Source organism: Bradyrhizobium sp. FW305-F6 (assembly GCF_058782905.1).
Genome location: NZ_JBYSYD010000008.1, coordinates 1 through 111,923, shown reverse-complemented (window position 1 = coordinate 111,923; position 111,923 = coordinate 1). Strand labels below are relative to the sequence as shown.

Sequence of the window (111,923 nt, the reverse complement as noted above, 5' to 3'; positions counted from 1 at the left end):
GACCACGGCCCATCCCGCAGGCAAGGAGTAACGGACATTCGTTGGGATGTGCTGAGCAGAGAGGGTGGTATTCGAGACGTAGTCTCGGCGTCCCGTTTAGGCCGGGTTAGGAGTTGCGTTCCTTCGAGGATCGTTCCCGTATTGTTCTTGCGCCGGCGGCCGCGCTCTGCTACCCCTAATTGCGCGAGAGGGCAGGCTGGTTTGAGCATGGTTCAGCGGGTTTCTACCGTCGCCTTTGAGGGGATCGAGGCCCGCGCGGTCGACGTGCAGGTGCAAGTCGCGCCCGGCCTGCCGGCCTTCGCCATCGTCGGCCTGCCTGACAAGGCGGTGTCGGAGGCGCGCGAGCGGGTGCGTGCGGCGCTGATCGCCTCGGGGCTGGCGCTGCCGGCGCGGCGAATCATCGTCAACCTGGCGCCGGCCGACCTGCCCAAGGAAGGCAGCCATTACGACCTGCCGATCGCGCTCGGGCTGATGGCGGCGATCGGGGCGATCCCGCCTGATGCGCTGACCGGCTTCACCGTGCTCGGCGAGCTCGGCCTCGACGGCTCGATCGCACCGGTGGCCGGCGTTCTTCCCGCCGCGATCGGCGCCAACGCGCGCGAGGAGGGGCTGATCTGCCCGGCGGCGTGCGGCTCCGAGGCGGCCTGGGCGAGCCCCGACATCCAGATCGTCGCCGCACACTCGCTGATCCAGATCGCCAACCATTTCAAGGGCACGCAGGTGCTGTCGCGGCCCACGCCAAAGGTGCACGAGGCCGCAGCCTCGACGCTCGACCTGCGCGACATCAAGGGCCAGGAAAGCGCCAAGCGCGCGCTGGAGATCGCGGCTGCCGGCGGGCATCATTTGCTCATGATCGGCGCGCCGGGCGCGGGCAAATCGATGCTGGCGGCGCGGCTGCCCTCGATCCTGCCGCCCCTGTCGCCGGGCGAGCTGCTCGAGGTCTCCATGATCGCCTCGGTCGCTGGCGAGATCGAAGGCGGTGCGCTGACGGCGCGGCGGCCGTTCCGCTCGCCGCATCATTCCGCCAGCATGGCTGCGCTGACCGGCGGCGGCATGCGCGCCAAGCCCGGCGAGATCTCGCTGGCGCATCAGGGCGTGCTGTTCCTCGACGAGCTGCCGGAATTCGATCCGCGCGTGCTGGATTCGCTGCGCCAGCCGCTGGAGAACGGCGAGGTCGCGGTGTCGCGCGCCAATCACCGCGTCACCTACCCGGCCCGCTTCATGCTGGTCGCGGCGATGAATCCCTGCCGCTGCGGCAACGCGTTCGAGCCCGGCTATGCCTGCAAGCGCGGCCGCATCGACCGCTGCACCGGCGACTATCAGGCGCGCATCTCCGGTCCCCTGATGGACCGCATCGACCTGCGCATCGAGGTGCCGGCCGTGACCGCGGCCGACCTGATCCTGCCGCCGCCGGCGGAAGGATCGGCCGAGGTCGCCGCGCGTGTCGCGGCGGCGCGCGACATCCAGCTCGCCCGCTATGCGGATGCGGGCCTGCCGAATGTCCGCACCAATGCCGAGGCGCCCGCCTCCGTGCTGGAGGAGGTCGCAAAGCCGGATGCGCAAGGACAGAAGCTGCTGCGCGATGCCGCCGAGACCATGCGGCTGTCGGCGCGCGGCTATCACCGTGTGCTGCGGGTGGCGCGCACGCTGGCCGACCTCGATCATTCCGACAAGATCGGCCGGCTGCATCTGGCCGAAGCGCTGTCCTACCGCGCACTCGCGGAGGATGTGCGGCAGATGGCGTGAACGCGCCTCGCATCAACCCGGTGGTAACGAGTTTCCTTTACGCTCTGCAAACCATAAGGCCCAGCGCGTTTCGGTCACGAGTTCCCAAGGGCCCGGCGAGTACAGCGTCATGTTGCGTTTCAAGTTCCTGGCTTCGGTCGTTCCCCTGCTGGCGGCTGCGGTGTTTGCCCGCGCAGAGGTCGGATCGGTCTCGCATCCCTGCATCGCGGTGGGCGACACGTCGGTCGAGCTCACCTCCCGGTTCTGGACCGCCGGCGTGCATGTCGCCTTCACCGACGATCCGACGCGGGCCACGGTGCGGGTCCAGATCACGGACAATGCCGACGCTGCGGACTTCACCGTGGTGGACGACGGCCCCGGTTCCGAGGCGGAGTCCTGCCAGGCCAATCCGTCGACGCGCCTGGTCTCGATTGCCGCCCAGCCCGTCGACGGCGGCGAGGTGATCTATCTCTCCAGCGAAGGGCCGGCGGATTACCGCATCCATGTGCGCTCGAAGACGTTCTCGCCGCGCGAGGCGGCGGCGCTGATCGTCGGCGCCCGTGGCGGCCATGGCAGCTTCAAGGCGGCTTCGCTTTAAGCCGTTAACACCCCGTCAACCCTGTTTGGAGCCGAGGCCAACGCCTCAAACTGTTCGCAAGGTCGAGACGACATCGTCGCACGCGGCGGCGGGGTTTCAGGCAAGGGCGGTGACGATGGGTCGGACGTTCCGGATCAAGGTGCGCATGCGCCGCTTCAGGCGACAGCATCCGCGCATCGCCTTCGCGATCCGCTCCTTCATGATCTTCTCGGCGACGTTCGGCGGCGCCTATGGTTTCGTGTCCGGCAGCCGGTCCGACAATTCCGGCTACGATCCTCATACCTTTGCGATCGGCGCCAGCTTCCTGTTCGCGCTCGCCTGCCTCGGGCTCGCGACGCTAAGCATGCGGCTGCGCTTCATCAATAAGCGGCTCCGCAAGCTGGCCGCGCACAACGAGGCGTTGATCGACCGCAATTGGGAGCTGAAGGAGGCGGAGGAACGCGCCCGCAGCCTGTTCGAGCAGCAGGGCGATCTGATCGTGCTGCGCGATACGAGCGGCCGCATCACCTTCGCCAACGAGGCCTATTGCGCCCTCGCAGGACAGGCGCGCAGCGCGCTTGTCGGCACGCGCTTCGATTTCGACGTGCTGGAGCAGGGCGACAGCGCCCGCGAGAGCAGCGGTACCCGCATCCACGACCAGAAGATCGCAACCCCGCTCGGCGCGCGCTGGATCGCCTGGCGCGAAGGCTATGTCCGCCGCGATGCCGGACAGCCGGCCGAATTGCAAAGCGTCGGACGCGACGTCACCGACCGCACCGAGACCGAGCGCGCACTGGCCGAGGCCCGCGACCAGGCCGATGCCGCCAACCGCGCCAAGTCGCGCTTCCTCGCCATGGCCTCGCACGAGATCCGCACCCCCTTGAACGGCATCATCGGCATGGGCGGCCTGTTGCTGGACACCAATCTGACGCCGGAGCAGACCACTTATGCCAGGGCGGTGAAAACCTCCGGCGAAGCCTTGATGGCGCTGATCGAGGAGTTGCTCGACTATTCCAAGATCGAGGCCGGCAAGCTCGACCTCGATCAGCGTCCCTTCGCGCTCTCGACCATGGTCGAGGAGATCACCGAGCTACTGGCGCCGCGCGCACAGGCGAAATCGCTCGAGATCGCCGCTTACATCGACGAGCGCCTGCCGCTGGAAGTGGTAGGCGATGCCGCGCGGCTGCGCCAGGTGCTGCTCAACCTCGCGGGCAACGCCATCAAGTTCACTGCGAATGGCGGTGTTGCGCTGATCGTCGAGCCCGGGATCTGGCCGAACGAGATCAGCTTCCTGATTCGCGATACCGGCATCGGCATCGCGTCCGACGCCCAGCAGCGCATCTTCCGCGAGTTCGAGCAGGCCGACGCGCGCATCGCCCGCACCTATGGCGGCACCGGGCTCGGCCTTGCCATCAGCGATCGGATCGTCAAGCGCATGGGCGGCCGGATCACGCTCCAGAGCGAGCCGGGCAAGGGCTCGACCTTCGAGGTCGCGGTGCCGCTTCCGCCCTCGCAAGCGAGCGCCGGACAGACGGCTTTTCCGGGCGTCGACCTCACCGGCAAGTCGATGCTTCTGGTCGCCGACGGCATCGAGGCCTCGCTCATCGCCCGGCGGCTGGAGCGCTGGGGCGGCCAGATTTGCGTGGTTGCCGACGCTGCCGTCGCCGAAGCACTGCTGCCGGAGCGCTCGTGGCACGCCGTGTTGATCGATCGTGCGGTCGGCCCCGCCATCGCCGATCGTCTCGGTGAGGCGGCCCGCGCGCATGCCTTGCAGCGCCTCGTGCTGCTGACGTCGAGCTCTCGCCACGAGAAGCTCTCACCGGCGTTCACCGGTTTTCTGGTGAAGCCGCTGCGCGCCGCCTCTCTCGCCGCGCGCCTTGCGCTGACGCCGGAGGTTGCCTCGCCCGAACTCGCGCCGGAGCCGCCGGCCGAGTCCGCCGGCCCGGCATCGGCGAAGGGCCTCTCGATCCTCGTCGCCGAGGACAACGAGATCAACGCCCTGCTGATGCGCTCGCTGCTGACGAAGCTCGGCCACCGCGTCGTCATCGCGGTCCATGGCGAGGCCGCGCTGGAATCCTGGCTCGCCGCTACATCCGCCGGCACGCCCTACGATCTCGTGCTGATGGACATCCAGATGCCGCAGCTCGACGGCATCGAGGCGACGAAACGCATTCGCGCGCATGAAGCAGCCTTGGGCGGTCACACACCCATCCTGGCGCTCACCGCCAACACGCTGATGGAGGATCGCTATGCCTGCTTCGAAGCGGGCATGAACGGATTTCTGATCAAGCCGCTCGACCGCGAGAAGCTCGAGGAGGCGCTGGCGGGGCTGGCCGCGTCCAAGCCGCTGGCGGTCCCGAATATGACGGGAACCTGATCTCGACCGACAATCCATAATTGAAATCGAGCGCGCGGCGCGTCACCATCCTCGAGGGGGCATTTTGCAACAGAGGATTTTTCCGCATGAACCTGCTTTGCCGCTTCGCACTTATCGTCCTCCTCGCTGGCATCTCCCGACCGGCCGCCGCCGATGCACCCGAGTTGATCTCGTCACTCAAGCAGGGCGGCTATGTCCTGATCTTCCGGCACACCGCGACCGACGACAGCCAGAAGGACGTCTACCCGTTCAAGTTCGACGACATGAGCGCCCAGCGTCAGCTCAGCGAAAAGGGCAGGGACATGGCGCGCCAGATCGGAGCAGCCATCAAGGACCTCGCGATTCCTGTCGGCGATATCTACACCAGCCGGCTGAATCGCGCGGTCGAGGCGGGCAAGCTGATCTCCGGCCGTGAGGTCAAGCCGGTCGATGCGTTGACCGACAGCAGCAACGCCAGCGCATCCGGAATGGCAAACCCAACCGGCGCCAATGCCAAGGCCGGGCAGGCCGTGCGCCAGCTCGTCGATACGCCGCCGGCGACCGGCACCAACACGCTCCTGGTCACCCACAAGACCAACATCGCCGATGCCTTCGGCAAGGAAGCCGGCGACGTGCAGGAGGGCGAAGCCTTCGTCTACAAGGCCAGCGGATCCGGCCCGGCCACCTTCGCAGGCCGCATCAAGCTTGCGGATTGGAACGCAAAGGCAGGCAGGTGAGTCCAACCCGTGTCGCGAGCGTGAGGTAAGCCGCAAGTGGCGTTTTCGGGCGCCGGCTTGGCGTGGCGGGTGAGGCGATTGGCCGCCACGGCTTTCCGCTCGGTCACGATGTTGTGCTACGGACCTACGCTGACAAGCGACTGAAAGGCTGGGAACACGTGAGAACATCAGAGGACCGTTCATTCCTCATCCTGCTGGTCGTGATCTCGATTGCGTTCGGGTGGGTGCTCTGGCCGTTCTCCGGCGCAGTGTTGTGGGCCACGCTATTGGCCATCATCTTCGCCCCATTCTATCGACGCGTCCTGGACACTTTCCCGGGAAGGCAGAACCTCGCCGCCTTCGTCACCGTCCTCGTGGTGATCGTCATGGTCCTGATCCCCGTGGCGATCGTCATCGCTTCGCTCATCGACCAGGGAGGGGAGCTTTATCAACGCGTTCAGAGCGGAGAGATCAGTTTTGCTCATCCCCTGCAGCAGCTGAAATCCGCGCTGCCCGCGTGGGCTGGCTCACTCGCGGATCGCCTGGCCGGCATCGATTTGTCGTCGCTGAGGGAACGCCTGTCGAGCCTGGTGGTCCCGGCCGGCCAGCAGCTGGCCGGGCATGCGCTCAACATCGGCCAGGTGACGCTGGAATTCGCCGCAAGCTTGCTCGTAATGCTGTACCTGCTGTTCTTCCTGCTGCGTGATGGCGACGAGCTCACCGCGCGCATTCGCGACGCACTCCCCCTGCGGCCGAGCCACACCGCCGAGATTCTCGACGCGTTCACGCTCGCCGTTCGCGGGACGATTAAGGGCATCGTTCTCGTCGCCTTGATCCAGGGCGCGCTCGGCGGGCTCATCTTCTGGCTGCTCGGCTTGACCGCTCCGCTGCTGGCGGGCGCGCTCATGGCGCTGGTCTCGCTGCTTCCCGTGCTCGGCTCGGCCCTGGTCTGGGTTCCGGTCGCGCTCTATCTGCTCGTGTCAGGTGCAGTGACGAAGGGCCTCATTCTGCTCGCTTTCGGCACTTTCGTGATCGGCCTTGCGGACAATTTCCTCCGCCCGATCCTGGTCGGCCAGTCGATCCAGATGCCGAGCTATGTCGTGCTGCTTGCCACCTTGGGCGGCCTTGCGAGTTTCGGAGCGAACGGTTTCGTCATCGGCCCGCTCGTTGCCGCGATGTTCCTGACGGTGTGGCAAATCTTCATGAGCGCGAAAGCGCGACAGGAGGCCCGCAAGTGAGCTTCATCAAGTAAGCTTCATTCCTTGACCGGCCGGTCCAGGATCTCAGGTACACGCAACGCCAGCTTCGCCTGCGAAACCGGCTTCTCGAGAATATCCACGCCTTCGTCCAGCCGGCCCTGGTGAACGACGGCGTTCCTGGAATATCCAGTCATGTAGAGAACCTTCAGCCCCGGCCGTATCTGCTGCGCCCGCCTGCCGAGCTCACGACCGTTGATCCCGGGAATCACCACAGCGGTCAGGAGCAGATCCACTTGCGGCTCTTCCTGGAGGAGAATCGTCAAGGCGCCTTGGGCACTCGGTGCAGTGCGGATGCGTTAGTTCGGCTCGCAGGACGTCGCATACGGCGAGCAGACGGCGTTGCGCTCCGCCGCGCAGCATAGCCCTTGAGCCGCTCGGCCCCGCGTTCCAGCTCCGCACGGGGCCGTGTGGCACACACTCCACTGCACTGGACAGCCATTCGCGCCGGCGCCGGACCTTCTGGTGCGACGACAGCTATGCGGCGTGAGCGCTGAAACGAGGGGCCGAAAGCCGGCCCGGCGGGCCTTCCGCCCCCCGGAAGATCGTCTCGGTCTGAGCGACGCGCTTGCAATGCGGGCAGGCGAAAAGATGTGCGATGACGGGGACCGGCTCGTCTGCAAGCAGCTCCGAGCGATACCACTTCATCTCAATGTGGCAGTCCGTGCATATCGGCGCTTCGAGCTGTTCGGCAGCGCTTTTGAGACGATCAACCATGGCCCCTCGCGTGTTCGAAGGCCATAACCCAATACCCTCAGTTAGTCTGCATCAAAAGATACTCAGCTCGCTATTTGCCGGTACCCACGCCATCACAGCCGCCTGAGTGCCACGCTCTCCACCGTATGGTCGGCACCCTTTTTCAGGATCAGCGTCGCCCGCGGGCGGGTCGGCAGGATGTTGTCCTCGAGATTGGCGAGGTTGGTGCGCTCCCAGATCGCGATCGCAGTGGCGGTGGCTTCCTCGTCCGAGAGCAAGGCGTAGCGGTTGAAATAGGATTTCGGATCGGTGAACGCGGTGTCGCGCAGCGCCAGGAAACGCTTGATGTACCATCGCCGCAGCGCCACCTCGTCGGCATCGATATAGACCGAGAAATCGAAGAAGTCGGAGACCACCGGCACCGCCTTGCCGTCGCGCGGCAGCTTGCCGGTTTGCAGCACGTTGACGCCCTCGACGATCAGGATGTCGGGCTGGTCGATCTCGGCCCATTGGTTCGGCACGATGTCATAGGTCAGATGCGAATAGACGGGCGCGCGCACGTGGCGGCGGCCGGCCTTGATGTCCGAGAGGAAGCTGAGCAACAGGGGCAGGTCGTAGCTCTCCGGAAAACCCTTCTTCTGCATGATACCGTGCCGCTCGAGCACCGCGTTGGGATAGAGAAATCCGTCGGTGGTGATCAGCTCGACCTTCGGGCGCGGCGACCAGCGCGCCAGCAGCGCCTGGAGCACGCGGGCGGTGGTGGACTTGCCGACCGCGACGGAGCCGGCAACGCCGATGATGTAGGGCACCTTGCGGTCGCGGATGTTGAGAAACTGGCGCTCGGCGTAATACAGGCGCTGCATCGCATCGACATAGATCGACAAAAGGCGCGACAGCGGAAGATAGATGTCCTCGACTTCCTGGAGATCGAGGCGGTCGTGCAGCGAGCGCAGCCGGTCGAACTCGCCCGGCTCCAGCGTCATCGGCGTATCGTCGCGCAGCCGCGCCCACTGCTCGCGCGTATAGACGCGGTAGGGATTATACTGCTGCTCCGGTGCGCGGATATCCATGACGCGACCTCTCCATTCCGGCTAGCTGCCGCCCTTGCGCGACGCCTTTTCTTCCAGCCCCGACATCGAGGTTCGCTGGCCCAGCGCGGCCTCGACCTCTTCCAGCTTTATGTCGCGCGCCTTCAGCAGCACAAGGAAATGATAGAGCAGATCGGCACTTTCGGCGATCAGATGCGCGCGATCGTTTTCGACTGCAGCGATTACGGTTTCGACTGCTTCCTCGCCGAACTTCTTGGCGCAATGCTCGGCCCCCTTGTCGAGGAGCTTGCGGGTATAGGAGGCTTCGCCGCCGGCCGCCGCGCGGGCGTCGATGGTCTCGGCCAGATCATGGATCGTGAAACGCGGCATCGGACTTACTCGGAGATACGCTCGGCAACAGATTTGGCCATGATGGCCATCCCGTCGGTCAATCTAACATCGTTGCGAGCCAGAGTCGTTAAGCATCCAGGCGCATCGGCAGCCCGCGCCGGGCCATGTGCTCCTTGGCTTCACGGATGGTGAATTCCCCGAAATGGAAGATCGAGGCTGCCAGCACCGCCGTGGCGTGCCCGTCGCGAATACCGTCGACGAGATGGTCGAGATTGCCGACGCCGCCCGAGGCGATCACCGGGACGGGAATGCTGTCGGCAATCGCCCGGGTCAGCGGAATGTCGAACCCCTGCCTGGTGCCGTCGCGGTCCATCGAAGTCAGCAGGATTTCACCGGCGCCGAGCGAGACCACCTCCTGGGCATATTCGATCGCATCGATGCCGGTGGAGTTGCGGCCGCCATGGGTAAAGATCTCCCAGCGGTCGCCGCCGGGGCGCTTGACGCGTTTGGCGTCGATCGCGACCACCACGCATTGTTCGCCAAATTTTTCGGCAGCTTCCTTGACGAATTCGCGGCGCGCCACGGCGGCGCTGTTGATCGAGACCTTGTCGGCGCCGGCGCGCAGCAGCGTCTTGATGTCGTTGACCTCCCGCACGCCTCCGCCGACGGTCACCGGCATGAAGCAGGCTTCCGCCGTGCGCCGGACCACGTCCAGCATGATGCCGCGGTTCTCATGGGTCGCGGTGATGTCGAGGAAGGTGAGTTCGTCGGCACCGGCCGCGTCATAGGCGATGGCGGCTTCGACGGGATCGCCGGCATCCCTGAGATCGACGAAGTTGACGCCCTTGACGACGCGGCCGTCCTTGACGTCGAGGCAGGGGATCACGCGCACCTTGAACATCGGTCAGCTCCTAGGCGCGCGCGTTGCGGATCAGCGTGAGGGCGGCGGCGGGATCGAGCCGGCCGTCATAGAGCGCGCGGCCTGCGATCGCGCCGGCGAGCTTTTTCGCGCGCGGCGTCAGCATCGCCTTGACGTCCTCGATCGAGGCGAGGCCGCCGGAAGCGATCACGGGAATGGAGATGCTATCCGCCAGCGCAATGGTCGCGTCCAGGTTCAGGCCCTTGAGCAAGCCGTCGCGCGCGATGTCGGTGAAGATGATGGCGGCAACGCCGGCATCCTCGAACCGCTTTGCGATCTCCAGCGCTGTCACTTGCGACGTCTCGGCCCAGCCTTCGACAGCGACCTTGCCGTCGCGGGCGTCGAGCCCGACCGCGACGCGGCCGGGGAACGTCTTCGCGGCGGCCTTCACCAGCTCCGGATCGCGCACCGCCGCGGTGCCGATGATGACGCGGGTGATGCCCTTGTCGAGCCAGGCTTCGACGGTCGCGAGATCGCGAATGCCGCCGCCGAGCTGCACCGGGATTCTGATCGTCTTCAGCATCGCCTCGACTGCGTGCGCATTCACCGGCTTGCCGGCGAAGGCGCCGTCGAGATCGACGACGTGGAGATACTCGAAGCCCTGCTCGACGAAGCTCTGCGCCTGCGCGGCCGGATCGAGGTTGAACACGGTCGCGCGCGCCATGTCGCCTTGCTCGAGGCGCACGCACTGGCCGTTCTTGAGGTCGATGGCGGGAAAGAGAATCACGGCTTCCATCGCAAGAAGTTCGAGATCAGGGCCAGCCCGAAACGCTGGCTCTTCTCGGGGTGGAATTGCGTGCCGATGGCGGTGTCCTTGCCGACGATCGCGGTGACAGGACCGCCGTAATCGGCGCGCGCGAGCACGTCCGCCTCGTTGGCGGCGTTGAGGTGGTAGGAGTGCACGAAATAAGCGTGCTGACCTTTGGGGCCGAGCGGCAGCTTGTTCAGCACCGGATGCTCCTGCAGCAGGTCCAGCGTATTCCAGCCCATGTGCGGGATTTTGAGGCTCTCGTCGCGGGGCATGATCTTCTCGACGTCGCCGCCGATCCAGTTCAGGCCTTCGGTGATGACATGCTCCTTGCCGCGGCTGGCCATCAGTTGCATGCCGACGCAGATGCCGAAGAAGGGGCGCGCCTTGACCCGCACCGCTTCGGTGATCGCCTCGACCATGCCGTTGACGGCGTCGAGCCCGCGCCGGCAGTCGGCGAACGCGCCGACGCCCGGCAGCACGAGGCGGTCAGCCTCGTAGGCCTGATCGGGATCGCTGGTGACGAAGACCTTTTGCGGAGCTTCCAGGCTGCGGGCGGCGCGTTCGAAGGCTTTCGCGGCCGAATGCAGATTGCCGGAACCGTAATCGATGATGGCGACGCTCATCTTGACCCTCCCGGTTCTGGAAACAACCCGATGATGCCGCCGGCCGGAATGGGCGGCGGGTTCGAAAACTGCTGGCCCGGCGTGGTGCGGGTCGGCGGCGGGCCGCCGCGATCGACGGCCCATTGGTCGTTGACGATGCCGTGCTGCTTCTGGCTCCAGCGCTCGAAGAAGCGGCTTTCGGCGGTGTCCTGATCGTCGGCAATCACGACGTCGAGCTGGCGCCACTTGCCGCGCGACAACGTCCAGCGCCGCAGGGTCGATCCCTCGAGGCCCAGCAAGAAAGCGACGATCAGGTCCGCGACAAAGATCGAACCGCGACCGACGCCGAGCGCGGAGAGGCCGGCGTTGAACGCGACGAGGAAGACGACCCACGCAACCAGCGCCAGCCACAGCCGGTTCCACAGCAGCCAGAATGGGCCGAAGATCATCGCCCAGAAATGAAAGCCGTCACGCACGAACACGAACCTGTCGGTCGCGCGCAAATCGGCTCCGCCGGAGGAGGGAGCATGAACTGTGTAGACAGGCATGGTGATGCCCCGTTCTCGAATTCATTGATACCGCAGGCGGCGCACGTCGCCCGCGGACGGAAGTTCAGCCGCCGAGCGAACCCTTGGTGGACGGGATCTCGCCCGCCGCCTTCGGATCGATCGCGACCGCCGTCCGCAGCGCCCGCGCCAGGCCCTTGAAGCAGGACTCGGCGATATGGTGACTGTTATCGCCATATAGGGTCTCGACGTGGAGAGTCACGCCGGCGTTGATGGCGAAGGCCTGGAACCACTCGCGCACCAGCTCGGTGTCGAACTCACCGATCTTGTCGCGGGGAAAGGCGGCCCTGAACACCAGGAACGGGCGTCCCGAAATGTCGATAACCACACGCGTCAGCGTCTCATCCATGGGCATGTGCACGCCGGCATAGCGGGTGATGCCCGCCATGTTGCCGAGCGCCTGCCTGACCGCTTGGCCGAGCGCGATGCCGGTGTCCTCGGTGGTATGGTGATGGTCAATGTGCAGGTCGCCGACCGCCTTGACCGTGAGGTCCATACGGGCATGGCGGGCGAGAAGATCGAGCATGTGGTCGAAAAAGCCGATGCCGGTCGCGATATCAGCCGCGCCGGTGCCATCGAGGTTCACGGAGACCTCGATGTCGGTTTCCTTGGTCTTGCGCCTGATCGTCGCGGTGCGCATTGAAGTGCGGTTTCCACTTTGGTTTTGAGCATGATCTTGTCGGAAAACCGGACCACTTTTCCGGATCATGCTCCTTGAGCCGAAAACGCCAGTCTCTTAACAGCCAAATGACACCTTCGCTACTGCGGGAACGGCCGGCCGGACCTCCACTTCTGCCTATGGTGAGTGAAATTCGGCCCGGAACGGGCCGTTGTACCCAGGTTGTCCCCTAGGCCCTGACCCCCTAAATCAGGCCGGACCACGAGGATCATTCATGCAAGCGACCCAGAACAGCTCGCCGGGCTGGCACGGCACCACGATCTTGACCGTCCGCAAGGGGGGCAAGGTGGTGGTTGGCGGCGACGGCCAGGTCTCCATCGGCCAGACCGTGATCAAGTCCAACGCCAAGAAGGTCCGCAAGCTCGGCAAGGGCGACGTCATCGGCGGCTTTGCCGGCGCCACCGCCGACGCCTTCACCCTGTTCGAGCGGCTGGAATCCAAGCTCGAGCAATATCCGGGGCAGCTGACCCGGGCCGCGGTGGAGCTCGCCAAGGACTGGCGCACCGACCGTTATTTGCGGCGGCTGGAGGCCATGATGATCGTCGCCGACAAGGACGTCTCCCTGGTGCTGACGGGCACCGGCGACGTGCTCGAGCCCGAGGCCGGCGTCATGGCGATCGGCTCCGGCGGCAATTATGCGCTGGCCGCGGCGCGGGCCCTGCTCGACACCGACAAGGATGCCGAGGCCATCGTCCGTCGCTCCCTCGACATCGCCGCCGACATCTGCGTCTACACCAACCGGAATCTGACCATTGAGAGCCTGGCAACGGGGTAGGGCGGATCTGTGACTCAACAACGTGGCTCCGGACTGGCAGTCACCTCTCCCGCGAGCGGGAGAGGTCGCGCCGAAGGCGCGGGTGAGGGCTTTGCCCTCTGGGGGATTGTCCCGTTGAGGAGGCACCCTCTCCCCGACCCTCTCCCGCAAGCGGGCGAGGGAGCGCAGCGCCGCCGCGGTCGATAGATGACCCCAAGCTACACCTTCCGCCCGATGACCCCGGCCGACATGCCGCTGATCCGGCGCTGGCTGGCGGCGCCGCATGTCGCCGAATGGTGGCACGATCCGGAGACGCTCGAATTCGTCGGCGGCGACCTCGATCATCCTGACCTCGCGCAGTTCATCGTCAGCCACAACGATCGGCCCTTGGCTTATCTGCAGTGCTACCAAATCGGCGATTGGCACCTCAGCTTCGGTCCGCAGCCCGTGGGCACCCGCGGTCTCGATCAGTTCATCGGCGAGGCCGACATGCTCGGATGCGGGCACGGCTCCGCTTTCATCCGTGCCTTCATCGACCAGCTCTTCGCGCGCGGTGTGCCGCGCATCGTGATAGACCCAAGTCCTGCCAATCCACGCGCGATTCGTGCCTATGAGAAAGCTGGATTCGTGCCGCAGCACGAGATCGTCACGCCGGATGGTCCCGCACTCCTGATGATCCGAGAGCCATGACGCTCGCCGCAACTCCCGCCGCCAAATCCACCACCGCATTTTCGCCGCTCGGCTGGGCCGGCATCGCGCTGCTGCTGCTGGCCCTCCAGGCCGCGATTCTGTTCGGGATGGGACGCGTGCCGATCTGCACCTGCGGCACCATCAAGCTCTGGCACAGCGTCGTGAACAGCTCGGAAAATTCCCAGCATATCGCGGACTGGTACACGTTCTCGCACATCCTGCACGGCTTCCTGTTCTACGGCCTGACCTGGCTGCTGTTTGCGCGTCTGCCGTTCCTGCGTCTCCCTCTTCCAAGTTTATCTTGGCCGGCGCGGCTGATCGTCGCCATGCTGATCGAGGGCGCCTGGGAGATCGTCGAGAATTCGCCCTTCATCATCGAGCGCTACCGCGCCGGCACGATCTCGCTGGACTATTACGGCGACAGCATCGTCAATTCGGTCTCTGACAATCTGGCCATGATCCTGGGGTTCCTGGCCGCACGCGCCCTGCCCGTCGGCGCGACGGTCCTGCTTGGGCTCGCCTTCGAGATCGTGCTGGCGCTTCACATTCGCGACAATCTGACGCTCAACGTCCTGATGCTGATCCATCCGATTGAAGCCGTGAAGCAATGGCAATCCGGCCCGCCGATCATCTGACCCAAAATGCGGCTTGTCCTTGGCCGCCTCCCGCCCTAGCTAAGCAGACATGACAGACTTCTCGCCCCGCGAAATCGTTTCTGAACTCGACCGTTTCATCGTTGGCCAGGCCGACGCCAAGCGCGCCGTCTCGATCGCGCTGCGCAACCGCTGGCGCCGGCAGCAGCTCGAAGGCTCACTTCGCGAGGAGGTGCTGCCGAAGAACATCCTGATGATCGGCCCGACCGGCGTCGGCAAGACCGAGATCGCGCGGCGGCTCGCCAAGCTCGCCAACGCGCCGTTCCTGAAGGTGGAAGCGACCAAGTTCACCGAGGTCGGCTATGTCGGCCGCGACGTCGAGCAGATCATCCGCGATCTCGTCGAGGTGGCGATCGCGCAGGTGCGCGAACGCAAGCGCAAGGACGTGCAGGCGCGCGCCCAGCTCGCCGCCGAGGAACGCGTGCTCGATGCGCTGGTCGGCGCCAATGCGAGTTCGGCGACGCGGGAATCGTTCCGCAAGAAGCTGCGGGCCGGCGAGCTCAACGACAAGGAAATCGAGATCGAGACGCAGTCGTCCGGCGGCGGCATGCCGATGTTCGAGATCCCGGGCATGCCGGGCGCCCAGATGGGCGCGATCTCGCTCGGCGACATCTTCGGCAAGCTCGGCGGCCGCAGCAAGACGCGGCGCCTGACGGTCGAAAGCTCGCACGAGATCCTGGTCAACGAGGAATCCGACAAGCTGCTGGACACCGAGCAGCTGACCCTGGAGGCGATCAGCACGGTCGAGAACAACGGCATCGTGTTCCTAGACGAGATCGACAAGATCTGCGCACGCGACGGCCGGGTCGGCGGCGACGTCTCGCGCGAGGGCGTGCAGCGCGATCTTTTGCCGCTGATCGAGGGCACCACGGTCTCGACCAAGCACGGCGCGGTCAAGACCGACCACATCCTGTTCATCGCCTCCGGCGCCTTCCACGTCGCAAAGCCGTCCGACTTGTTGCCGGAATTGCAGGGCCGCCTGCCGATCCGCGTCGAATTGCAGGCGCTGACCCGCGACGACATGCGCCGCATCCTGACCGAGCCCGAGGCCTCGCTGATCAAGCAATATGTCGCGCTGATGCAGACCGAGGGCGTGACGCTCGACATCACCGACGGCGCCATCGACGCCCTCGCCGACATCGCGGTCGCCGTCAATTCCACCGTCGAGAACATCGGCGCGCGGCGGCTCCAGACCGTGATGGAGCGGGTGCTGGACGAGATCTCCTTCACCGCCCCCGACCGCAACGGCGAGACCGTCCGGCTCGACGCGGATTACGTGCAGAAGCATATCGGCGACCTCGCCAAGAACGCGGATCTGAGCCGGTTCATTTTGTAATTCGCAGCGGTCACGGTATGGATGCGGCGTGACCCTCCGCATCCTGCAACATCCCTGGCGGCTCCTGCTCGCGATCAACGCGGCGGTCATCGTTGGCGTCTTCGTCCACAAGATCCAGCTGCCGCCTTATGTCCCCTACATCCACCTCCTGGTCGACTATCATTTCGGCTTCATCAAACGCGCGTTGATCGGGGCAATCGTCGCGCTGTTCACCGACAAGGTGCCGGTCTGGCTGGTGTTCGCGCTCGGCGGAGCGACGTGGCTGGTGACATCAGCGTTTTACGCAAGGCTGTTTCAAAAGACGTTCGGCTTCTCCGCGAGAACGCTGCCGCTGTTCGTCTTCACCGCAGGCTCGCCGTTCTTCTTGAAGAACTTCATGCACACGCTCGGCCATTTCGACATCTATGGTTGCGCGCTCGCCATCGTCCTGCTGCTAATGCCGGCAAGCTCGCTGCTGTTCGTGGCGACAGCCGCGCTGTTCGCGATCGTCCTCGTGCTAATCCACCACATCCATCTCTTGATGTATGTGCCGACCATCATCACCATCGTCGTGTTCAGGCACTACCTTTCTCACAGCTGCAACCGCGCCAGCGTGGCGTTCGGCATCGTCGCCCTCGCCCTCGTCGCCGCGCTGTTCTTCGCCGCGCAGTTTTGGGGAACGATGCCGATCCCCGAAGCGGACTTCGTCGCATATCTGAAAGCACGGATGGCCGATCCATCCCGCACCGATCTCCTACAATTCGCCTATATCTGGTACCAGCCGCTGGCGAAGGAAATTGCCGATACCTGGGGGCGCCTGCCGCACAATAGTCTCGGCGTGCCCGTGTTCGCTCTCTTGATCTGGCTGCACTTACCGCTGTGGCGTTTCTTCGCAAACCTGATCGGCGCACTCGCAAGCGAGATGCACCGCCGCCTCGTCATTGCGGCGCTGATTGGCATCAGCCTGGCCTATGTCGTGATGTTCGCAATGGTGTTCGACTATTCGCGCTGGATCTCGAACTGGGCAGTCTGCATGTTCCTGATCCTGCACGTCGTGAAGATGCTGCCGGCAAAGCATGAAGCTGCGCTGATCCCGGCGGAGGATCGGAAGACCAACATTTTCGGCCTGATCATCACGCTGATCCCACGCGTCGGAATTGTCCGGCCGTTTTAGGCGCAATCACAGCCCCGGAGACGGTGCGCTCCCTCTCCCGCTTGCGGGAGAGGGCTGGGGAGAGGGTGTCTCCGCGCTGGGATTATCGAGATTAACTGAGGACGTCTCAGTGCGGCGAGAGCCCTCACCCGCCGCGCTTCGCGCGTCGGCCTCTCCCGCAAGCGGGAGAGGCAAGAAAAGCCGCTACCCTCTCGCCCGCCTGATCCGCACATACAGCGCGCCCTCGCCGCCGTGGCCGATCGCGGCTTGCTCGAAGCCGACGACGAAGGCGCGGAATTCCGGCAGGCTCAGCCATTCCGGCACCTGGCGGCGCAGCACGCCGCTTTCGCCGCCGCTGCGGCCCTTGCCGGTGATGACGAGCACGAAGGTCAGACCGTCGTCATGGGCACGGTGCAGGAAGCCGGCCAGCGCGCGATGGGCGCGCATCTGGGTCATGCCGTGCAGATCGAGCCGCGCCTCGATCTCGCTGCGGCCGCGCGAGAGCTTGGTCCGCTCGCGCTTGCCAAGCGGCGCAAGCGGCGGGACAGACGGCTTGGTCACGCGCGGCGCCGGCGCGGCCGCGATGGGGCGCGGCGATGGCGCGGGCCGCACGCTCGGCACGGCGGCCGAGGATTCGGGATTCGGCGCGGCATGCGCTTTCGCCACGCGGTGCTTCCGCAGCGGTTTGACATGCCTTGCAACGAGGTCCCACAGCTCGCGCTCGTCCTCGCTCAGCGCGCGGCGGCGCGGCGAGGGGCGGGGCTCCAGCACAGGCGGACGGGACGATCGCTTCATTGCTGTCGAGGAGGACGATTCTTCACCGGGCGGCGCGGTTCGGAGGCAGGCTCGATTGCGGGACGCGGCACAGGTAGCGGGATGGGGCCGGCAATCGCTACCGTCTCCGTCTTGTCTTGAGGCGCGGCGGCCGCAGGCGTGTCTGCCTTGGCCGGGACGGTCTGCGGAAACAGTTTTGCGATCTTCTCCGCGGGGCGCGGGTCCGGGATCGGCAGTTTCGCGGCGAGCGGGGCCGGATCGAGGCTCTTCGGCACCAGCATCACGAATTGCATGGGATGGCGGAGCCGCCCGGAGACGCGGCCGGCTTCCGCGCCGGCGCCGAAAAACAGATCTGCGCGTGCGGGTCCGATGATGGCCGAACCGGTATCCTGCGCGATCATCAAGCGGTTGAACGGCGTCCTGGCGCGCTCGGATTCGATCGGCAGCTCGCCCTCGATGAAGAACGGCGTGCCGTAGACATGCAACGCCTTGTCGACCGCAATCGAGCGGCCGGCGGTCAGCGGAATCCCCTGCGCGCCCACCGCTTCATCCTTGTCGGAGAGATTGACCTCGCGGAAGAAGATGTAGGCGCGGTTGGCACGGCGCAGCTCCTTGGCGCCGTCAGGGTTCTGCGTCATCCATTCCCTGATCTTCTGCATCGACATCTCTTCCCTCGGGATGATGCCGCGCTCGATCAGGATGCGCCCGACGGCCGTGTAGGGATAGCCGTTATAGGCGTCGTAATTGAGCCGGACCGAGCTGCCGTCGTCGAACTTGATGCGCGCCGAGCCCTGGATCTGGGCGAACAAAAGATCGGTCGGATCCTTCAGCCACGCGATTTCCAACCCGCGGCCGGCGATCTTGCCGTCCTCGATCTCGCCACGATCGTAATAGGGCACCAGCTTGCGGCGGCCGATCTTGCGATAGACTGGCCCCTTGTTCGGCAGGCTGAGCGAATCCTGCTTGTAGCCGCGCACGAACAGGTTCGAGGGACGGCGATAGACCGGCACGGTGTACACGTCGGTCTGCGTGCGCGATCCCTCCAGCACCGGCTCGTAATAGCCGGTGACGAACCCCGCGGGCTCGCCGAGACGCGAGATGCGCAGCGGCGTGAAGTTTTCCTCGAAGAAGGATCTTGCCTTGGCGTCGTCGGCGAGATCGAGCGTTTTGGCAGCCCGGCAGGGCTCGTTGAGAGAGCCGGCCAAGGCCTTGGCTTCCGCAGCGCCGTTCCTGGCCTCGGCCGCGCCGTTCTGCGCATTGATCGGGCGGCAGCTGGCGCGGAAAGTCTTGTAGGCGGCGAGATGATTGTCCTCGCCCCATCCCTTCAGGTCCGCCCAGGCCAGCGGCAGATATTGCGCGCCAGGAACTTCGAACGGCAGAGGAAGCTGCGGGTAGGGCAGGGCCCGCACCGGCACAGCAGGCTTTTGCGGTGAATGGTGGTGGTGGTGATGGTTGCGGTGGTGGCGCCGCGCCGCCTCGGCCCCGAGCGAAAACGCTGACAGCGCGACGGCGCCTGCGCAAAGCGCCGTCGCGCTGGTCTTCAGGAAGACCTTAAGTCGCGCTTCCGGTGCCAACCAGCTTCCAGTTCGGATCGCGAGAGGAGGTGTCGCGGGCGAATGTCCAGATGTCGGTGATGTCGGCGACCGTGTCGGCGCTGCCGTCGACGATGTTGCCGGCCTTGTCGCGGGTGGCCGAGATCATCTGCGAGACGAAGCGCACGGTGAGCTGGGCGGTGCGGTCGCGCATCTCCGCACCGACGAGCTCGGCCTTGTCGATCGAAACGAAGCGGGTCTCGGTCTTCTGCTCGTTCTTCTCGCGTTCCCTGATCACGGCGTCGAAGCTCTCGTAGACCTCCGACGACAACAAGTCGCGCAGCGCACGACGGTCGCCATTGGCAAAGGCCAGGACGATCATCTCGTAGGCGCCCTTGGCACCCGACAGGAAATGGCGCGGGTCGAAGCTGGAATCCTTCTCGACGATGGCATCGAGGCCCTGTGCCAGGGGAGTCCCCGGCTCGGTGAGCCCCTTCCAACGGTCGGACGGCGGGGTCGGCTCGGCCGACGGCGCCAGGGGGGCCTGGTCGATCACCTTGCCCGGCATGGTCACGACGTTGTTGTCCTGGGCACCTCCCAGCGCATTGCGGGCGGCGGTGCGATCGAACGGCGGCCGCTCGTTGCCCGTGCGCTGCCCCAGCACGCTGCGCAGTCTCAGGAAGATGAAGACGGCCAGCGCCAGGAATATGATGGTGTAGATGTCCACGTCGTATTCGCTTTCTGGTCTTTTCAGGGCTCGTTGCCGGGAAAATCAATCCGGCCAGTAGACCGTTCCCTACCGAAACGGCAAGTCTACATCACCATTTTAGGTCCACGTCGGTCCGTGGGATGTAGGCACGAAATCTTGCCCGGCCAATGGCGCCTTTTGGCACAGCAGCGAGTGTAGCGCGTTTATGCTTAAGGGGAAACCCGATCCAGCCCGGAAATCGCGCGTCTTCAATTGTTTAAGGCACAATTTCGCGGGAAAGGCAGAATGAACGTCACAGCCATGGGCAGGGGTGCAAATCCCGCCCGGGACCGTTCGTCCTTGTGGAACGAGCCGGCCCTATGTTAGCCAACCGCCGCGAAATTCAGCCCAAATCGGGTAAGGAGAGACTCTTATGACCAACGGTAACGGCACCCCTCCCGAGGCGGCCCAGGCTCCCCAGCTCAACGTGCTGGCGCAATATACCAAGGACCTCTCGTTCGAAAATCCCAATGCGCCAAGCTCGCTGCAGCAGCAGAGCCAGCCGCCGCAGATCAACATCCAGATCAACGTCAACGCCAACAATCTCAGCGAAACCGAGTACGAGGTGACGCTGTCGGTCGAGGGCAAGGCCGAGACCGCCGGTAAAGTGATGTTCTCGTTCGAGCTCGCCTATGCCGGTGTGTTCCGGATCGCCAACGTGCCGAAGGAGCAACTGCATCCGGTGGTCATGATCGAGTGCCCGCGTCTCTTGTTCCCGTTCGCCCGCGAGATCATCGCGACCGCAGTGCGCGACGGCGGGTTCCCGCCCTTGATGCTGGACCCGGTCGATTTCGTCGGTCTCTATCGGCAGAACATGGAGCGGCAAATGGCCGCCCAGGGCCAAGCCGGTCAGGCCTGAGCGGCTGCCACCGCGGCTGGGGCGGGCAAGTACTCGTTCCAGATCGCCTTGTCGCCGAGCGTCGCAATGAAGGCCCGATGGGCCTCGCGCTCGGCCTCCGATATCCGCGGCGCGAGCGGCACCAGACGTTGCCGCCGCGGCGCATCGCCGGTGCTGCTGACTCTGATTTCCTCGGCCTCCGAGGCCAGCAGCAGCTGAGACTGCCGCGCCCCGACCAGATCGACATAGACCTCGGCCAGCAGCTCGGCGTCCAGCAACGCGCCGTGCTTGGTGCGGTGTGAATTGTCGATCGCATAGCGCGAGCAGAGATCGTCGAGCCGGTTGGACACGCCGGGATGCTTGCGGCGCGCCAGCAGCAGCGTATCGACCAGCCGCTCGCGCGGGATCGCGGCGCGCTTGATCCGGTCGAGCTCGGCATTGATGAAGCCGATGTCGAACGAGGCGTTGTGGATCACCAGCGGGGCATCGCCGATGAAGGCGAGAAACTCGTCGGCGACCTCGTGGAACAACGGCTTGGTCGCCAGGAATTCGGACGACAATCCATGCACCGCGAACGCTTCGGCAGGCATGTCCCGCTCGGGATTGATATAGACGTGATAGCTCTGCCCGGTCGGCATGCGGTTGAAGATCTCGACGCAGCCGATTTCGACCAGGCGGTCGCCGCGAAGCGGATCGAGGCCGGTTGTTTCGGTATCGAGGACGATTTCGCGCATGTTTCAAGAAGCCGTCTGAGACGGCGAATCAGGTTCGCCGCTGCGGCATCTTAACGACCTCGGCCAGGATGTGCGCGATTTGCGCCCGCACCGGCTCGAGTCCGTGCGATGTATCCACCACGAAATCCGCCCGCTTGCGCTTTTCGGCATCCGGCAGCTGCTTGGCGATGATGGCATCGAGTTTGGCCTCGTCCATCGTGCCGCGCGCCAGCACGCGCTGGCGCTGCAGTTCCGGCGAGGTCGACACCACGACCACGGCATCGACGCGCTTCTCTCCGCCGGTCTCGAACAGTAGCGGGATGTCCAGCACCACAACCGGAGCTCTGGCGGCCTCGGCATCGGCGAAGAATTTTTGCCGTGAGGCGCCGAGCATCGGATGGACGATCTGCTCGAGCTGCTTGATGGCGGCGGGATCGTGCACCACGCGCCCCGAGAGTTTTGGCCGGTCGACCTTGCCGTTGACAGTGGTGCCGGGGAAGGCGGCCTCGATCGCGGGCGCGGCCTCGCCCTCATAGAGCTGATGCACGGCAGCATCGGCGTCGTAGACGGGAACACCGGCTTCGGCGAACAGTTTCGCCGTGGTGGATTTGCCCATCCCGATCGAGCCTGTCAGTCCGAGGATCCGCATCATCGTCCAGCCATGTCCGTCATTCACACCGCAACTAGCCGCTCGCGGCGCAGGAACGCAAGCAGCGGCAATAGCGGCAGACCGAGAATGGTGAAATGGTCGCCCTCGATGTGCTCGAACAGGTGGATGCCGAGGCCCTCGAGCTGATAGGCGCCGACGCTGGTGGTGACGGCCTCGCCGGCCGCGTCGAGATAGGCCGACACCTCGGCCTCGGTCATCTCTCGCATGGTCATGCGGGCCACCGAGACATCCTCGAACACGATCTCGGCGTCATGCGCCACGGCAACGGCGGAATGCAGCTCGTGGCTGTTGCCGGCGAGGTCACGCAATTGCGCCATCGCCTGGTCGCGGCCGGCGGGCTTGTTGAAGAGACGCATTCCAAGGGCCAACGTCTGGTCCGCGCCGATCACGTGGCTTCCCAGATGGTGCGCGGAGACGGCCTTGGCCTTTTCACGCGCGAGCAACAGAGCGATCTCGCGCGGGCTCGACAGCTTCGATGCCGCCTGAATGCCGCGCTCGTCGATATCGGCGGTGATCGCCTTGAATTCCAGCCCGGCATTGGCGAGCAGCATTTTTCGCGCACTGCTCTGGGAGGCCAGGATCAAGGGAGATTTGCCGAGCCACAGACCCATCGGGAAAACTACTCGGACGGCCGGTTGCGCTGGCGATCGCTGTAGAGCTTCATGATCGCCGCCGCGGTTTCCTCGATCGAGCGGCGCGTGACGTCCAGCAGTGGCCAGTCATGCTTGGCACTCAGCTTCCGCGCGAACGCGACCTCCTCGGTGACCGACTGCCTGTCGATATAGGTGTCGCTGCCGCTGCCGGATTCAGCGCCCATGGAGAGCAAGCGATTCTGGCGGATCTGGATCAGGCGTTCGGGGGTCGCATGCAAGCTAACGACCAGTGGCCGCGTCAGCGTCTCCAGCTGTGAGGGAACCGGAATGCCCGGAACCAGCGGCACGTTGGCGGTGCGGATGCCGCGATTGGCGAGATAGATCGAGGTCGGCGTCTTCGAGGTACGGGACACGCCGACCAGAACCACGTCGGCTTCGTTAAGACCTTCGACGTGTTGGCCGTCGTCATGGATCATGGTGTAGTTCAGGGCGTCGATGCGCTTGAAATATTCCGCGTTGAGCACGTGCTGGGCGCCGACCCGGCCGGTGGTCGCAGCTCCCAGATAGGCTTCGAACAGCTGCATCACCGGACCGATGATCGACAGGCTCGGAACATTGATCTCCTTGCACTTGTCCTCGAGCCGGGCGACCAGATCCTTCTCGAGCAGCGTGAAGAGCACGATTCCCGGAGCTTCCTCGATCTCGTCGAGCACGCGGTCGAGCTGCTTTTGGCTCCGCACCAGCGGATAGACGTGCTCGACCGGAGTCACGTTGGCGTATTGGGCCGCGACCGCACGCGCGACGGTGATCAGCGTCTCACCCGTGGAGTCTGAGACCAGGTGGAGATGGAAATAATTGTTCGAAGTCGGCACCAAAACCCTTTGTATTTCGTTGGGGTGGTTTGTGGATTTCTGTGGAGCTTAACCCCTCAGAAAGGGATGTGCGACACCGGGGGCGGGACAAGTGCCGATTTTGTTCACACCACTGCCCGGCAGAACAAGTCCGGCGCCTTGCCGCAAGAGAAGCGGGATTACGCGGACAACCCCCTTGATAAGCTGCCGAAGGAAATGCGCAAGCCTTTGAAGCCGGCTGACTTATCGGAAGTCGCCAGAGTGATCCAGGATATGTGGATCGATGTGAACAAGCGCGCGTGAACGTGCGGACGGAATTGTGTGAGTCCAATTCACGGTCACATAGACTCAAACCTTAAGAATCTAAGATTCTAGGTTTGAGGAAGGCACCTCGGACGGATATGTGTGCAGGGTAAGACCTTAACGAGTTCTTACTATCCCCAGCGTTCCCGAGCTGGCCCTCCATCCGGACCACAAAAATGTTCGAAGACGTCTATCTCTGGATCAAGGCGCTGCATGTCATCGCCGTCATCGCCTGGATGGCCGGCATGCTCTACCTGCCGCGGCTGTTCGTCTATCATTGCGAGGCCGAGATCGGCTCGAAGCAGTCGGAGACGTTCAAGATCATGGAGCGTCGGCTGCTCAAGGCGATCATCAACCCCGCCATGACGGTGACCTGGCTCGCCGGGCTTTTTCTGGCCTGGTCCGGTCATTGGTTTTCGTTCGGCTGGTTGCACGTAAAACTGGCACTGGTCCTGGTGCTGTCGGCGTTCCACGGATTTTTTTCCCGCTGGGTGAAGGATTTTGCTGCCGACCGGCGCCTGCGTAGCCAGAAATTCTATCGTATAATCAATGAGGTGCCGACTGTCCTGATGATCTTGATCGTCATCTTGGTGATCGTGAAGCCGTTCTAGGCAGCCTGCGCGACGATTGGTTCAGCGCTTCGGCTTGCGGAGCGGCGAGCGATTTTCTATATTGTCGATATCCCACCCAACGCAGGCGGATGTGGTTGTGTCCGAGCTTTCCAGCGGCCGGACACCGCATCAGGTTTGAAGCCCCACCGGCACTCACCTTGCTAGACCTGCGGACCTTACCTGCACCTGCTCGCGTCCGCATTTCAGAGCCTCCTCGCACCCCCCCTCTTTTCAGGTTACCCCACAGGACCACCCCAATGCGGGAAATTAAACTCGAAGACCTCAAGTCCAAGACGCCGGCCGAGCTCGTCTCGTTCGCAGAGGAGAACGGGGTCGAGAATGCCAGCACCATGCGCAAGCAGGAGCTGCTGTTCGCCATCCTCAAGCAGCTCGCGCTCGCCGAGACCGATATTGTCGGCCAGGGCGTCGTTGAAGTTCTCTCCGACGGCTTCGGCTTTCTCCGATCTCCCGATGCGAATTATCTGCCGGGCCCCGACGACATCTACGTGTCGCCCTCGCAGATCCGCCGTTTCGGCCTGCGCACCGGCGACACCATCGAGGGTCACATCCGCAGCCCGAAGGAGGGCGAGCGCTATTTCGCGCTGCTGAAGGTCAACACGCTCAATTTCGAGGACCCGGAAAAGGCCAAGCACAAGGTCAATTTCGACAACCTCACGCCGCTGTTTCCGAATCAGCGCTTCCGCATGGAGATCGACGATCCCACGCGAAAGGACCTGTCTGCGCGTGTGATCGACATCGTCGCGCCGATCGGCAAGGGCCAGCGCGCGCTGATCGTCGCGCCGCCGCGCACCGGCAAGACCGTCTTGATGCAGAACATCGCGCACTCGATCACGCACAATCATCCTGAGTGCTATCTGATCGTCCTCCTGATCGACGAGCGTCCGGAAGAAGTCACGGACATGCAGCGCTCGGTGAAGGGTGAGGTGGTTTCCTCGACCTTCGACGAGCCGGCGGTGCGTCACGTCCAGGTCGCCGAAATGGTGATCGAGAAAGCCAAGCGCCTCGTGGAGCATGGCCGCGACGTCGTCATCCTGCTCGATTCGATCACCCGCCTCGGCCGCGCCTATAACACCGTGGTGCCGTCATCCGGCAAGGTGCTGACCGGCGGTGTCGATGCCAACGCGCTGCAGCGCCCGAAGCGCTTCTTCGGTGCCGCGCGCAACATCGAGGAGGGTGGCTCGCTGACCATCATCGCGACCGCGCTGGTCGATACCGGCAGCCGCATGGACGAAGTCATCTTCGAAGAGTTCAAGGGTACCGGTAACTCGGAACTGATCCTGGACCGCAAGGTCTCGGACAAGCGGACCTTCCCGGCGATCGACATCTCGCGCTCCGGCACCCGCAAGGAGGAGCTCATCACCGATCCGCAGGTGCTCAAGAAGATGTACGTGCTCCGCCGCATCCTCAATCCGATGGGTACGATGGACGCGATCGACTTCCTGCTCGACAAGCTGCGTTCGACCAAGAGCAATTCGGAGTTCTTCGATTCCATGAACACCTGAGTGCAGTGCAGCAAAGACGTTGGGGCGCCTTCGGGCGCCCTTTTGTTTTGCGGTCTTGCTGCGGGGATCGTGCAGCATGGACCCGATCCTGCCACTTGGTCTGTTGCCTCGGTATGCTGTTGATATCGCAGAATAAGTTTTGACTTATCGCTGGCTGCCCGATCGTGCGGCAGGCAGGTTTGCAGCACAATGCTGCGGATTTATTGCGACGCAACATGGGTGGTGCTGCGAGTTTTCTGCAGCATTTCCCCAATCCGGGCGGCGGAGTGGGATGGTTGCCTTTTCGCGTGCAGCCGGACAAATAAGCCATGCATCCGCGAGACCAGACTATATTTGCCCTGTCCTCTGGCCGGGCACCGAGCGCGATCGCGGTGGTCCGCGTCTCGGGCTCTCAGGCCTCTCAGGTGCTGACGACGCTCGCCGGCAAGCTGCCCGCGCCGCGGCAGGCGAGCCGCCGGCTGCTCCGCGATTCCCGGGGACAACCGATCGACGACGCCGTCGTGCTCTGGTTTCCCGGGCCGGGCAGCGCCACGGGCGAGGATATCGCCGAATTCCACGTTCACGGCGGCCGTGCCGTGCTGGCCGCGCTCCTCACCTCGATTTCGGCTTTTACGAATACGCGACCAGCCGAGCCCGGCGAGTTCACGCGGCGGGCGTTCGAGAACGGCAAGCTCGACCTCACCGAAGCGGAGGGTCTCGACGATCTCATCCACGCCGATACCGACCGACAGCGCCGCCAGGCGCTGCGCCAGTTGCAGGGGCTGCTCGGCGATCGCGCACGCGATTGGCGCGAGCGCATCATCGAGGCTTCGGCATTGATCGAGGCCGGCATCGATTTCTCCGATGAAGGCGACGTGCCGGTCGAATTGAGGGCGCCGGCCGTCAAGGCGATCAAGGCGCTGTATGAGGAAATCCAAGAGGTCCTTGCGGCACAGGGACGTTCTGAACGGCTGCGCGACGGTCTCGTGGTTGCTATCGCCGGCGCGCCGAATGTCGGCAAGTCGACGCTGATCAACCAGCTCGCGCACCGCGACGTCGCCATCGTCTCGCCGCACGCCGGCACCACGCGCGACGTGATCGAGGTGCAGCTCGATCTCGAAGGCTATCCGGTCACAATGATCGATACCGCGGGCATTCGGGAGACTGACGATCCCGTGGAGCAGGAAGGCGTGCGCCGGGCACGTGCGCGGGCCGAGGACGCCGATCTGGTGCTGTGGCTGGTGGAGGGCGCGCAGGCGGTCGATCCCAGCGCCGTGCCGGCACTTCGGAGATTCCAGGACCGCGATCGGTCGCAGGGGTCGGTTTGGATCGTGCGCAACAAGATCGATCTTGGTGCCTCAGGGGACATCAGGCCGAACGGGGAGTTCGGGATATCGGCGAGCCGGGGTGACGGCGTTTCCGAGCTGGTGAATGCGCTGGTGGCATTCGCGTCGGATTTCTTCGGAACCAGCACCGAGGGCGCCATGGTGACTCGCGTGCGCCAGCGCGATTTGTTGACCCAGGCCTCAGACAGCTTGCGCCGGAGTCTGGACCTTGTAGAAGACGGTGAGGAGTTGGCCGCCGAAGAGCTGCGTGCCGCAGCTTTTGCACTCGGCCGGTTGTTGGGCCGAGTGGACGTCGAGGACGTCCTGGGTGCAATCTTCCATAAATTCTGCATTGGAAAGTAGATCTAGTTCTACATTGTAGAATTAGAATTTGTTCCATTTCTTCTGTTTCACGTGAAATACTGATGCGGTGCTTCGGCCATCTGTCTAGCTGTTTCACGTGAAACAGACCCCTCATGAATCCAGCCACGTCCGCGATCTCGCTCCCAAAAAAGAGCGGGAAGTTAGGACGGCCGCGCGCAATTTCATGATTGCGAGACGATTGTAGAATCCGAGGTCCCTGTGAAGGGCTTTGGAGTTCTCCGGCGCGAGGGGGCAACAACGGCATCCGAGGGTCAATGCCCCGCTCCGCTCTTCGCGGCGTAGAATCGGTGCGCTGTCATTGCCCTGGGTTTGGTTTCACGTGAAACCGCAGTCTCTCCAACACCCCTCCTACTGTGCATGGGGTTGTTTGCGCGAATCGCATTGAACTCTCGCTTACACGTTCGGTTTCACGTGAAACACTCACACCTAGTTTTCCCTTCCGGCCTCACCGCCTCTGAGATAGAAGTCCGCCCATGCGAACAGAGCGAGAGAGCTTCGACGTCATCGTGATTGGCGGCGGCCACGCCGGCTGTGAGGCCGCGGCTGCTTCCGCTCGAATGGGCGCCTCGACCGCCCTGGTCACCCACCGGTTTTCCACGATCGGCGCCATGTCCTGCAATCCCGCCATCGGCGGGCTCGGCAAGGGTCATCTCGTCCGCGAGGTCGATGCGCTCGATGGTCTGATGGGCCGGGTCGCCGATGCCGGCGGCATCCAGTTTCGCGTCCTCAATCGCCGCAAGGGCCCCGCGGTCCGTGGCCCCCGGGCCCAGGCCGACCGGAAGCTCTATGCGGCGGCGATGCAGGCCGCGATCCGGGAAACAGCGGGTCTGTCCGTTATCGAGGGCGAGGCGGACGAGTTGATCGTGGTTGAGGGACGGGTGATCGGAGTGCGCTTGGCGGATGGCCGCACGCTCCTGGCCGGGGCTGTCGTCGTCACCGCCGGCACCTTCCTGCGCGGGCTGATCCATCTGGGTGAGAAGACCTGGCCGGCCGGGCGGGTCGGAGAGGCCCCCGCAATGGGGCTTTCGACGTCCTTTGAGCGCGCCGGCTTTACCCTGGGACGGCTGAAGACCGGTACGCCGCCGCGCCTCGACGGCACCACGATCGACTGGTCCGCGGTCGAGATGCAACCCGGAGACGAGCCGCCGGAGCCGTTCTCGGTGATGACCGAGCGGATCACGACGCCCCAGATCCAGTGCGGCATCACCCGGACCACGGCCGCGACCCATGAAGTGATCCGGGCCAATGTCCATCGCTCCCCGATGTACTCCGGCCAGATCAAGAGCTCCGGCCCACGATATTGCCCCTCGATCGAGGACAAGATCGTCCGCTTTGGCGACCGCGACGGCCACCAGATCTTTCTGGAGCCGGAAGGTCTCGACGACAGCACGGTCTATCCGAACGGCATCTCGACCTCGCTTCCCGAGGAGGTCCAGCTCGCGATCCTCGCCAGCATCCCGGGTCTGGAGCGGGTGAAGATGGTCCGCCCGGGCTACGCCATCGAATACGACCACATCGATCCCCGCGAGCTCGATCCGACCCTGCAGACGAAGCGTCTGCGCGGTCTGTTCCTGGCCGGGCAGATCAACGGCACCACCGGTTACGAAGAGGCGGCCGGGCAGGGCATCGTGGCTGGCCTGAACGCCGCGCTCTCTGCCAGCGGCGCCGCATTGACCGTGTTTGACCGTGCCGATGGCTATCTCGGCGTGATGATTGACGACCTCGTCACTCGTGGGATCAGCGAACCCTATCGGATGTTCACCTCCCGGGCGGAGTACCGACTCACGCTGAGGGCCGACAACGCGGACCAGCGCCTGACCGAGAAGGGTATCGCCTTGGGTTGTGTCGGCCGTGCCCGGACGCAGCACCATCGTGCCAAGATGGAAGCTCTGAACGCGGCCCGGACGCTCTCGAAGTCGCTGTCCATCACGCCGAACGAGGCCATCAAGCACGGGCTCTCCCTCAACCGGGATGGTCAGCGCCGCTCGGCCTTCGAGCTGCTGGCCTATCCCGAGATCGGCTGGGGCCAGGTCCGCACGATCTGGCCGGAGCTGTCTGCCATCGACCCGGTCATTGCGACCCATCTCGAGATCGACGCCAAGTACGATGTTTATCTGGAGCGCCAGAGCGCGGACGTCGAAGCCTTCCGGCGTGACGAGGGGATGGTGCTGTCGGAGGTCGATTACAGCCTCGTCCCCGGTCTCTCCAACGAGGTCCGGGCCAAGCTGGAGAAGGCCCGGCCGTTCACTCTCGGCCAGGCCGGCCGGATCGACGGCGTGACACCGGCCGCGCTCGGCATTCTCGCGGCCTATCTCCGCCGCGAGGCACGGAAATCCTCTAGGGCCATCGCATAGGTTTCACGTGAAACAACGCGGACGCGGCGGGGACAGACCGTTATCGCGACGACCCGGAGCGGGCGAAGGCGCAGGGCCTGGAGCAAGTGCGGCGCCGGCCAGACCGAAGATCGACAAGGCCAGCGCCAACGATCAGGCGCTCGACGCCATCATCGCCGCCGATAAGGCCGCAGCCTTGAAGCTCGCTCCCGTTTCACATGAAACGGAGGCGCGGCTTGATCGCTACATCGCTTTGCTCCGGGAGTGGCAGGCCAAGACCAATCTGGTCGCGCCCTCAACGCTGCCGCAGCTCTGGACCCGCCACATCGCCGACTCGCTTCAGCTCGTGGATCTCGCGCCATCCGCAAAGCGGTGGGCCGACCTCGGTAGCGGCGGCGGCTTTCCCGGCGTCGTCCTGGCCTGCGTTATGGCAGGGACGCCGGGTGCGAGCGTCCATCTGGTTGAGCGCATCGCCAAGAAGGCGGCGTTTTTGCGCGAAGCGATCCGCGTCACCACATCTCCGGGAGTCGTACATCTCGCTGAGATCGGGGATAATGTGGATAGAATCACCGGCCCCGTCGATTGCGTCACCGCGCGCGCACTGGCTCCGCTACACCAACTCATCGGCTTTGCGGAGCCGCTGATGCGTCAGGGCGCAAAGGCGTTGTTTCTCAAGGGTCAAGATGTAGAGGCTGAATTGACCGAAGCCGCTAAATATTGGAATATTCAGCCACAGCTCCACCAAAGCCGCACGGGCGACGGCTGGATCGTAGAGCTGGATGCCGCCGAACGGCACAGCTGAGCGTTCAGGGGTGATTGGGGAATTGCGATGAGTGTGATTGACGAACCGCAGCAAGAGCAGGCGGCCCAGGACAAGCCAGCCGAGGTCCCACACGGCCACCCGCGCATCCTGGCGCTGGCCAACCAGAAGGGCGGCGTCGGCAAGACAACCACAGCGATTAATCTCGGTACGGCGCTCGCGGCGATCGGTGAGCGCGTCCTGATCGTCGATCTTGATCCGCAGGGCAACGCCTCGACCGGCCTCGGCATCGACCGCCGCAACCGATCCTGCTCGACCTATGACGTGCTCGTTGGCGAAGCGGCCTTGCGCGAGGCCGTGGTCTCGACCGCCGTGCCGCGCCTGCACATCGCGCCCTCGACCATGGACCTCTCCGGCCTCGAGCTCGAACTCGGGACCACGCCCGGCCGCGCCTTCAAGTTGCGCGACGCGATCGGCGCGCTCAACAACAACGTCTCGCCCGACGCCGACTACACCTATGTGCTGATCGACTGCCCGCCCTCGCTCAACCTGCTCACCGTCAACGCGATGGCCGCGTCGGATGCGATCCTGGTGCCGCTGCAGTGCGAGTTCTTCGCGCTCGAAGGTCTGTCGCAACTCCTGCAGACTGTGGAGCAGGTGCGTTCGACGCTCAATCCGAACCTGTCGATCCACGGCATCGTGCTGACCATGTTCGACTCGCGCAACAACCTCTCCAACCAGGTCGTCGCCGACGTCCGCCAGTTCATGGGCGAGAAGGTCTACAAGACCATGATCCCGCGCAACGTGCGCATTTCGGAAGCGCCGTCCTACGGCAAGCCGGTGCTGGTCTACGACCTCAAATGCGTCGGCAGCGAAGCCTACTTGCGCCTCGCCACCGAAGTGATCCAGCGCGAGCGCGAGCTGCGCACGACGCATTGACGATGCCGTAGGGTGGGCAAAGGCGTCTTCGCCGTGCCCACCGTCTTCCACGCATGAGCAACGGGTGGGCACGCTTCGCTAACCCACCCTACGATTCGAAATTCAGTTCTGGAGTGCTGCACCGTGAATCCAAGGGAGCTGGCGATGGCCGACGAAGCGCGTTCGCGACTGGGCCGGGGTCTTGCAAGTCTGATCGGCGACGTCGGCGGCGAGGCGCAGCATGTCGACCGTCCGCGCGCGCAGCGCAAGGTGCCGATCGAATTCATCAAGGCCAATCCGCGCAATCCGCGACGCACCTTTTCGGACACCGAGCTGAAGGAGCTCAGCGACTCCATCAAGCAGCATGGCGTGATCCAGCCGATCGTGGTGCGTCCGGTGAAGGGCGCGCAGGACCGCTACGAGATCATCGCCGGCGAACGGCGCTGGCGCGCCTCGCAGATGGCCGGCCTGCACGAAGTGCCGATCGTCCCGGTCGACATCAGCGACAGCGATGCGCTGGAGTTCGCCATCGTCGAGAACGTGCAGCGCGAGGACCTCAACCCGATGGAGGAGGCGCAAGGCTACCACGCGCTCGCCAACGAGTTCAAACGCAGCCAGGAAGAGATTGCGAAGGTCGTCGGCAAGAGCCGCAGCCATGTCGCCAACATGATGCGGCTGACGAAGCTGCCGGCCGAGGTGCAGGCTTTCATCGCGACCGGTGAGTTGACGGCCGGCCACGCCCGCGCGCTGATCGGCGTTCCCGATCCGCTCGCTGCGGCCAAGCGCATCGTCGAGGAGGGCCTCAACGTCCGCCAGGCCGAGGCGCTTGCCCATGAAGAAGGTGTGCCGGAGCGCAAGCCGCAGAAAGCGCGCAGCACCGGGGGCAAGGAAAAAGACCCTGACACGATCGATCTCGAGAAGCGCGTCAGCGACGCGCTCGGCCTCAAGGTCACCGTCAATCATCGCGATCCCGGCGGCTCGGTGCAGATCAACTACCGCAACCTCGATCAGCTCGACGAGGTGATGAAGCGGCTGGCGAAGGGCGCTATTTGAACGCATGAACTCTCTGTCCGTCACCCTGAGGTGGCCGCGTCTTCAGCGGCCCTCGAAGGGCGACGGCCCGGCTGCATCTCGGCCTTTCATCCTTCGAGGCCCTCGCGCCTCAGGATGACGGGTTTGATATTTCGCGGCGCTCGCGATGACGATGGAGAGAGGTGCGCTCGCAATGACGCGCAGAGAGTCGAGGGGCTGAATTACCCCCGCCGCTTCGCATTCGCCGCGATTGCCATCAGCGTGCGCTGGGCGATGGCGGCGGCAAGCGTCGATTGCCTGCGGGTGTCGAGCGCAGCGGTTGCGAGCTGCTCGATGATGGCGGCGAGCCGCGCGGGGCTGAAATTGCGCAGCGCGGTCTCGACAGCAGGCTTGCGGGAAAAATGCAGCCGTGGAAAGCCGCCGTCGAGCACGGCGGAGGCAGGCTGGCCGTCGGCGATCGCGAGCGCCGATTTGTGCAGCCACGCGGCCTGGCGCTGCGCGGCGGAGATGATCACGCCGGGGTAAGTGCCGGCGATCATGGCCTTTGCGAATTCGCTCTCGACGATGTCGGGTCGCCCGGCAAAGGCGCCGTCCACGATCGGATCGAGCTTGAGCTCAGAGGCATCGGCGACCACGGCCATGACGTCGTCCAGGGTGACCTCGCCCTCGCCGTGCGCATACAGCGTCAGCTTGCGCAGCTCGTTGCGCGAGGCTTGGCGGTCACCACCGAGGAACGACATCAGCGCTGCGCGGGCGTCCTGCGCGATGCGCAGATTGGCGATGCGCAGCTCCTCCTCCATCAGCCTGGCGAGGTCGCGCTCGGTGTCGGGATAGCAGCCGATCGCGACGGCGGTCTTGGCTTTCTCGCAGGTCTTGCGCAGTGGCGATTCGGGGCGGAGCTCGCCGGCCTCGATCACGATGCGGCAATCCCGCACGTTCATCTCGGCCAGGGTCTCGATTCCGCTGGCAAAGCTGCGCGAGCCGGCGCGAACGCGAATGGCGCGGCGGCCGCCGAACAGCGGCACCGTCATGGCCTCGTCGACGAGACGCGAGGGCTCGGCGGAGAGTTCGTCACCGTCGAGCTTGACCAGCGAGAACGGATCGTTGGGATCGTCGACGCCGGACGCGATCAGCGCATCGGCACGCTCGCGGACGAGGCCGGCATCGGGACCGTAGAGCAGGATGATCGGCCGGCCGGCATCGGGCCGGGCGAGGAAGGCGTCGATCTCTTTTCCGCGCAGTGCGACCATCGGGCCTCAAGGACGTCATTCCGGGGCGCCTCGTCAGAGGCGAGCCCGGAATCCAGAGGTTGGGTATCGAGATTCCGGGTTCGCCCTGCGGGCGCCCCGGAATGACGGGAATGACTTACGTGCCCGCGGTGAAGAACGAGGCGAGCCGGGTGGTGATGTTCTCGGCGATCTCGTTGGCGGCGCGATCCTCTGCATCGCGTACGGCGCGGTTGCGGGAGAAGCGCTGGTAGGAGCCCGGCATGTCGTAGGACACGCGCGAGAAGGTCGAGCCGGTCATGACCGACTTGCCGGTCGCGACGTCGATCAGATTGTACTGGGCGTCGATGCCGAGATTCTCATTGGTAGGCAGTCCCGTCGTGGCGCTGACGATCAGCGAGGAGCGGGTCGTCGTGAAGCGGATGTCCAGCCGGTGGGTCGGCGGCATGCCCGTCGCGGTGCCGTAAAGCTTGAATGCCAGCGCGTTGCGGATTTCGACGCCGACGCGGGCCTCGCGGGACGCGTTGGGCTTGTTGATCGGCGGCAGCTCGACGCCCATCAGCTTCTCGCGCAGGCCGGGGGTCCCGTCGCTCCGCTCGGCATACATCGGCTGGAAGCAGCCGGCCGTCAGCGCCGCGAGGGCGGCGACCGCCAGCAAGCGGGCTGCGATGCGGATCCTAGCCGACAACATTCACGATCCTCTTGGGGACGATGATCACCTTGCGGACGGGCTTGCCGTCCAGCGCCAGCTTTACCGCATCGAGCGCCAAAACGGCAGCCTCGATTTCCGGATTCTGGGCCAGTGTTGCAACTGTGACCTCGCCCCGCTTCTTGCCGTTGACCTGGACCACCAGGGTCACGCTGTCTTCAACCAGCAAATCGCGTTCGATTTGGGGCCAATCGGCCTCCGAGACCAGCCCCTCTTGGCCCAGAACCTGCCAACACTCCTCGGCCAGATGCGGCATCATCGGCGAGAACAGCTGGACCAGGATCTGGCCGGCCTCCCGGATCGCCCAGGCAAGGTCAGCGGACGGCTGTCCGGGACGCTGCAGGATCTCCGAGAAGGCGTTGGCGAATTCGCGGATATGGGCAAGGCAGACGTTGAAGTGCAGCCGCTCGATGCCGGTGGTGACCTTGTCCAGCGCGCCATGGGCGGCCTTGCGCAAGGCGGTCGCATCCGGGCCGAACGATGTCGGCCGGGCCGCCGGTGCGGCCTTTCCGAGCTGCACGGCATCGTTCACCAGCCGCCATAGCCGCTGCACGAAGCGCGAGGCGCCCTGGACGCGCTCGTCGCTCCAGATCACGTCGCGGTCGGGCGGGGAATCCGACAGCATGAACCAGCGGGCGACGTCGGCGCCGTAGGTCTCGATGATGTCGTCGGGGTCGACGGTGTTCTTCTTCGACTTCGACATCTTCTCGATCGGACCGATGGTGATGTCCTCGCCCGTGGCGAACAGCGTCGCGCGGCGGCCGTTGCCGCCGACCTCGACCTTGACCTCGGCGGGCTGCACATAGGTGCCGTCGGCCTTCTGGTAGGTCTCGTGCACCACCATGCCTTGCGTGAACATGCCGGCGAACGGCTCGTCCAGCGCGATGTGCCCGGTCGCCTTCATCGCGCGGGTGAAGAAGCGGCTGTAGAGCAGATGCAGGATCGCGTGCTCGACGCCGCCGATATACTGGTCGACCGGCAGCATCCGGTTGGCGATGGCGGGCGTTGTGGGTGAAGCCTCGTTCCAGGGATCGGTGAAGCGCGCGAAGTACCAGGACGAATCCACGAAGGTGTCCATGGTGTCGGTTTCGCGTTGGGCCTTGCCCCCGCATTGCGGGCAGGTGACGTGCTTCCAGGTCGGATGATGGTCGAGCGCGTTGCCGGGCTTGTCGAAGGTCGCATCGTCAGGCAGCTTCACCGGGAGGTCGGCATCCGGCACAGGCACGACGTCGCATGTCGGGCAGTGAATGACCGGAATAGGGCAGCCCCAATAGCGCTGGCGCGAAATGCCCCAGTCGCGCAGGCGGAAATTGACCTGGCGCTCGCCGACCGGCGCATTGCCGCGCAGTTCGCTTTCCAGCCGCTTCGCCACCTCGTCCTTGGCCTGATCGATCGTCATGCCGTCGAGGAAGCGCGAATTGATCATACGCCCGTCACCGTCATAGGCGGTGTCGGTGATGACGAATGACTTCGGATCCTGTCCTTCGGGGCACACCACCGGCGTGTTGCCGAGGCCGTACTTGTTGACGAAGTCGAGGTCGCGCTGGTCATGCGCGGGACAGCCGAAGATCGCGCCGGTGCCGTATTCCATCAGCACGAAATTGGCGACATAAACCGGCAGCTTCCAGGTGGGGTCGAACGGGTGCACCGCGCGGATGCCGGTGTCGAAGCCCTGCTTCTCCGCGGTGTCGATGATCTCCTGTGCGGTGCCGATCTTCTTGATCTCGGCGATGAACGCCGCAAGCTCGGGGTTCTTCGCTGCGGCGGCCTGCGCCAGCGGATGATCGGCCGAGATCGCCATGAACTTCGCGCCGAACAGCGTGTCGGGGCGGGTCGTGAAGATCTTCAGCTCGCTCTCGCCGGCGGGCGTCGTCGCCGCATCCAGCGCGAAGCGGATCAGCAGACCCTCGGAGCGGCCGATCCAGTTGCGCTGCATCAGCCGCACCTTGTCGGGCCAGCGGTCCAGCCCGTCCAGCGCGCTCAACAGCTCCTGCGAGTACTTCGTGATCTTGAAGACCCACTGGCTCATCTCGCGCTGCTCGACGACGGCGCCGGAACGCCAGCCACGGCCGTCGATCACCTGCTCGTTGGCGAGCACGGTCATGTCGACGGGGTCCCAGTTCACCTTGCGCTTCTCGCGCTCGGCAAGTCCCGCGCGCAGGAAGTCCAGAAACATCTTCTGCTGGTGCTTGTAATAGCTGGGATCACAGGTCGCGATCTCCCGGGACCAGTCCAGCGACAGCCCGATCGAGCGGAGCTGCTTTTTCATCGCTGCAATGTTGTCGTAGGTCCAGGCCTTGGGCGCGACCTTGCGCTCGATCGCGGCGTTCTCGGCGGGCAGGCCGAAGGCATCCCAACCCATCGGATGCAGCACGTTGAAGCCCTTGGCGCGCATGAAGCGGGCCAGCACGTCGCCGAGCGTGTAATTGCGCACATGGCCGATATGGATGCGCCCGGACGGGTAGGGGAACATCTCGAGCACATAGTATTTCGGCCGCGGATCATCATTCTTGGAGACGAAGATCGCCTGCTCGTCCCAGAGGCGTTGCCAGCGCGGTTCGGCGTCGCGGGCGTTGTAGCGTTCGGAGGTCATGGAATCGTTCGGTTTTCGTGGTTTCGGCCGTCTGAAGACGGCGGACTAGGCCATAGAAGACCTCGGGGGGTCAATGGGTTGCCGCCGCTTGGAACTTCACCCCGCGCCTCCGCATAACTACGTGGTCCCGTGTTGGGGTGTGATTAAGGGGTCGATGCCAAATTGCTGCCCAATGAGGCCGCGCTTCCGCAAATGCATTCCAGCTGCGATAATCCCGATTACGACTATGCCGCCTCCATCGCTGGACGGGCGCTGCGTAGCATGGCCGAACAACGGATCGCGCCGACCCCCGCCAATTTCGCGGTCTGGTACCGATATTTCGCCGGCAGCCATGACGATCTGCGCAACGCGATCGATCTCCTGATCGACCACAATCGCCCGTTCGACGCCCGGACCAATCAGGATCTGTTCGAGACCTACGTCGTACCCCGGGTGAGTGCCGCCGTCGTTGACACGTCCGAGCGGCTGCACACCCTGATGGGGACGGCCATGGAGTTCTTGACGACGGCGATCGCCGACAACCGCTCCCAGATGCAGGCGATCAGCGAAGTCGCCGACCAGGGCAAGGCCGGTGTCGACCCGAAGGCCCTGGTTGCCCAGCTGATGAACGAGCTGGCCCGGGCCGCCACAAGGGCGACGCGGCTGGAAGCGGGCTTTGCGGAAAAGACCCGCGAGCTCGACCAGATCCGCGATTCGCTGTCGAGGTCGGAGGAGCGCGCCCGGACCGACATGCTGACGGGTCTCGCCAACCGTCGGGCGCTCGACGAATTCCTCCGGAAGGCGCAGGCGACGGCGGAATGGGGCGAGCCGCTCAGCGTCCTCATGCTCGACATCGACCATTTCAAGTCGTTCAACGACAGTTACGGACACGGCGTCGGTGACCAGGTGCTGCGCCTGATCGCGAAGGTGCTGCGCGACAAGGTTCGGACGCAGGATCTGTCGGCCCGCTATGGCGGCGAGGAGCTGATGGCGGTGCTGCCCGACGCCAATCTCGCCGCTTGCGCCGAGATCGCCGAGCGCATCAGGCGCGCAGTCGCCGAAGCCACGATCACGCGTCGTTCGACCGGCGAGGTCCTGCCCAGCATCAGCGTATCGATCGGGGTGGCGCAGTACCGGACGGGCGAGACGATCGCCGATCTGGTCGAGCGTTGCGACCGCGCGCTCTATCTCGCCAAGGGCGGCGGCCGCAATCGCGTGATGACGGAAGCCGAGCTCTATCGCGCGGGTCCACACGCTAAAACATGATCCGGAAAGATCATGTGTAAACACCAAGCTGAACCACGACGTCGCTTCATCGAAATCTCGTCGCGCTTTAGGCGCTAGCCACCATTATCGTGTCCGACGCGTCGATCTCGATCGCCTGCACGCCGTGCTCGACGACCTTGTTGCGGCCATGATGCTTGGCGGCATAGAGCGCGGCGTCGGCGGCTTCGATGAGATCGCCTGGACGCAAGGTCCCGTTCGGCTTGGTCGCGGCGACGCCGATCGAGACGGTAACGATCATGTGGCTCGAGGTGATGTGCGGCAGGCAAAGCCTCAGCACGGCCGCGCGCACCTGCTCGCCGATCTCGACGGCGCGGTTTACGTCGGTGTTCGGCAGCAGCAGGCAGAACTCCTCGCCGCCATAGCGCGCCGCAAAGCCCATCGTGTCCGCGGCGATGCCCGACAGCGACTCGCCGAGCCGGGTCAGGCAGGAATCGCCTTCGAGGTGCCCGTAGGTGTCGTTGAACAGCTTGAAGTGATCGACGTCGATCATCAGAAGCGCGAGCTCGCTGCCATATTGCTGCGCGCGCATCCACTCGAAATCGAGCCGGCTCTGGAAGCCGCGGCGATTGGCGAGACCGGACAGCATGTCGATCGAGGCCATCACCGTCAGGCGATCGTTGCTCGCGATCAGCTCGCGCTCGCGCTGGCTCAGCTGCGCGGCCATTGCGTTGAAGGCGCGGGCCAGCGGCACGAATTCGGCCGGCAGCCGGTTGCGTGCGGCGCGGGCGGACAGATCGCCCTCGCCGAGCCGCTTGGCCATGTCGGCGAGCATCTCGATCGGCTTGATGACGAGCTTCTCGGCCGCGATCAGCGCGCCGAGCAACACGAACAGCGAGACGAAGGCGAGCTGCAGATAGGCGGTGCGGATGTCGCGGTTGACCGCTGCGGACACCTTGTCCTCGTCGATGCTGGCGATCATGCGGGCATTGGTGCCGGCGATGCGGATATAGCTGACGGCACGGCGGGAGCCGTCGGCGGCGAGGAAAGACAGCGAACCCTCATCCTGGTTGGAGCGCAGCGCCTTGTCGGCGATCGCGGACATCAGCGGCATGTTGTCGAGGGGGCGGCCGACCGCGCTGTGCTGATCGGCCGGGGCCGCCAGCACGGTGCCCGCGCTGTCCACCAGAACCGCGGTGATGCCGGCGCGGCCGCCCAGGTTGCTCATGACCTTCGACATCCATTCGAGATTGACGGTGGCGAGCACGACGGCGTCGGGCGCCCCGCTGAAGGCGGCGACCGGATACGCTGCAATCACTGTCGGTGTCTGCAGCGGCCGCGACAGGATGAAGTCGCTCAGCACGAAGCGACCGGTTTCCTGCGCCTGCTGAAAATAAGGCCGGTCGCTGAGATCGAGGCCGACATACATGTTGTTGGTGGCGCATTGGATGCGCCCGTCCTGGCCGGCGATCAGAAGCGTGCGGATCCACGGCAGGCTCGACGGCAGGCTTGCGCGCAACACGTCGCAGCTCTTGCTGACGCCCCCGACGGAGGCGCGGATGAAGGCTTCCGATTTCAGGATGGTTTCGACAGACGAGATCACCTCGCGCTGCGCGTCGGCGCTGTGCCTTGCCACCGTGGTGAATTCAGCCGCAGCCTGCGCGATCTGCCGCACGCGCGTGTCTTCGAGCGAACGGATGCGCTCGATCATCAAGGGCGTGACGAGAATGACCGCAAGCAACGCAAGCCGCGCCCGGATTCCGAGAACCTGCTTGAGTTTCGCTCGTTTGCGGTTGAAACTGACGTTTGCCATCTTCGCTGCCCACCCCGCGAGCCAAGGTAAAGCGAAGGGTTCAAAAACTGTTTCTTGAACTGGGTAAAATTGGACTTAACTCGGGCGACGAGCACAGCCAAGAGACGTCATGACAGAAGCCAGCACCGCGCCGGTAACCGGCGGTTCACCAAACGCGCTTGCCACAGTCGAAGCCGAGATTGCACGCGCCTGCAGGGATGCGCGCCGGGATCGCGGCTCCGTGACGTTGATCGCGGTGTCCAAGACTTTCGCCGCGGATGCAATTGTCCCGGTTATCGCCGCCGGACAGCGCGTATTCGGCGAGAATCGGGTGCAGGAGGCCAAAGCCAAGTGGCCGGCATTAACGTCGGTTTACCCGGATCTCGCGCTGCATTTGATCGGACCGCTGCAATCCAACAAGGCGAAAGAGGCGGTTGCGCTGTTCGACGCCATCCATTCGGTCGACCGTCCGAGCATTTGCCAGGCGTTAGCCAAGGAGATCGAATCCCAGGACAAGCACCCGCAGCTCTTCGTTCAGATCAACACCGGCGAGGAACCGCAGAAGGCCGGCGTTGCGCCGGGGGAGGCCGACGCGTTCCTCGCGAGCTGCCGCGACACCTATGGGCTGACGATCTCGGGCCTGATGTGCATCCCGCCGGTCGACGAACCGCCCGCGGCGCATTTTGCGCTCACCGCCAAGATCGCCGCGCGCAATGGATTGGCGAATCTCTCGATGGGCATGAGCGCCGATTTCTCCACGGCAATCATGCTCGGCGCCACGCATGTGCGCGTCGGAAGTGCGATCTTCGGACACAGGTAGAGTCGTGTCCCGGACAAGCTGCAACGCTTCAAGCGTTGCGGCGCAGAGCCGGGACCCAGGGCGACACGGTACAGTGCGGCGAGATGGGCCCCGGCTCTGCAGTGGGCTGCGCTGCGTCCGGGGCACGAGCGCGAAATGTGGCGCTCGCAATGACGGCAGCGCTGCGAGTCGCGACTACACGAACCTCACCGACACCTTCCCAAGCACGCCAAAGTCCGCTGCGAATTCATCGCCGGCCTGGATCGGCAGCGGCGGATGGCATGTGCCGGTGGTCACCACCTGCCCTGCCCGCAGCGTGATGCCGAGGCCGCTGAGCTCGTTCGCAAGCCAGGCGAGCGCTGCGCGCGGATCGCCCAGCACGTTCCTGCCATGGCCTACATAGCGCTCGCCGCGCAGCGTGATCTGCGGCCGTTCCTCGATGAGATCCATCGCGCGCCAATCCGCTGATGTCGCGGCCCCCAGCACGAACCGATGGGCGCACGCATTGTCGGCGATGAGCTGCGCCTCGCCCGCGCTGACGAAGTCGGCAAAGCGCGAATCGGGAATCTCGATCGCGGGATGCAGGGTCTGGACGGCGTCGAGCACCTCGCGAGCGGTGTACGGCGCCGCGCGCGGCGGCAGATCGCGTCCCATGCGGAAGGCGAATTCCGGCTCGCCGACGCGCATCTCGTTGCCCTTCATCGCAGCGGTGCCCCCGTCGGCGATCATGGTGTCGCTCATGATGCGGCCTGCGAGCGGTCCCGCGACGTTGATGTGCTTCTGGCCGGCCTCACTCGTGGCTGCGATCTTCCAGCCGAACACGGTCCCGCTCGATCGTCGCTCGAGCTCGGCCTGGATGGCGTAGCCCTCGGCGCGATTTTGCGGCCGCAAGCGCGCTTCCAGCGCGTCGAGCTTGGTGCCGTCGCGCCAATGTCTGACCAGGACTTCTGAAGCGGCGGCGATCTGATCCTTGTCGAGCATGTACCCTCACCCGATGATGATTCTCGTTCGCGGACCCAAGCGCCGCAGCAATTGCAGCATCGCAGATTTCGTCATGGAGACGCAGCCCGCGGTCGGGCCGAAATTGTCGCGGGCGAGGTGCAGGAACACCGCGCTGCCGCGGCCGGCGATGCGGGGTCTGGTGTTGTGGTCGATCTCGATGATGAAGTCGTAGAGATGGTCGGCCCGTTTCAGCCGATCGCCGCCCTGCCCTTCGCCGAGCCGGATGCTCTGGTTATAATGACGGTCGCCCGGATCCTCGCACCAGGCGTCCGCGCCTGTGATGATCCGGGCCGGCAAGAATGTCCGGGGGCGGCTGTGCCGGTCGCCGCGCCACCACAACTGCCTGGGACGGAAGCTGCCCCTGGGGGTGCCGCCATCGCCCTCGCGCTTGTTGGCGAGAATACCGCCTCGCCCCAGCGCAACCGGGATGGTCAGCGCTCCCGCCGTCAGCCAACCCCTGCGCGGATTCCCTGCAGCAGGCTTAACGCGGATCGCGGAGAGCGGCCCCGCCCGTCGATTCCTGTCGTAACTCCCTGAAGCGGCTCTGTTTTTCATGTAAAAAATGCAATGTTGTCTTCATTACAGGACATTCATCAAAACGCCCTGCTATTCTGGGTTAGAGTGGTTCCGGCTTGTGAATCGGTAACAGCCCACTACTTCAACACGAACAACAATAATAACGGCGACCCCAAAACTTCCCCTCGCGGCTGGGTGCGGCTTGGATGCGCGCCGAGCCGGACCTAAAAGGATGACCTCCCATGCCCAATGCCCGCAAGATCCTGATCGTGGATGACGACACCGATCTGCGCGATACGTTGGTGGAGCAATTATCGCTACACGAAGAATTCGAAGCCTCCGCGGTCGACACCGGCGCCAAGGGCGCGAGCGCCGCCAAGGCCAACTCGCCCGATCTGGTCCTGATGGATGTCGGCCTGCCCGACACCGACGGCCGCGAGGTAGTCCGCTCCTTGCGCAAGGGCGGCTTCAAGGCACCGATCATCATGCTGACCGGGCATGACACCGATTCTGACACGATCCTGGGGCTGGAGTCCGGCGCCAACGACTATGTGGCAAAGCCCTTCCGCTTCGCCGTTCTGCTGGCCCGCATCCGAGCCCAGCTCCGCCAGCACGAGGCCAGCGAGGACGCGGTGTTCTCGGTCGGCCCCTACTCCTTCCGCCCCGGCTCGAAGATGCTGACCGCGGCAAACGCCCGCAAGGTCCGCCTCACCGAGAAGGAGACGGCGATCCTCCGCTTCCTCTACCGGGCCGGCCAGTTGCCGGTGTCGCGCGAGACCCTGCTCCAGGAGGTCTGGGGCTATAATTCCGGCGTCACCACCCACACGTTGGAAACCCACATCTACCGCCTGCGCCAGAAGATCGAGAAGGATGCCGCCAACCCGGAAATCCTGGTGACGGAAGCCGGTGGCTACAAGCTGGTGCCGTGATACGCTCGAAGGGCACGCGAATCGTTTTAGATCGCCTGCCCTCGAGCCTCGGACCTGAATGTCAATCGACGATGATGTAGCGCTTCTCGAGCGTGTCCCGACATTGCGCCTGTTGGGAGACGCCTCGTTGCGTATGCTGGCGATTGGCTCGGAGCAGCGCGACTTCGTCCGCGGCGACGTGCTGTTCAATCTCGGCGACGACGCCGATGCCGGCTTCGTGGTCCAGCGCGGCGCCTTCAGGGTCGAAGACGGCGCCGGCGCCGAAATGATCGCCGGCCCCGGCGCGCTGATCGGCGAGCTCGCATTGGTGGTGCCGATGAAACGGCCGTCGAGTGCGATCGCGCTGGAGCATTCCTCCGTCATCCGCGTCGCGCGCAGCCTGTTTCAGCGCGTGCTCGAAAGCGACCCCGCCGCCGCGGTGCGCCTGCGCGACGAATTCGCGGTGCGTTCCAGCCAGATCGCGAGCGATATCTTGATGGCGGGCGCGAAGCTGACGAGCTGAGCTCTCTCCGCTTGTCATTCCGGGGCGCGACGAAGTCGCGAGCCCGGAATCCATTCCTCCACTGTCTGTGCCGCTCGATGGATTCCCAGGTGCGCAATTGCGCACCATAGCTCGCGCCAAGCGTCACGCCCCGGACTGACAGCGCGGTCTCACACCTCCAGCGTCACCGTCACAGGCACATGGTCCGACGGCCGCTCCCAGCTCCGCGCATCGCGGAGGATCCTGAAATCGCTGACTGCATCCTTCAGCGCGCGCGAGACCCAGATGTGATCGAGCCTGCGGCCGCGGTCGCCGACGGTCCAGTCCGCGGAGCGGTAGCTCCACCACGTGTAGACCTTCTCCGACATCGGGATGCGGGCGCGCGCGACGTCGACCCATTCGCCGGCTTCGAGTGCCGCCTTGAGCTTCTCGGTTTCGATAGGCGTGTGCGAGACGACCTTCAGAAGCTGCTTGTGCGACCAGACGTCGTTCTCGTGCGGCGCGACATTGAGGTCGCCGACCAGGATGTGGCGGTCTTCCCCGCGCGGATGCAGCGGCTCGCACGCCTTCATCTCGTCGAGGAAGCGAAGCTTGTGGTCGAACTTCTCGTTCAGCGCGGGATCGGGAATGTCGCCGCCGGCGGGCACGTAGAAATTATGCAGCACCAGCGGTTTTTCGATCCCCGCCTTTTCGCCGAACGACACCGAGATATGGCGCGAATCCACCTTCTCGCAGAAGGTGCGGATGTCCTTCGATTCGAACGGGATCTTGGAGACGATGGCGACGCCGTGATAGCCTTTTTGCCCGTTCAGCGCGACGTGCTCGTAGCCCAGCCGCTTGAAGCGCTTCAGCGGAAAGGCGTCGTCGATGCACTTGGTTTCCTGCAGGCACAGCACCTCCGGCCGCGCGCTCTTCAGGAATTTCGCGACCAGGTCGATGCGCAGCCGCACCGAATTGATGTTCCAGGTTGTCAGGGAAAGCCGCATGGAAGATGCGTCTTAGCATGGATTGGCGGAGGGAAAATGCTTGTCCACAGCCGCGGAATCGTAGGGTGGGCAAAGCGGAGCGTGCCCACGAGTCGGTCGTGAAGAGGATAGACGGTGGGCACGGCGCAAACGCGCCTTTGCCCACCCTACGAGAGCGGCGCGATCAGCCAGGCGACTGGCCGTAATTGGTGAAATCGATCTTGAACATGCCGGGATCGAGCTTCTTGCTCGAGTCCAGATTGTAGACCGCGATCGTGGTGTCGTAGCCCTGCGGATCGGTGACGGTCCACTGCTTCAATTGGCCGTCCCTGGCGCCGAACATCAGGAGCAGCCGGCTGGTGCCGACCAGGGCCTGCTTCTCCTCGATGGTGACGCTGATGAAGACGTCGTCGGCCGAAACGGCGACGACGTTGGTGTCCTTCATCAGGTCGATGCGGTCGGACAACAGGAAGCGCAGCGGCGTTTGCGACAGCGGATAGACGTCCTGGGTCGCGAGCTTGCGGTCGCGCACCACCAGCGAGGATCCGTCCGCGACGATGTCGATCGGGCTGGGCGCGTCATATTCGAACCGCACCTTTCCCGGCTTCTGAATGTAGAATTCGCCCTGCGTCTTGCTGCCGTCCGGCCCGACCTGGACGAAGTTTCCGACCAAGGTCTGGAGCGACGACAGATAGGCGCTGACCTTGGCGGCCTGCGCCTTCTGATTGGCGTCGAAGGTCTGGAAGATACTGCTCGGTACGTTGCGGCGTGGATCCGGAATGACCGGGTTCGGCGGAGTCTGGGTCGCGCCGGTGACAGTCGGGCCCCCCGCAGACGTGCCGCCCTCGCGCCCCTTCGGCGCGGGCTTGGGCACCGGGACGGTCTGTGCGAACGAGGACGCGGTCACCATCGCGGCGGTCACGAGCAGCACGCCGGCCAGACGCGCGCCTCGCGCGGCGATAATGGCAGCGAATCGAATGTCCGGATGTCTGATCAACGCGTCGTCCTGTCTGGCTGGGCGCCCTTTTAGCCTGATTTCGGGCAAAAGCAGATATCGATTCTGCGTGAAATTATGTTCAGAGGCTCCTCGCCTCACATATGGCTGTCTTCTTCCTCGACCAGAATCTCGCGCTTGCCGGCGTGGTTGGCGGGGCCGACGATGCCCTCCAGTTCCATGCGCTCCATCAGCGATGCGGCACGGTTGTAGCCGATCTGCAGACGGCGCTGGATGTAGCTGGTGGAGGCCTTGCGGTCGCGCTTGACGATCGCAACCGCCTGCTGGAACAGGTCGCCACCGCCATCCCCGCCCATGCCGGTGGCGTCGAACACGGCGCCGTCCTCGTCCTCTGCAGGCTCTTCGGCGGTGACGGCTTCGAGATATTCCGGCTGTCCCTGCGTCTTGAGATGACGCACCACCTTCTCGACTTCCTCGTCGGAGGCGAACGGTCCGTGCACGCGGCTGATGCGGCCGCCGCCGGCCATGTAGAGCATGTCGCCCTGGCCGAGCAGCTGCTCGGCGCCCATCTCGCCGAGGATGGTGCGGCTGTCGATCTTCGAGGTGACCTGGAAGGCGATGCGGGTCGGGAAGTTCGCCTTGATGGTGCCGGTGATGACGTCGACCGACGGGCGCTGCGTCGCGAGAATCACGTGCAGGCCGGCGGCGCGCGCCATCTGCGCGAGGCGCTGCACCGCGCCTTCGATGTCCTTGCCGGCGACCATCATCAGGTCGGCCATTTCGTCGACGATGATGACGATGTAGGGCAGCGGGTCGAGCGAGAGCTTCTCTTCCTCGTAGATCGCCTTGCCGGTTTCCTTGTCGAAGCCGGTGTGCACCGTGCGCGTCGGCTCCTCGCCCTTGGCTTTCAATTCGAGCAGGCGCGTGTTGTAGCCGTCGATGTTGCGCACACCGAGCTTGGCCATGTTCTTGTAGCGCTCTTCCATCTCGCGCACGGCCCATTTCAGCGCGACCACCGCCTTCTTCGGGTCGGTCACGACGGGCGTGAGCAGATGGGGAATGCCGTCATAGACGGAGAGTTCGAGCATCTTCGGATCGACCATGATCAGCCGGCACTGGTCGGGGCGCAGCCGGTAGACCAGGCTGAGGATCATGGTGTTGATCGCGACCGACTTGCCCGAGCCGGTGGTGCCGGCGATCAGCATGTGCGGCGTGCGTGCGAGGTCGATGATGACGGGGTCGCCGCCGATGGTCTTGCCGAGGCACAGCGGCAGCTTTGCCACCGTGTCGGTCGCTTCCTTCGCCACCAGCAATTCGCGCAAGTAAACCTTTTCGCGATGCGCGTTCGGCAGCTCGATGCCGATGGCGTTGCGGCCGGGCACGACGGCGACACGCGCCGACAGCGCGCTCATCGAGCGGGCGATGTCGTCGGCAAGTCCGATCACGCGCGAGGATTTGATGCCGGGCGCCGGCTCCAATTCGTAGAGCGTCACGACCGGACCCGGATTGGCCTTCACGATCTCGCCGCGCACGCCGAAATCCTGCAGCACGCCCTCGAGCGAGCGCGAATTGGTCTCGAGCTCGGCCTTGCTGAGCGGCTGGCGATCGCCGGCCTTCGGCGCGGCCAGCATGGAGACGGAGGGAAGGTCGAACTTGTCGGAGGATTTCTTTGCAGGCGTTTTCGGTGCGGCCTTCTTGCGGGGCGCGCGCGCGACGGGCTCCTCTTCTTCCTCCTCCTCCTCGCTCTCTTCCTCCTCGTGCTCGTAGTCCTCGTCTTCGGACTGCGGCGAGATCGGGGGCGCGGTGCGGCCGCCGCCGAGATTCGGCTCCTGGCGGCTGAACTGGGCAGCCTTGGTCTTCGGTCCGCTCGAGACCAGCGAGCGGTAGGCGGCCCCACACAGCCAGATCAGGCGTGCCTTGGTGCTCATCAGCGCGTGGAACAGCCAGCCCAGGGATACCGAGCCGCGGTCGCTCTCCTCGTTGTCGTCGAGCGGCTTGTCTTCCTCGTCGATCGCCGCGAGCTCTTCGTCGTGCTCGCGCGCGCCGAGACCGCAGGCGATCAGGAAGGTCGCGGCCATCGCGGCGAACAGGATCGTGCCCAGTACAATGCGATAGACGGTGCCGGCCGGTCCGAAAATCACTGCCGGTGCGCGCACCAGCGCATCGCCGACCACGCCGCCGAGGCCGGTCGGCAGCGGCCAGGCGCCGCCATGCTGAAAGCAGCTGACGAAGCCCGCCGCGATCACCGTGCAGAGAATCCAGGAGCCGAGCCGCAGCGCCTCGCGGTCGAACGGGCGATGCGTGATCATGCGCCAGCCCCAGATCGCAACCGTCAAGACCAGCATGATCGCGCCGAGCCCGAAGATCTGCATCGCGAGGTCGGCGCCGATGGCGCCGGCATAGCCGAGGATGTTGCGGATCGGCCGCGAGGTCGCGTGGCTGAGGCTCGGATCCTGTACCGACCAGGTCATCAGTGCCGCCGAGGCGACGCCCGCCAGCGCGATCAGGCCGAGCCCGGTGAGCTCGCGCATGCGGCGCGCCAGCCCCTCGCGGATCGAGGGCGGCAGATGCCCGACGATTGGAATGACGCGTTCGATTGCCGACATGCTCATGGGCCCCGCCTAACCCAGAGTCTCGACCAGGCGATGCAGCGCCTGCGCCGTGGTCTCGCCATCCTGCACCAGCGCGAGCCGAATGTAGCCCGCGCCGGGATTGAATCCGTCGGGCTGCTGCCGCGCCAGGAAGCTGCCGGGCACCACGCGCACGCCGGCCTCCTTGAAAAGCCTCAGCGTCACGGACACGTCGTCGCCGATCGCGGACGTGTCGAGCCAGACGCAGAAGCCGCCATCGGGCCGGCGATAGCCGTAGCGATTGCCGATGATCTGGTCGGCGAGATCGAACTTGATCCGGTACAGCCTGCGGTTCTCCTCGACATGCGCCTCGTCGCCATAGGCGACGGTCGCCACCTGCTGGAGCGGCACCGGCACCTGGGGCGCTGCGATGTTGCGCAGCTCGAGGAACATGCCGATGAACCTCTTGTCGCCGGCGGCAAAGCCGACGCGCAGGCCCGGCAGGTTGGAGCGCTTCGACAGCGACTGGAACGCAACCACGCGGGTGAAGTCGGGGCCGGCGCATTCGAGCGCGCTGCCCGGGGCCTCGCGTGTGTAGATCTCGGAATAGCACTCGTCGCTGAGGATCACGAAGCCGTAGCGGTCGGCGAGCTGCTTCAAGCGCCTGAAATAGTCGGGCCTCGCGACCGAGCCCTGCGGATTGGCGGGCGAGGCCAGGTAGAACGCGACCGTGCGCGCCAGCGTCGCTTCGTCGATGGCGTCGAGGTCGGGCAGGAAGCCGTTCTCGACCGTCGTCGGCAGATGCACCGGCTCGCAAGCGGCAGCCAGGGCCCCTGCGCCATAGACCGGATAGAACGGGTTCGGCATCAGGATGGCGGGCTTGCCGGGGCGCGGGCCGACATAACGCGCGGCGGCGATCGCGGCGAGGAACAGGCCCTCGCGGCTGCCATTGAGGACGAGAATCTCGTTCTCGGGGTCGAGCGGCCGCGGCAGCTTGAAGCGCGACGACAGCCAGGCGCCGGCGGCGTGGCGGAACGGATCGGTGCCCTTGTTCGCGGGGTAACGGCCGAAATCGGCGATGTGCTTGGCGAGCACCGGACCGACGAAGTCGGGCACGGGATGCTGGGGCTCCCCGACCGCGAGCGAAATCAACGGTTTGCCCGGCTGATGCGGGGCCAAAAGCTCGTTGAGCCGGACGAACGGCGAGCGTTCGGAATCGGAGCTTCCACTGGCCTGCGGCGCACGGGATGAAGCGGTCATAGCCATTCTGGACGCCAGCACTCTTGGAACGGCCGGTCGCGCGAAGGCACCGGCGGGAAGCGGTTCAGTTCACCATAGATAGGGCGAGGTTAAGACGCGATTAACCATCGGCGGGCGCCCCCGTCCAGAGCGGGATTATTAGGGGCGGTCTATCGCCTCTCCACCCAGGAACCAGTCAAAGAAAAAGGGGCTCCAGCTTGCGCTGGAGCCCCTCAACGGTCAGGGCATTGCCGGGTATGTGCCCGAACCGGAGTTGTGGACGGGGTCTCCGGGGAGATCCCGTCCGGGAGGAGACTTACATGTTGTAGGCGCGCTCGGTGTGCTCGGTGATGTCGAGGCCTTCACGCTCGGTCTCGACATTGGCGCGGAGGCCAACGATCACGTCGACGACCTTGTAAAGGATCGCCGAACCTACGCCCGACCACACCAGCGTGGTGCAGACCGCCTTGATCTGGGCCAGCATCTGCGTGGCGAAGTCGTAATCGGCGACCTTCGGCGGGATCGCCGAATAGTCGATGATGCCGGCGCCGCCGAGCGCGGGGTTGACCAGAATGCCGGTGCCGATGGCGCCGACGATGCCGCCGACGCAGTGCACGCCGAACACGTCGAGGGAGTCATCGTAGCCGAGCGCGTTCTTCACCACGGTGCAGAAGAACAGGCAGACCACGCCGACGATGAGGCCGAGGACGATCGCGCCCATGATGCCGGAGAAGCCGGCTGCCGGGGTGACGGCCACGAGGCCCGCGACAGCACCGGAGATCACGCCGAGCACCGAGGGATGGCCCTTGATGATCCACTCCGCGAACATCCACGACAGCGCGGCGGCTGCGGTGGCGACGAAGGAGTTGGTCATGGCGAGCGCAGCGCCGCCGCTGGCTTCCAGGTTGGAGCCGGCGTTGAAGCCGAACCAGCCCACCCAGAGCAGCGAGGCACCGATCATCGACATGGTCAGCGAGTGCGGAGCCATCAGCTCCTTGCCGTAGCCGACGCGCTTTCCGATCAGGAGAGCGCCGACGAGACCTGCGATGCCGGCGTTGATGTGCACCACGGTGCCGCCCGCAAAGTCGATCGCGCCCATCTTGAAGATCCAGCCGGCGTCGGCGTTGAGCTCGTCGAGCTTGGCCTGCGCCGCGGTCTTCGCCGCCGCGTCACCCGCCGCCGCGAGAGCCTTGGCCGCATCCTGGATCAGGTCCGGACCCTGCCAGTACCAGACCATGTGCGCGATCGGGAAGTAGATCAGCGTCACCCAGAGCGGGACGAACAGCGCGATCGCCGCGAACTTCATGCGCTCGGCGAAGGCGCCGACGATGAGGGCGGGCGTGATCGCGGCGAAGGTCATCTGGAAGCAGACATAGATGAGCTCCGTGATGTTGGCGTCGACGGAGAAGGTCGCTGCCTTCGTCTCGGTGGTGACGCCCATCATGAAGGCCTTGGAGAAGCCGCCGATGAAGTCGGAGCCACCGGTGAAGGAGAGGCTGTAGCCGTACACGGCATAGATCACGACGACGACGCAGACGGTGTAGAACACCTGCATCAGGACGGAGAGCATGTTCTTGGAACGGACGAGACCGCCATAGAACAGCGCGAGGCCGGGGATCGTCATCAACAGCACCAGCACTGTCGATGTCATCATCCAGGCGTTGTCTCCCTTGTTGACCGTTGGCTCGGCGTAGGCTGCGGTCGCAGCGAACAGGCCGACTGCGAGAGCCGCCAATCCCGCGCCATAGGGACGCTTGAACGTCATATTGTTTACTCCTGCTTGGATAAGGTTGAGCGCGAAATCAGAGGGCCGCGGCATCGGCCTCGCCGGTGCGGATGCGCACCGCATGGTCGAGGTTGATGACGAAGATCTTGCCGTCGCCGATCTGTCCGGTTTTCGCCGCGGACGTGATGGCGTCGATGGTCTTGTCGACCTGGTCGGAAGCGACAGCGACCTCGATCTTGATCTTGGGCAGGAAGCTCACGGCATATTCCGCGCCGCGATAGATTTCCGTATGGCCCTTCTGGCGGCCATATCCCTTGACTTCCGTCACCGTGAGACCGTGAACGCCGATGGCGGTCAGGGCGTCACGGACTTCTTCAAGCTTGAATGGCTTGATGATCGCCATAACAATTTTCATGGGTCCTATCCCCGCTTGGGCCCGGTCCGGACGTGGCCGGGCGTTTCTCGACTGGTTCGCCACGAGGGAGAAAATTCACTACGCGGGCACAGCCAGACCCCTAGAATCAAATGCCGTGCCAGATCAGGCGTGTTGCCTAACGGACGATGAATCCCGGCATTTTCGCCTTCGCTGGGTGTTGCAGAGCAGTGCGCCATTACGTCGCGCCCAAAACGTGGTCAGTGCCGATTAAAATTGAGGCATGACAGCCTGTCGACACAATGTTGCTCACGCGCCGGGCAGCTCGATGGTATTGAGGTAGCGCAGGCGCTTTATTGCAAGGCTGCGCCGGCTGGGTGATGTCGAGGCCGGCGAGTTCCTGCTCACGGGATACGCGCAGGGGCACGAACAAGCCCACCAGCGATGCCGATGACGATGCCGTGCCAGGGGGCGACGAAGCCCGAGGCCGCCGGTGCCGGCCGATAGATGCACCACGAGGCCGCCGGCGAAATCGAGCACACCCATGCTAGCGAGAAAGTCGCCCCCCGCACCCAATGCGCCAATGGAATGTAGATGAAGGTGAACGTGGGAAGGCTCTGCGCCATGGTGGGCCGGCACGTTCTTCTTGTGCACCATTCCGGAATAGAACAGTGCGAGCCCCGGGATCGTCATCAACCAGTGCTGTCGCGACGATCATCCAAGCGGTGTCGGCGGCGTTGATCGCGGAGCCTGCGGTCTGCGTCGGCGCAGCAACGAGCGACGCAAATACCCCGCCATGTCGTTTCCCCCGGGCACATTAATGACGTCGCACGCTGTGGCGTCGTTGCCCCGGGCGATCGACGGATGCTTCTTAGAGAGCGTCGCTGTCGGTTTCGCCGGTGCGGATGCGCAGCGCGTGGTCGATCGGCGTGACGAAGATCTTGCCGTCGCCGATTTGCCCGGTGCGGGCGGTCGCGGTGATGACGGCGACCGCCTTGTCGGCGACGTCGGAAGCGACCGCGATCTCGATGCGCAGCTTCGGCAGGAAGTTCACGACATATTCGGCGCCGCGATAGATCTCGGTGTGGCCCTTCTGCCGGCCGTAGCCCTTCACTTCGGTCACGGTCATGCCGTGGACGCCGATCGCGGTCAGGGCGTGGCGGACCTCATCGAGCTTGAAGGGTTTGATGATCGCGACGACGAGTTTCATGGTCAGGCCTATTCCCCGGGATGCGCCGCGCCGCATGTCCCCGGCGCAGCGTCAATCTGGCATCTTTCAGGGCAAATGGCACAAAAAAGTTGCAGATTGAAGCGGAAAAACGCCTGCTCGTGGGAACGGCCGCCTCTGTACAGGGCAACCGTTCATCCTTCACAATGCATTTTTGGCATGGATGCGGTGAACCCAGGCGTCCCGGCTGGCACATAAATATGTTTGAGGGGGACGGCAGATGGCGAGTTGGTTCTACGCAAGCGAGGGCAAGCAGCAGGGGCCCTTTCCGGAAGGGCAATTCCGCGACCTCGTCGCCCAGGGCGTCGTGCGCCCGGACACGCTGGTATGGACCGAGGGCATGGCCGGCTGGCAGAAGGCCGCCGAAATTCCCGGCCTGATCGGCGGCGGCGCTCCGCCGGCGGTCCCCGCGGGCGGTCCGCCGATGATGGGCGGAAGTGGCTATGGCGGCGCCGGCGGCTACGCTGCGGCCGCCAGCGGCGGGTCGCTGTCGGTCGATTTCGGCATCCTCGAGTTCACCTGGCGCACGCTCGCGCTCGTGATCGGCTCCTGCTTCATCATCCCGGTGCCGTGGCTGTTCGTCTGGTACACCAAATGGATCGTGTCCTGCGTGAGGGTGCCCGGGCGGCCGAACCTCAGTTTCACCGGCAGCGCGATGACCCTGGTGCCCTGGTATTTCGGCTTCATCGTTCTCGCCATTGCGCTCGGCTATGTCGGCAGCGAGATTCTGAGCAATCTGCTGTTCATCGTGCAGGTCGTGCTCTACTGGCTCCTGATCAAATGGATGGTCGCGAACCTCGCTTCCAACGGCCAGCCGCTGGGCTTGAGCTTCACCGGCTCGGTCTGGGCCTATATCGGCTGGAATCTGCTGTTTGCGATCTCGATCATCACCATCATCGGGTGGGCCTGGGTGGCCGCGGCGCAGATGCGCTGGTTCTGCCGCAGCATCGAGGGCACGCGCCGCGAGATCGTCTTCAAAGGCAGCGGTCTCGATATCCTCTGGCGCGGTATCGTGGCGGCGATCCTCTGCGCCCTCATCATCCCGATTCCGTGGGTGTATCGCTGGATCATGAACTGGTTCGCCTCGCAGACCGAGCTCGTGCCGCGCGGCTCGCAAGCGGCCATGTGATGTCTGCCGGCTTTCGGTAGCGAGCGGACGAGATGTCGAATCGAACCTGGTTTCACGCATCCGAGGGCCAGCAGAAGGGGCCCTTTCCCGAAGCCCAGTTTCGCGATCTGATCGCGAAGGGAATCGTGCGTTCGGACACGCTGGTCTGGAGCGAAGGGATGACGGGCTGGCAACAGGCCGGCGCGGTCCCCGGACTCGTGCCCGGCGCCTCACCGGTGGCGGCTTCGAGCGGCGATGCTCGCGGCCAGCTGTCGGTGGATCTGCCGCTATGGTCGTTTCTGGGATGGTGCATCCTGCTGGTGGTCGGCAACCTTGTCGTGGTGCCGGCACCCTGGATCGCCACCGGCTACTATCGCTGGCTGTTCCCGCGCGTCCACGTCCCGCAACGACCGAACATCGGGTTCACCGGCCAGGTCGGCGATATCTGGTACGTCTTCATCGCACTGGCGATCCTGGGCTATGCTGGACTTTACGGCGATCTGTTTCAGCTCGCGGCAATTCCGCTCCAGGCCTTCCTGTCCTGGATGATTCTGCGCTGGGTGGTCGCAAATATCAGCTCCGACGGTCGGCCGATTGCGATGACCTTCAACGGCAGCCCGTGGGCCTTCGTCGGCTGGCAGCTCCTGATGTTTCTCGCCATATTCACGGTCATCGGCTGGGCCTGGGTCATGGCTGCGTGGATGCGCTGGATCTGTCGGCACGTCGCGGGAACGCGGCGCGAGATCGTCTTCGTCGGAACGGGCCTGCAACTATTGTGGCGAACCCTGGCCTTTGGCCTCGGGTGCCTTCTGATCATTCCGATTCCGTGGCTGCTGCGCTGGTACTTCACATGGACCATGACGCAATTCGAGCTCGTGGAGGGCACGAAGCCAGCAGCCTAGGATTTCCGCTCGCGCACCGAGCCTTCCTGCGCGACCGAGGCGACCAGCGTGCCGTCGGGCTTGAAGATGGACCCGCGCGTCAAGCCACGGCCGCCGCGCGCGCTCGGCGAATCCTGCGCGTAGAGCAGCCATTCGTCGGCGCGGAAGGGGCGGTGAAACCACATCGCGTGATCGAGGCTCGCCGGCATCATGCGCTTGTCGAACAGCGTGCGGCCATAGCGCGCCATGATCGCATCCAGCAGCGAGAAGTCGGAGGCATAGGCGAGCGCGCACATGTGCAGCGCCGGATCGTCCGGCAGCGTCGCCGCGGTCTTGATCCAGACATGGATGCGGCCGTCGTCGATCTTCTGGCCGAAGTAGCGGCCGAGCTCGACCGGGCGCAGCTCGATCGGCCGATCGGATTCGTAGTAGCGGCGGATGAAGTCCGGCATCTCCTTGAACATCGGCTGCTTCGCCACCTCCTCCGCCGTGAGTTTCTCCGGCGGCGGCACGTCGGGCATCTCGTCCTGATGGTCGAACGCGCTTTCCTCTTCGGCGTGGAACGAGACCATGATCGAGAAGATCGCGTTGCCGTGCTGGATCGCGGTGACGCGGCGGGTCGAATAGCTCTTGCCGTCGCGCAGGCGTTCGACCTGGTAGATGATCGGGATCTGCGGATCGCCCGGCAGGATGAAATAGCAATGCAGCGAATGCGGCAGCCGGCCCTCGACGGTGCGGCAGGCCGCGACCATCGCCTGTCCGATCACCTGGCCGCCGAACACCCGCTGCCAGCTCGTCTTCGGGCTGTTGCCGCGGAACAGGTTCACCTCGAGCTGCTCGAGGTCGAGGATCGCGATGAGGTCGATCAGGCTCTTGGACATGATGGCGCTTTCGAAGGATCCCGTCATTCCGGGGCATCGCTTCAGCGATGAACCCGGAATCTCGAGCTGATAACCTCGAGATTCCGGGTTCGCGCTTTGCGCGCCCCGGAATGACGGAACGATGGCCCGCCGCCCTCGTTTCACCGCACTGTTTCGCCCAGCTCAAGTCTGCTAGCAAGACCGAGAATTGACCGGGAAACTTGGTATGTCGGTACAGGGTAGCATTGTCATCGGTGGCGGCGCGTTTGCGGGGCTGGCCCTGGCCCTGGCCCTGCGCCAGGGGCTTGGGCCCGAGATCCCCGTCATCGTCGCCGATCCCGCGCTCGGCACACGGCCGAGCCGCGATCCGCGCGCGACCGCGATCGTGGCGGCCTGCCGCCGCCTGTTCGAGGCGATCGGCGCCTGGGACGCCGTCCGGGGCGAGGCGCAGCCGATCCTCGACATGGTCGTCACGGATTCGAAGCTGGAGGACGCCACCCGCCCGGTGTTCCTCAACTTCGCCGGCGACGTCGCGCCGGGCGAGCCCTTCGCGCATATGGTCGAGAACCGCCGCCTGATCGATGCGCTGGTGGCGCGCGCCGAGGCCGAGGGCATCGATCTCCGGGCCACCACCGTGGCGTCCTACGACGCGCGTTCTGAAGGCATCGACGTCACGCTCGGCGACGGCAGCGTCATCGCCGCGAGCCTGCTGGTGGCCGCCGACGGCGCCAGGTCGAAGCTGCGCGAGCGCGCCGGCATTGCCACCAATGGCTGGGAGTACGACCAGTCGGGCATCGTCGTCACCGTCGGCCATGAGCGTGATCACGAGGGCCGCGCCGAAGAGCATTTCCTGCCCGCCGGTCCCTTCGCGATCCTGCCGCTGTCGGGCAAGCGCTCGTCGCTGGTGTGGACCGAGCGCCGCGCCAAGGCCGCGCGCATCGTTGCGCTGAGCGACGAAGACTTCCACGCCGAGCTCGAACGGCGATTCGGCCTGCATCTCGGCGAGGTCAAGGCGCTCGACAAGCCACGCGCATTTCCGTTGTCCTACTTCGTCGCGCGCTCCTTCATCGCCGAGCGCCTCGCGCTGGTCGGCGACGCCGCCCATGTCATCCATCCGATTGCGGGCCAGGGCCTCAACATGGGCCTGAAGGACGTCGCCGCGCTGGCGGAGGTCGTGGTCGATGCGGCGCGGCTCGGCATGGATCTCGGCGGCGCCGACGTGCTCGAACGCTACCAGCGCTGGCGCCGCTTCGACACCATGGCGATGGGCGTTGCCACTAACTCGCTGAACTTCCTGTTCTCCAACCAGTCGACGCTGTTGCGCACAGTGCGCGACATCGGCCTCGGCCTGGTTGATCGAACCCCGCCGCTGAAGAACCTCTTCATCCGACAGGCCGCCGGGCTCACCGGCGAAGTGCCGCGGTTGTTGAAGGGCGAGGCGTTGTAGGGCGGCAACCTCTTCTGTCATCCCCGGGGCGCGCGTAGCGCGAGCCCGGGATCCATAGCCACAGGATGTCGTTTTGCGAAGACCCGGAGCTACCAGCTCGCGTCATAACCACTCCCTGTGGTTATGGGTCCCGGGCTCGCTTCGCGCCCCGGGACGACACCGAGAGTATCGCATGGCCGTCATGCAATACGGCCATCCCCTCAATCGATCTTGCGCGCCTCTTCCGGCAGCATGATCGGGATGCCGTCGCGGATCGGATAAGCCAGCTTGGCGCTGCGCGAGATCAGCTCTTGCCTCGCCGCATCGAACTCCAGCGGACCCTTGGTGAGGGGGCAGACCAGGATCTCCAGCAGTTTGGGATCGACGCTGGCTTCGGGACGTTCGGTGGGCGCGTTCATGGGAGTCTCCGGCACTCGCCTGCCTGTAGCACAGAAATTTTCGGATGCCATCGCGGGAGCGCATACGGCTGAAGGGAGCACACCGCCTTCGCGGAGGACTGGTCCCTCACTGCAGCGGCGGATCGCCGCTGGTGCGTTTCTTGGCGAGGTCCATCTCGGTGACGGCGATCAGGATCTCGGCGCGGGTCTTCAGGTCCGGCGCTTCCAGCATCGCTTGCTTCTCCGCCGGGCCATAGGGCGACATCATCGCCAGCGCGTTGACGAGCGCCTCGTTGGGCGCGCTCTCGACGCCTTCCCAATCGACCTTGAGATTGTTCGCCTTCAGGAAGTCCGCGAGCACCGACAGCAAAGCTTCGCGATCGACCGCGTCCTCGCCCATGCGCGCGGTGAAGTCGTCGACGAAGGCGAAGAAGTCAACCTTGCACTGCCGGTAGGCCGTGAGCACCTCGAGCTCCTCGACCACCCTGAAGCGCGACACGCCGGTGAGCTCGAGGATGTAGCGGCCGTCGCCGGATTCGGCGAGCTGGGTGATCCGGCCGACGCAGCCGACGCGAAACAGCGTCGGCTTGTCGGAATTCTTCGGCGAGTGCGCCGCGTCCGGCTGGATCATGCCGATCAGGCGATGGCCGTCGCGGAAGGAATCGTCGACCATCGCGAGGTAGCGCGGCTCGAAGATGTTGAGCGGCATCTGGCCGCGGGGCAGCAGCAGCGCGCCCGGCAGCGGAAACACCGGAATGATCTCCGGGAGGTCGGCGGGCCCGCGATATTCGACGTTGATCGGCATCTGCCCGGTCCCCCTGGCCTCGCCAGCGCGTCTCTATGAAAACAGGATCGTCGACAAACGCTTGCGTCCCTCGACGGTTGCATCATCCGTGCCGCCCCAGGCCTCGAAGAATTGCACCAGCTGCTTGCGGGCGCCGTCGTCGTTCCATTTGCGGTCGCGCTTGATGATCTCGAGCAGCTGCTCGGTGGCAGCAGCGCGGTTGCCTTGCGCGTTGAGCGCGGTGGCGAGGTCGAAGCGGGCCTGATGATCGAGCGGGTTTGCGGCGACCTTCTGTTCCAGCTCGGCGACCGGGCCGAGGGATTGCGCCTGCTCGGCGAGATCGATCGCGGTCTGCACGGCCTTCACGGCGGGGTCGTTGCGCTTGGATTCCGGCACCATGGCCAGCGTCTGCTTGGCCTGCTCCATCGCGCCGGAGACGGCGTAGCATTTGGCGAGGCCCGCGAGCGCCGCGATATTGGTCGAATCGTGCTGCAGCGCCTCGGCGTAGATCTGTGCGGCCGCCGCCGCGTCGCCCTCGGCGAGCACCGCCTCGGCCTCCTGCACGATCTCGGCGACGTTGACCTCGCCCGGCGCCGTGACGCCCTTGGTCAGCCGCTCGATGAAGGCATTGACCTGGCTCTCGGGGACCGCGCCCATGAAGCCGTCGGCCGGCTGGCCGTTGACGAAGGCGATCACGGCCGGGATCGACTGGATGCCCATCTGGCCGGGAATCGCCGGGTGCTGGTCGATGTTCATCTTGACCAGCTTGACCTTGCCCTTGGCCGCCTTCACCGCCTTCTCGAGCACCGGGGTCAGCTGCTTGCAGGGCCCGCACCACTCCGCCCAGAAATCGATCAGCACCGGCTGGCGCTTCGATTCCTCGATGACGTCCTTCACGAAGCTCTGGGTGGTGGTGTCCTTGATCAGGTCGGCCGCCGCCGGGCCCGCCGCTCCGTTGCCCTGGTCGATGATCGTCACGGGATCCCCTCGTCATGTCTGGAATGGCGGCTCTTTAGCACGCCGCCACATCATATGCTTGTTGTCGGCTCCTAAATTGGGCCGGGGCGGCCGAATTTCAATCCGGGCCCTCCGATTCGCCGGTTCCGGGGCCCTTTCGGGCGGTTTCGTCGCATTCATGGTACAAAAGGGGCCTCCAATTGCGAATTGAGGCCGCCGGTAGCTGTTGCATTCCCCTCCCGCTTTTGGCATACGACAGCCGTTGCCGGCGCGTCACGCGACCGACACAGGATGCGGGTGTAGCTCAGTGGTAGAGCACGACCTTGCCAAGGTCGGGGTCGAGGGTTCGAGCCCCTTCGCCCGCTCCAGTTTTTTTCCCAAGCGTCCGAACATGAGGTGGCTATCCCCCATAAGGGTGGGCCTCTGCGAGCCATTTTTGGACGTGTGGGTCGCGGGCCGCGCGGCCTGAAGTCCCCGAGGACCTGCAATGGGCGCTGATCCGCAATTTAGGGCCGCCTCTTGCACCAGCTATACCGCGCGAAGGAGATCTTTTGTCTTTTCCAGCGCTGTGTTCGCGATCCGCCTATAAGCGTCTTTGATCGAGAGCTGATCGATCGCCGCGCCCACAAAGTCAGGCTTCAGTTTGTCGATTGCGGCCAACGTACTTTCGACGCGGTCGCGGTAGCGGACCAGCTCCTTGATAATGGATTCCGCATGCGTCTCACTGCTGGCAGCTATGTCAAAGACATCGCGCGGCGTGATGCTGCTGCCTCGATGATCGGCGGGCCTGATCTCCAAATTGAAGTCATGCTTCTGTGGATCGAGGAAGGAAAGGGCCTGAGGGTCCGGGAGAAAGATATCGATATCCTGGCTTATTCGGTGATCGATCTGCAGCATCATCGCTGTGCCGCCGCCGAACGTCCAACTATCGATGATGTTCTGTTCGGCATTGACTTGCCGGATCATCGCACAAGCAATTCGAAAAAGTTGCGCCCAATCTGATTGAGCGCTCATCGTTACGCCGCGAGCGGAACGGACTGTCCCGAAAACTCGGCGAACGCTTTCGCCGCGGCAACCAATTGATCGTGGCCGACGCCGTGCATCTCAGCGAATGCGATCTGCAATTCGGGTGCAACGTCCCCAAAAAACAACGACATGGGGCCGCAGGCAGCCTTTGCCGCAGTGGGATCCAGCAGACAATCGACAAGCTCCTGCGCGTCCAGCTTCTTGCTGTACGGCGCATTTACAGTCGTCAGAACGAGGAGGGGGCTGTTCATCTGCGTCACTATCTCGCTACCCAGTCAATATAGGATTGACCTGGGAGCACCTACACTCCCCCTAACAGTCTCCGCGGTCAATTGTTTGCTTTTTGTTCCGTCGAGGCGATGGATTCGCGGCAAACGTCGGCTAAACGCTCGGTAGCGAACAGCGGCTTTCCGTCGCCTGCAGGTTGGTGCTTTTGGTCTGACATGACAATTTTGGTTACCGGCAGTGCCGGCCACCTCGGTGAAGCCATTCTCCGGATACTCCGCGGGCGCGGGTCGCCCGCCCGCGGCCTCGATCTCAAGCCCTCGCCGTTCACCGATGCCGTCGGCTCGATCGTCGATCCCGGCTTCGTGCGGCGCCAGATGGACGGCGTCACCGCGGTGATCCACACTGCGACGCTGCACAAGCCGCATGTGGCGACGCACGCCAAGCAGGACTTTGTTGACACCAACATCACGGGCACGCTGAACCTCCTCGAAGCGGCCGCTTCAGCCGGCGTGAAGAGCTTTGTCTTCACCAGCACCACCAGCGCGTTCGGCTCGCAGCTGCGGCCCGAGGCGGGACAAGCGGCGGTGTGGGTCACCGAGGAGCTGCCGCCGGTGCCGAAGAACATCTACGGCACCACCAAGCTGATGGCCGAACATCTCTGCGAGCTGTTCTTTCGCGAGCGCGGCTTGCCGGTCGTGGTCCTACGCACCTCGCGCTTCTTCCCGGAGGACGACGACGATCCCTCGATGCGGTCGGCCTACGCACTCGACAATGCCCAGGCCAACGAGCTGCTCTATCGCCGGCTCGATATCGCGGACGCCGGGAGCGCGCATCTGCTTGCCGTCGAACGCGCGCCCAGCATCGGCTTCGCCCGCTACATCGTCTCGGCCACCAGCCCGTTCGAGCAACGTCATCTCGCGGCGCTGGCGCGCGATGCCGCCGGCCTCGTGCGCGAACTCTATCCGGAGTGCGCGCATCTCTATGCCGCGCGCGGATGGCACCTCTTCCCCGTGATCGACCGCGTCTATGTCAACGAGCGCGCGCGGCGGGAGCTTGGCTGGCAGCCCGAATTCGACTTCGCGCATGTGCTGCGCAGCCTGCAGGGCGGCCGCGACTTCCGCAGCGCGCTGGCGCGCGAGGTCGGCTCGAAAGGCTATCACGACACGCGATTTGAAAACGGGCCGTATCCCGTCGCCTCGTGAGCGCGGTCGTCATTTTGCGCGATGCATCAAATGCCTGTCGGCTGTCACCGCGCACAAGCCGGTCCGGGCCGTTCTACTGTGCATGGGGTTGTTTTCGCAGTTTTGTTTTGGCTCGGTGCTTCCCGTGGTCTGGAAACGAGCGCGAACCAGCTGTTTCCGCGTTGCAGCGCAAACACCGGCGTCGCGGTGTTCGGGTTCATTGACACTCCGTCTCAATTTTTGCCGTGCGCATCCGCAGCATACGCGAGACCCTTCTCAGCGCTGGCGGATGTGCTAGCCTTTTTGCGTCTGCCTGGAGCAGACGCCGAAACTTCGCCTCTCGACTAGCAAAACAAAATAATCGCAGCCCAGGCGGCTGCCTTAGGGGAGTGACGCGATGACATCGATGTTCCATCGATCCGTGTTGGCGCTTGCGGCCGTGGCCCTTCTCGCGGGGACCAGCGCCGGCAATGCGCAACAGCAAGACAAGAACCGGGCGCTGAAGAAATACGAATCCGGCACCAAGGAATTCTGGACCCATCCGCCGGAGGACTGGTTCCTCGGCGACGAGACCGAGGCGCAGAAGGGCCTCGCGCCGCCCTCGGGCCCGCCGACCGGCGCCTCCGATGCCGAGCTCGCCAACATCGTCAAGAAGATCAAGCTGCCGCAGGGCTTCAAGATCGAGGTCTATGCCTCGGGCGTGCTGGCGGCGCGGCAGATGGCCTGGGGTGACAAGGGCACGCTGTTCGTCGGCTCGTTCGGCCTCGGCAACGTCTATGCCATCAAGGACAACAACGGAAAGAAAGAGGTCAAGACCGTCCTCAAGGGCCTGAACATGCCCACCGGCCTCGCCTTCCGGGACGGCGCGCTCTACGTCATCGCCGTCGACAAGCTGATCCGCTACGACAACGCCGAAGCCAATCTCGACAATCTCGGCCAGGGCAAGGTCGTCTATGACGACATGCCGTCCTATGCCGCCCATGGCTGGAAGTACATCGCGGTCGACAAGGAAGGCTGGTTCTTCCTGCCGTTCGGACCGCCCTTCAACATCGGCATCCCGCCGACCAGCGTGTCGCAGATCCGCCGCGTCGATCCCAAGACCGGCAACGCGGAAATCTGGGCGCTCGGCGTTCGCAATTCGGTTGGCGGCGACGTCGATCCGCGCACCGGCAAGCTCTGGTTCACCGAGAACGCCCGCGACTGGATCAGCGATGATCTGCCCAGTGACAAGCTGAACATGATCAACCGCATCGGCGAGCATTTCGGCTATCCCTATTGCCATCAGGGCAATCTGCCCGACGACAAATTCGCGATGGGCCACAAATGCTCGGAGTTCACCCCGCCCGTGCTGAATCTCGGCGCCCATGTCGCGCCGCTCGGCATGAAGTTCTATACCGGCGACCAGTTCCCCGCCGAGTACAAGAACAACATCCTGATCGCCGAACACGGCTCCTGGAACAGGCACAAGTACCAGGGCGCACGCATCGTGCGCGTGATCGTCGGGCCCGACGGCAAGAACCCGAAGCGGGAGATCTTCGCCTCCGGCTGGCTCGAGGGTGACCAGGGCTATCTCGGCCGTCCCAACGACATCATCCTCGCCAAGGACGGATCGATCCTCGTTGCCGACGACTGGGCCGGAGCGATCTATCGCATCAGCTACAGCAAGAAGTAGCGCGACCCGACGGAGAGGCTGCGACCGGGTGACGGCCGCAGCCTCTTTTGCTTGTGACATGCTTGCGATGGAACACGTTCGTCATGCCCGGGCTTGATCCGGGCATCCATCAACGGGAAACTTTTTGCAAAAGCGATGGATTGCCGGGCCTACGCCTTGCCGAAGAGGCTTCGGCCTTGCAGGCGGGTCAAGCCGGGCAATGACGGTCGGAGAGATTGAGACATGCGGGTCGTTCGGTTTGGAATTCTGTCGGCGGCGCTCCTGCTCGCGCCGGCTGCTACGGCCGCCGACAATGCCGCGATCAAGGAGAAGGCGGCCGTCTGCTCCGGCTGTCACGGCGAGAACGGGATCTCGCAGACCGAGAACATCCCCTCTCTGGCCGGCCAGCCCGATCAATTCCTGCAATGGCAGCTGGTGTTCTTCCGCGCCGGCGCGCGCAAGAACGAGCAGATGCAGCCGATCGTCGAGCAGATGACGAACGAGGACATTCGCAACTTCGGAGCCTACTTCTCGCAGCTCACGCCGCCGAAGGGGGGCGAGGACAGCGATCCGGACCTGTCGAAAAAGGGTGCGCAGGTGGCCGTCGGCCGCCGCTGCGCCTCGTGCCATACGGACAGCTATGCAGGCACCAAGGCGGTGGCGCGGCTCGCCGGCCAACGCCAGGAATATCTCGTCAAGGCGCTGCACGATTACAAAGCCGGCCAGCGCATCGGCAACGGCGTCGCTGCGATGGTCGATGTCGCCTATCGCATGAGCGACGAGGAAATCACTGCGGTGTCGCACTATCTGGCGCATCTGAAATAGTGCGACCCTGGCTGTTGCGGCAAACACAGCGCGTCATCCCGGGGCGCGCAAAGCGCGAGCCCGGGATCCATAACCACAGGCAAGAGTTTCGCGAAGACTCGGAATGACCGGCGTGACCGACAACCACTCCCTGTGGTTATGGGTCCCGGGCTCGCGTAGCGCGCGCCCCGGGACGACACCGATCGTGTGGTGAAGACCTACCCCGCCCGCTGCTTCTCATACGCCTTCAGATGTGTATACGCGATGCGCAGCTTCGGCACCGGCACCTTGGCGGCATCGGCGCGTGCAATGAGATCGCCGATGACGTGATCGGCTTCGACAGGCAGGCCCGCCTTGATGTCGCGGTACATCGAGGCCGTCATCGGCGATCCTTCGGCGGTGAGGTTGCCCTTCACCCGCTCGAAGAACGGACCGCCCGGCGGATAGCCGGACGCTGCGGCGACCGCGCTGGTCTCGTCCAGCATGCCGAGCAGGAAATCCCGGCCGCCGGGAGCCGCAAGGATATCGCCGACCGAGGCGCGCATCAGGCTGGTGCTTGCAGCGAGCGATGAGAGGAACACCCATTTCTCCCACATGTCCTGCATGATGTTCTGGCTGGCGGTGGCGCCGTTGATGCCGCTCTTGAAGGCCTCGTCGATCGCCTTCAACCGGTCGGACATCCCGCCGTCGCGCTCACCGTAATTGATCGACTGCATCGGCTGGAGCTGCACCACCTCGCGCTTCTCGTTCAGTGTCGCGGCGATGGCGCAGAGGCCGCCGAGCACGCGATCCTTGCCGAACCTGGCATCCAGCGTGTCGAGATGCTTCATGCCGTTGAGCATCGGGATGATCGCGGTGTTCGGCCCCACCGCCGGGGCGAATGATTTGATGGCATCGTCAAGGTCGAACGCCTTGCAGCTGAGCAGGACGACGTCGAACTTGTCCTTGATCGCGTCCGCCTGCACGGTCGGTGGGTTCTTCAGGGTCACATCGCCGTTCGGGCTCTTGATGACGAGGCCGGCGCTTGCAAGCTCGCTGGCGCGCCGCGGCCGGACCAGGAAGGTGACGTCGCGGCCGGCCTGCAACAGCCTGCCGCCGAAATAGCCGCCGATGGCGCCGGCGCCGACCACGAGGATACGCATGAAAGGCTCCGTAATTGTCTTTCTTCAGATACAGGCAAATGGCGAATAGGGAGTAGCGAATAGAATGGCAAGTGACGAAACGCGAGTCACGTTTCCACTACTCGCCATTACCTACTCGCCCTTCACCATCTCCTCGACATCGCGCAGCTGCTCCTTGCCGAAGAACATCTCGCTGCCGACGAAGAAGGTCGGCGAGCCGAAGGCGCCGCGGGCGACCGCCTCCTCGGTGTTCTTGATCAGTTTGCCCTTGACCTCGGGCTCCTGGCTGCGGGCAAGCAGCTTCTGGGCGTCGAGACCGGAAGACGCCAGCGCCTTCGCCGCGATTTCAGGGTCGTCCATTTTCTTCGGCTCGCGCCACATGTGATGGAAGGCGGCCTCGACATATTGTTCGAACACGCCCTCGAGCTGCGCAGCGATCGCCGTGCGCATCAGGTTCAGCGTATTGACAGGAAAATGCGGATTCCAGACGTAAGGCTGGACCTTGAAGCGCTTGACGAAGCGCTCGGTCTCGACCGCGTGGAACTCGCGCTTGTTCTTGATGCCGGCGAGCGTCTCGGCCGGCGACTTGTTGTTGGTCGACTTGAAGATGCCGCCGAGCAGAATCGGCACATAGTCGAACTTGACGCCGATGCGCTGCTCGATCGCCGGTATAGCCAGATGACTGAGATAGGCGTTGGGACTGCCGAAATCGAACATGAATTGCGGGGCGGTGCGGGTCAACTTTTCTTCTCCCTCGGGGCAATTTCCGCGCATTGTGGCGCAGCGCACGCCACAGGTCCACCGTTTAATGACGATCGTAATATTCTGGCGTTTAGATCAGGCGTTCGATCGCGCGCTTGCGCCACACCAGGAAGTAATAGCCCATCTGCAAGACGAACATGGCGCAGAACACGATCGGATAGGCGGCCCATACGCCGTGAAGGCCGATCGTGCGGCTCAGGATCACCGCGGCCGGCAGCTCGATGGCGACGATGGCGAAGATCGACAGCAGCATCGGCGTCAAGGCCACGCCCCCGGCGCGCATCGCGCCTGAGAACACCGTGGCGAGGCCGAACGGCACCGAGCTCCACAAGGCGATGTAAAGCAGCTGCTTCGCCAGATCGAGCACGGCGCCGTCGGTGATGAAGATGCCGAGCACGGCGCGCGGAGCCAGATATATCAGCGCCACCAGCCCGCCGGTGAGCACGAGATTGAACACGAGACCGGTGCGGACGATGCCGTCGAGCCGGGCCCTGTCGCCGCCGCCGATCGCCTGCGCGCCGAGGATCGAGACCGCGATCGAGATCGACATCGCCGTGAACTGCGTGTAGCCCATCACCTGGTTGACGGCGCCGTACGCGGCCGTCGCGCTCGAGCCGTAGCTGTTGACGAGGCCGAGCAGCACCAGCTCGGCGATTGCCATGGCCACCAGGCCGATGGCGCTCGGCAGTCCGATGCCGAGGATCTTTCCGAGCACGGCGCCGTCCAGCCGCAAGTGACGCAGCAGCGCGGCGTCCGGCGCCAGTGCGTGTTTCTTCCGCAGCAGAAAGGCGGCGAGCGCGATCAGCGTCAGCGCGTTGGCAATCGCGGCCGCCCAGGCGGGACTGGTGATGCCCAGAGACGGCAATCCGGACGCGCCGCGGATCAGCACGGGCGTCAGGACCAGGCCGATCGCCGTCGACAAAGCCAGCGCCAGCAGCGGTGTCAGCGCATCGCCGACGCCACGGATCATCGACGTCATCAGCAGGAAGACGAAGCCGAGTGGCATCGTCAGCAGCATGATGCTCGCATAGACGCTGGCCTGATCGAGAATGTCTACGGGCGTGGCCAGCGCCATCATCAGTTCGCGGCTGAAGAACCCGCCGATCAGCGCAAGCGAGATCGACAGCAACAGGCCAATTGCGAGCGCGGTACCCGCGACGCGCTTGATCCGATCGTGCTCTCCCGCCCCGAAGGCCTGGCCGATCAGCACGGTGGCGCCAGTGCTCAGGCCCATGACGAAGGCGAACAAGAAGAACATCACCGGGAAGAAGGCCGAGACCGCCGCGAGCGCGTCGATGCCGATCATCTGGCCGAGATAGACGTTACTGACGGTGCCGAACAGCGATTGCAGCGCGTTGCTCAGCATCAGGGGTCCGAGGAAACGGAGGAACGTGGTCCAGAGCGGCTTTGAAGCGGACATGGATTGGCCTTTCATCAGGGCGTGCGAAGCCGTTGCCGCGCAAGGAGCGCGGCTCGGCCGTCGATTGAGCTGTGAGATGCGCGGCTTAAGCGCGGTCGCTGTAGGCGAGCTTGACGATGTGGTCGCGGATATCGGTCGGCCAATCGGCGATCAGTCCGGTGAAGCGCCGCCGGTCGTCTGCGAACAGCGCCCGCGATGCCTCCTCGAACTGCGGCAGATCGCCGGCCATGGTCGACATGAAATGATAGGCCGCATCGCGCGCCTGGCGCGTGCGGTCCTTGTCGCCGCTGGCGCGCCGGGCCTCGTCGACCAGCTTGCGCAGTGCGACCGAAGCGCCACCGGCCTGCGCGTTGAGCCACTCCCAGTGCCGCGGCAGCAAGGTCACCTCGCGCGCGACCACGCCGAGCTTCGGCCGGCCGCGCCCGCGCGGCTCGGCGGGGGCTTCGGGGGCCTCGGCCGGCGGCGTGAGTTCCGCCAGCCGCGCCAGCACCGCGCGATCGTCGCCGCGCAGGTCGAAATCGATCGAGCGCCCGGTGCCGTCGTCGAAGATGACGATCGGCTCTGCCAGCGGTTGCGTCGCCCGTTTCACCGCGAGCGCGACCTCGCCCGCCGTTCCGGAGGCCAGCCGGCGCTGGCCGGCGAAAGCTGTGTAAGTCCCTTGCATTGGAATCATTGCCATATTGATCGTGTTGCCAGCTTAATACCCGGGTAAATTATTCGCGTCAATATACCCGGGTGAAAATATCCGTGACGGCTCGACAATGTGGTCCCGGGCTGGCACGAACGCCCCGGCCAATCGACCACGCCAAGCGCCAAGGACACGACGATGCTGACCGTTCACCACCTCAACAATTCCCGCTCGCAGCGCGTGCTGTGGCTGCTCGAGGAGCTGGGCGTTCCCTACGAGATCGTGCGCTATCAGCGTCAGCCGGACATGCGCGCACCGAAAGAGCTGCGCGCGATCCATCCGCTCGGCAAGTCGCCCGTCATCACCGACAACGGCAATACCATCGCCGAGTCGGGAGCGATCATCGAATATCTCATCGCAACCTACGGCGACGGCCGGCTGATCCCGCCGCCGAACACGCCGGAGCGACTGCGCTACACCTATTGGCTGCACTATGCGGAGGGATCCGCGATGCAGCCGCTGCTGCTCAAGCTGCTGTTCACGCTGATGCCGAAGCGCGCGCCCGCGCTGCTCCGGCCGCTGGTGCGCAAGGTCTGCAACCAGGCGCTGACCGCGCTGGTCAATCCGCAGCTCAAGCAGCACATGGACTATTGGGAAGGCGAACTCGGCAAGAGCGAATGGTTCGCCGGCAGCGCGTTCACCGCGGCCGACATCCAGATGAGTTTTCCGCTGGAAGCCGCACAAGCGCGCGGCGGGCTCGAGCAGGGCCACCCCAGGGCGATGGCGTTCCTGGAGCGCATCCATGCCCGGCCGGCCTATGCGCGCGCGTTGGAGAAGGGTGGGCCGTACCAGGTGGGACGGTAAGCCGGCTGTCGCCCCGGCAACGACGCGGTCACTGCCCCGCCGCCTCCGCGCCGCGTGTGCGCGGATCGGCGGCGCCGAGCATCCCGTTCGGCGTCACCAGAATCGAATTGGCCGATGTCTGTCCCATCGGCTCGACGACGGCGTGGCCCATCGTCTTCAGCTCGCGGAGCACGTCGTCGGGAAAGCCGCGCTCGACGCGCACCTCGTCCGGCATCCATTGATGGTGCAGCCGCGGCGCAGCGACCGCGGCGGCAACGTCCATCCCATAGTCGAGCACGTTGACGACCACCTGAAGCACGGTCGAGATGATGCGGCTGCCGCCGGGCGAGCCCGTCACCAGCACCGGCTTGCCGTCCTTGAGCACGATGGTCGGCGACATCGACGACAGCGGTCGCTTGCCCGGCCCGGGCAGGTTCGCCTCGAAGCCGACAAGGCCGTAAGCATTGGACGCGCCGACGGCCGCGGTGAAATCGTCGAGCTCGTTGTTGAGCAGCACGCCGGTGCCGTCGGCGACGAGGCCGACGCCGTAGCTGAAGTTCAGCGTATAGGTGTTGCTGACCGCGTTGCCGCGGGCGTCGACCACGGAGAAATGCGTGGTGTTGCTGCCTTCGCGCGGCGCGGGGACCGCGGACACGAGTTCCTTCGACGGCGTGGCGCGCTCGGCGGACATGGTCGCGCGCAGCTTGGCGGCGTAATCCTTCGCGGTCAGCCTGTCGGTCGGTGCGTCGACGAAGGCGGGATCGCCGAGAAAGCGCGCGCGGTCGGCGTAGGCGCGCTTCATCGATTCGACCAAGAGATGCAGTGATGCCGCCGATCCCTGCTTCAGATCGGCGAGCTGAAATCCCTCGAGGATGTTGAGCGTCTCGACGAGCACCACGCCGCCGGACGACGGCAACGGCATCGAGACGATGTCATAGCCGCGATAGGTGCCGCGCACCGGCGTGCGGATTACGGCCTGATAGGATTGCAGGTCGGCCGGCGTCATGATTCCGCCGGCGTCGGTCACGGCTCTGGCGAGCTTCTCCGCAACCGGTCCCTCGTAGAAGCCGCGCGGGCCTCGGGCCGCAATCGCCGTCAGCGTTTCGGCAAGGTCGGCCTGCACGAGCCGGTCGCCGGCGCCCAGCGGCGTGCCATCGGGCCGCGAAAAGATCCTGGCCGAGGAAGGCCAGCGTGCCAGCCGCCGGTGCCAGCTCGGCAGCGTATCGGCGATGTCATCGCTGACGACGAAGCCGTCGCGCGCGAGCGCGATGGCGGGTGCGAGCAGTTGCGCCAGCGTGAACCGGCCCGAGCCGTATTTGTCCAATGCCAGGGCCAGGCCCGCGACGGTGCCGGGCACGCCGATGCCGAGCGCGGAATCGCGTGACTTTGCCGTGTCGGGCTTGCCGTCGGCGCCGAGGAAGATCTGCGGTGTGGTCGCGGCGGGCGCGGTCTCGCGGTAGTCGATCGCGATGTCCTCGTTGCGGTCGGCGGAATGGATCACCATGAAGCCGCCGCCGCCGATGTTGCCGGCGCGCGGGTAGGTCACCGCCATCGCAAAGCCGGTCGCAACCGCCGCATCGACGGCATTGCCGCCGCGCCGCAGGACATCGGCGCCGATCTGCGCGGAGAGCTTCTCCTGCGCCACCACCATGCCGTGCTCGGCGGCGACCGCCCGAACCATGTCGCGCGCGGGCGGAACATAGCCCTGCCGTGCATCCTGCGCGGTCGCCGGCGCGAATCCTAACGCCAGGGTGGCGATGACGGCGAAGAATGTCCGCCGTGTCGAATGTGACGACATCATCAAAACTTTCCGCCGGAGCCCCGGGCCGGTTCACAGGCCTCGTTGCAATGCTATACGGTTCGCGCCAGAGAGCCAAAAACTGTTCGTGATGAGGACTGCGTGATGACGACGATCGCCCCGGATGCGCGCGTGGCCGGCGCGCAGCGGTCCTATCCGCCGCGCGCCGCCGTCGTCAGCTGGATCTTCTTCGATTGGGCTGCGCAGCCATATTTCACCCTGATCACGACCTTCGTGTTCGCACCCTATTTCGCGACCAGCGTTGCGCCAAATCCCGCCGCCGGCCAGTCGCTGTGGGCTTTTGCGACGGCGGCGGCGGGCCTTGCAATCGCGCTGCTGTCGCCGGTGCTGGGGGCCATCGCGGATGCATCGGGCCGCAGGAAACCATGGATCGCGGGTTTCGGCGCGGTGCTGGTGCTGGCCTCCTGCACGCTGTGGATCGGTAGGCCCGGCGATGTCGCCGTCATTCCGTTGCTGCTCACCGCGGTTGCGCTCGCCAGCGTCGGTGCCGAGTTCGCCACCGTTTTCAATAATGCGATGATGCCGACCCTGGTGCCGCGGGAGCGGATCGGCCGGCTTTCTGGCACCGGCTGGGCCACGGGCTATATTGGCGGGATCGTCAGCCTGATCATCGTGCTCGGCCTTCTCGCGGCCAATCCCGAGACCGGCCGAACGCTGCTCGGCCTCACGCCGCTGTTCGGGCTGGATCCCGTCGCGCGTCAGGGCGACCGTGCCGCCGGGCCGCTGACCGGGCTGTGGTTTATCATCTTCGTGACGCCGATGTTCCTGTTCACGCCGGACTATCCCGCCAAGCGCCCGCTGCGCGAGGCGCTGCATGAGGGTCTGTCGGAGCTCAAACAGTCGATCAGGAGTCTGCCGAAGCAGAAGTCGCTCGCGGCATTCCTGCTCGCCAACATGATCTACACCGATGGTCTGGTGTCGCTGTTCGCCTTCGGCGGCATCTATGCCGCGGGCACTTTCGGCTGGCACACGATTCAGATCGGCACGTTCGGCATCATGCTCGCGATCGCCGGTGCATTCGGTGCATGGTTCGGCGGCAAGCTGGATGATCGTCTCGGGCCGAAGCGCGTCGTTGCCGGCAGCCTCCTGGTCCTCTTGCTGGCCGTGGCGGCGATCCTGCTGGTCGACAAGGATAGCGTGTTGTTCGTCAAGGTCGCGCCGCCGCAGCCGGGCGCGGGCTTGTTCTCGAGCGCCGCCGAGCGGGCCTATCTCGTGCTGGGCTGCTTGATCGGCGCGGCCGGCGGCCCGCTCCAGGCCGCCTCCCGCACGCTGCTGATCCACCTCGCACCGAAGGATCGCATCGCGCAGTATTTCGGCCTGTTCGCGCTGACCGGGAAGGTGACGTCCTTCATCGGGCCGCTCCTGATCGGCATGATCACGGCGGTGACCGCGAGCCAGAAGGCGGGCATGGCCGTGCTGGTGGTGTTCTTCGTCGCGGGGCTGGCGCTGTTGATGCGGGTGCGGGAGTAACATCCCCCTCGTCATTCCGGGGGCGCGCCACGCGGCGCGAGCCCGGAATCACGGCAAGCTCAGTGCCTGAAGTGCCGCGTGCCCGTGAACACCATGGCGATGCCGTGCTCGTCGGCGGCCTTGATCACCTCGTCGTCGCGCATCGAGCCGCCGGGCTGCACCACGGCGGTGGCGCCGGCTTCGATGCAGGCGAGCATGCCGTCGGCGAACGGGAAGAACGCATCCGACGCCACGACCGAGCCCTTGGTGAGCGGCTCGGCAAGCTTCAGTTCATTGGCGGCATCCAGCGCCTTGCGCGCCGCGATCCGCGCCGAATCCACCCGGCTCATCTGGCCCGCGCCGATGCCGACGGTGGCGAGATCCCTGGCGTAGATGATGGTGTTGGACTTGACGTGCTTGGCCACGCGGAACGCGAATTTCAGGTCGCGCATTTCCGCATCCGTCGGCGCGCGCTTGGTCACGACCTTGAAGGTCATGTCGTCGACCACGGCGTTGTCGCGGCTCTGCACCAGCAGGCCGCCGGCAACCGTCTTGGCAGTGAGGCCCGGCGCACGCGGGTCGGGCAGGCTGCCGGCGAGCAGGAGGCGCAGGTTCTTCTTGCCGCCGATGATGGCGATTGCCTCTTCGCTGGCATCGGGCGCGATGATGACCTCGGTGAAGATCTTGGTGATCTCGCGGGCGGTGTCGGCATCGAGCGGACGGTTCATCGCGATGATGCCGCCGAACGCGGACGTGGAATCGCAGGCCAGCGCCCTGCGATAGGCCTCGACCAGGTTCGATCCTTCGGCGACGCCGCAGGGGTTGGCGTGCTTGACGATAACGCAGGCCGCGGTGCGCTCGGCGTCGAACTCGCCGATGCATTCATAGGCCGCGTCGGTGTCGTTGATGTTGTTGTAGGAGAGCTCCTTGCCCTGCAGCTGCCGCGCGGTAGAGACGCCCGGACGCTTGTCGGGGGTCGCATAGAACGCCGCGGTCTGGTGCGGGTTCTCGCCATAGCGCAGCGATTGGATCAGCCGGCCGCCGAAAGCGCGGAAGTCGGGCGCGTCGATATCGAGCTGACGGTTGAACCAGTTCGAGATCGCGGCATCATACGCCGCGGTGCGGGCATAGGCCTTCGCGGCCAGCCGCCGGCGCAAGCCCAGCGTGGTCGCGCCCCCGTTGGCGGCGAGCTCGTCGAGCACGGCCTGATAATCCTGCGCCTCGACCACGACGGCGACGTCGTCATGATTCTTTGCAGCGGCGCGGATCATCGCGGGGCCGCCAATGTCGATGTTCTCGATGCAATCCTCGAAGCCGGCGCCCTTGTCGACGGTCGCCTCGAACGGATAGAGATTGACGACCAGAAGGTCGATCGGCGCGATGCCGTGCGCCTTCATCGCCTCCGCATGATCCTTGTTGTCGCGGATCGCGAGCAGGCCGCCATGGACCTTCGGATGCAGCGTCTTGACGCGGCCGTCCATCATCTCGGGGAAACCGGTGAGATCGGAGACGTCCTTCACCTCAAGGCCTGCCGCGGCGATCGCCTTGGCGGTGCCGCCGGTCGAGACCAGTTCCACACCATGCGCGGCGAGCGCCTTGGCGAACTCGATCAGGCCGGTCTTGTCGGAGACGGAAAGGAGCGCGCGGGTGACGCGGCGGGGATGGTCAGTCATGAGCAAGATCCTCTGTTCAGGGAGTGTCTATGCCCAGGCGCGCGGCTGCTACGTCCCGCGCTTCCCGATGGTGCTCCATCCAAGGTCGCCAGTCGCGCGAGCGAGGGCTCGATAGCAGCTTTTGGCGCGCGTCTCAACGGCCAGATGGGACCGGATCACGCCTGTTTACAACGGGAGTTCCGGCTCGCGCCGCGCGTTGCGGCGGGCATTGGTGACCGCGGGTGAAGCCGTGGAGCGCACAAAACTCCAGCGGATCGAGGGGGCCTGGCGGGCATTCTGACGGATCACGATCTGGGCGGTGCGGCGCGGGCCGTCATTGCCGGCCAGGAACACGCTGTCCTCAAGGTCGACCTTGTCGTCCAATGCTTCAAAGGTCCAGACGTCGCGGTTCGGCAGCACCAGCATCACGCCGCGCGCATCCGACAGACGGCTCGCCTTGACCGCCGGATGCAGATGGAAGCGCAACGCGAAATCGGCATCTGCGCCCTTGAAGCGTCCGCCCTGCGGCGGCGACAGCGTGTCCTCGCCGTCGATGCGCGCGCCGTCATTGGCGATCATCAGCACGCGGCGATGGATCGCACCGAATTTCGAGAGATAGCCGTCATGCGAAGCCGTCAACAGTGTGCCGTTCTGCACGATTTCGCGATAGCTTTCGACCTCGACCGGGCCGCTAGTGATCGGTGCACCGTGCAGCAGCCGCTTCATCGCCGACATCTCGACGAACTGGCACGATGACGTCTCGTGGTAGATCAGCGTCGAATGCGCCGCCGTGCTGCGGGCGAACGGCCGCCAATTGTCCCGCCCCGTGGTTGGCATGCCGCAATTGGTGACGATGCGGCTGGTGCCCGAAGACAGTTCGAACGACAGGCAGCCGGCATGGGCGTCGTGGCTGACGCCGGCCGGCGGCGGCGGGCCGGTGTCGATGATCACCGTGGTCTGGCCGGCATCGAGGCGCTGGAAGCCGGTATGCGGCATGTTCGCCATCGGCGCGCCGTGGGTGTCGTCATAGGCGAGCAGCGTCGCGAGCAGGTCCGAAGATGTCGCGCTCATGCCGTTGAACAGCGCGAAATTGCCGTCGCCGTGCCGGAAGAAGCGCAGCATCGGCATCATGCGATCGATCGCATTGAGCAGCGCCGGCGGTGGTGCGATGTTGCGGGCGGCGAAGGTTTGCCGCAGCGGCAGCAGGTCGATCAAGAGTTCGATCAGCGCGCCCGGATTGCGGGAGATGTGTCCGCCGTCGGGCAGGATCTGCCGCTGCAGTTCCTCGGACAGCTTCTTCGAGGCGCTGCGGATGTGACGCGTCTGATTGGCGAGACACAAGGACGCATAGCACAGCGCGATCAGCACCTGGAGCTTGGGCACCCCGTCCGGAATGTCGACCATGGTGTAGCGCAGGAAGCGGATCTCGCGAGCCAGCGCGCGCAAGTAGCGACGGTAGAACTTGTTGTCGGTCTCGCTCAGCACCAGCGGCGCCTGCGAAAGCAGCGAGATCACGCGCCTCGCCAGCACGTCGGCGCGCCGCGCGACCGGGCGGCGCTTGTTGGCGGGATTCGAGATCCATTCCTCGATCAGCGCGCGCGCATTCGCCCGCGTCAACGCCGTGTCGGCGGCGCGCAAGTGCCGCAGCCAGCCGAAGCCGAGCAGCGCGACCTCCCAATCCTCCGACGGTGGCTCGAGATCGAAGATCGAGCGGCCGTGGCAATTGACGATCTTGCCGGCGAAGACGAACCGGCCGGCATAGATCTCGGCGGCGCGGGTCGCGTCCGCGGTGCGCAAGTCATGCGGTGCGATGATCAGTCGGTCGGTGCGGCCCGGCCAGACCCGCGACAATGCCATCGGGCCGCCGCTCGCGCGCGCGAGCATGTTCCGCGCGAAGCGGTTCATGACCAGCGTCGAGATATGTCTGCGTTGAGCGACCGACACGCTTTGCCTTGATGGGGGAGAGATTCAGCGACGAATCCTTATTAATCCCAAAATCGAACCTCTGACACCACCTTGAACGGGTGGAATCAGTGTCGTGGTCGCAAAATCCAGTGCAAAATCAGGATTTAACCAGCCTTGCCGCGAAAAATCCGTCGAGACCGCCGAGCCTGGGATCGGCGTTCGGCAGGTGGGAGGGCAAAGTGCGCAGATCGCCTTCCTGGTTGAGGATTTCCTCGAGACCCGCGACCTCCGACGGCGCGATCGGGACGCGGCGGAGCGCGGGCTCGGCGGCGAGCAGCGCCGCCACGGCCTGCTCGCCCTCCTCGGGTTCCAGCGAACAGGTGCAATAGACCAGTATCCCGCCCGGCTTCAGCAGTGACACCGACTTTCGCAACAGCCGTTGCTGAAGCACGGACAGGGCGGCGATGTCCGACTCCTGTCGCAGCCAGGCCACGTCGGGATGACGGCGGATCGTACCGGTCGAGGTGCAGGGCGCATCGACCAGGACACCGTCGAAGGCCTCGGCCGGGCCGGCCCATTCCACGGCGTCAGCGACGACAGTCTCGGCCTGGAGCGACAATCGCGTGAGGTTCTCGCGCAAGCGCGCCACGCGGGCGGGCGAGCGGTCGATGGCCGTGACATGCGCGCCTGATAGTGCCAGCTGCGCAGTCTTGCCGCCGGGGGCCGCGCAGAGGTCGGCAATGGACTTTCCCTTGACGTCACCGAACAGCCGGGCCGGCAGCGCAGCGGCGGCATCCTGCACCCACCATTGCCCCTCGGCGAAGCCGGGCAGCATCGTCACCGCGCCGTGCAGCAGCATCCGCACCGTTCCCGTCGGCAGTGTCTCGCCATGCAGGCGGCTGGCCCATTGTGCGGGGTCCGACTTCACCGTGAGATCGAGCGAGGGCTCGTGGCTGAGCGCCGCTGCCATGTCTCGTGCGGTCGCCTCGCCATAATGCGCGCTCCAGCGCGCGAGCAGCCATGGCGGCAGGTCCAACGATTGCGTCGCGACCTCCTCGACCAGGGCTTTGCCCTCGCGCGCGCAGCGGCGGAGCACGGCGTTGACGAGCCCGGCATAGCGCGCGGCGCGGCGATCGGATTGCACGAGGCGAACGGAAAGATCGACCGCGGCGTGATCGGGCACGTCCATCCACAGGATCTGCGCGGCGCCGATCAGGAGCGCGCTCTGCGCGCGCGGCGCCTCGGAGGGAATGCCCTTGTCGAGCAGACGCGACAGCACGTGGCCGAGCGTGCCGAGCCGGCGCAGCACGGTGGCGACGAGCCGCCGCATCAGCGCGCGGTCCCGGTCGGCCAGCGTCTTCAGTCCGGGATGAGCGCCGCCGCCGTCGAGCTGGTCGTCGAGCGTGCGGTGCTTGTGCAGCACGCCGTCGATGATGTCGGCGGCAATCCGTCGTGCCGCAAGGCCGGGCACTTCGGACGGAGGGGCGAAACGTTGAGATGGCATGCGGAAACAAGGTTCTGAGCGAGCGGCAGTTCCGCCGCGAGGGGCGCATGCCTTGAGAGCGCGATCTCTCGCACGCGAATATGCCAAATGTAAGAATCACTTCCGGCTTTTTCAGCCTGTCAGGCCCGATTTCAGGAATGCGTTATTGGCCATCGCGTTGAACCCGGTCCTGCGCTAGAAAGACCGGCGATGAGTGACCAGTCTCCCGTTCCCGATCGCAAACCGCTGTCGCCGGCGGCCCAGCGCGCGCTGGCCGAGGCCGAAGCGCGTCGGCAGGCTGCGGCCGCCGAGGTCAAGGAGAAGGCCAAGGAGTTTCAGGGTCCGAAGGGGCCCGAGCCCACCCGCTACGGCGATTGGGAGCGCAAGGGCATCGCGTCCGACTTCTGAGGCACTCGCTGGTCTCTCCTGCAAGCAGGCGGGAGGGCGAATCCGGACGCCGCACCAGACCCGCCCAGGTAGACTGGACCTGCCGAATTCGGCCTAGGATTCCTGGTCCGATCGCGATAAATACCAGCTTCCTGAACCAGAAAGCGCAACCATGGACAAGTTCACCACGCTGGAAGGCGTCGCGGCGCCACTGAAGATCATCAATGTCGACACCGACATGATCATTCCGAAGCAGTACCTGAAGACCATCAAGCGCACCGGCCTTGGCAAGGGGCTCTTCTCCGAGCAGCGCTACAAGGACGACGGCAGCGAGAACCCGGATTTCGTGCTCAACCAGCCCGCCTATCGCAATTCCAAGATCCTGGTCGCCGGTGACAATTTCGGCTGCGGCTCCAGCCGCGAGCACGCGCCCTGGGCACTGCTCGACTTCGGCATCCGCTGCGTGATCTCGACCTCGTTCGGCGACATCTTCTACAACAACTGCTTCAAGAACGGCATTCTGCCGATCCGCGTCAGCCAAGAAGACCTCGACAAGCTGTTCGACGACGCCGAGCGCGGCGCCAATGCGACGCTGACGATCGACCTGCCGAACCAGGAGATCCGCGGTCCCGACGGCGGCAAGGTCAAGTTCGAGATCGATCCGTTCCGCAAGCACTGCCTGATCAACGGCCTCGACGACATCGGTCTCACCATGGAGAAGAAGGCCTCGATCGACTCCTACGAGGAGAAGCTCAAGCGCGAACGCGCCTGGGCCTGATATCAGATTTCCGCTCAAGCCCCGGTGCCGCAAGCGCCGGGGCTTTTTCTTTGTTCTGATTTGCCCGTATAGCTGCACACATGCTGCCCGAGATCGTCACCTTCTGGCATGGCCCGATGGATGCGCTGCGCCAGACCTGTCTGCGCTCGCAGCTGGCTGCCGGCCACAAGGTCACGGTCTACAGCTTCGACACCATTCCCGGCCTGCCGGCGGGCGTCGGGAACGCGGAGGCCGAGGCGATCCTGCCGCACGCGTTCTCGGAACGGCTGCGGCCGCCGCAGCCGGACGGCAGCTGGCGCGACTGGACCACGCTTCAGTTCAGCGATTTCTTCCGCATGAAGCTGATGGCGAAGGGCCTCGGCCTCTGGCTCGATGCCGACGTGCTGCTGTTGAGGCCTGTCGAGATCAATCCGGCAAAGCCCTACTTCGCCTGGGAGCGGCCGCGCCAGCTCGGCAATTCCGTGCTCTATCTGCCGCCCCGGCATGGCATCGTTGCCGCCTTCGAGCAGCTGATGGAGCAGGAGGAGCTGACGCCGGACTGGCTGTCGCTGCGCCATCGCATCACCTTCATGATGCGTCGGCTGCGCGGCAGCTCGAATCGCCTTTCGGATATTCGTGTTGCGATCTACGGCCCCGCCGCGCTCACCGCGCTGGCCCGCCGCACCGGCGAGCTGCAAAGCGCCTTGCCGAAGCAGTCGTTCTACGCGGTCCATGCCGAGCCAAAATTGTTCTTCGATCCTTCGAGCTATCTCGGCCTCGTCACCGACCCCGCCATCATCGGCCTGCACGTCTCGCCCAAGGGCCGTGGCGGCGAGAAGCCGATTCCGGGCAGCCTTTATGCCTGGGCCGCGGAGCGATTCGGCTAGTTGCCGCGCTGGAGGTGCGCATCTATTCCGCTTGCGGCGGGGCAATCGCGTATGGGTTCTTGAAGGACCTGAGCGCGCGCCTCGCCCTTCGAGACGACCGCTTCGCGGTCCCTCAGGGTGAGGCTAAGCGGCACCGGTGTCCGCTTAAACCAGCGCAACGCACTCGATCCTCATCCTGAGGGCCCGCCAACGGCGGGCGTCTCGAAGAATGGCCACAAGCAACATCGATCCCATATGCGATTGCCCTGCGATTGCGGGAGAGGTGCAGGGGAGGCCGTGGCCTCTTCCCGGTTTGATCCAGCGCAACGCGCCTCTGCATCATTGTGCTTAATTGGCTCCAATTCCGACGCCCCAATGGAGCTTTCCATGAGCACCGCAACCAGGCCCTATCCCATCGTCCAGGATCTCATCGAATCCTTCGCGGGTTGGCTGAAGCACCGCCGCGAGATGAGCGAGATGCGGCAGCTCGATCGCGCCGATTTCGACCGGATCGCCAATGATCTCAGGATCGCGCCCGACGATCTCGAAGAGCTGGTCCGTCACGGCCGGCATGCCGCCGACGAGCTGCCGAAGATGTTGGAGCAACTCGGCATCAGCACTGAGGCGCTCGGCCGCGCGCAGCCGCTGCTGCTGCGCGACATGGAGCGGACCTGCTCGCTCTGCGGTCACAAGGGGCAGTGCGACCGTGACCTCGCCGACGGCACCGCCGCGGAGAACTATCACGGCTATTGTGCCAACGCCTCGACGCTGGAATCGCTCGATCGCGCGGATCTTGCGCCGCGCTGTATGCGCTGAAGGGCATGCTGCCGAAGCAGTAACGGCGCCGTAGCCCGGATGAGCGAATTGACATCCGGGACGACCGCCCCGCATATCGCTGCGCTCATGCGGGCTACAGATTCTGAGCGCTTGGCCTAACCCCGCGCCGCCATCGCCGCGGCTTCCGCAGCCGCCCGCTGCATGCTGGTCGACATCTCGTTCGTCACCGTGCTCTGTTCCTCGATCGCCGCGGCCGTCGAGGTCACGTACTCGCTGACATTGTTGATCGCCTGCTTGATCGAGCCGAGCGCGCTGACGACGTCGCCGGAGATGCCGTTGAGGCTGCCGATCTCCTGGCCGATCTTATCGGTGGCCTGCTTGGCCTGGTTGGCGAGGCTCTTCACCTCGGAGGCGACCACCGCGAAGCCGCGGCCGGCCTCGCCTGCGCGCGCCGATTCGATCGTGGCGTTGAGCGCGAGCAGGTTGATCTGCCCGGTGATGTTGTTGATCATCTCGACGATGCCGCTCATCGACTGCGCGGCCTCGGTCAGACGCTGGGCCTGCGCGTCGGCGGACGATACCTGATCGACCGCGCTCATCGCGGTTTCGCGCGATTTGGTCATCGCCTCGGAGATTTCCCGCACCGAGGCGTTGAGCTCCTCCGAGCCCGCCGCGACCGATTCCATCATGCTGCGGACGCGCTCGTTGCCCATCCGGACCAGCACCTGCCGGGTGACGTCGGTGGCGTATTTCACCACCTTGAACGGCTTGCCGTTCAGATCGAGGATCGGGTTGTAGGAGGCCTGGATGTAGACCTCCTTGCCGCCTTTGCCGATGCGCTTGTACTCGGCCGCCTGGTACTCGCCGCGATTGAGCGCGGCCCAGAACTCACGGTAGCCGGCGCCGTCGCGCTCGCTGGGCTCGACGAACATGCTGTGATGCTTGCCCTTGATCTCGGCCAGCGAATAGCCCAGCGCGTCGAGGAAGTTGGCGTTGGCGGATATGATCGTGCCGTCCATGTTGAACTCGATCCCGGCCTGAGCCTTGCCGATGGCCGCGATCTGGCCGGCGAGATCGGCGTTCTTCAGCTTCTCCGCGGTCACGTCGGTCGCGAACTTGACGACCTTTATGGGTTTGCCCTTCTCGTCGAAGATCGGATTGTACGAGGCCTGGATCCAGACTTCCTTGCCGCCTTTGCCGATCCGCTTGTATTCGGCGGCCTGGTATTCACCGCGATTGAGCGCGGCCCAGAACTCGCGGTAGGCGGCACCGTCGCGCTCCCTGGGCTCGACGAACATGCTGTGGTGCTTGCCCGTGATCTCGGTCAGCGAATAGCCCACCGTGCCGAGGAAGTTGGCATTCGCTGTGATGATCGTGCCGTCCATGTTGAACTCGATGACCGCCTGCGAGCGGTTCGCGGCCGCAACCTGCGCGCCGAAATCGAGGTTCTGCAGGCGGATCGCTGCATCGGACCATTCCACCACGACCCCGGCCCGGCTGCCGTCGTCGTTCATGACGGGCGTTGCGACGAGGTCGAATTTCCGTGCGCCGATCTGAATCATCGCACGATGCACCGTGCTGAGGCTGGCGAGCATCTGGCGCTGATGCTGAGGGTTCTTGTGAAACACGTCGATGTTGGTGCCGACCAGCGTGTTCACGTTGAAATGCGGCAGTTCCTTCTTGAGGTCGGCTTCCGCCGTGCGAAGCAAATCCGTCACCGCATTGTTCATGTAGACGATGTTGAGATCGTTGTCCGCGACCATCAGGTTGGCACTCACCACCTTGGTCGCCATCAACGCCAATGCATCGGAATTCGACTTGCGCTTGAACATGATCTCTCCAATATTGCTTCAGTTGCATGCACGTCGAAGCAGGTTTTTGTTCACGATGCGATCCGTGCGAACAGTCAGCTATCTGAATCGAATTATCAGAGCGTTTGTCCGATCGAAGACACAATGGCCGGATTTTGCCAGGGCGATTAACCTGACAATGACGCGCGGGGCGGTCGCCGATGGCAGCGGTGATGAACCGCGAACGGCGCCTTAAGATCACTGTCGCGATTCGGCAAAGTCTCTGGGACACGGCACTGATGTACCGCCGGCGCTGTCGCGCACGGCTGACCGGTCAGCGATGAAGGAGGCGCTTTCATCAAAGTTGCGCGCGCGGACATTTCGCCGCAGCCGTAATTCATCGGAAGACATGCTTCGCCGTCATCCGATCGCTCCTGCCGCACGTTTCATTCAATCTCAAATTGGTGGCGCCCCAGAGGCGATTCGGTAGCTTGAACAGCGGGAGGAATTCTGATTTGGGCGCCGTCTCTTATCTTGACCGCTATCCCTTGCTTCGTTCGCGCGATAGCGAGTTCGCGCGTGAGCGCCTCTTCTCAGTATATGGCGCCGACCGCTTTGACACCCATGACAACGCATTCGGCATGCAGGCCAATCTTGCCCGCCTGAATTCGATCGGCCTCGCCTTCTGCGCCTATGACGGTGCGGCGTCGCTTTCCTTTCCTGAATCGCACATTCTCCGCCAGTTCTTCTCCATCCGGGGAGCTGCGCAGTTGACCACCAACGGCAACAGCCAGTCCATCGAGGCCTGGAGCCCGATGATCTCCGGAGATTCCAGGCTCGACCTCGATTTTGCGCCGGGCTATCGCCAGCTCGTGGTGAGGATGGACGCCGGCGCGCTGGAGCGCTTGCTCAAGAGCTTGGTCGGCGACGACAGCGACACGAAGCTGCGTTTCGATGCGAGCGAAGTCGACCCTGCGGCGATGACGCATGTGCGCCAGGAGGTTTTCAGGCTCGCGGAGGAGCTGGAGAGATTTGGACAGAACTACTCACCCATTGCGATGGCCGAGCTCGAGCGGGCGCTGATGGTCCGGATTCTGCTGGCGCATCGGCACACTTTCTCCGATCGGCTTCAGCGCTCCGCCCCGAGTGCCAGCCGGACCGTGATCGACCTCGTGGAGTCCTACATCGAGGCCCATTGGGACGAGCCCCTCGATCTGGAAAGGATCGCGGAGATCGCCAATGTGAGCGCGCGGACGGTCTTCCGCGAATTCTCCGACGCCGGGCGGGGATCGCCCGGCCAGTTCGCACGCCGCGTCCGGCTGCATCGGGCGGCAGAGCTGTTGCGGCGGCCCGACGAGCAGACCAGCGTGCTGGCGGTGGCCTTCAAATGCGGCTTCCGGAATCTCGGCCGCTTTGCATCCGAGTATCGGCGGGCCATCGGCGAGCTGCCGTCCGACACTCTGAAGAATGCGAGACGAAGGCAGTAGAGTCCCGTGGACGAAACGGCAATGCCGTTGCACCTGCGCCGCAGGCCACCGGAAGCGAGGCGCCCCTTCCTCAGCCCTTCCCCATTGCCGCGATCGCATCTGCGATTGCGATCGTGCGGCGGGCCATGTCGGCGTGCAGGCGCTCGACCATGGCGCCGTCGAGGCGGATCGCGCCGCGCGAGGCATTCTCCGGCAGCTCGAACGCGGCGATGATTTTTCGCGCGCGCGCAACTTCCTCCTCTGGCGGCGTGAAGATCGCATTGCAGGCGTCGATCTGCGAGGGGTGGATCAGGGTCTTGCCGTCGAAGCCGAGATCGCGGCCTTGTGCGCATTCGGTGGCAAAGCCGTCGGGATTGGCGATGTCGCTGTAGGGGCCGTCGAGAATCTCGAGGCCATGGGCGCGCGTCGCCAGGATGCAGTGGGTGATCATCGGGATCATCGCGGCGCGGCCGGGAAGCATCCTGATCCGCGTCTCGCGCGAGATGTCGTTTGGGCCGAACACGAAGCCGGAGAGTCGCCGGGATGGATCGCGCCCGGCCTCGGCCAGCTCCTCCGCATGCAGCACGGCCCGCGCGGTTTCAATCATGGCCCAAACCTTCACCGTCGGCGCGGCGCCCAGCTCGGCCAGCTTGCGGCCGATGGCGTCGAGATCTTCGAGGCTTGAAACTTTTGGAACCAGGATGCCGTCAGGCGAAGCCTTGGCTGCCATCGCGACGTCGTCGGCCCACCAGGGCGTGTCGAGGCCATTGGTCCTGATCAAGATCTCGCGCTTGCCGAAGCCCTTGGCGGCGATCGCCGCCGCGATGCCGTCGCGCGCCGCCGCCTTGGCCTCGGGCGCGACGGAGTCTTCCAGGTCGAGGATCAGGCCGTCGGCGGCGAGATTGCGCGCTTTTTCCAGCGCACGCGGGTTGGAGCCGGGCATGAACAGATGGCTGCGGCGCGGGCGGGTCATGCTGGCGTTCCTTCCTCGTCTGTCGTCTGGCCCAGCCGATAGCATTTGGCCTGCCCGTTCGAAAGGCTTGTCCGCTCCTGCGGTCTATGATTAGGCATAGGTATGATGACATTCCCGAAGCATTTGCTGGAAGGCTACAAGGCCTTCGCCACCCAGCGGCTGCCGACCGAGCAGACCCGCTTCCGCGAGCTGTCGGTGAAGGGACAATCGCCGGAAGTGATGGTGATCGGCTGCTGCGACAGCCGCGTCTCGCCCGAGGTGATCTTCGACGTCGGCCCCGGCGAATTGTTCGTGGTCCGCAACATCGCCAACCTCGTGCCGGTGTATCAGCCCGACGGCAACGCCCATGGCGTGTCCGCAGCGCTGGAATATGCGGTGACGGTGCTGAAGGTGAAGCACATCGTGGTGCTCGGCCACGCCCAATGCGGCGGCATCCGCGCCTTCGTCGACAAGATCGAGCCGCTGACGCCCGGCGACTTCATCGGCAAATGGATGCAGATGTTCATCAAGCCGGGCGAAGTGGTCGAGCAGCGCGACCACGAGACCATGGCGCAGTTCGTCGAACGCATCGAGAAGGCCGCGGTGTTCCGTAGCCTGGAAAACCTGATGACCTTCCCGTTCGTGCGCAAGGCCGTGGAGAGCGAACAGATGCAGACCCACGGCGCTTATTTCGGCGTCGCGGAGGGATCGCTGTTCGTGCTGGACAAGACGAGCAAGGAATTCAAGAACGCGCGGAGCGTCGCGTAGGCGACCGCTCTCGCAGGGTAGGCAAAGGCGCAACGCGCCGTGCCCACGATCTTTTCCGATTGCACGCAGATGGTCGGCACGCTTCGCTTGCCCGCCCTACGAGACGGCTCCCGCCAAACGAGATCGTGTCCCGGACAAGCGCAAGCGCAGATACGGGACCCATACGCCGCAGCAATCGTTTTGAGAAGACTCGGAGTTATCAGCTCCGTACCGAACCGCGTCCTGTGGTTATGGGTCCCGGATCGGCGCGCGCTTGTGGCGCGCTTGTCCGGGACGACAGGACAGAGTTCGTCAGGCCGCCTGCTTCTTCGCGCTGATCAGCTTGCGGTTGATCAGCACCTCCGCGATCTGGATGGCGTTCAGCGCGGCGCCCTTGCGCAGATTGTCGGAGACGCACCACAGCACGAGGCCGTTCTCCACCGTCGCGTCCTCGCGGATGCGGCTGATGTAGGTGGCGTCCTCGCCGGCTGCCTCATACGGCGTGGCGTAGCCGCCGGGCTCCTGCTTGTCGATGACGAGGCAGCCCGGCGCCTTGCGCAGGATCTCGCGCGCTTCGTCCGCGCTGATCGGATTCTCGAACTCGATGTTGACGGCCTCGGAGTGGCCGACGAACACCGGCACGCGCACGCAGGTGGCCGAGAGCTTGATCTTGGGATCAAGAATCTTCTTGGTCTCCATCATCATCTTCCACTCTTCCTTGGTGTAGCCGTCCTCCATGAAGACGTCGATGTGGGGGATGACGTTGAAGGCGATGCGCGCGGGAAACTTCTTATTGACGATCTCGCTGTTGGTGTAGACGGCCTTGGTCTGCGAGAATAGCTCGTCCATCGCGTCCTTTCCGGCGCCCGAGACCGATTGATAGGTCGAGACCACGACACGCTTGATCGTCGCCTTGTCGTGCAGCGGCTTGAGCGCGACCACAAGCTGCGCCGTCGAGCAGTTCGGGTTGGCGATGATGTTCTTCTTCCTGAAGCCTTCGGTCGCGCCCGCGTTCACCTCGGGCACGATCAGCGGCACGTCCGGATCCATGCGCCAGGCCGAGGAATTGTCGATCACGACAGTGCCGGCGGCGCCGATCTTCGGCGACCATTCCTTCGACACCGAGCCGCCCGCCGACATCAGGCAGATGTCGACGTCGGAGAAGTCGTAATGCTCGAGCGCTTTGACCTTCAGGGTGCGGTCGCCATAGGAGACTTCGACGCCGACGCTGCGCCGGGAGGCGAGGGCCACGACCTCGTCCGCGGGGAATTTGCGCTCATCCAGGATGTTGAGCATTTCCCGGCCGACATTGCCGGTCGCGCCGACGACTGCGACTTTGTAACCCATCGTTCACTCTCCGATGAAAAAGCCCGTTCCCGAAGCTGACGCTTAAACGGGAAGAGCAGCGCTTCTATGCGAGAACCGGCCACAAGACAACGTTAAGACCATGCCTGAAGGCCGTGGATGCAGTCGCCTGAGGCCAGCACGGCCGTTAGCCCTACCCGGATCCATCTGACGCTCCTGGCCTTCGCCGACGAGGTGGTCGGCACGCTGGCGCGCCTGATCGCCTATGTGGGGGCGCTCGCTCTGTTTGCCATCCTCGCGCTCGCGGCACTGGAAAGACTGCCCGATTGGCACGATGGTGCGCCAGCAGACAAGCCGGGTTGGGGCGCGGCGAGCCGCTCGCATCCGGCGTTCGCAGTCAGCCGGCTTGATTCATCAGAGAAAACAGGCTCCTACACCATTCTCCGGCATCCCGAGGGCGGCCGCAGGGACGTGCTGCGCTGGGCGGACGAGGCGGGCAGGCCTGTCGCCGAGCTGGAAATCTATCGCCAGGGCGCCGAATTCGACGTGACACGGCCGGCAGCCGCGGATCTGGCCGCACGGATGGGGCTGGGCGCGGCGTCCCCGCTCGAGCAGGCCGGCCTGATCGACACCAAATTCGGTCCCGTCGCCCTGTTCCGGCCGGTCGGCCCGGGCGAGGGAGCGCAGGCTTGCCTCGGCTATCTCAAGCGCAACGAGGAGCCGGCGCTGCAAATCTCCGGCTTCTCCTGCCTGGGCAACACGATGCCCGGCCGCCGCGCGGCGATCGCCTGCATGCTGAACCGGCTGACGCTGCTCGCCTCCGGCAACGATCCGAAGCTGGCGGAGATGTTCGCCCATGCCGAGCTGAAGCGCCGCGGCTGCGATCCCGTGGGCGCGGACTGGCTGCTCGGTCATGCCAACGCGCAGTTGCGCGGTGGGCTTTGATCGACATCAAGCCCAAGTGGCTGGTTTGCATGCAACTTTTGCCGGCGCGCACGATTATTCCGCCCTGGTGTGACCCAATTGACCTAGTTGCGGTCACCCCCGCCGGGCTAGTATGGGGTGAAATCGACTGGCGGTGTGCCGCCTGAAGGGGACGTGATGAGCTCGAAATTCTCTGCCGCGAACAAACTGGCCACATTGCTTGCGGCGGGCGCCGCATTGGCCATCGCGTTCGCGGCCCCGGCTGCGGCCGACACCAGGACAAAGCAGCGCTATGACGAGCGCGGCCGGCCCTATTACGGTCCGAGCGGTCCCAACGCGGTCTATCAGCAGGGCCGCACCCGTCTCTATGTGAGCAAGCGCTCCTGGCTCGACGGCGGCACCGAGGTCAATCCGGGCGACCGCAAGTTCACCGACTACGCCTTCCCGCCGGCAGTGGGCTATCCGTCCTTCGCCCGCGAGAACCTCAATCGTCCGATCGACCGCCAGCCGCTCTCCCCGCCGCAGGATGTCGGCGGCTACCCGCAGAACTTCCCGCTGTACTGAGCGACGGATCGAGCCAATCAAAGAGGCCGGGCTTATGCCCGGCCGTTTTTTGTCGGATGCGCGCGTCTCACGCGTTGGCCGCCGGGTCGTAGCGCCGGCAAAACTCCTCGATCGCCTCGGACCGGAAATCACCGAGGCGCTCGAAGATGATCTCATCCGGCCAATCCCACCACGCGATGCGTCGCAGGCTTGCCGCAACGGAATCGTCGAAGCGTTTGCGGATGGGACGGGCGGGAACGCCGCCGACGATGGTGTAGGGCGCGACGTCGCGGCTGACGACGGCACCGGCGGCAATCACCGCACCGTCGCCGACCGTGACGCCCGGTAGCAGGATGGCGGCGTGGCCGATCCAGACATCGTTGCCGACGATGACGCGGTCACCTCGGCGGCCTGCGAAGAAATCGCGGTCGCGCGTCGCGCTCGCCTCGTAATATTCAGGGACGTAGGTGAAGCGATGCTGGGACGGACGGCCCATCGGATGGTTCGGCGCGCCGATCCGCACCGAATTGGCGATGGCCGTGAACTTGCCGATGGCGGCGTCGGCGATATCGCAGTTCTCACCGAGATAGGAATAGTCGCCGAGCGAGGCATATTCGATGCGCGTGCCCGCGAGGATCTCGCAGCGTCGCCCGATCTGCGCCTCGCGCCGGCGCACCGTTTCATGGATGATGGTTTCCGCGATCTTGGGGCGGGGTGCGGCATCCATGAGATGGCTCCGAGTGCAGGTGCGTAGGGTGGGTTAGCGCAGCGCAACCCACCACTCTGGTTTCCGCGGAGAACAGAAGAGGTGGGTTACGCCATTCAGTCTGCGCTTCGCGCAGCCCGCTTGGCTAACCCACCCTACGATTCTGTGCTTGCCGCCTTACGCGTGCAGCTTCTGCAATTCCTTCAGGATCGCTTCGCCCATCTGTGTGGTGGAGACAGCCGTGGTGCCCTCCGACTTGATGTCGGCGGTGCGCAGGCCGCTGGCGAGCACCGCGGCGATTGCTTGGTCGACCTTGTCGGCGAGATCGCCCATGTCGAAGGAATAGCGCAGCGCCATGCCGAAGGACGAGATCATCGCGATGGGATTGGCAAGGCCCTGGCCGGCGATATCAGGCGCTGAACCGTGCACGGGCTCGTACAGCGCCTTGCGCTTCTTGCTCTTGACGTCGATCTCGCCGAGCGAGGCCGAGGGCAGCATGCCGAGCGAGCCGGTGAGCATCGCCGCGATGTCGGACAGCATGTCGCCGAACAAATTGTCGGTGACGATGACGTCGAATTGCTTCGGCCATTTCACCAGCATCATGCCGCCGGAATCGGCGAGCTGATGCTCCAGCGTGACATCAGGGTATTCGCGCTTGTGGACCTGAGTCATGACCTCGTTCCAGAGCACGCCGGACTTCATGACGTTGCGCTTTTCCATCGAGGTCACCTTGTTCTTGCGCTTCCTGGCAAGCTCGAAGGCGACGCGCCCGATGCGCTCGATCTCATAGGTGTCGTAGACTTGGGTATCGATGGCGCGCTTCTGCCCGTTGCCGAGATCGGTGATGGTCTTGGGCTCGCCGAAATAGACGCCGCCGGTCAGCTCGCGCACGATCATGATGTCGAGCCCCTCGACCGCCTCGCGCTTCAGGCTCGAAGCCTCCGCCAGCGCCGGGTAGCACACGGCAGGACGGAGATTGGCGAACAGGGCGAGATCCTTGCGCAAGCGGAGCAGGCCGGCCTCGGGACGCACCTCGTACGGTACGGCATCCCATTTCGGGCCGCCGACCGCCCCGAAGATCACGGCATCGGCGTCCTTGGCCTTGGCCATGTCGCCCTCGGAGATCGAGACCTTGTGGGCGTCGTAGGCCGAGCCGCCGACGAGGCCGGTATCCGTCTCGAACCTGGCGATCCCGGCCGAATTGAGCCAGTCGATCAGCCGCTTCACCTCGCCCATCACCTCGGGGCCGATACCGTCGCCGGGAAGCAGCAGCAGTTTGTGGGTCGCCATGGTCGTGTCCTTTTCGATCCTCTCTCGTCATTCCGGGACGCGCCTCTCTGCGCGGGCCCGGAATCCATAGCCACCAACTGGAGTTATGGATTCCGGGCTCGCGCTCCGCGCGCCAGGGAATGACGGTCGGCCGGAGTGCTAGAGCGGCGTTGCGCGCTTGGCAAGACACCATTGCCGCCTCGCCGCTGTGCAAGACGTACGGGTCCTGCCACACTGGGCAAGCCGGAGTACCCCCTTGCACGTCCAAGCCCCACTCGACCCGCGTCCCGCGCGGCTGATCCTGACGCTGTCGCTTGCGGCAACGGTCGGGCTCGGCATCGGCCGCTTTGCTTATGCGCTGGTGCTGCCCGACATGCGGGAGGACCTCGGCTGGTCCTATTCTGCGGCCGGTTTCATGAACACCATCAATGCCGTCGGCTATCTCGTCGGCGCGCTTCTGGCGTCCCGGCTGATCCAGCGCGTCGGCTGGTCGGTCGCCATCCGCGGCGGAACCCTCGCTTGCCTCGCCGCGCTCGCGACCTGTGCGCTGACGGGCAACTTCGTCGCGTTGAGCCTGGCGCGGCTCGTGTTGGGTCTCGGGGCCGCGATCGGCTTCGTCGCCGGCGGCGCGCTCGCGGCCACCATCGCGCAGTCGCGGCCCGAACGAGCCAATTTCCTGCTCAGCCTGTTCTATGCCGGGCCCGGCATCGGCATTCTGTCCTCGGGCCTGATCGCCCCGTTCACGTTGCAATATTTCGGGCCGGGCTCGTGGTGGATCGTGTGGTGGGCGCTGACGCTGCTGTCCGTCGTGATGACGATCCCGCTGTTCCTGATCCGGATCGAGAGCAGCGTCCGCTTCTCGGATGGCGGTCAGGGCTCGTTCGCGGTCCTGCCGGTGCTGATCTATCTCGCCGGCTACTTCCTGTTCGGCGCCGGCTACATCGCCTACATGACCTTCATGATCGCCTATGTGCGCGACGGCGGCGGCGGGGCCGCGGCACAGGCGGCGTTCTGGGGCCTGATTGGCCTATCCGCCTTCGTTACGCCCTGGGCCTGGCGCGGCGTGCTGGCGCTCGATCGCGGCGGACTCGCCACCGCCATCATCCTCGGCACCAACGCGCTGGGTGCAGCCTTGCCGATGCTGGGACATTCGCCGGCCTGGCTCGCGGTCTCCGCCGTCGTGTTCGGCGTCGCCTTCTTCGCGGTGGTCGGCTCGACCACGGCATTCGTGCGCTTCAATTATCCGCCCGAAGTGTGGCCGACGGCGATCGCGGCGATGACGATCTCGTTCGGCGTCGGCCAGACGCTCGGGCCGATCGTGGTCGGCGCGATCACGGATGCGCTGGGGAGCCTGAGCTACGCGCTGAATGTGTCGGCGGCGCTATTGGCGCTCGGGGCGGTGGCGGCGCTGTGCCAGCGGAAGGTGGGGCCGGCCTAGCCGTCATTCCGGGGCGCGCGTAGCGCGAACTATGGTGCGCAATTGCGCACCTGAGAATCCATTCATCGACCTGCACTGCGGCACAATGGATTCCGGGTTCTCGCTTCGCGAGCCCCGGAATGACGGGACTCGATCAACTCCCGCTGAACGAATTATACCCCTGGTCTTCCCAATAGCCGCCCTTGTAGTCGTTAGTGACCTCCATCGAGACCACGTATTTCGGGTTCTTGAAGCCGAGCTTGGTCGGCACGCGGATCTTCATCGGGAAGCCGTAGGCGCGCGGCAGGATCTCGTTGGCGTATTTGAAGGTCATCTGGGTCTGCGGATGCAGCGCGCTACGCATGTCGAGCGGCGAATTGTAGCCGTCCTTGTCGGCGCACTGGAACCAGACATATTGAGCGCGCGTGTCCGCGCCGATCAGTTTCAGGAAATCGCGCAAGGGCGTGCCGGTCCAACTGCCGATCGCGCTCCAGCCCTCGACGCAGATGTGACGCGTGATCTGCGTGACCTGCGGCAGCTTGTAGAGCTCCTCCAGCGTCCAGGATTTCTTGTTGTCGACGAGGCCGCGGACCTCGAGCTTCCAGTCTGCGGCCGCGATATCGGGCGCGTCGTCGAGGTCGTAATAGGCATTGAACGGGAACGGCTTGGTGATCGCGCTCTCGGGGAAGGTCGGCGCCAGCGCGTCGGGATTGAACATCCAGGCCTGCACCGCGTCATTGAACTTCGAGACCTTCGCCAGCATGGTCTCCGCCGAGGACGAGTCGATGACGTCGCAACCCGTGAGCAGCGTCAGCGCCCCCAGGCTGGCGCCACCCGCGATGAAGCGGCGGCGGGTAACGTCGGGCATCGTCTTGAGGGAATCCTTGATCAGCAGCCGCTTGTCGATGCCGGGGATCAGGAACGGACGCTTGGCCATGACAATTCCTCCTGTTCAGCGACCGATGATCATCGCGCGCAGGCTCTTCGGCACGAGCAGCGCAAGCAAGACGTGAACGACCAGGAAGGCGCAGATCGCGGCCATGCAGAAGAAGTGGACATAACGCGCGGCCGGATAATCGCCGAACAGCATCACGAGGTAATAGAGCTGCACCGGCTTCCACATCGCAAGGCCGGACAGCACGATCAGGATAGCGACCACGAGGATGCCGGCATAGAGCAGGCGCTGAACGTAATTGTAGACGGTGAGATCGTCATGGCCGAGCTTGAACGTCAGTGCAGCCCTGACGTCGTGGAGCACGCCTGACGCCGTGATCGGCAAGAGTTTCTTCCGGAAGCGGCCGGTGGCGATGCCGGTGACGAGATAAGCGAGGCCGTTGATCATCAGCAGCCACATCGCGGCGAAATGCCAGAGCAGACCACCGCCAAGCCAGCCGCCGAGCGTGTATTCGCGCGGGAAGCGGAAGTCGAATAGCGGCGAGGCGTTGTAGATCTGCCAGCCCGACAGGATCATCAGGATCATGGCAAGCGCGTTGATCCAATGCATGACCCGCACCCAGGCCGGCTGGACCACTTGGGCCTTGGTGTTGGCTCCGACCTGGTCGTCGGTGACTGTGAGGCTCGCCATGATGGTTCCGTCCTGATCTATCCGTGCTGGAGATCGAGTGTCGGGAATTATACGCCAGGCGGTCGGTTTTCGTTACATCCCTCTCGGCCATCGAATCGATGCCGCCGGGCTATTCTGGTCACAAAAAAGCGAGCCGGGCATCCCCGGCTCGCGGTCTGAAACCATCCTGTACGGGGATGAAACAGGATCGGGCGGTGTTACGTCGCCGGCATCAGGACGGTGTCGACCACATGGATGACGCCGTTGGACTGGTTGACGTTGGAGATCGTCACCATCGAGGTGCCGCCCTTGGCATCGACGATCCAGACCTTGCCGTCCTGCTTCTTGACGGTCAGTTCCTCGCCCTCGGCGGTCTTCAGCTTCTTGCCGTCGGCGAGGTCGGAGGCCGTGAGCTTGCCCGGCACGACATGATAGGTGAGGATCTTGGTCAGTGTCGCCTTGTTCTCGGGCTTGACGAGATTGTCGACCGTGCCGGCCGGCAGCTTGCCGAAGGCGGCGTTGGTCGGCGCGAACACCGTGAACGGACCCTTGCCTTCCAGCGTCGGCACAAGGCCGGCCGCCTTCACCGCCGCCACCAGCGTGGTGTGATCCTTCGAGTTGACCGCGTTCTGGACGATGTTCTTGGACGGATACATCGCAGCGCCGCCGACCATAACGGTCTTCTCCTCGGCGCGCACGGGCGCGACGATGGTCGCGGTGACGGCGATGGCGCTGAAGGCGGCGGCAGCGAGATAGGCAATGCGCTTCGACATGGAGGTCTCCCGTTTGAATTGGTGCCGGCGAGTGCCGGCGTGAAGTTGAGGCAACAACGACGCCTGCGACAGTGAGGAGAGATGCAGCAGTGCCGTCGTTGCACCGAACTACGGGAGGGTTCGCGATGTGGTTTCGGATTAAAATTCTTTGTGATGGGCGAAACTATCGGCGCGGATGTTCGTGGGAGCCAGTGCGCGCGGCAAATCCTCGCTGTCGTCCCGGACAAGCGTAGCGCAGATCCGGGACCCATAACCCCAGGGAGATGTCGTGACACGAGATGGCCACTCCGAGCCCTCGCCAAACTATTCCCTGTGGTTATGGGTCCTCAGATGCGCAATTGCGCATCGTAGCTCGCGACTTCGTCGCGCCACGGGACGACGCGCTGAGAATCTTACACGCTTAGCGCTCAGTCTCGTAGGGTGGGCAAAGCGCAAGCGTGCCCACCGAACTCAAATTGAGAAAGAAGGTGGGCACGGCGCCTCGCGCCTTTGCCCACCCTACACAGCGGTGCTCGCTGCGGCCATGTGCCTCGTCTCAATCCCTGTTGTTCGGCGTCTGGATGAAGCCGCGGTTATGGGTCGGACTGATCAGGAGCTCGTTGATGCAGACGCGCGCGGGCATGCTGGCGATGAAGGCGATGGTCCGGCCGAGATCTTCCGGCTGCAGCATCTTCGCCTGCTCCTCCTCGCTCGGCACCACCGGGCGCAGCTTGAGGATCGGCGTTGCCACCTCGCCCGGCATCAGGCAGCAGGCGCGCAGGCCGTTGATGCATTCGTCCATGTTGAAGGAATGGGTCAGCGCCAGCACCGCATGCTTGGTCGTGGTGTAGGCCGGACCCGGCATCTTCGAGACGTGGCGGCCGGCCCAGGACGAGACGTTGATGATCACGCCGTCCTGTTGCCTGCGCATCGTCGGCAAGACCGCGTGCATGCAATAGAGCACGCCGTTGAGGTTGACCTTGACGAGCTCGTCCCAGCCTTCCAGTTCCATGTCCTTCCAGCTGCGCTTGGGGATGTTGATACCGGCGTTGTTCACCAGCAGGTCGATGCGGCCGTGGCGGGCGACGATCTCGTCCGCCGCCTTCTGTGCCTCGGCGGCCTTGGACACGTTCAGTGCAATCGCCTCGGCCGCGCCGCCCGCTTTCGTGATCTTCGCGACCACGGCATCCAGCGCATCCTTGCGGCGGCCCGACACCACCACCGTCCAGCCGTCGGCTGCTAACGCCTCCGCGCCGGCCTCGCCGATCCCGCTGCCGCCGCCCGTCACCCAGGCCACGCGTTTCCCGTTCTTGGTCATGCAAACTGTCTCCGTTGCTTCATCGGGGCGGTTTTTGCTAATCCAGCCCTCGGTTTTGACCGGCCTCTGCCGGCGAGGAATGTTGCATGAACCCAGCCGCCAACGCCAACCTGTTTTCCCGCCTGTTCGAGGGCCTCGACGATCCGAAACGGCTCGCAATCGAGACCCATGACGGCTGCCATATCAGCTATGGCGAGCTGATCGCGCGCGCCGGGCAGATGGCGAATGTGCTGGTCGCCCGCGGCGTGAAGCCGGGCGACCGCGTTGCGGTGCAGGTGGAAAAATCCGTCGCCAACATCATGCTGTATCTCGGCACGGTGCGCGCCGGCGCGGTCTATCTGCCGCTCAACACCGCCTATACGCTGAACGAGCTCGACTATTTCATCGGCGATGCCGAGCCGTCGCTGGTGGTGTGCGACCCCGCCAAGGCCGACGGCCTCGCGCCGATCGCCGCGAAGGTGCACGCCAAGGTCGAGACGCTTGGCCCCGACGGCAAGGGGTCGCTGACGGAGGCGGCCGACAAGGCCAGCCCGGAATTCGCCTCCGTCTCGCGGACGAACGATGATCTTGCCGCGATCCTCTACACCTCGGGCACCACCGGACGCTCCAAGGGGGCGATGCTGACGCACGATAATCTCGCGTCCAACTCTCTGAGCCTCGTGGGCTATTGGCGCTTCACCGACAAGGACGTCCTGATCCACGCGCTGCCGATCTATCACACCCACGGCCTGTTCGTGGCAACCAACGTGACGCTCTTCGCGCGGGCGTCGATGATCTTCCTGCCGAAGCTCGAGCCGGACCGGATCATCAAGCTGATGGCGCGCGCGACGGTGCTGATGGGCGTGCCCACCTTCTACACGCGGCTGCTGCAGAACCCCGCGCTGTCGCACGAGACCACGAAGCACATGCGGCTGTTCATCTCGGGTTCGGCGCCGCTCCTGGCCGAGACCCATCGCGAATGGTCGGCGCGCACGGGCCATGCCGTGCTCGAGCGCTACGGCATGACCGAGACGAACATGAACACGTCTAACCCATACGACGGCGAGCGCGTGCCCGGTGCGGTCGGCTTCCCGCTGCCCGGCGTTTCCGTGCGCGTCACCGATCCCGAGACAGGGAAAGAGTTGCCTCGCGAGGAAATCGGCATGATCGAGGTCAAGGGGCCGAACGTCTTCAAGGGCTATTGGCGCATGCCGGAGAAGACCAAATCCGAATTCCGTCCCGACGGGTTCTTCATCACCGGCGATCTCGGCAAGATCGACGCCAAGGGTTACGTCCACATCCTCGGCCGCGGCAAGGATCTCGTCATCTCCGGCGGCTTCAACGTCTACCCCAAGGAGATCGAGAGCGAGATCGATGCCATGCCCGGCGTGATCGAATCCGCCGTCATCGGTGTGCCGCATGCCGATTTCGGCGAGGGCGTCACCGCGGTGCTGGTGCGCCAGCCCGGCGCGAGCATCGATGAAGCAGCCGTGCTGAAGGGCCTCGACGGGCGCCTCGCGAAATTCAAGATGCCCAAGCGGGTCTTCGTCGTCGACGAGCTGCCGCGCAACACCATGGGCAAGGTGCAGAAGAACATCCTGCGCGAGACGTACAAGGATATCTACGCGAAGAAGTGAGACGCGCACGCTCTCGCTTTCGTCATTGCGAGGAGCCGTTGCGACGAAGCAATCCAGACTGCCTCCGCGGAAAGATTCTGGATTGCTTCGCGGCGCTCGCAATGACGGAGGGTGTGACGGCTACTGCCCACCCAACAGGCTCAGCACAAACCGGCTGCCCACGATCAGCAAATAGAATCCGAACGCCATCTCCAGTGTGCGCTTCGACATCGCATGCGCGGCCCTCACGCCCAGCGGCGCAGTGACGAGGCTCATCGGCATCACCAGCACGGCGCCGATCAGCGAGACGTAGCCGAGTGCGAACGGGGCTTGCAGCGCTGCGACACCCGGATAGGTCGCCGCCGCAGGCCAGCCGGCATAGATGTAGCCGAGCGCTCCGGGAATCGAGATCAGCACCGCGAGCGCGGAGGAGGTTGCGACGGCCTGATGGATCGGACGGCTGTAGAACGTCATCAAGAGGTTCGAGAACAGGCCGCCGCCGATGCCCATCAGCGTCGAGAGGATGCCGACGCAAAAGCCGTAGAGGCGCATCAAGGGGCCTTTCGGCAGATCATCCCCGAGCTTCCAGCCTTCGCGCGCAAAAATCAGGCGGACCGCGGCCGACCAGGCGACGACGACGAACACGATCTTGAACAGCCGCTCCGGCGCAAAGCGCGCGCCCACGCTGCCTACGACGACGCCGATCAGGATCGGCAGCCACCAGACGCGGAGGATCGCCATGTCGACCGCGCCGCGCTTGTAATGCGCGCGGAACGAACGGATCGAGGTCGGGATGATGACCGCGAGCGAGGTGCCGACGCACAGCGGCATCCGCACCTCCAGCGGCACGTCCGCAATGCGGAAGCATTCATAGAACACAGGCACGAGGATGGCGCCGCCGCCGATGCCGAACACGCCGGCCAGGAATCCGGAGAGCGCGCCCGTTGCGATCAGCAACAACGCGAGCTCGACGATCTCCTTGATATCAAGACCTGCAATCACCCCTGATCCGCCCCGGCGACCGGTCGCAACCCGCCCCGACCTGCGTCTGGAGCTGCCCGCGCCGGCAGCTGTAGGTGATCCGATCCGGCCGGTCGACACCTCGCGCGGCCCGGCTGGGGTGGAATGCAGGCAGCGCATATCCCACACGGAGCAGAAGGCGGTGCACTGACGAGGTCGCGTGTGACATCGGGCCGGCCCGCTCGCCTTGGCGCTCTGCTCCTGCCGGTCGGCGTGATGGAGAGAGAGCCTTGTGACGGCTTAGAGGCGTTCCAATAGTGATTTCAATGCGCCCAACGCGCCTCTGAAAGAGTGAATCTATATTCTTAATTTCGTTGGCGGACCGGCATGCTGGTATACCAAGGGGCAGATTGGCCTTGCTACATCAAGGCTATAGGGCTGAACTCGGGTTCGATCTATGGCGATTTGGTGATTGCGTGGGCCAAATCGACTCCGTAAATAGAGCCAACCTTTCGCGATCCCCGCGCGCCCCATGCTGGGCCGCAACAACATCAAAAGCTGCCCATGACCGCACGGATCGAACGACCGCTTTCGCCGCACATCCAAACCTATCGCTGGACGCTGACGATGGCTTTGTCCATCGTGCACCGCGCCACCGGCATCGCCCTTTACGTCGGAACCCTGCTGCTGGTCTGGTGGCTGGTCGCCGCTGCCTCCGGCCCGGCCGCCTATGCCCATGTTCAGGCCTTCTCCAGCAGCATCATCGGCCGGCTGATCGTGTTCGGCTACACTTGGGCGCTGATGCATCACATGCTGAGCGGTATCAGGCATTTCGTCTGGGATCTCGGCTACGGCTTCAAGGCCAATGAACGCGAAGCGCTGACCTGGGGCGCCCTGATCGGCGGCATCGCGTTGACGGTGCTGATCTGGATCATTGCCTATGCGAACGGAGGCGGCCGATGAGCTTCGACGAATCCCACGGCTCTCCGACGCGTCCCTCGATGCGCACGCCTCTCGGCCGAGTCCGCAATCTCGGCGCCGCGCATTCCGGCACGTCGGATTTCTGGCGCCAGCGCATCACCGGCGTCGCCATGACTCTGCTGATGATTCCCGCGCTGGTGATCATCATGATGCTGCTCGGCCGCAACCAGGTCTACGTTGCGCAGACCCTCAGCTCCATCCCGGTTGCCGTGATCCTGCTTCTCTTCATCTTCGCCAGCGCCTGGCACATGAAGATCGGCATGCAGGTGGTGATCGAGGATTACGTCCATAACGAGAAGCTGAAGCTCACCGCGATCATGCTCAACAATTTCTTCTCGGCCGCAGTGGCGCTCGCCTCGACCTACGCGGTCCTGAAACTGTCCTCCGGAGTGTAACCCATGGCCACCACAACGAATGGCTCGGGCAACGGCGCTCCCGCCACCAACGGCAAAGCCTATCCGATCGAAGACCACACCTATGACGTGGTCGTGGTCGGCGCCGGCGGCGCCGGTCTGCGCGCGGTGGTCGGCTGCAGCGAAGCGGGCCTGCGCACCGCCTGCATCACCAAGGTGTTCCCGACCCGCTCGCACACGGTCGCGGCGCAGGGCGGCATCTCCGCCTCGCTCGGCAACATGCACAAGGACGACTGGCGCTGGCACATGTACGACACCGTCAAGGGGTCGGACTGGCTCGGGGACCAGGACGCGATCGAATACATGGTGCGCAACGCGCCGGACGCGGTCTACGAGCTCGAGCATTGGGGCGTGCCCTTCTCGCGCACCGAGGACGGCAAGATCTACCAGCGTCCGTTCGGCGGCATGACCACCGAGTTCGGCAAGAGTCAGGCGCAGCGCACCTGCGCCGCTGCCGACCGCACCGGCCACGCCATGCTGCATACGATGTACGGCCAGTCGCTGCGCCATGCGGCCGAGTTCTTCATCGAGTTCTTCGCCATCGACCTGATCATGGACGACCAGGGCACCTGCCGCGGCGTCATCGCGCTCAAGCTCGACGACGGCACGCTGCACCGCTTCCGCGCCCAGACCGTGATCCTCGCCACCGGCGGCTACGGCCGCGCCTACGCCTCCTGCACGTCCGCGCACACCTGCACCGGCGACGGCGGCGGCATGGTGTTGCGCGCCGGCCTGCCGATGCAGGACATGGAGTTCGTGCAGTTCCACCCGACCGGCATCTACGGCTCCGGCTGTCTCGTCACCGAGGGCGCGCGCGGCGAAGGCGGCTATCTCGTCAATGCCGAGGGCGAGCGCTTCATGGAGCGCTATGCGCCGTCGGCCAAGGACCTCGCCTCGCGCGACGTCGTCTCGCGCGCGATGACCATCGAGATCCGCGAAGGCCGCGGCGTCGGCAAGAGGAAGGACCACATCTTCCTGCATCTCGACCATCTCGATCCGGCCGTGCTGGCCGAACGGCTGCCCGGCATCTCGGAATCGGCAAGGATCTTCGCCAATGTCGACGTGACGCGCGAGCCGATCCCGATCGTGCCGACGGTGCACTACAACATGGGCGGCATCCCCACGAACTACCACGGCGAGGTGCTGACCAAGAAGGACGGCGACGACAACGCGGTGATCCCCGGCCTGATGGCGATCGGCGAAGCCGCCTGCGTCTCCGTGCACGGCGCCAATCGCCTCGGCTCCAACTCGCTGATCGACCTCGTCGTGTTCGGCCGCGCCGCCGCGCTCCGCCTCGCCGAGAAGCTGACGCCGAACGGCAAGCAGCCGGAACTGCCGGCGAACTCGGCCGAGATGGCGCTCGGCCGCCTCGACCATTACCGCTACGCGTCCGGCGGCACGCCGACCGCAAAGCTGCGGGAAGGCATGCAGAATGTGATGCAGACCAATTGCGCGGTGTTCCGCACCGGCGAAGTGCTCAGCGAAGGCCAGAACCTGATCGCGAAGGTCCATAGCGGCATCACCGATATCGGCGTGTCCGACCGCTCGCTGGTGTGGAATTCCGATCTGGTCGAGACGCTGGAATTCGACAACCTGATCTCGCAGGCGGTGGTGACGATGAACTCGGCTGCCAACCGCACCGAGAGCCGCGGCGCCCATGCCCGCGAGGACTTTTCCGAGCGCGACGACAAGAACTGGATGAAACACACGCTGGCCTGGCTGGACGATGCCGGCAAGGTCAAGATCGAGTACCGCCCGGTTCACAACTACACCATGACCAACGACGTGCAGTACATCCCGCCGAAGGCGCGCGTGTATTGAGCGAACAGTAGCCGTCATTCCGGGGCGATGCGCAGCATCGAACCCGGAATCTCGAGGTTCCGGGTCTGGTCCTTCGGACCATCCCGGAATGACGAAAGGTTAGAGCAATGGTTGAATTCGCACTTCCGAAGAACTCGAAGATATCAGGCGGCAAGACCTGGCCGAAGCCCGCGGGCGCGAGCGAGGTCCGTGAGTTCAAGGTCTATCGCTGGAATCCGGACGACGGCAAGAATCCGAGCGTCGACACCTACTACGTCGACACCAATGATTGCGGCCCGATGGTGCTGGACGGCCTGATCTGGATCAAGAACCACATCGACCCGTCGCTGACCTTCCGCCGCTCCTGCCGCGAAGGCGTCTGCGGCTCCTGCGCCATGAACATCGACGGCCAGAACACGCTGGCCTGCACCAAGTCGATGCACGAGGTGAAGGACGGCGCGGTCAAGGTCAACCCGCTGCCACACCAGCCGGTGGTGAAGGACCTCGTCCCCGACCTCACCAATTTCTACGCGCAATACGCTTCCGTCGAGCCCTGGCTGAAGACGACCTCACCGACGCCGCAGAAGGAATGGCGCCAGAGCCACGAGGACCGCGAGAAGCTCGACGGCCTCTACGAGTGCATTCTCTGCGCCTGCTGCTCGACGTCCTGCCCGAGCTATTGGTGGAACAGCGAGCGCTACCTCGGCCCCGCCGCGCTGCTCCAGGCCAACCGCTGGGTGTCGGACTCGCGCGACGAGGCCACCGGCGAACGCCTCGACGATCTCGAGGATCCGTTCCGGCTCTATCGCTGCCACACCATCATGAACTGCGCCAAGGCGTGCCCCAAGGGCCTCAATCCTGCCGAAGCCATCGCCGAGCTCAAGCTCAAGATGGTCGAGCGCCAGATCTGACGCGCGGTGTTGCGTGACACGAGCAACGTGTCACGCCGTGCCCTGCTTATGCCCGGCGGCGAGCTTGTTGGCGGACCGGGCGGGCGCGCTTGGCTTAGAAGCCCCGTGCTCGACCGCCCGGCGCAATTGGCGGTCGGTCACGCGCAACTTGATCTCGTCCGAAGCAAGCGCGGCGAGATTGGCAAGGATCTGCTTCTGGGTGTCGTCGAGCGTGCGGGGCCTTGTGTCGATCACGCAGAGCGACCCCAGCGTGAAGCCGTCGGGATCCACCACCGGGCACCCAGCGTAGAACCGAAATCCCAGTTCGCCCAATACGGCCGGATTCTCGGCGAAGCGCGGGTCGGTGGCGAGGTTCTCGGCCACCATGATGTCCTGCTGCAGAATGGTATAGTTGCAGAACGCCCAGCCGCGCGGCGTATCGGCCATGTCGAGCCCGTAGCGGGACTTGAACCATTGGCGGGTCGGGGTGAGCAGCGTCAGCAGTGCGACGGGAGCGTCGAGGCTGCGCGCCGCCAGCCAGGTCAGACGATCGAAGGCATCCTCCGGCGGCGTGTCGACGAGGCCTGAGCGTTCGAGCGCCACGAGGCGCTGGCCCTCATTGGCCGGAAACGGAAAAGATGGCGGTGTCTCGAACGGAAGGGGGAGCTCGACGGCGCCCCGAATCGCGTCCTCGACCGCCGCGGGCAGCGCGGCCAATCCATCGATGAACCGCGTCGTGCCGATGTCTGCCGAAGAGCGGCCGACAACCAGAATCTGCGTGCTTCCAAGCGCCGGATCAGAGCGCAAGCTGTCCAGCAGCGCTGAAGTGCCGGCGTCTGATGGTTCGGCTTCGACGACAATTGCCGCCGGAAGCCGGGAGCCGATCGCAAGCAGCGCCGCATAGACGTCGGTGTAGCGCTTGACGACGCAATATTCGATCCTGGCGAGCGCCGCTGCGTAGTCGTCGACGCGTTCGGGACGCGCAAGCACGATCACCCGCGCAGAAGCAGTCATCGGCTGCGCCGGGCCGTTGATCTGCGCGAGCACGTCGCGGCGGTAGACGCGTCGATGCCCCCCCGGAGTTTTCCAGGAGGGGATCGTCCCGCCTTCGATCAAAAGCTGCGCCGTGCGGATCGAGACTCCCAAGATCTTGGCAGCCTCCGCCGTCGTCAGGATGTCCTTGTCCATTGAGCCCATCTTTGCCCCCGGCTCGCTGGCCGGGCCTGTCCCCGCCTCACAATGTCGTGCTCCCGCCCCCGTTGACAAGGGGCGTGGCAGTCTATTTTGATATATTTGATGATAATGATAGATTTGATAAATCTGATAGGGTGGCTGCGCGCTGTTTGGCAGATGCGCAGCGCCCATCCCTATCCCTTCGGAAGGAGCAAGCCACTGGCTAACCGCCCAGACCCCAATCCTCACCGTGAAACCAGGCAGCCGCCCACGCCAACGCGGCACCGTGCCTCGGTCAAGCAGCCCCCGACACGTCAGCTGCGCCAACGGCGCGATCCGTGACTGGCCCGTTCCGGCCAGCGTGACGGCCCGTCGACCCTCTCTCCTCTCTCCCCCGCGTTCGCCCGGAGCTCATTCCGGCAGCGCCCAATTGCCTGGAGCAATCTCATGAACAACGTTCTGCCTTCCGATCTTCCGGAGTTTGCCGATCGCGCTACTGCCAATCAGCGCCAGCTCAACGAGACCCTGCGCGGCACCTACGACTTCATCGTCTGCGGTGCCGGCAGCTCGGGTTCCGTCGTTGCCCGCCGCCTCGCCGAAAACCCCTCCGTCACAGTCCTCTTGATCGAAGCGGGAGGGAGCGACGAGGTGCCGACCGTCATGGATCCGGCGGCGTGGCCCGGCAACCTCGGCAGTGCGACCGACTGGGGCTTTGTCGCCGAACCCAATCCGCATCTGAACGGTCGCGCGCTTCCGATGTCGATGGGCAAGGTCGTCGGCGGCGGCTCGAGCATCAACGTGATGCTGTGGGCGCGCGGTCACCGCAGCGACTGGGACTTCTTCGCAGAGGAAGCAGGGGATCAATCCTGGGGCTACGATGCGGTCTCGAAAATCTTCAGGGAGATCGAGAACTGGCAGGGCGCGCCTGACCCACGCCATCGCGGTACCGGGGGCCCCGTCTTCGTGCAGCCGTCACCGGATCCCGGGCCGGCCGCATTGGCGATGCTGGCTGCAGCGAAGGAGATGGGGATTCCAACCTTTGACAGCCCCAACGGCGAGATGATGGAGGGCCAAGGTGGCTGCGCCATCACGGACATCATCGTCCGTAATGGCAGGCGCAACTCCATCTTCCGCGCCTATACCCATCCTTTCCTCGATCGGCCTAATCTCACGCTGCTGACCGGAACGCAGGTCTCCCGCGTCCTGCTCGAGCGCGGGAAGGCCGTCGGCGTCGAGGTGGTCCGTGACGGCAGGACATTGCGGATCAACGCGAGCCGGGAAGTCGTGCTCGCGCTCGGGGCGATCCAGACACCGTCCGTGCTGATGCGCTCCGGCATCGGCGACGAGAACGAACTCCGACCGCTTGATATACCCGTGGTCCAGCACCTGCCCGGTGTCGGGCAGAATCTGCAGGATCACGTCTCGTTCGGATGCATTTGGGAGTACCGCGAGCCGATCGCGCCGCGCAACACCGGCAACGGGGCAACGCTCTATTGGAAATCTGATACTGCACTCACGACCCCCGACCTGCTGTTCTGCCAGGTCGAGTTTCCCGTGCCGAGCCCCGAGACGGCAGGCCGCGCGCCCGCCCATGGCTGGACGATGTTCGCCGGCCTCGCTTTGCCGAAGAGCCGGGGCAGGGTGAGGCTCCGAAGCGCCGAGCCGCTCGCGACGCCGCGAATCGAAGCCAACATGCTGTCCCATCCTGATGATGTGAAGACGGCGATCGCCTGCGTCGATGTTTGCCGAGCGCTCGGCAATACCCGCGCCTTCGAGCCGCTGGTGGCGCGCGAGTCGATGCCCGGGCCTCTCGGTGGCGCCGAGATGGAACGCTTCGTGCGCGAGTCCGCGGTGACCTATTGGCATCAGACATGCTCGGCGAAGATGGGACGCGACGCGATGTCCGTGGTCGATAGCAAGCTCAGGGTCTACGGCATCGACCGGCTTCGCATCGCCGACGGTTCGGTGATGCCGCGGATCACCACGGGGAACACGATGGCTCCCTGCGTCATCATCGGAGAGAAGGCGGCACGCGCGCTGCGCGACGAGCACGATATCTGACCGCCAGTCTCCCCGAACGGCGGCTTGTACGCCGCCTCACCTCACGTGCCCCCCTCGCACAACTCTGCGAGGGTTGGCCACGCTCCGGGCCGGGCGGACGTTCCGCGCGTGAATCATTCATCTACAACCATAGATTATAGTGATAATCGGCTTCCTTCCTTGCGCGAAACTCGGCTAAGCTGGCCGTCTGGGTCAGGAGCGACTGTGCAGAGGGCGCAACGCAACTCGCTGAGGCTATTGCAGTGGATGATGGCGGCATCCCTGGCGCTGCCGATTGCGCTGTTCGCCGTTGCCGCCGCGATCTCCTACACATCGACCAACGACACTGCCAACCGCGAGATCGAGCGCACGGTCGCCGTCGCGCATGAGCACGCGCTCAAAGTGTTCGAGACCATCGACCGCAGCCTTGCCGAGCTCAATGAGGTCGTGCGCGGTCTATCCGACGACGACATCCGGGCTCGGGAGCCGGAGCTGCATCGCCGCCTGAAGCGTCTGACCGACTCGCTGCCGCAGCTCAAATCGGCCTGGATCTTCGACGCCGACGGACAGGCCCTCGTCAACAGCATCGTTTCGCCGCCACCTGCGGTGGGCTTCGGCGACCGCGATTACTTCTATGCCCATGTCGATCAGAGCATCGGCAGTTTCATCGGCACGGCCCTGTCGCCGCGTCCCCCCTATCAGGGGGCCCGCTTCTTCGGCGTCAGCCGCCGCCGCGAGTCCGACGACGGCCGCTTCATCGGCGTGATCCAGGCCTCGGTGCTCCCGGAATATTTCGAGAGTTTCTACGCCAGGATCGGATCCGAGCCCGGCAGCTTCTTCGCGATGGGACGCACCGACGGCGCGATGCTCACGCATTTTCCCCGGCTCGACCGCGATCTTCGGCTCGATCCGGCCGGACCTGTTGGCCAGAAAATCGCGGCTCAACCGCAGCACGGCCTCATCACCATCGTCTGGCCCTCCGATGGCATAGAGCGCCGCATCGGCTACCGGCGTGTCGCGGAATATCCAATCTATGTCAGCGCCGGGCTCGAGACCTCGGCGATCCGGTCGCGATGGCTCGCCACCATTGGCCAGCATCTGGTGTTCGGTATTCCCGCGACGGCGCTGCTGTTCTTGTTGCTGGCGTTGGCCTTGCGGCGCACCCGGCACCTTCAGGCGGAAGCTGCAAAGCGACGCGAGGCCGAGGAGGCGCTCAAGCACAGCCAGCGCCTGGAAGCGCTCGGGCAACTCACCGGCGGCGTCGCGCACGACTTCAACAACCTCCTGACGGTGATCCGCGCTTCAGTCGACCTCTTGAACCGTCCGCAGCTGACGGAGGAACGGCGGCAGCGCTACATCACCGCCATCGCGGATTCGGTGGCACGGGCGGCCAGGCTGACCTCGCAGCTGCTGGCCTTCGCGCGGCGACAGACGCTGAAGCCTGAGGTGTTCGATGTCGGGGCGCGGATGCAGTCGCTGCACGACATGCTCGCCACGCTGCTGGGCCCCGCGATCGAGATCGTCATGCAGCTGCCGTCCGAGCCTTGCCTCGTCAATGCCGATGCCAGCCAGTTCGAGACGGCGCTGATCAATATGGCGACCAATGCGCGCGATGCCATGCAGGGCAAGGGCAGGATCGTCTTCAGGGTCGAGGCGACCGCGACCGTCTCGGACGCGCCGGCACCTCCGGCCGGCGCGAGCGGAGCAAGCTACGGCTTCGTCCGCGTGACCGTCAGCGACACCGGCATCGGCATTCCCGCCGCGCGACTCGGGCGCATCTTCGAGCCATTCTTCACCACCAAGCAGGTCGGTCAGGGCACCGGTCTCGGCCTGTCCCAGGTGTTCGGCTTCGCCCGGCAGTCAGGAGGAGAAGTGACCGTGACGAGCGAGGTGGGGCACGGCAGCACCTTCTCGCTCTATCTGCCGCGCGTGCCGCCGGACCAGCTGCCGCAGCGCCAGGCGCCGAACACGGCGCCGGCGGTGACCGGCAGCGGCATGTCCGTGCTGGTGGTCGAGGACAATATCGAGCTGGCCAATTTCGCCGCCGACGGTCTCACCGAACTCGGCTACAGCATCACGCTGGTCGACAATGCCACTGATGCGCTCGCCGAACTCGTCGTGGACGCAGACCGCTTCGACGTCGTGTTCTCGGACGTGGTGATGCCCGGAATGACCGGGCTCGATCTGGCCCGGGAGGTCCATGATCGCGGCATCGACGTGCCCGTTGTGCTGACCACCGGCTACAGCCAGGCCCTGTCACAGGAGGGCGCGGCCGGCTTCGACCTCGTGCAAAAGCCCTACTCGATCGAGGAGCTGTCACGTATCCTGCACCGGGCCGCACGGCTGCGCCGTGTGCGCGATGGTGCCGCCGAGTAGGGCTTCACGGAACCCCGGGGAACCTGCTGAGTTCCATTGGCGTTGTGAGCCCATGCACAAGCCGGCCGCGACGAACGAACCGGGCAAGAAGCCGCCCATAGTTAAAATCAAAGGCGAGAATGGCGACGAAGTGGCACCGCCGCCGCCCGAGCTGGTCGAGCCGGGCCCCGAGCTCTCGCCCGAGGAGGCCGAGCAGGTCCGCAAGGACTATCTGCTGACCCGTTTCTGGATCAGCGCGCGCGGTTTCTGGGGCCGTAATGGCGATCGGCTGGCCTGGCCGTTCTCGATCGGCCTCGGCGCGCTGATCGTCCTCACCGTCGCCTTTCAGTATGGCATCAATGTCTGGAACCGGGCGATCTTCGACGCCATCGAGAAGCGCGACGCGGCGAGCGTCTTCCATCTCACGGCCGTGTTCTTCCCGCTCGCGATCGGCAGCATCGTGCTCGCAGTGACGCAGGTGTTCGCGCGGATGGGTATCCAGCGGCGTTGGCGCGCCTGGCTCACAGCGAGCGTGCTGACGCGTTGGCTCAAGAACGGACGTTACTACCAGCTCAATCTCGTCGGCGGCGACCACAAGAATCCGGAGTACCGGATCGCCGAGGATCTGCGGATCGCGACAGACTCCCCGGTCGATTTCATCGCCGGCGTCACGTCCGCGATGCTGTCGGCCATAACCTTCATCGTCGTGCTCTGGACCATCGGCGGTGCGCTCACCGTTACGCTCGGCGGCTCCTCCATTACCATCCCCGGCTTCCTGGTGATCGCCGCGATCCTGTACGCCGCGATCGCCTCCGGTTCGATCCTGGTGATCGGCCGGCGCTTCGTGCAGGTTTCCGAGGACAAGAACCAGGCCGAGGCGGATTTCCGCTACACGCTGACGCGCGTGCGCGAGAACGGCGAGAGCATCGCCCTGCTCGGCGGCGAAGAGGAGGAGCGCGACGGTATCGACCGCAACTTCACGAACGTGCTGCGGCAATGGGCGCGGCTCGCCGGCCAGCACATGCGTACCACGCTGGTGTCGCAGGGATCGAGCCTCGTCGCACCCGTGGTGCCGCTTCTGCTCTGCGCGCCCAAATTTCTCGACGGCTCCATGACGCTCGGGCAGGTGATGCAGGCGGCCTCCGCCTTCACCATCGTGCAGAGCGCGTTCGGCTGGCTGGTCGACAATTACCCGCGGCTCGCGGACTGGAATGCCTGTGCCCGCCGCATCGCCTCGCTGATGATGTCGCTCGACGGCCTCGAACGCGCCGAGCAGGGCGACGGTCTCGGCCGTATCAAGCGCGGCGAGACCGGCAACGACGCCATGCTGGAGATGAAGGATCTCTCGGTGACGCTCGACGACGGCACCGCCGTGGTCGGCGAAACCGAGGTGGTGATCGAGCCCGGCGAGCGTCTGCTGGTCGCCGGCGAATCCGGTACCGGCAAGAGCACGCTGGTGCGCGCCATCGCCGGGCTCTGGCCCTGGGGCGGCGGCAGCGTCAACTTCCATGCCGATCGGCGGCTGTTCATGCTGCCGCAGCGGCCTTACGTGCCCTCCGGATCGCTGCGCCGCGCGGTCGCCTATCCCGGCGCGGCGGACCATTGGACCGTCGAGGAGATCGGCGAAGCCCTGCACAAGGTCGGCCTCGATCATCTCAAGGAGAAGATCGAGGAAGAAGCACCGTGGGATCAGACCCTGTCGGGCGGCGAAAAGCAGCGACTCGCCTTCGCGCGGCTGCTCCTGCACAACCCCGACATCGTCGTGCTCGACGAGGCGACCTCGGCGCTGGACGAGAAGAGCCAGGACAAGATGATGAAGATGATCACCGAGGCGCTGCCCAAGGCGACCGTCGTCAGCGTCGCGCATCGCGCCGAGCTCGAGGCCTTCCACAGCCGCAAGATCGTGCTGGAGCGCCGCAAAGGCGGCGCCAAGCTCGTCAGCGACATCGACCTGATCCCGCGCAAGGGCAGGCGCAAGCTGCTCGGACGATTCCTGCGGCAGCGGAAGGCGCCGAAGAAGGCGGCGTGAGCAGAGCGGGGCGCAAGCGTCTCGCCGTCGTCCCGGGGCGCGCGAAGCGTGAGCCCGGGACCCATACCCACAGGAAGAAATTTGACGAGGACTCCGAGTGGGCATCCCGCGTCAGACTCCTCCCTTGGGGTTATGGGTCCCCGCCTTCGCGGGGACGACACGTTGATCGTGTCTCGCTTCGCGTCCCTCGGGACGACACCTCTGATCGAGCGTTGGAGTCCTCAATAAAACCGGCTATGCATGCGCCGCTTGCAAAGAGGACCTGCTGCTTGACGACCGACAATGCCCCTTCGTCCGCGCCGTTCGGCGCGTTCGCGCCGAACCCAGCGCAGGCTGCGATCATACGCCTCGTTCAACGATCTGGGCTGAAGCGCGGCGCATTCCGTCCGTGGATGTCGCGGCTGGTGAATTTATTGCGCGGCGGTCCTGTCGACGTGCAATATCAGGGCGCCTCGTTCCGGCTCCATCACCAGGGCAGCGCGACCGAGCGCGGCGCGCTGTTCAATCCCGACTACAATCTCGAAGAGCTCGATTTCCTGCGTCGGCACACACCCGATGGCGGCGTGTTCGTCGACATCGGCGCCAATGTCGGCACGTTTGCGTTGGTGATAGCGCGGCAGGTCGGCACCACGGGCAAGGTGGTCGCGATCGAGCCGCACCCGGTGACGTTCGCGCGGCTCTCCTTCAACCATGCCGCATCGAAAGCGGCGCAAGTCCGCCTGGTGCAGGCTGCGGCGGGCGACAGCGACGGTGAGCTCATGATCGAGAGCGGCGGCGGCAATCTCGGGGCAACCCACGTCGTCACCGGCAGCGCAAGCATTGACGCGATCAAGGTCCCGTCGCTGCGCTTGATGCGCATCCTCGAGGAGGCCGGCGTCATGCAAATCGATTCGCTCAAGATCGATGTCGAGGGATTTGAAGACCGCGTGCTGATCGGCTTCTTCCGCGACGCGCCGCCATCGCTATGGCCGCGCGCGGTCGTGATCGAGCACCTGTCACAAAACGAATGGCAGCAGGATTGTATTGCCGACATGGTCGCGCGTGGCTATGCGATTGCCCGCAAGACGCGCAGCAACACGTTCCTGTCGCGCTGACGCGAACGAATCACGGAGGTGACGATGATCGACCATCTGGGTATCTCGGTCTCGGATTACGAGCGCGCGAAAGCATTCTATGCAAAGGCGCTGGCGCCGCTCGGCTACGGCCTGATCATGGAAGTGACGGCGGAGCAGACGGGCCACGCCGCAGCCGCCGGTTTCGGCGCCGACGGCAAGCCGGACTTCTGGTTCGGCGCGGAGGGCGCCATGAACAAGCCGGTGCACATCGCGATCGCAGCCAAAGACCGCGCCACGGTGGACGCCTTATACAAGGCGGCGATAGCGGCCGGCGGCCGCGACAACGGTCCGCCGGGCATCCGTCCGCATTACCACGCAAACTATTATGGCGCCTTCGTGCTCGACCCCGACGGCCACAACATCGAGGCCGTCTGCCACGCGCCGGAATGAGGATTGCGGGCGGGAACATCGTTCCTGGCAGGCCGTTATCGTCGCTTGCAACAGGAGCACGACATGGCCAACGACAATGCCCACGACGTCGATCGCGTGTGGGACCTGATGAAGAAGATCGGATTCGCGATGCTGGTGACGCGCGACGGGGACAAGCTCCGTGCCCGGCCGATGAGCGCCTATCTCGACCGCGACGCAAACTCGATCTTTTTCCTGACCGATGCACGCAATCACAAGGACGAGGAAATCGCGCGCGATCCGTCGATCAACCTGTCGTTCGCGGATGCCGGCAGCCAGAAATACGTTTCGCTGACGGGCACCGCCGTCATCTCCAACGATCGTGCCAAGATCAAGGAAATGTTCTCGACGCCGGCCAAGGCATGGTGGGACTCCGCGGAGGATCCCAACATTCGCGTCCTCAAGATCACGCCTGACGACGCCGAATTCTGGGATTCGCCGGGCACCGTGATTTCCTATGTGAAGATGGCTGCCGCAGCTGTGACGAACACGCGGCCCGATCTCGGCGAGAACCGCAAGGTCTCGATGTGATGCCGATTGAACAGCCCGAGATTCCACCCTCGACACCGGGCACGCCGACCGAACCGCCGCCGGGAATTCCGCCCGGCAATCCGCAGCCCGAGATCGCGCCACCGGTGCGCGAGCCAGGCGAATCACCGCGCCCGGAGGAATTGCCGGGCCGCGTGCCCGAAGAGATTCCGTCACGCGGGCCGAATCGACCGCTTACGCCGAACCCTGCGACGGATGCGAGTCCGACGCGGGGTTACGCGCGAGGCTGACTCATCACGTGCAGGCGATTAAAGCTGGGCCTGAATGCGCAATGAACGTTGCCATAGTGAGATGATTTGCGTGCAGAAATAAATCGGACTGCGGTTGCATCGCCCGCCACAATGCGGCCTAACGCTTAGCCGTTCATCACAAGACTTCGTCAAAGAACCTTCCGGGGAAGTTCACCACCATGACCAACCTTCGTCTCGTGCTGCTTGCAACGACGGCTCTGACCGCGATGCAATTCGCAAGCTCCGCATCGCATGCGCAGAGTGCGCCGCCGCTCGTGCTGGCGCAGGCCCAGCCGGATGCCGGGCCTGACGGAAAACCGAAGCAGCCGCCGAAGGGACCGCCTTCGGCTGCGCCGCCCGCAGCACCTGCGCGTCCGGCCGCACCGCCTCCCGCGGCGGCGCCGCCTCCAGCGCCTCCGCCGGCAGCCGCACCCGCGCGACCGGCAGCACCACCGCCGCCCCCGCCCCCGCCCGCGGCC

105 protein-coding genes, 1 tRNA gene, 2 pseudogenes and 1 riboswitch are annotated in these 111,923 nt (G+C 64.8%); of the genes and pseudogenes, 54 read left to right on the top strand and 54 right to left on the bottom strand.

Translation table 11 applies throughout. The features are described 5' to 3' along the window. Positions 1 to 207 precede the first annotated feature (207 nt). The 5 genes from AC3WLX_RS33290 to AC3WLX_RS33270 all read left to right on the top strand — a co-directional run bounded on the left by AC3WLX_RS33290 (position 208) and on the right by AC3WLX_RS33270 (position 6,612). On the top strand, positions 208 to 1,746 hold the full coding sequence (locus AC3WLX_RS33290) for a YifB family Mg chelatase-like AAA ATPase (RefSeq protein ID WP_492339130.1): 1,539 nt from the start codon (positions 208 to 210) through the stop codon (positions 1,744 to 1,746). Positions 1,747 to 1,855: 109 nt separating this feature from the next. Then, positions 1,856 to 2,323 (top strand): hypothetical protein, encoded by a 468-nt coding sequence (locus tag AC3WLX_RS33285; RefSeq protein ID WP_291623802.1) that lies wholly within the window; start codon positions 1,856 to 1,858, stop codon positions 2,321 to 2,323. Between the two features lie 115 nt (positions 2,324 to 2,438). Further along, positions 2,439 to 4,679, top strand: a complete 2,241-nt coding sequence (locus AC3WLX_RS33280) for a PAS domain-containing hybrid sensor histidine kinase/response regulator (RefSeq protein WP_492339129.1) — start codon at positions 2,439 to 2,441, stop codon at positions 4,677 to 4,679. A gap of 86 nt (positions 4,680 to 4,765) precedes the next feature. Next, positions 4,766 to 5,395: a histidine phosphatase family protein gene (locus tag AC3WLX_RS33275; RefSeq protein WP_291623807.1), complete on the top strand. Its 630-nt coding sequence runs from the start codon at positions 4,766 to 4,768 to the stop codon at positions 5,393 to 5,395. Positions 5,396 to 5,553: 158 nt separating this feature from the next. Next, positions 5,554 to 6,612 (top strand): AI-2E family transporter, encoded by a 1,059-nt coding sequence (locus tag AC3WLX_RS33270; protein WP_492339128.1) that lies wholly within the window; start codon positions 5,554 to 5,556, stop codon positions 6,610 to 6,612. A 17-nt stretch (positions 6,613 to 6,629) separates the two neighbouring features. Here the strand turns inward: AC3WLX_RS33270 and AC3WLX_RS33265 are convergent, their stop codons facing one another. The 8 genes from AC3WLX_RS33265 to hisB all read right to left on the bottom strand — a co-directional run bounded on the left by AC3WLX_RS33265 (position 6,630) and on the right by hisB (position 12,183). Further along, positions 6,630 to 6,926 (bottom strand): response regulator, encoded by a 297-nt coding sequence (locus AC3WLX_RS33265; protein WP_492339196.1) that lies wholly within the window; start codon positions 6,924 to 6,926, stop codon positions 6,630 to 6,632. A gap of 513 nt (positions 6,927 to 7,439) precedes the next feature. Next, positions 7,440 to 8,396 (bottom strand): type I pantothenate kinase, encoded by a 957-nt coding sequence (gene coaA, locus AC3WLX_RS33260; protein WP_291623813.1) that lies wholly within the window; start codon positions 8,394 to 8,396, stop codon positions 7,440 to 7,442. Between the two features lie 21 nt (positions 8,397 to 8,417). Then, positions 8,418 to 8,744, bottom strand: coding sequence for a phosphoribosyl-ATP diphosphatase (locus tag AC3WLX_RS33255; protein WP_492339127.1), 327 nt, complete (start codon positions 8,742 to 8,744; stop codon positions 8,418 to 8,420). Between the two features lie 88 nt (positions 8,745 to 8,832). Continuing rightward, entirely contained in the window at positions 8,833 to 9,606 is a 774-nt protein-coding gene (hisF, locus tag AC3WLX_RS33250) for an imidazole glycerol phosphate synthase subunit HisF (RefSeq protein WP_061023640.1), read from the bottom strand. Between the two features lie 10 nt (positions 9,607 to 9,616). Beyond that, positions 9,617 to 10,360, bottom strand: coding sequence for a 1-(5-phosphoribosyl)-5-[(5-phosphoribosylamino)methylideneamino]imidazole-4-carboxamide isomerase (hisA, locus tag AC3WLX_RS33245; protein ID WP_492339126.1), 744 nt, complete (start codon positions 10,358 to 10,360; stop codon positions 9,617 to 9,619). After that, positions 10,348 to 10,998: an imidazole glycerol phosphate synthase subunit HisH gene (gene hisH, locus AC3WLX_RS33240; protein ID WP_492339125.1), complete on the bottom strand. Its 651-nt coding sequence runs from the start codon at positions 10,996 to 10,998 to the stop codon at positions 10,348 to 10,350. Before hisH ends, hisA begins: the two co-directional genes overlap by 13 nt. Further along, positions 10,995 to 11,525 (bottom strand): DUF2628 domain-containing protein, encoded by a 531-nt coding sequence (locus AC3WLX_RS33235; protein ID WP_492339124.1) that lies wholly within the window; start codon positions 11,523 to 11,525, stop codon positions 10,995 to 10,997. The genes hisH and AC3WLX_RS33235 overlap by 4 nt, the downstream gene beginning before the upstream one ends. A 64-nt stretch (positions 11,526 to 11,589) precedes the next feature. Next, complete coding sequence (gene hisB, locus AC3WLX_RS33230; protein WP_492339123.1) at positions 11,590 to 12,183, bottom strand: imidazoleglycerol-phosphate dehydratase HisB; 594 nt, start codon at positions 12,181 to 12,183, stop codon at positions 11,590 to 11,592. Positions 12,184 to 12,436: 253 nt separating this feature from the next. Between hisB and hslV the strand changes: the two genes are divergently transcribed. From hslV to AC3WLX_RS33205, 5 genes are all read left to right on the top strand, one after another. Next, positions 12,437 to 12,997: an ATP-dependent protease subunit HslV gene (gene hslV, locus AC3WLX_RS33225; RefSeq protein WP_492339122.1), complete on the top strand. Its 561-nt coding sequence runs from the start codon at positions 12,437 to 12,439 to the stop codon at positions 12,995 to 12,997. Positions 12,998 to 13,183: 186 nt separating this feature from the next. Continuing rightward, complete coding sequence (locus AC3WLX_RS33220) at positions 13,184 to 13,666, top strand: GNAT family N-acetyltransferase (RefSeq protein ID WP_492339121.1); 483 nt, start codon at positions 13,184 to 13,186, stop codon at positions 13,664 to 13,666. After that, positions 13,663 to 14,301 carry a DUF2585 domain-containing protein gene (locus tag AC3WLX_RS33215; protein ID WP_492339120.1) on the top strand — a complete coding sequence of 213 codons (639 nt, stop codon included), beginning with the start codon at positions 13,663 to 13,665 and terminating at the stop codon, positions 14,299 to 14,301. The genes AC3WLX_RS33220 and AC3WLX_RS33215 overlap by 4 nt, the downstream gene beginning before the upstream one ends. 49 nt (positions 14,302 to 14,350) lie before the next feature. After that, positions 14,351 to 15,655 (top strand): ATP-dependent protease ATPase subunit HslU, encoded by a 1,305-nt coding sequence (hslU, locus tag AC3WLX_RS33210; RefSeq protein ID WP_492339119.1) that lies wholly within the window; start codon positions 14,351 to 14,353, stop codon positions 15,653 to 15,655. 28 nt (positions 15,656 to 15,683) lie between these two features. Continuing rightward, entirely contained in the window at positions 15,684 to 16,808 is a 1,125-nt protein-coding gene (locus AC3WLX_RS33205) for a hypothetical protein (protein ID WP_492339118.1), read from the top strand. 183 nt (positions 16,809 to 16,991) lie between these two features. Here AC3WLX_RS33205 and AC3WLX_RS33200 read toward each other — a convergent pair whose 3' ends face one another. Genes AC3WLX_RS33200 through AC3WLX_RS33190 form a run of 3 tightly spaced genes read right to left on the bottom strand, consistent with a single transcriptional unit; the run spans position 16,992 to position 19,820 of the window. Next, positions 16,992 to 17,582: a Smr/MutS family protein gene (locus AC3WLX_RS33200; RefSeq protein ID WP_492339117.1), complete on the bottom strand. Its 591-nt coding sequence runs from the start codon at positions 17,580 to 17,582 to the stop codon at positions 16,992 to 16,994. Beyond that, the gene (gene mltA / locus AC3WLX_RS33195; protein WP_492339116.1) at positions 17,579 to 19,135 is read right to left on the bottom strand and encodes a murein transglycosylase A; all 1,557 of its coding nucleotides are present in this window, start codon (positions 19,133 to 19,135) and stop codon (positions 17,579 to 17,581) included. Before mltA ends, AC3WLX_RS33200 begins: the two co-directional genes overlap by 4 nt. After that, entirely contained in the window at positions 19,113 to 19,820 is a 708-nt protein-coding gene (locus AC3WLX_RS33190) for a Tim44/TimA family putative adaptor protein (protein ID WP_492339115.1), read from the bottom strand. Before AC3WLX_RS33190 ends, mltA begins: the two co-directional genes overlap by 23 nt. A gap of 394 nt (positions 19,821 to 20,214) precedes the next feature. Here AC3WLX_RS33190 and secB point away from each other — a divergent pair, with 394 nt between their 5' ends. Beyond that, positions 20,215 to 20,700, top strand: coding sequence for a protein-export chaperone SecB (gene secB / locus AC3WLX_RS33185; protein ID WP_291626874.1), 486 nt, complete (start codon positions 20,215 to 20,217; stop codon positions 20,698 to 20,700). Here secB and dnaQ read toward each other — a convergent pair. Genes dnaQ through AC3WLX_RS33165 form a run of 4 tightly spaced genes read right to left on the bottom strand, consistent with a single transcriptional unit; the run spans position 20,691 to position 23,527 of the window. Next, positions 20,691 to 21,413, bottom strand: coding sequence for a DNA polymerase III subunit epsilon (dnaQ, locus tag AC3WLX_RS33180; protein WP_291626873.1), 723 nt, complete (start codon positions 21,411 to 21,413; stop codon positions 20,691 to 20,693). The genes secB and dnaQ overlap by 10 nt on opposite strands. Positions 21,414 to 21,441: 28 nt before the next feature. Then, positions 21,442 to 22,041 (bottom strand): dephospho-CoA kinase, encoded by a 600-nt coding sequence (gene coaE, locus AC3WLX_RS33175; RefSeq protein ID WP_492339195.1) that lies wholly within the window; start codon positions 22,039 to 22,041, stop codon positions 21,442 to 21,444. Between the two features lie 23 nt (positions 22,042 to 22,064). Beyond that, complete coding sequence (locus tag AC3WLX_RS33170) at positions 22,065 to 22,673, bottom strand: Maf family protein (protein WP_492339114.1); 609 nt, start codon at positions 22,671 to 22,673, stop codon at positions 22,065 to 22,067. Between the two features lie 8 nt (positions 22,674 to 22,681). After that, on the bottom strand, positions 22,682 to 23,527 hold the full coding sequence (locus AC3WLX_RS33165) for a pyruvate, water dikinase regulatory protein (RefSeq protein ID WP_492339113.1): 846 nt from the start codon (positions 23,525 to 23,527) through the stop codon (positions 22,682 to 22,684). 66 nt (positions 23,528 to 23,593) lie between these two features. On the opposite strand from AC3WLX_RS33165, the gene AC3WLX_RS33160 reads away from it, so the two are divergent. From AC3WLX_RS33160 to AC3WLX_RS33125, 8 genes are all read left to right on the top strand, one after another. Beyond that, entirely contained in the window at positions 23,594 to 23,809 is a 216-nt protein-coding gene (locus AC3WLX_RS33160) for a hypothetical protein (protein ID WP_291624847.1), read from the top strand. A gap of 176 nt (positions 23,810 to 23,985) precedes the next feature. Continuing rightward, on the top strand, positions 23,986 to 24,420 hold the full coding sequence (gene hemJ / locus AC3WLX_RS33155; protein WP_492339112.1) for a protoporphyrinogen oxidase HemJ: 435 nt from the start codon (positions 23,986 to 23,988) through the stop codon (positions 24,418 to 24,420). A 257-nt stretch (positions 24,421 to 24,677) separates the two neighbouring features. Then, positions 24,678 to 25,943 (top strand): transcription termination factor Rho, encoded by a 1,266-nt coding sequence (gene rho / locus AC3WLX_RS33150; RefSeq protein ID WP_008133567.1) that lies wholly within the window; start codon positions 24,678 to 24,680, stop codon positions 25,941 to 25,943. A 308-nt stretch (positions 25,944 to 26,251) separates the two neighbouring features. Then, complete coding sequence (mnmE, locus tag AC3WLX_RS33145) at positions 26,252 to 27,610, top strand: tRNA uridine-5-carboxymethylaminomethyl(34) synthesis GTPase MnmE (protein WP_492339111.1); 1,359 nt, start codon at positions 26,252 to 26,254, stop codon at positions 27,608 to 27,610. 494 nt (positions 27,611 to 28,104) lie between these two features. Next, the gene (mnmG, locus tag AC3WLX_RS33140; protein ID WP_492339110.1) at positions 28,105 to 29,985 is read left to right on the top strand and encodes a tRNA uridine-5-carboxymethylaminomethyl(34) synthesis enzyme MnmG; all 1,881 of its coding nucleotides are present in this window, start codon (positions 28,105 to 28,107) and stop codon (positions 29,983 to 29,985) included. Between the two features lie 148 nt (positions 29,986 to 30,133). Beyond that, the gene (gene rsmG, locus AC3WLX_RS33135; RefSeq protein ID WP_492339194.1) at positions 30,134 to 30,766 is read left to right on the top strand and encodes a 16S rRNA (guanine(527)-N(7))-methyltransferase RsmG; all 633 of its coding nucleotides are present in this window, start codon (positions 30,134 to 30,136) and stop codon (positions 30,764 to 30,766) included. 27 nt (positions 30,767 to 30,793) lie between these two features. Next, a complete protein-coding gene (locus AC3WLX_RS33130) occupies positions 30,794 to 31,663 on the top strand; it encodes a ParA family protein (protein ID WP_492339109.1) in 870 nt (289 codons plus the stop codon). A 144-nt stretch (positions 31,664 to 31,807) separates the two neighbouring features. Next, positions 31,808 to 32,695, top strand: a complete 888-nt coding sequence (locus AC3WLX_RS33125) for a ParB/RepB/Spo0J family partition protein (protein ID WP_492339108.1) — start codon at positions 31,808 to 31,810, stop codon at positions 32,693 to 32,695. 200 nt (positions 32,696 to 32,895) lie between these two features. Here AC3WLX_RS33125 and holA read toward each other — a convergent pair whose 3' ends face one another. The 3 genes from holA to leuS all read right to left on the bottom strand — a co-directional run bounded on the left by holA (position 32,896) and on the right by leuS (position 37,202). Further along, entirely contained in the window at positions 32,896 to 33,924 is a 1,029-nt protein-coding gene (gene holA, locus AC3WLX_RS33120; protein WP_492339107.1) for a DNA polymerase III subunit delta, read from the bottom strand. A gap of 115 nt (positions 33,925 to 34,039) precedes the next feature. Then, positions 34,040 to 34,591 (bottom strand): LPS assembly lipoprotein LptE, encoded by a 552-nt coding sequence (gene lptE / locus AC3WLX_RS33115; RefSeq protein ID WP_291631753.1) that lies wholly within the window; start codon positions 34,589 to 34,591, stop codon positions 34,040 to 34,042. Continuing rightward, on the bottom strand, positions 34,578 to 37,202 hold the full coding sequence (leuS, locus tag AC3WLX_RS33110; protein WP_492339106.1) for a leucine--tRNA ligase: 2,625 nt from the start codon (positions 37,200 to 37,202) through the stop codon (positions 34,578 to 34,580). Before leuS ends, lptE begins: the two co-directional genes overlap by 14 nt. A 192-nt stretch (positions 37,203 to 37,394) precedes the next feature. Here leuS and AC3WLX_RS33105 point away from each other — a divergent pair, with 192 nt between their 5' ends. After that, positions 37,395 to 38,447, top strand: a complete 1,053-nt coding sequence (locus AC3WLX_RS33105) for a GGDEF domain-containing protein (protein WP_492339105.1) — start codon at positions 37,395 to 37,397, stop codon at positions 38,445 to 38,447. Between the two features lie 67 nt (positions 38,448 to 38,514). Here AC3WLX_RS33105 and AC3WLX_RS33100 read toward each other — a convergent pair whose 3' ends face one another. After that, the gene (locus AC3WLX_RS33100; protein WP_492339104.1) at positions 38,515 to 40,218 is read right to left on the bottom strand and encodes a sensor domain-containing diguanylate cyclase; all 1,704 of its coding nucleotides are present in this window, start codon (positions 40,216 to 40,218) and stop codon (positions 38,515 to 38,517) included. Positions 40,219 to 40,327: 109 nt separating this feature from the next. On the opposite strand from AC3WLX_RS33100, the gene AC3WLX_RS33095 reads away from it, so the two are divergent. After that, positions 40,328 to 41,017, top strand: a complete 690-nt coding sequence (locus AC3WLX_RS33095; RefSeq protein WP_492339103.1) for a YggS family pyridoxal phosphate-dependent enzyme — start codon at positions 40,328 to 40,330, stop codon at positions 41,015 to 41,017. A 174-nt stretch (positions 41,018 to 41,191) separates the two neighbouring features. Here the strand turns inward: AC3WLX_RS33095 and AC3WLX_RS33090 are convergent, their stop codons facing one another. Beyond that, the gene (locus tag AC3WLX_RS33090; RefSeq protein WP_492339102.1) at positions 41,192 to 41,977 is read right to left on the bottom strand and encodes a 2-keto-4-pentenoate hydratase; all 786 of its coding nucleotides are present in this window, start codon (positions 41,975 to 41,977) and stop codon (positions 41,192 to 41,194) included. Positions 41,978 to 41,983: 6 nt separating this feature from the next. Next, on the bottom strand, positions 41,984 to 42,553 hold the full coding sequence (locus AC3WLX_RS33085; RefSeq protein ID WP_492339101.1) for a L,D-transpeptidase family protein: 570 nt from the start codon (positions 42,551 to 42,553) through the stop codon (positions 41,984 to 41,986). A 203-nt stretch (positions 42,554 to 42,756) separates the two neighbouring features. Here AC3WLX_RS33085 and AC3WLX_RS33080 point away from each other — a divergent pair, with 203 nt between their 5' ends. Both AC3WLX_RS33080 and AC3WLX_RS33075 read left to right on the top strand, forming a co-directional pair. After that, a complete protein-coding gene (locus AC3WLX_RS33080) occupies positions 42,757 to 43,443 on the top strand; it encodes a response regulator transcription factor (RefSeq protein ID WP_028348340.1) in 687 nt (228 codons plus the stop codon). A 58-nt stretch (positions 43,444 to 43,501) separates the two neighbouring features. Further along, positions 43,502 to 43,945, top strand: a complete 444-nt coding sequence (locus tag AC3WLX_RS33075; protein WP_018646009.1) for a cyclic nucleotide-binding domain-containing protein — start codon at positions 43,502 to 43,504, stop codon at positions 43,943 to 43,945. 149 nt (positions 43,946 to 44,094) lie between these two features. On the opposite strand, the gene xth is transcribed toward AC3WLX_RS33075, so the two are convergent. The 8 genes and pseudogenes from xth to AC3WLX_RS33035 all read right to left on the bottom strand — a co-directional run bounded on the left by xth (position 44,095) and on the right by AC3WLX_RS33035 (position 52,962). Next, on the bottom strand, positions 44,095 to 44,910 hold the full coding sequence (gene xth, locus AC3WLX_RS33070; protein ID WP_492339100.1) for an exodeoxyribonuclease III: 816 nt from the start codon (positions 44,908 to 44,910) through the stop codon (positions 44,095 to 44,097). Positions 44,911 to 45,073: 163 nt separating this feature from the next. Further along, a complete protein-coding gene (locus AC3WLX_RS33065) occupies positions 45,074 to 45,829 on the bottom strand; it encodes an outer membrane lipoprotein carrier protein LolA (protein WP_291625750.1) in 756 nt (251 codons plus the stop codon). A 152-nt stretch (positions 45,830 to 45,981) separates the two neighbouring features. Continuing rightward, positions 45,982 to 48,456 carry a DNA translocase FtsK gene (locus AC3WLX_RS33060; protein ID WP_492339099.1) on the bottom strand — a complete coding sequence of 825 codons (2,475 nt, stop codon included), beginning with the start codon at positions 48,454 to 48,456 and terminating at the stop codon, positions 45,982 to 45,984. Between the two features lie 9 nt (positions 48,457 to 48,465). Then, a complete protein-coding gene (locus AC3WLX_RS33055) occupies positions 48,466 to 49,680 on the bottom strand; it encodes an aminotransferase class I/II-fold pyridoxal phosphate-dependent enzyme (protein ID WP_291626244.1) in 1,215 nt (404 codons plus the stop codon). Between the two features lie 289 nt (positions 49,681 to 49,969). Further along, positions 49,970 to 51,418: an ammonium transporter gene (locus tag AC3WLX_RS33050; protein WP_492339098.1), complete on the bottom strand. Its 1,449-nt coding sequence runs from the start codon at positions 51,416 to 51,418 to the stop codon at positions 49,970 to 49,972. A 37-nt stretch (positions 51,419 to 51,455) separates the two neighbouring features. Beyond that, positions 51,456 to 51,794, bottom strand: coding sequence for a P-II family nitrogen regulator (locus AC3WLX_RS33045; protein ID WP_008142813.1), 339 nt, complete (start codon positions 51,792 to 51,794; stop codon positions 51,456 to 51,458). Positions 51,795 to 52,205: 411 nt separating this feature from the next. Then, positions 52,206 to 52,533: pseudogene (locus AC3WLX_RS33040) on the bottom strand (hypothetical protein); the annotation flags it as partial. Between the two features lie 90 nt (positions 52,534 to 52,623). Next, positions 52,624 to 52,962 carry a P-II family nitrogen regulator gene (locus tag AC3WLX_RS33035; RefSeq protein WP_291626269.1) on the bottom strand — a complete coding sequence of 113 codons (339 nt, stop codon included), beginning with the start codon at positions 52,960 to 52,962 and terminating at the stop codon, positions 52,624 to 52,626. 238 nt (positions 52,963 to 53,200) lie between these two features. Here AC3WLX_RS33035 and AC3WLX_RS33030 point away from each other — a divergent pair, with 238 nt between their 5' ends. Then, entirely contained in the window at positions 53,201 to 54,109 is a 909-nt protein-coding gene (locus AC3WLX_RS33030; RefSeq protein WP_492339097.1) for a DUF4339 domain-containing protein, read from the top strand. 32 nt (positions 54,110 to 54,141) lie between these two features. Further along, positions 54,142 to 54,990, top strand: coding sequence for a DUF4339 domain-containing protein (locus tag AC3WLX_RS33025; RefSeq protein WP_492339096.1), 849 nt, complete (start codon positions 54,142 to 54,144; stop codon positions 54,988 to 54,990). Here AC3WLX_RS33025 and tesB read toward each other — a convergent pair. Further along, positions 54,987 to 55,850: an acyl-CoA thioesterase II gene (gene tesB / locus AC3WLX_RS33020; protein ID WP_492339193.1), complete on the bottom strand. Its 864-nt coding sequence runs from the start codon at positions 55,848 to 55,850 to the stop codon at positions 54,987 to 54,989. The two genes, AC3WLX_RS33025 and tesB, sit on opposite strands and share 4 nt — an antisense overlap. 205 nt (positions 55,851 to 56,055) lie before the next feature. Between tesB and AC3WLX_RS33015 the strand changes: the two genes are divergently transcribed. Further along, complete coding sequence (locus tag AC3WLX_RS33015) at positions 56,056 to 57,276, top strand: ubiquinone biosynthesis hydroxylase (protein WP_492339095.1); 1,221 nt, start codon at positions 56,056 to 56,058, stop codon at positions 57,274 to 57,276. 200 nt (positions 57,277 to 57,476) lie between these two features. Here the strand turns inward: AC3WLX_RS33015 and AC3WLX_RS33010 are convergent, their stop codons facing one another. From AC3WLX_RS33010 to trxA, 3 genes are all read right to left on the bottom strand, one after another. After that, entirely contained in the window at positions 57,477 to 57,674 is a 198-nt protein-coding gene (locus AC3WLX_RS33010) for a Trm112 family protein (RefSeq protein WP_028133418.1), read from the bottom strand. Positions 57,675 to 57,780: 106 nt separating this feature from the next. Then, positions 57,781 to 58,458, bottom strand: coding sequence for an LON peptidase substrate-binding domain-containing protein (locus AC3WLX_RS33005; RefSeq protein ID WP_492339094.1), 678 nt, complete (start codon positions 58,456 to 58,458; stop codon positions 57,781 to 57,783). Positions 58,459 to 58,491: 33 nt separating this feature from the next. Continuing rightward, the gene (trxA, locus tag AC3WLX_RS33000; RefSeq protein WP_492339093.1) at positions 58,492 to 59,415 is read right to left on the bottom strand and encodes a thioredoxin; all 924 of its coding nucleotides are present in this window, start codon (positions 59,413 to 59,415) and stop codon (positions 58,492 to 58,494) included. A 272-nt stretch (positions 59,416 to 59,687) separates the two neighbouring features. Between trxA and AC3WLX_RS32995 the strand changes: the two genes are divergently transcribed. Beyond that, positions 59,688 to 59,762: transfer RNA gene (locus tag AC3WLX_RS32995), tRNA-Gly, on the top strand. Between the two features lie 160 nt (positions 59,763 to 59,922). Here the strand turns inward: AC3WLX_RS32995 and AC3WLX_RS32990 are convergent. Beyond that, a complete protein-coding gene (locus AC3WLX_RS32990; RefSeq protein WP_492339092.1) occupies positions 59,923 to 60,408 on the bottom strand; it encodes a nucleotidyl transferase AbiEii/AbiGii toxin family protein in 486 nt (161 codons plus the stop codon). Positions 60,409 to 60,410: 2 nt separating this feature from the next. Continuing rightward, entirely contained in the window at positions 60,411 to 60,671 is a 261-nt protein-coding gene (locus AC3WLX_RS32985) for a hypothetical protein (RefSeq protein WP_492339091.1), read from the bottom strand. Positions 60,672 to 60,863: 192 nt separating this feature from the next. Here AC3WLX_RS32985 and AC3WLX_RS32980 point away from each other — a divergent pair, with 192 nt between their 5' ends. The 3 genes from AC3WLX_RS32980 (at position 60,864) to AC3WLX_RS32970 (ending at position 64,305) form a co-directional block, all read left to right on the top strand. After that, positions 60,864 to 61,850 carry an NAD-dependent epimerase/dehydratase family protein gene (locus AC3WLX_RS32980; protein ID WP_492339090.1) on the top strand — a complete coding sequence of 329 codons (987 nt, stop codon included), beginning with the start codon at positions 60,864 to 60,866 and terminating at the stop codon, positions 61,848 to 61,850. Positions 61,851 to 62,226: 376 nt separating this feature from the next. Next, entirely contained in the window at positions 62,227 to 63,501 is a 1,275-nt protein-coding gene (locus tag AC3WLX_RS32975; RefSeq protein ID WP_492339089.1) for a PQQ-dependent sugar dehydrogenase, read from the top strand. Between the two features lie 222 nt (positions 63,502 to 63,723). After that, positions 63,724 to 64,305 carry a c-type cytochrome gene (locus tag AC3WLX_RS32970; RefSeq protein ID WP_492339088.1) on the top strand — a complete coding sequence of 194 codons (582 nt, stop codon included), beginning with the start codon at positions 63,724 to 63,726 and terminating at the stop codon, positions 64,303 to 64,305. A 197-nt stretch (positions 64,306 to 64,502) separates the two neighbouring features. Here AC3WLX_RS32970 and panE read toward each other — a convergent pair whose 3' ends face one another. From panE to AC3WLX_RS32950, 4 genes are all read right to left on the bottom strand, one after another. Beyond that, a complete protein-coding gene (gene panE / locus AC3WLX_RS32965) occupies positions 64,503 to 65,426 on the bottom strand; it encodes a 2-dehydropantoate 2-reductase (protein ID WP_492339087.1) in 924 nt (307 codons plus the stop codon). Between the two features lie 111 nt (positions 65,427 to 65,537). Further along, the gene (locus AC3WLX_RS32960) at positions 65,538 to 66,146 is read right to left on the bottom strand and encodes a 2-hydroxychromene-2-carboxylate isomerase (RefSeq protein WP_492339086.1); all 609 of its coding nucleotides are present in this window, start codon (positions 66,144 to 66,146) and stop codon (positions 65,538 to 65,540) included. A 91-nt stretch (positions 66,147 to 66,237) separates the two neighbouring features. Then, the gene (locus AC3WLX_RS32955; RefSeq protein WP_492339085.1) at positions 66,238 to 67,587 is read right to left on the bottom strand and encodes an MATE family efflux transporter; all 1,350 of its coding nucleotides are present in this window, start codon (positions 67,585 to 67,587) and stop codon (positions 66,238 to 66,240) included. Between the two features lie 85 nt (positions 67,588 to 67,672). Beyond that, positions 67,673 to 68,251 carry a DUF2239 family protein gene (locus AC3WLX_RS32950; RefSeq protein WP_492339084.1) on the bottom strand — a complete coding sequence of 193 codons (579 nt, stop codon included), beginning with the start codon at positions 68,249 to 68,251 and terminating at the stop codon, positions 67,673 to 67,675. 162 nt (positions 68,252 to 68,413) lie between these two features. On the opposite strand from AC3WLX_RS32950, the gene AC3WLX_RS32945 reads away from it, so the two are divergent. Continuing rightward, positions 68,414 to 69,079: a glutathione S-transferase family protein gene (locus tag AC3WLX_RS32945; protein WP_492339083.1), complete on the top strand. Its 666-nt coding sequence runs from the start codon at positions 68,414 to 68,416 to the stop codon at positions 69,077 to 69,079. Between the two features lie 28 nt (positions 69,080 to 69,107). Here the strand turns inward: AC3WLX_RS32945 and ggt are convergent, their stop codons facing one another. Then, entirely contained in the window at positions 69,108 to 70,859 is a 1,752-nt protein-coding gene (ggt, locus tag AC3WLX_RS32940; protein ID WP_492339082.1) for a gamma-glutamyltransferase, read from the bottom strand. Positions 70,860 to 70,961: 102 nt separating this feature from the next. Here ggt and AC3WLX_RS32935 point away from each other — a divergent pair, with 102 nt between their 5' ends. Beyond that, positions 70,962 to 72,347: an MFS transporter gene (locus AC3WLX_RS32935; protein WP_492339081.1), complete on the top strand. Its 1,386-nt coding sequence runs from the start codon at positions 70,962 to 70,964 to the stop codon at positions 72,345 to 72,347. A 59-nt stretch (positions 72,348 to 72,406) separates the two neighbouring features. Here the strand turns inward: AC3WLX_RS32935 and purH are convergent, their stop codons facing one another. From purH to AC3WLX_RS32920, 3 genes are all read right to left on the bottom strand, one after another. Then, positions 72,407 to 73,999: a bifunctional phosphoribosylaminoimidazolecarboxamide formyltransferase/IMP cyclohydrolase gene (purH, locus tag AC3WLX_RS32930; RefSeq protein ID WP_492339080.1), complete on the bottom strand. Its 1,593-nt coding sequence runs from the start codon at positions 73,997 to 73,999 to the stop codon at positions 72,407 to 72,409. A gap of 24 nt (positions 74,000 to 74,023) precedes the next feature. Continuing rightward, positions 74,024 to 74,105: riboswitch (ZMP/ZTP riboswitch) on the bottom strand. Positions 74,106 to 74,164: 59 nt separating this feature from the next. Next, a complete protein-coding gene (locus AC3WLX_RS32925) occupies positions 74,165 to 75,883 on the bottom strand; it encodes a heparinase II/III family protein (protein ID WP_492339079.1) in 1,719 nt (572 codons plus the stop codon). A gap of 157 nt (positions 75,884 to 76,040) precedes the next feature. Next, positions 76,041 to 77,387, bottom strand: a complete 1,347-nt coding sequence (locus AC3WLX_RS32920; protein ID WP_492339078.1) for an RsmB/NOP family class I SAM-dependent RNA methyltransferase — start codon at positions 77,385 to 77,387, stop codon at positions 76,041 to 76,043. Positions 77,388 to 77,576: 189 nt separating this feature from the next. Here AC3WLX_RS32920 and AC3WLX_RS32915 point away from each other — a divergent pair, with 189 nt between their 5' ends. From AC3WLX_RS32915 to AC3WLX_RS32900, 4 genes are all read left to right on the top strand, one after another. Beyond that, positions 77,577 to 77,774 (top strand): DUF1674 domain-containing protein, encoded by a 198-nt coding sequence (locus tag AC3WLX_RS32915; RefSeq protein WP_291624955.1) that lies wholly within the window; start codon positions 77,577 to 77,579, stop codon positions 77,772 to 77,774. A 151-nt stretch (positions 77,775 to 77,925) separates the two neighbouring features. Then, positions 77,926 to 78,531: a 3-isopropylmalate dehydratase small subunit gene (leuD, locus tag AC3WLX_RS32910; protein WP_492339077.1), complete on the top strand. Its 606-nt coding sequence runs from the start codon at positions 77,926 to 77,928 to the stop codon at positions 78,529 to 78,531. A gap of 80 nt (positions 78,532 to 78,611) precedes the next feature. After that, positions 78,612 to 79,397: a glycosyltransferase family 32 protein gene (locus tag AC3WLX_RS32905; RefSeq protein WP_492339076.1), complete on the top strand. Its 786-nt coding sequence runs from the start codon at positions 78,612 to 78,614 to the stop codon at positions 79,395 to 79,397. 366 nt (positions 79,398 to 79,763) lie between these two features. After that, entirely contained in the window at positions 79,764 to 80,192 is a 429-nt protein-coding gene (locus AC3WLX_RS32900; RefSeq protein ID WP_291621197.1) for a DUF6455 family protein, read from the top strand. A gap of 116 nt (positions 80,193 to 80,308) precedes the next feature. Here the strand turns inward: AC3WLX_RS32900 and AC3WLX_RS32895 are convergent, their stop codons facing one another. Continuing rightward, entirely contained in the window at positions 80,309 to 81,985 is a 1,677-nt protein-coding gene (locus AC3WLX_RS32895) for a methyl-accepting chemotaxis protein (RefSeq protein WP_492339075.1), read from the bottom strand. A 473-nt stretch (positions 81,986 to 82,458) separates the two neighbouring features. On the opposite strand from AC3WLX_RS32895, the gene AC3WLX_RS32890 reads away from it, so the two are divergent. Continuing rightward, on the top strand, positions 82,459 to 83,430 hold the full coding sequence (locus AC3WLX_RS32890; protein WP_492339074.1) for a helix-turn-helix transcriptional regulator: 972 nt from the start codon (positions 82,459 to 82,461) through the stop codon (positions 83,428 to 83,430). Positions 83,431 to 83,500: 70 nt separating this feature from the next. Here AC3WLX_RS32890 and AC3WLX_RS32885 read toward each other — a convergent pair whose 3' ends face one another. Then, entirely contained in the window at positions 83,501 to 84,382 is an 882-nt protein-coding gene (locus tag AC3WLX_RS32885; protein ID WP_492339073.1) for an HpcH/HpaI aldolase/citrate lyase family protein, read from the bottom strand. 102 nt (positions 84,383 to 84,484) lie between these two features. Here AC3WLX_RS32885 and AC3WLX_RS32880 point away from each other — a divergent pair, with 102 nt between their 5' ends. Further along, positions 84,485 to 85,129, top strand: a complete 645-nt coding sequence (locus tag AC3WLX_RS32880; protein WP_492339072.1) for a carbonic anhydrase — start codon at positions 84,485 to 84,487, stop codon at positions 85,127 to 85,129. 291 nt (positions 85,130 to 85,420) lie between these two features. Here AC3WLX_RS32880 and AC3WLX_RS32875 read toward each other — a convergent pair whose 3' ends face one another. Continuing rightward, on the bottom strand, positions 85,421 to 86,455 hold the full coding sequence (locus AC3WLX_RS32875; RefSeq protein WP_291628438.1) for an aspartate-semialdehyde dehydrogenase: 1,035 nt from the start codon (positions 86,453 to 86,455) through the stop codon (positions 85,421 to 85,423). Between the two features lie 117 nt (positions 86,456 to 86,572). On the opposite strand from AC3WLX_RS32875, the gene AC3WLX_RS32870 reads away from it, so the two are divergent. Both AC3WLX_RS32870 and AC3WLX_RS32865 read left to right on the top strand, forming a co-directional pair. Next, on the top strand, positions 86,573 to 87,358 hold the full coding sequence (locus AC3WLX_RS32870) for a hypothetical protein (RefSeq protein WP_492339071.1): 786 nt from the start codon (positions 86,573 to 86,575) through the stop codon (positions 87,356 to 87,358). A gap of 156 nt (positions 87,359 to 87,514) precedes the next feature. Then, positions 87,515 to 87,901: a hypothetical protein gene (locus AC3WLX_RS32865; RefSeq protein ID WP_291628434.1), complete on the top strand. Its 387-nt coding sequence runs from the start codon at positions 87,515 to 87,517 to the stop codon at positions 87,899 to 87,901. 67 nt (positions 87,902 to 87,968) lie between these two features. Here the strand turns inward: AC3WLX_RS32865 and AC3WLX_RS32860 are convergent, their stop codons facing one another. Both AC3WLX_RS32860 and leuB read right to left on the bottom strand, forming a co-directional pair. Continuing rightward, on the bottom strand, positions 87,969 to 88,607 hold the full coding sequence (locus AC3WLX_RS32860) for a DapH/DapD/GlmU-related protein (protein ID WP_492339070.1): 639 nt from the start codon (positions 88,605 to 88,607) through the stop codon (positions 87,969 to 87,971). A 156-nt stretch (positions 88,608 to 88,763) separates the two neighbouring features. Next, positions 88,764 to 89,876 carry a 3-isopropylmalate dehydrogenase gene (gene leuB, locus AC3WLX_RS32855; RefSeq protein ID WP_492339069.1) on the bottom strand — a complete coding sequence of 371 codons (1,113 nt, stop codon included), beginning with the start codon at positions 89,874 to 89,876 and terminating at the stop codon, positions 88,764 to 88,766. A 235-nt stretch (positions 89,877 to 90,111) separates the two neighbouring features. On the opposite strand from leuB, the gene AC3WLX_RS32850 reads away from it, so the two are divergent. After that, positions 90,112 to 91,293: a YbfB/YjiJ family MFS transporter gene (locus AC3WLX_RS32850; protein ID WP_492339068.1), complete on the top strand. Its 1,182-nt coding sequence runs from the start codon at positions 90,112 to 90,114 to the stop codon at positions 91,291 to 91,293. Positions 91,294 to 91,426: 133 nt separating this feature from the next. On the opposite strand, the gene AC3WLX_RS32845 is transcribed toward AC3WLX_RS32850, so the two are convergent. From AC3WLX_RS32845 to AC3WLX_RS32830, 4 genes are all read right to left on the bottom strand, one after another. Beyond that, positions 91,427 to 92,209 (bottom strand): molybdopterin-binding protein, encoded by a 783-nt coding sequence (locus AC3WLX_RS32845; RefSeq protein ID WP_492339067.1) that lies wholly within the window; start codon positions 92,207 to 92,209, stop codon positions 91,427 to 91,429. Between the two features lie 15 nt (positions 92,210 to 92,224). Then, positions 92,225 to 92,857 carry a cytochrome b/b6 domain-containing protein gene (locus tag AC3WLX_RS32840; protein ID WP_492339066.1) on the bottom strand — a complete coding sequence of 211 codons (633 nt, stop codon included), beginning with the start codon at positions 92,855 to 92,857 and terminating at the stop codon, positions 92,225 to 92,227. 197 nt (positions 92,858 to 93,054) lie between these two features. Further along, entirely contained in the window at positions 93,055 to 93,609 is a 555-nt protein-coding gene (locus tag AC3WLX_RS32835) for a fasciclin domain-containing protein (protein WP_492339065.1), read from the bottom strand. A gap of 535 nt (positions 93,610 to 94,144) precedes the next feature. After that, positions 94,145 to 94,906, bottom strand: a complete 762-nt coding sequence (locus AC3WLX_RS32830; protein WP_492339064.1) for an SDR family oxidoreductase — start codon at positions 94,904 to 94,906, stop codon at positions 94,145 to 94,147. An 86-nt stretch (positions 94,907 to 94,992) separates the two neighbouring features. On the opposite strand from AC3WLX_RS32830, the gene AC3WLX_RS32825 reads away from it, so the two are divergent. Beyond that, a complete protein-coding gene (locus AC3WLX_RS32825; RefSeq protein WP_492339063.1) occupies positions 94,993 to 96,522 on the top strand; it encodes a malonate--CoA ligase in 1,530 nt (509 codons plus the stop codon). A gap of 120 nt (positions 96,523 to 96,642) precedes the next feature. On the opposite strand, the gene AC3WLX_RS32820 is transcribed toward AC3WLX_RS32825, so the two are convergent. Further along, complete coding sequence (locus AC3WLX_RS32820; protein ID WP_492339062.1) at positions 96,643 to 97,503, bottom strand: sulfite exporter TauE/SafE family protein; 861 nt, start codon at positions 97,501 to 97,503, stop codon at positions 96,643 to 96,645. A 522-nt stretch (positions 97,504 to 98,025) separates the two neighbouring features. Here AC3WLX_RS32820 and sdhC point away from each other — a divergent pair. The 4 genes from sdhC (at position 98,026) to AC3WLX_RS32800 (ending at position 101,566) form a co-directional block, all read left to right on the top strand. After that, positions 98,026 to 98,424, top strand: a complete 399-nt coding sequence (gene sdhC, locus AC3WLX_RS32815; RefSeq protein WP_025033170.1) for a succinate dehydrogenase, cytochrome b556 subunit — start codon at positions 98,026 to 98,028, stop codon at positions 98,422 to 98,424. Beyond that, the gene (gene sdhD, locus AC3WLX_RS32810) at positions 98,421 to 98,837 is read left to right on the top strand and encodes a succinate dehydrogenase, hydrophobic membrane anchor protein (RefSeq protein ID WP_291625277.1); all 417 of its coding nucleotides are present in this window, start codon (positions 98,421 to 98,423) and stop codon (positions 98,835 to 98,837) included. Before sdhC ends, sdhD begins: the two co-directional genes overlap by 4 nt. A 3-nt stretch (positions 98,838 to 98,840) precedes the next feature. Further along, entirely contained in the window at positions 98,841 to 100,676 is a 1,836-nt protein-coding gene (sdhA, locus tag AC3WLX_RS32805) for a succinate dehydrogenase flavoprotein subunit (protein ID WP_492339061.1), read from the top strand. 107 nt (positions 100,677 to 100,783) lie between these two features. Further along, the gene (locus AC3WLX_RS32800) at positions 100,784 to 101,566 is read left to right on the top strand and encodes a succinate dehydrogenase iron-sulfur subunit (RefSeq protein ID WP_492339060.1); all 783 of its coding nucleotides are present in this window, start codon (positions 100,784 to 100,786) and stop codon (positions 101,564 to 101,566) included. A 30-nt stretch (positions 101,567 to 101,596) separates the two neighbouring features. On the opposite strand, the gene AC3WLX_RS32795 is transcribed toward AC3WLX_RS32800, so the two are convergent. Beyond that, positions 101,597 to 102,910: a GAF domain-containing protein gene (locus AC3WLX_RS32795; protein ID WP_492339059.1), complete on the bottom strand. Its 1,314-nt coding sequence runs from the start codon at positions 102,908 to 102,910 to the stop codon at positions 101,597 to 101,599. 255 nt (positions 102,911 to 103,165) lie between these two features. Here AC3WLX_RS32795 and AC3WLX_RS32790 point away from each other — a divergent pair, with 255 nt between their 5' ends. From AC3WLX_RS32790 to AC3WLX_RS32755, 8 genes and pseudogenes are all read left to right on the top strand, one after another. Further along, a complete protein-coding gene (locus AC3WLX_RS32790; protein WP_492339058.1) occupies positions 103,166 to 104,779 on the top strand; it encodes a GMC family oxidoreductase in 1,614 nt (537 codons plus the stop codon). Between the two features lie 204 nt (positions 104,780 to 104,983). Then, on the top strand, positions 104,984 to 107,134 hold the full coding sequence (locus AC3WLX_RS32785) for a hybrid sensor histidine kinase/response regulator (protein WP_492339057.1): 2,151 nt from the start codon (positions 104,984 to 104,986) through the stop codon (positions 107,132 to 107,134). 52 nt (positions 107,135 to 107,186) lie between these two features. Further along, positions 107,187 to 109,142, top strand: a complete 1,956-nt coding sequence (locus AC3WLX_RS32780; protein ID WP_492339056.1) for an ABC transporter ATP-binding protein/permease — start codon at positions 107,187 to 107,189, stop codon at positions 109,140 to 109,142. A gap of 269 nt (positions 109,143 to 109,411) precedes the next feature. Beyond that, complete coding sequence (locus tag AC3WLX_RS32775) at positions 109,412 to 110,236, top strand: FkbM family methyltransferase (protein ID WP_492339055.1); 825 nt, start codon at positions 109,412 to 109,414, stop codon at positions 110,234 to 110,236. 24 nt (positions 110,237 to 110,260) lie between these two features. Continuing rightward, positions 110,261 to 110,647, top strand: a complete 387-nt coding sequence (locus AC3WLX_RS32770) for a VOC family protein (RefSeq protein ID WP_492339054.1) — start codon at positions 110,261 to 110,263, stop codon at positions 110,645 to 110,647. 63 nt (positions 110,648 to 110,710) lie between these two features. Further along, positions 110,711 to 111,196 (top strand): pyridoxamine 5'-phosphate oxidase family protein, encoded by a 486-nt coding sequence (locus AC3WLX_RS32765; protein WP_291630977.1) that lies wholly within the window; start codon positions 110,711 to 110,713, stop codon positions 111,194 to 111,196. Then, positions 111,196 to 111,444, top strand: a complete 249-nt coding sequence (locus AC3WLX_RS32760; RefSeq protein WP_291630975.1) for a hypothetical protein — start codon at positions 111,196 to 111,198, stop codon at positions 111,442 to 111,444. The genes AC3WLX_RS32765 and AC3WLX_RS32760 overlap by 1 nt, the downstream gene beginning before the upstream one ends. A gap of 179 nt (positions 111,445 to 111,623) precedes the next feature. After that, a pseudogene (locus AC3WLX_RS32755) lies at positions 111,624 to 111,923 on the top strand (OmpA family protein); the annotation flags it as partial.

Bases quoted from the DNA above. Each gene is read 5' to 3' on its own strand.
- AC3WLX_RS33170 (WP_492339114.1), bottom strand. From the start codon at position 22,673: ATGGGTCTGTGGCTCGGCAAATCTCCCTTGATCCTGGCCTCCCAGAGC.
- AC3WLX_RS32830 (WP_492339064.1), bottom strand. From the start codon at position 94,906: ATGACCAAGAACGGGAAACGCGTGGCCTGGGTGACGGGCGGCGGCAGC.
- xth (WP_492339100.1), bottom strand. From the start codon at position 44,910: ATGCGGCTTTCCCTGACAACCTGGAACATCAATTCGGTGCGGCTGCGC.
- hisH (WP_492339125.1), bottom strand. From the start codon at position 10,998: ATGAGCGTCGCCATCATCGATTACGGTTCCGGCAATCTGCATTCGGCC.
- AC3WLX_RS33160 (WP_291624847.1), top strand. From the start codon at position 23,594: ATGTGCGACACCGGGGGCGGGACAAGTGCCGATTTTGTTCACACCACT.
- dnaQ (WP_291626873.1), bottom strand. From the start codon at position 21,413: ATGCGCGAAATCGTCCTCGATACCGAAACAACCGGCCTCGATCCGCTT.
- sdhC (WP_025033170.1), top strand. From the start codon at position 98,026: ATGACCGCACGGATCGAACGACCGCTTTCGCCGCACATCCAAACCTAT.
- AC3WLX_RS33085 (WP_492339101.1), bottom strand. From the start codon at position 42,553: ATGAAAAACAGAGCCGCTTCAGGGAGTTACGACAGGAATCGACGGGCG.
- AC3WLX_RS32825 (WP_492339063.1), top strand. From the start codon at position 94,993: ATGAACCCAGCCGCCAACGCCAACCTGTTTTCCCGCCTGTTCGAGGGC.
- AC3WLX_RS33015 (WP_492339095.1), top strand. From the start codon at position 56,056: ATGTCGGTACAGGGTAGCATTGTCATCGGTGGCGGCGCGTTTGCGGGG.
- holA (WP_492339107.1), bottom strand. From the start codon at position 33,924: ATGGTCGCACTGCGCGGAAAAGAGATCGACGCCTTCCTCGCCCGGCCC.
- AC3WLX_RS33005 (WP_492339094.1), bottom strand. From the start codon at position 58,458: ATGCCGATCAACGTCGAATATCGCGGGCCCGCCGACCTCCCGGAGATC.
- AC3WLX_RS32870 (WP_492339071.1), top strand. From the start codon at position 86,573: ATGCAGTCGCCTGAGGCCAGCACGGCCGTTAGCCCTACCCGGATCCAT.
- AC3WLX_RS32860 (WP_492339070.1), bottom strand. From the start codon at position 88,607: ATGGATGCCGCACCCCGCCCCAAGATCGCGGAAACCATCATCCATGAA.
- AC3WLX_RS32920 (WP_492339078.1), bottom strand. From the start codon at position 77,387: ATGCCATCTCAACGTTTCGCCCCTCCGTCCGAAGTGCCCGGCCTTGCG.
- panE (WP_492339087.1), bottom strand. From the start codon at position 65,426: ATGCGTATCCTCGTGGTCGGCGCCGGCGCCATCGGCGGCTATTTCGGC.
- AC3WLX_RS32975 (WP_492339089.1), top strand. From the start codon at position 62,227: ATGACATCGATGTTCCATCGATCCGTGTTGGCGCTTGCGGCCGTGGCC.
- AC3WLX_RS32955 (WP_492339085.1), bottom strand. From the start codon at position 67,587: ATGTCCGCTTCAAAGCCGCTCTGGACCACGTTCCTCCGTTTCCTCGGA.
- AC3WLX_RS32760 (WP_291630975.1), top strand. From the start codon at position 111,196: ATGCCGATTGAACAGCCCGAGATTCCACCCTCGACACCGGGCACGCCG.
- AC3WLX_RS33050 (WP_492339098.1), bottom strand. From the start codon at position 51,418: ATGACGTTCAAGCGTCCCTATGGCGCGGGATTGGCGGCTCTCGCAGTC.
- leuD (WP_492339077.1), top strand. From the start codon at position 77,926: ATGGACAAGTTCACCACGCTGGAAGGCGTCGCGGCGCCACTGAAGATC.
- AC3WLX_RS33290 (WP_492339130.1), top strand. From the start codon at position 208: ATGGTTCAGCGGGTTTCTACCGTCGCCTTTGAGGGGATCGAGGCCCGC.
- AC3WLX_RS32840 (WP_492339066.1), bottom strand. From the start codon at position 92,857: ATGGCGAGCCTCACAGTCACCGACGACCAGGTCGGAGCCAACACCAAG.
- AC3WLX_RS33220 (WP_492339121.1), top strand. From the start codon at position 13,184: ATGACCCCAAGCTACACCTTCCGCCCGATGACCCCGGCCGACATGCCG.
- tesB (WP_492339193.1), bottom strand. From the start codon at position 55,850: ATGTCCAAGAGCCTGATCGACCTCATCGCGATCCTCGACCTCGAGCAG.
- AC3WLX_RS33130 (WP_492339109.1), top strand. From the start codon at position 30,794: ATGAGTGTGATTGACGAACCGCAGCAAGAGCAGGCGGCCCAGGACAAG.
- AC3WLX_RS32990 (WP_492339092.1), bottom strand. From the start codon at position 60,408: ATGAGCGCTCAATCAGATTGGGCGCAACTTTTTCGAATTGCTTGTGCG.
- AC3WLX_RS33105 (WP_492339105.1), top strand. From the start codon at position 37,395: ATGCATTCCAGCTGCGATAATCCCGATTACGACTATGCCGCCTCCATC.
- AC3WLX_RS33055 (WP_291626244.1), bottom strand. From the start codon at position 49,680: ATGGCTATGACCGCTTCATCCCGTGCGCCGCAGGCCAGTGGAAGCTCC.
- AC3WLX_RS32985 (WP_492339091.1), bottom strand. From the start codon at position 60,671: ATGAACAGCCCCCTCCTCGTTCTGACGACTGTAAATGCGCCGTACAGC.
- coaE (WP_492339195.1), bottom strand. From the start codon at position 22,041: ATGCGGATCCTCGGACTGACAGGCTCGATCGGGATGGGCAAATCCACC.
- AC3WLX_RS33090 (WP_492339102.1), bottom strand. From the start codon at position 41,977: ATGCTCGACAAGGATCAGATCGCCGCCGCTTCAGAAGTCCTGGTCAGA.
- AC3WLX_RS32900 (WP_291621197.1), top strand. From the start codon at position 79,764: ATGAGCACCGCAACCAGGCCCTATCCCATCGTCCAGGATCTCATCGAA.
- AC3WLX_RS33075 (WP_018646009.1), top strand. From the start codon at position 43,502: ATGTCAATCGACGATGATGTAGCGCTTCTCGAGCGTGTCCCGACATTG.
- AC3WLX_RS32895 (WP_492339075.1), bottom strand. From the start codon at position 81,985: ATGTTCAAGCGCAAGTCGAATTCCGATGCATTGGCGTTGATGGCGACC.
- AC3WLX_RS32945 (WP_492339083.1), top strand. From the start codon at position 68,414: ATGCTGACCGTTCACCACCTCAACAATTCCCGCTCGCAGCGCGTGCTG.
- AC3WLX_RS32885 (WP_492339073.1), bottom strand. From the start codon at position 84,382: ATGACCCGCCCGCGCCGCAGCCATCTGTTCATGCCCGGCTCCAACCCG.
- ggt (WP_492339082.1), bottom strand. From the start codon at position 70,859: ATGATGTCGTCACATTCGACACGGCGGACATTCTTCGCCGTCATCGCC.
- AC3WLX_RS33215 (WP_492339120.1), top strand. From the start codon at position 13,663: ATGACGCTCGCCGCAACTCCCGCCGCCAAATCCACCACCGCATTTTCG.
- AC3WLX_RS33275 (WP_291623807.1), top strand. From the start codon at position 4,766: ATGAACCTGCTTTGCCGCTTCGCACTTATCGTCCTCCTCGCTGGCATC.
- hslU (WP_492339119.1), top strand. From the start codon at position 14,351: ATGACAGACTTCTCGCCCCGCGAAATCGTTTCTGAACTCGACCGTTTC.
- AC3WLX_RS33045 (WP_008142813.1), bottom strand. From the start codon at position 51,794: ATGAAAATTGTTATGGCGATCATCAAGCCATTCAAGCTTGAAGAAGTC.
- AC3WLX_RS33025 (WP_492339096.1), top strand. From the start codon at position 54,142: ATGTCGAATCGAACCTGGTTTCACGCATCCGAGGGCCAGCAGAAGGGG.
- hisB (WP_492339123.1), bottom strand. From the start codon at position 12,183: ATGCGCACCGCGACGATCAGGCGCAAGACCAAGGAAACCGACATCGAG.
- AC3WLX_RS32935 (WP_492339081.1), top strand. From the start codon at position 70,962: ATGACGACGATCGCCCCGGATGCGCGCGTGGCCGGCGCGCAGCGGTCC.
- AC3WLX_RS33060 (WP_492339099.1), bottom strand. From the start codon at position 48,456: ATGAGCATGTCGGCAATCGAACGCGTCATTCCAATCGTCGGGCATCTG.
- AC3WLX_RS33080 (WP_028348340.1), top strand. From the start codon at position 42,757: ATGCCCAATGCCCGCAAGATCCTGATCGTGGATGACGACACCGATCTG.
- AC3WLX_RS32780 (WP_492339056.1), top strand. From the start codon at position 107,187: ATGCACAAGCCGGCCGCGACGAACGAACCGGGCAAGAAGCCGCCCATA.
- AC3WLX_RS33010 (WP_028133418.1), bottom strand. From the start codon at position 57,674: ATGAACGCGCCCACCGAACGTCCCGAAGCCAGCGTCGATCCCAAACTG.
- secB (WP_291626874.1), top strand. From the start codon at position 20,215: ATGACCAACGGTAACGGCACCCCTCCCGAGGCGGCCCAGGCTCCCCAG.
- AC3WLX_RS33030 (WP_492339097.1), top strand. From the start codon at position 53,201: ATGGCGAGTTGGTTCTACGCAAGCGAGGGCAAGCAGCAGGGGCCCTTT.
- AC3WLX_RS32765 (WP_291630977.1), top strand. From the start codon at position 110,711: ATGGCCAACGACAATGCCCACGACGTCGATCGCGTGTGGGACCTGATG.
- AC3WLX_RS33125 (WP_492339108.1), top strand. From the start codon at position 31,808: ATGGCCGACGAAGCGCGTTCGCGACTGGGCCGGGGTCTTGCAAGTCTG.
- AC3WLX_RS32905 (WP_492339076.1), top strand. From the start codon at position 78,612: ATGCTGCCCGAGATCGTCACCTTCTGGCATGGCCCGATGGATGCGCTG.
- mnmE (WP_492339111.1), top strand. From the start codon at position 26,252: ATGCATCCGCGAGACCAGACTATATTTGCCCTGTCCTCTGGCCGGGCA.
- AC3WLX_RS33095 (WP_492339103.1), top strand. From the start codon at position 40,328: ATGACAGAAGCCAGCACCGCGCCGGTAACCGGCGGTTCACCAAACGCG.
- AC3WLX_RS32950 (WP_492339084.1), bottom strand. From the start codon at position 68,251: ATGCAAGGGACTTACACAGCTTTCGCCGGCCAGCGCCGGCTGGCCTCC.
- AC3WLX_RS32835 (WP_492339065.1), bottom strand. From the start codon at position 93,609: ATGTCGAAGCGCATTGCCTATCTCGCTGCCGCCGCCTTCAGCGCCATC.
- AC3WLX_RS32915 (WP_291624955.1), top strand. From the start codon at position 77,577: ATGAGTGACCAGTCTCCCGTTCCCGATCGCAAACCGCTGTCGCCGGCG.
- leuS (WP_492339106.1), bottom strand. From the start codon at position 37,202: ATGACCTCCGAACGCTACAACGCCCGCGACGCCGAACCGCGCTGGCAA.
- hemJ (WP_492339112.1), top strand. From the start codon at position 23,986: ATGTTCGAAGACGTCTATCTCTGGATCAAGGCGCTGCATGTCATCGCC.
- hisF (WP_061023640.1), bottom strand. From the start codon at position 9,606: ATGTTCAAGGTGCGCGTGATCCCCTGCCTCGACGTCAAGGACGGCCGC.
- leuB (WP_492339069.1), bottom strand. From the start codon at position 89,876: ATGGCGACCCACAAACTGCTGCTGCTTCCCGGCGACGGTATCGGCCCC.
- AC3WLX_RS33235 (WP_492339124.1), bottom strand. From the start codon at position 11,525: ATGCCTGTCTACACAGTTCATGCTCCCTCCTCCGGCGGAGCCGATTTG.
- AC3WLX_RS33035 (WP_291626269.1), bottom strand. From the start codon at position 52,962: ATGAAACTCGTCGTCGCGATCATCAAACCCTTCAAGCTCGATGAGGTC.
- AC3WLX_RS32770 (WP_492339054.1), top strand. From the start codon at position 110,261: ATGATCGACCATCTGGGTATCTCGGTCTCGGATTACGAGCGCGCGAAA.
- lptE (WP_291631753.1), bottom strand. From the start codon at position 34,591: ATGTTGTCGGCTAGGATCCGCATCGCAGCCCGCTTGCTGGCGGTCGCC.
- hisA (WP_492339126.1), bottom strand. From the start codon at position 10,360: ATGGAAGCCGTGATTCTCTTTCCCGCCATCGACCTCAAGAACGGCCAG.
- purH (WP_492339080.1), bottom strand. From the start codon at position 73,999: ATGACTGACCATCCCCGCCGCGTCACCCGCGCGCTCCTTTCCGTCTCC.
- AC3WLX_RS32925 (WP_492339079.1), bottom strand. From the start codon at position 75,883: ATGAACCGCTTCGCGCGGAACATGCTCGCGCGCGCGAGCGGCGGCCCG.
- AC3WLX_RS32875 (WP_291628438.1), bottom strand. From the start codon at position 86,455: ATGGGTTACAAAGTCGCAGTCGTCGGCGCGACCGGCAATGTCGGCCGG.
- AC3WLX_RS33285 (WP_291623802.1), top strand. From the start codon at position 1,856: ATGTTGCGTTTCAAGTTCCTGGCTTCGGTCGTTCCCCTGCTGGCGGCT.
- AC3WLX_RS32845 (WP_492339067.1), bottom strand. From the start codon at position 92,209: ATGGCCAAGCGTCCGTTCCTGATCCCCGGCATCGACAAGCGGCTGCTG.
- rho (WP_008133567.1), top strand. From the start codon at position 24,678: ATGCGGGAAATTAAACTCGAAGACCTCAAGTCCAAGACGCCGGCCGAG.
- AC3WLX_RS32980 (WP_492339090.1), top strand. From the start codon at position 60,864: ATGACAATTTTGGTTACCGGCAGTGCCGGCCACCTCGGTGAAGCCATT.
- AC3WLX_RS32865 (WP_291628434.1), top strand. From the start codon at position 87,515: ATGAGCTCGAAATTCTCTGCCGCGAACAAACTGGCCACATTGCTTGCG.
- sdhD (WP_291625277.1), top strand. From the start codon at position 98,421: ATGAGCTTCGACGAATCCCACGGCTCTCCGACGCGTCCCTCGATGCGC.
- sdhA (WP_492339061.1), top strand. From the start codon at position 98,841: ATGGCCACCACAACGAATGGCTCGGGCAACGGCGCTCCCGCCACCAAC.
- hslV (WP_492339122.1), top strand. From the start codon at position 12,437: ATGCAAGCGACCCAGAACAGCTCGCCGGGCTGGCACGGCACCACGATC.
- AC3WLX_RS33255 (WP_492339127.1), bottom strand. From the start codon at position 8,744: ATGCCGCGTTTCACGATCCATGATCTGGCCGAGACCATCGACGCCCGC.
- AC3WLX_RS32795 (WP_492339059.1), bottom strand. From the start codon at position 102,910: ATGGGCGCTGCGCATCTGCCAAACAGCGCGCAGCCACCCTATCAGATT.
- mnmG (WP_492339110.1), top strand. From the start codon at position 28,105: ATGCGAACAGAGCGAGAGAGCTTCGACGTCATCGTGATTGGCGGCGGC.
- coaA (WP_291623813.1), bottom strand. From the start codon at position 8,396: ATGGATATCCGCGCACCGGAGCAGCAGTATAATCCCTACCGCGTCTAT.
- AC3WLX_RS32800 (WP_492339060.1), top strand. From the start codon at position 100,784: ATGGTTGAATTCGCACTTCCGAAGAACTCGAAGATATCAGGCGGCAAG.
- AC3WLX_RS32790 (WP_492339058.1), top strand. From the start codon at position 103,166: ATGAACAACGTTCTGCCTTCCGATCTTCCGGAGTTTGCCGATCGCGCT.
- AC3WLX_RS32970 (WP_492339088.1), top strand. From the start codon at position 63,724: ATGCGGGTCGTTCGGTTTGGAATTCTGTCGGCGGCGCTCCTGCTCGCG.
- AC3WLX_RS33100 (WP_492339104.1), bottom strand. From the start codon at position 40,218: ATGGCAAACGTCAGTTTCAACCGCAAACGAGCGAAACTCAAGCAGGTT.
- AC3WLX_RS32880 (WP_492339072.1), top strand. From the start codon at position 84,485: ATGATGACATTCCCGAAGCATTTGCTGGAAGGCTACAAGGCCTTCGCC.
- AC3WLX_RS33200 (WP_492339117.1), bottom strand. From the start codon at position 17,582: ATGAAGCGATCGTCCCGTCCGCCTGTGCTGGAGCCCCGCCCCTCGCCG.
- AC3WLX_RS33280 (WP_492339129.1), top strand. From the start codon at position 2,439: ATGGGTCGGACGTTCCGGATCAAGGTGCGCATGCGCCGCTTCAGGCGA.